This is a genomic window from Sedimentibacter sp., from assembly GCF_032080165.1.
Lineage (GTDB): Bacteria > Bacillota > Clostridia > Tissierellales > Sedimentibacteraceae > Sedimentibacter.
On record NZ_DAMASY010000003.1, the window covers coordinates 57,672 to 173,014 of the forward strand.

The following is a 115,343-nucleotide window of genomic DNA, read 5'->3' on the forward strand; positions in this document are numbered from 1 at the left end:
ATTTTAGAAAGTGGATGCGGTCCTTGTATAGGTATGGGTCAAGCTCCCAATACAAATGGTGTTTCTTTAAGAACATTTAATAGAAATTTCAAAGGAAGATGTGGTACAGATACTGCCGATGTTTATCTTGTAAGCCCCGAGGTTGCTGCATACTCTGCCATAAAAGGATATATTGCAGGAAACGATGAATTTGATTATGACGTTGATCTTGATATTGTAATGCCTGAACAGTTTCCTCTACAGGATAATATGATAATCAGTCCTGCAGACAATGGCTCAAAGGTAGAAATAATAAGAGGACCAAACATAAAGCCATTCCCTAAAAATAAGGAATTAGGCAATCGAATTAGTGAAAAGGTATTAGTAAAGGTTGGAGATAATGTTACAACTGATGACATAATGCCGTCAAATGCCAACCTTTTGCCTTACAGATCAAATATTCCTTATTTATCAGAATTTTGCCTGACACCAATAGATAAGGATTTTCCAAAAAAAGCGAAAAATAATTGCGGAGGAATAATCGTTGCAGGTAAAAATTACGGTCAGGGTTCGAGCAGGGAGCATGCTGCATTGGCACCTCTTTATTTAGGTATTAAAGCAGTTATTGCAAAATCCTTTGCGCGTATTCATAAAAGCAATTTAATAAATAACGGGATTATTCCTATGATATTTAAAAACGAGGCAGATTATGATGATATAGATGAAATGGATGAATTAGTTATTAACGATCTGTTAATACAATTAAAAAATGAAATTGTAATTGTTGACAATATTAAGAAAAATAAAAAATATGAAATGGAGCTTACATTATCTCAAACACAAACCGACATAATAAAATCAGGCGGATTATTAAATCATATGATTTTAAAGAATAATGTATAGAGGTTAAGATGAAAAGAAAAATTACTTTGATTACGGGAGACGGAATAGGTTTAGAAATAATGCATGCAGCTGCAAATATAATTGATAAAGCAACAAATAATATTCAGTGGGAAGAAGTAAGCGCGGGATATACTGCTTATGAAAAGTTTGGTGAATTGTTGCCTGAAGAAACTATTAAAAGCATAGAAAGAAATAAAATTGCTTTTAAGGGGCCAATTACGACACCTGTGGGCAAGGGTTTCAGAAGCATAAATGTGTTATTAAGACAAAGGTTCAATTTATACTGCAATTTAAGACCTGTAAAATCCTTTGAAGGAGTTAACTGTTTATATAAAAACTTAGATTTAGTTATCATCAGAGAAAACAGTGAGGATTTATATAAAGGAATTGAGCACATGATAACAGATGCTGCTGCTGAAAGTATAAAGATTATAACAAGGGGTGCCAGTGAAAGGATTGCTGATTTTGCTTTTAAAACAGCTGAAAAAGAAAAAAGAGGCAAAGTAACATTGACACATAAAGCAAACATAATGAAATTAACAGATGGATTGTTTTTAGAATCCGGGCAAAAAATTTCGCAGAACTATCCCCATATTAATTTTGAAGATGTTATAGTTGATGCAATGTCCATGAAGTTAGTTATGAATCCATATGATTATGAAGTGATTGTAGCACCTAATTTATATGGTGATATACTTTCTGACATGGCTGCAGGATTGGTAGGAGGTCTGGGAATGGCTCCAAGTGCCAATATAGGTGAAGATATAGCAATTTTCGAACCTGTTCATGGCTCTGCCCCTGATATTGCAGGTAAAAATATTGCAAATCCTACAGCTGCGATATTATCAGGCATTATGATGCTTAAATATATCGGTGAAGAGACAGCAGCTATTAAAATAGAAGATGCGCTTAAGATAGTTTTGAAAAATAATAATCTTCATACCAAAGATATAGGAGGAAGATTAAGTACAACAGAATTTAAGGAAGAAATAATTAAGCTATTGTAACCCTTGATTTTTCAAGGGTTTTTATATAATTATCAACAGCCTGACAACATTTGTTAAGATTTGTTAAGAAATTATACAACCGTTGAAATACCACATTAATACATTTAAGAAATATTCGACAAAATTTGATAAGTTTCTATAAATGTGTAGATTCTAATATAAATTAACGGTGCACATATAAAAATAACTATATATAGTATGTATTGACATAAATTAAGCTCGATGCTACAATATGTAGTATCACGTGATTTAATACATTTATAGGGAGATAAGGGATTATGAGAATACTTAAAAGAACCGGAACCTTTGTTGACTTTAATGCAGAAAAAATAACCAATGCTATCATTAAAGCCATGAAGGAAACCAAGGAAGGTGTAGACGAGGTCCTGGCAAGGGAGATAAGTCATAAAATACAAACAGAATTAGAGAGTAAAAACTTTCCTATACCCGTAGAAGTTGTCCAAGATATGGTTGAAAATGAGTTGATGGACAGCAGAAGAAAAGATGTTGCGAAAAAATACATACTATACAGATATGAAAGAGATAAATCCAGAGATTCACGTAAAAGAAAAGATTATAAGCTTTTAAGCGAAGAATTTATCAGCAAGTACAAACACATTGGCTCTCCGATGAATCAGCTTGGAAATTTCGTATATTACAGAACTTATTCAAGATGGCTCCCTGAAGAAAGAAGAAGAGAGTATTGGTGGGAAACAGTCAGAAGAGCAGTTGAATATAACTGCAGCTTAGTTCCTACAAAAAAAGAGGAAGCAGAGCAATTATATGATAATATTTTTAATTTAAGACAATTTTTATCAGGAAGAACATTCTGGGTAGGAGGAACTCCGGTATCATACAACTATCCGATGGCTAACTTTAATTGTGCATTTGAAATTATAGATGATTTCCATGCCTTCAGAGATTTATTTTATCTGTTGATGATTGGCTCGGGAGTTGGCGTAAGGATACTGAAAGATGATATTTCGAAGCTTCCTAAGGTCAGAGGAAACTTCAGAATAATTCATGAGGATTATACACCTGTTGCAAAGCAAAAAAGAGAAGATAACACCGGAGTAGAATTTAACCATAACAATACTGTAAAGATCATTGTAGGTGACAGCAAGGAAGGCTGGGTGCAGGCACTTGACTATTTCTTAGGATTTATAAACTCAAGTGAATACAGAAATATTAATACCATAATTATTAATTATAACAATGTAAGACCAAAGGGAGAAACATTAAAAACGTTTGGTGGAACTGCAAGCGGTCATTCCAGCATGAAAAACATGTTTACAAAAATTGACTCGGTAATAAAAAAACGCAGTGCAATTGAAGGTAAGGAACGTTTCAAGCTTAAACCTATCGATTGCTTGGATATAGCAAATATCATAGGAGAAAATGTTGTTGTAGGCGGAGTTAGAAGAACTGCTGAAATAATGCTTATTGACTATGATGATACTGATTGTATAGAAGCAAAAAGCAAGTTATATAAAAATATTGACGGACAATGGATTGTTGATAAGGACATTATCCACCGTTCCATGAGTAACAATTCGATTTATTACAGGAAAAAACCGACAAGAGATCAGTTGAGATGGCAGCTTGAACAAATGCGCTACTCAGGAGAACCGGGATGGGTTAATGAGGTGGCAGGAGCAAAGAGAAGGCCGAATATGAACGGTGTAAATCCTTGCGGAGAAATATTGCTTGATAACAAAGGCTTATGTAATTTAACTACTATGAATGTTTTTGCCTTTGTTGATGAAGACGGAAACTTAGATGAAAAAGCATTGATGAGGGCGCAAAGATTATCTGCAAGAGCAGCATACAGGATGACTTGCGTAGAGCTTGAATTATCACAGTGGGACAGAGTTCAGCAAAGAGATAAAATAACAGGATGCTCATTGACAGGATGGCAGGATATGGTTAATGCTGTGGGTTTTGACAGAGAGCAGCAGGCAGAACTGTTAAGAAAATTAAGAGATGCTGCAAAGGATGAATCCGAGCGATATGCAAACGAAATAGGTGAAAGTGCGCCGATTCTTGTAACGACAGTTAAACCGGAGGGTACATTGTCACAGCTTCCGGGAGTATCAAGCGGAGTTCATTATTCGCATTCACCGTATTTCTTGAGAAGAGTAAGAATTAACAGCCACGATCCGTTGGTTAAGGTGTGTGAAGAGCTTGGATATTCAATTTATCCTGAAATTGGTCAAGATATCAAGACATGTACCACAAAGGTTATTGAATTCCCTGAAAAAGCACCTAAGGGCAAGACAAAATATGATGTTACGGCAATCGACCAATTGGAAAACTACAAATTGTTCATGGAAAACTACGTCGACCACAACTGTTCAATTACAGTACACGTAAGAGACAATGAGTGGGAGCAGGTAGAACAATGGGTATGGGACAACTGGGATGATGTTGTTGCACTATCATTCTTATCATTAGACGACAGCTTCTATCAGTTAATGCCATATGAGTCAATAACAGAAGAAGAATACATCAAGATTAAAAAAGAAATGAAACCATTTATACCATCCTTATTAAGCAAATATGAAGTACAGGAAGAAGCATTGGATGTAGGTAATGAAGGCTGCGAAACAGGTCTATGCCCAATAAGGTAAGGAAGATGTCCTAACCCCATTTCTCAGAGATTTCTTTTGAGAAATGGTTGGTAGGTCATTCGCAACGAATTCCCAATGTTTGCGACCGTAGGGAGCTTAAACATTGGTGAATGAGACTGGGACGACCCAAAAATCTCTGATTTGGTGTCGGCCGCTTATGCTGGAAGTGAAAGCGACAGGGATAGTGAAGGATCTCATGTAAGTGAGATCCTTTAAAAATAAAAATTATAATCCTTTATTAAAAATGATTTTACAATAACCCTTATATAATCCATCGATTGGGTTTTTGCATTTTCATAACTAACAGTACCTCTTAGAACTCTTACTAACATTCCTTCAAACACTAAAAGCGTCATATCATTTAATTTATCAGCATTATGTGATTCTATGAATCCTTCATTAACACAGTCCATAACTGTTGTCATACCCCTGTCATGAATATTTCCTTTTAAAAGCATTGTTGATATTGTATCATGATGAATACCTAAATCTTCAGGAAACAGAGAATAAAATTCTGTAACATATTCTTCAATGTGCTTTGACAGCTTAGGGAAAAAGATAGCATTATATATATCAGGTTTTAAATATGCATAGTTAAAGAAACATTCCCACACCATTAAAAATCTATCCATTGCATTTTCTGCATTTGTTAAATAGGAATTAAGTGCAAGTGCGTAATCTTTTATATTTTTCATTGCTCCAAAGAAAATCAGATGATCTAAATTTTCAAAGTAGTTATAGATTGTTGCACTGTTATATCCGGCTTTTTGAGCTAAATTTCTAATAGTTACCTTCTCTATACCTATTTCATTGATCAGTTCATCTGCAGCGCTGATAAAATGATTAATTGCCAATTTTTTATGTTTTTCACCCATTATTAAATTTCCACCAATTATGTATTTATTTTTATATTGATATTATCACATTTTTAAAATAATAGCAAAAAAGTTATAACATTTTTTGCTATTATTTTAAATTTTATAAAAAATTACAAATCAAATCATAAAAAATCGTTTGCATATTAACTGCAAATATGATAGTATAAAAGTTAACGAAATTAATCATGATTATAATTGTTAATAAATAAACATTTATAATCATGATTACAAAAAGGAGGAAAGGATATGAAATTAGAAATTGGTAATTTCCTGATTAAGGATGTTATCTTTGGAGAGAAGACCATGTTTAATAATGGAATTCTAACCATCAATAAGGAAGAAGCAATTGCATTCATCAAGGAAGATGAACACATCACCGACGTAGACATTATAATTGCTAAACCGGGTGAAAATACGCGTATAGTTCCGGTTAAAGAGGCTGTAGAACCGAGAATCAGACCCGACGGAAGAGCTGTATTTCCTGGAGTAACAGGAGATATCGAAATGGCCGGAAGCGGAAGAGTACATGCTCTGAAAGGATGCAGCGTATTAGGTGTGGGAATGCATTACGGAAGCTTTGGAGACGGTTTAATTGACATGGGTGGAGATGGTGCAAAATATACTTTGTTTTCGCAACTAATAAATATATGTATAGTTGCTGATACCGACGAAGAGTTTGAAAGATTTGAACAGCAAAAGAAAAATACGGCTATAAGAATGGCATCTCATAGATTTGCTGAATATTTGGGTTCTACTGTTAAAGAAATGGAACCTGAAGAAGTTGAAAGCTATGAGCTTAATCCGGTAACAAAGAGAGACAGCAATCTAAATAAACTTCCGTCAGTTGTATTGGTTATGCAGCCACAGTCACAAATGGAAGAATTAGGTTACAATGATTTAGTATATGGATGGGATATGAATAAGTATGTTCCTACATTTATGAATCCAAATGAAGTGTTAGACGGAGCGTTAATATCCGGCAGCTTCATGCCTTCTTCATCAAAATGGGCTACGTATGATTTCCAAAACTTTCCTACTATAAAGGAATTGTATAAGGAGCATGGAAAGACAATTAATTTCTTAGGTGTTATTATGTCAAATCTGAACGTTTCCTTAGAACAAAAGAAAAGATCTGCTATATTTGTTGCACAGATGGCTAAATCATTAGGTGCAGATGGAGCCATAGTAACTGAAGAAGGATATGGTAATCCGGATGCGGACTATATTCTTTGTTTAGCCGCATTAGAAGATGTGGGAGTAAAAACAGTAGGAATAAGCAATGAATGTACAGGGAGAGATGGTGCTTCACAGCCATTGGTAACTCTTGATGAAAAAGCAAACGCATTAGTTTCAACAGGAAATGTTTCTCAGTTGATTGAACTTCCGCCGGCAGATAAAGTTATAGGTGAATTACAAGCATTGGCAAGAGACGGTCTTTCCGGAGGATGGTCTTATGATGAAATATTAGGACCTTCCGTAAGAGAAGATGGTTCTATAATAATGGAGAATAACGGAATGTTCTGCGGTGATATGATTGCAGGATGGTCAACAAAGACAATGAAGGAATTTTAGGAGGTGAGGAAATGAAGAAAGCAATACATTATATAAATCAATTCTTTGCAGGAATTGGCGGAGAAGATACTGCTGACTATAAGCCGGAAATCAGAGAAGGGGTTGTAGGACCTGCACTTGCATTAAATTCAATGCTTAATGCAGAGGTTACACACACTGTTATATGTGGTGATAACTATATGGGAAGCAATACAGATGAAGCGATAAAGGAAATTTTGAGTATTTTGGAAGATAAGGAATTTGATATTTTCATTGCAGGACCTGCTTTCCAGGCAGGAAGATATGGTGTTGCATGTGGTAATATATGTAAAGCAGTCAAAGAAAGATTTAATGTTCCGGTACTTACTTCCATGAATGAAGAAAATCCCGGAGTTGAGATGTTTAAAAAGGATATGTATGTGTTTAAGGGTGGAAAATCGGCTGCTAAATTAAAGGATGATGTAAAGGTATTAGCATCTTTTGCAAATAAAATATTAAATGGTGAAAAAACAGGTTCGGCTGATGAGGAAGGATTTTTCTCAAGAGGTATAAGAGCTCAGATTTGGTTGGAATCCGGAAAAACCGGCGCAGAACGCGGTGTGGAAATGCTTATAAAGAAATTAAACGGACTTCCTTTTGAAACAGAACTTCCTATACCAAAGCAGGACAGAGTACCTGTTGCTATTCCTATAGCGAATTTATCAAAAGCTAAAATAGCTATCATGACTACAGGAGGAATTGTACCTGTTAATAATCCTGATAGAATTCAATCAGCATCTGCAACAAGATGGGGCAGATATGATATATCAAATATTGACAAGCTTGAATCCGGAGAATATAAAACTATACATGCAGGTTTTGACCCTGCGGCAGCAGATGCAGATCCTAATGTAATCATGCCTATCGATGCAATGAAGGCATATTTAAAGGAAGGTAAGTTTGGAGCGCTTCATGATTATTTCTACAGTACGGTAGGAACAGGAACCACTCAGGCAGAAGCTATAAGAATGGCAAAAGAAATAATCGTAAAATTAGAAGAGGACAAAGTAGACGGAGTTATAATGACATCAACCTGAGGCACCTGTACACGTTGCGGTGCAACAATGGTAAAAGAAATAGAAAGGGCAGGTATACCTGTAGTATTATTGTGTAATTTAATACCTGTTGCAACAACTGTGGGAGCTAACAAAATTGTTCCTACAATTTCAATTCCTTACCCATTGGGAGATCCCGGTACATCATGGGAAACTCAATGGAAGCTTAGATATCATCGTGTAGGAGTGGCTTTAGATGCGTTAACTGATGATATTGAAGAACAAAAAGTATACAAGGTAAAAATATAATGGGGTGTTTCAACAATCTGCCATATGGAGGGTATATATGGAAAAATCAAAATCAAAAAATAATACAGTGTTTTACGTATCTTTTGTTATATCTCTGTCTATAGTATTCTGGGGTATAATGGCACAAAACAGTTTTGCATCCTTTGCTGATTTACTAATGTCTTTTTTAACTGATAACTTTGGATGGGCATATCTTATATCAATGTTTGTGTTTGTATTGTTTGCATTAGTGTTAGCTTTCAGCAAGTACGGAAATATAAAATTGGGAGCAGACGATTCAGAACCTGAATATAGTACTAAATCCTGGTTTGCAATGTTATTTGGAGCCGGCATGGGAATAGGATTAGTATTTTGGGGAGTTGCAGAGCCCATATCTCACTATGTCAGTCCTCCGTCAGGAATAGTGTCTGGAACTACTGAAGCAATGAATTTTGCCATGAAAGCATCATTTATGCATTGGGGATTCCACCCTTGGGCAAATTATGCTATTATAGGTCTTGCATTAGCATACTTCCAATATAGAAAAAATAAACCGGGTTTGATCAGCAGCATTTTCATTCCATTATTTGGAGAAGAAAGGGTAAATGGTCCCATAGGCAAGACGATCGATATCCTTGCTGTGTTTGCAACTGTTGCAGGAGTAGCTACTTCCTTGGGGTTAGGTACATTACAGATTAACAGCGGGCTTAATTACCTTTTCAATCTTCCGGAAAATACAAAAGTTCAATTAGGCATAATTACATTTATCACAATTTTATATATCTGGACTGCAGTCAGTGGAATAGACAAAGGTATAAAACTTTTAGGAGATATAAATTTATATCTTGCATTTGGATTATTAGTTCTGTCATTTATATTTGGACCTACATTAAAGATAATTAATTCATTTACAAATGGATTAGGACAATATATAAATGGATTTATTGCTGACAGTCTTCATATTGATCCGTTTGGTGATAAGGGCTGGACTAATGGATGGACGATTTTTTACTGGGCATGGTGGATTGCTTGGGCACCATTCGTTGGAACGTTTATTGCGCGTATATCCAAGGGAAGGACAATAAAAGAATTTATCGGTGGAGTAATATTTGCTCCCGCAATAGTGTCACTTGTTTGGTTCGCTGTATTTGGTGCAATGGGGCTGAATTTAAGTGAGACTCTTGGTGTAGAAGGGTTAGCTGCAGCTGCTACAAATCCGTCAACTGCATTATTCCAAGTGTTCAATCATTATCCGTTAGGGAAAATATTGTCATTTATAGCGGTCGTGTTATTAACTACATTCTTTATTACATCTGCAAATTCGGCAACCTTTGTTTTGGGAATGCTTAGCTCAGAAGGCAATCTGAATCCTTCAAGACAAAGGCAGTTTCTTTGGGGAATAGTTCAGGCATTATTTGCGACAGCGCTTCTAATTTCAGGTGGATTATCAGCATTGCAGACAGCTTCTATAGCAGCGGCATTTCCTTTTATTGTCGTAATGCTGTTAGCCATAGTTTCCTTAATGAAAGCACTAAGGGAAGAGAAGTAATAAAAATTAAGTTTAGCTATGGGGGGAGATTATGAATACCAATGCCGATTCATCAAAAAATACTATCTGGACCAGACAAAATATTAAAAGCTTGGATGATTTAAAAAACAATGGTGTATACAGAGTTAAAAGACAATATATTGAAGAACAATTCAGGGATATTGCTCCGTTTTATATAAATCTCTATAAATGGTTTGTACATGCAGCCAGGAGCAGAGTTAATATACCTGAAGGCATTGAATTTCCAATATGGTGCTCAGTGAGTCGTGAAGGAATGTTAAGTCCTATTGAAAACACTATTGCTTATGAGATTGAAGTAGATAAGTCGGATATTATTTATTTTGACGGCAATAAGTGGGATCATGTGTTGAATCACTGGTATATACCAAAGGATAAAAATGATGCCGAAGCATATGCCGAAAGAATGAGGAGGCTGGGATTAGAAGAAACAACTTCATTCATTGAAGGAAAGTATGCAAATTTTTATCTCATGGAAAAAAAGATTGTCTTGGATAGCTGGTATAGGATTTTTGATATTGATAATTGGAATATGTATACGACCCAAGCAAATATCTGGGAGATACGTCCCGATATGGTAAAAAACATCTATTATTCTAAATTGTAAAAACTCTAATATTGTGTTTGGCTATAAATATGAAAGTAAATCTTTCTGCTTATAGCCATTATTTATGTAAAATATTTTTATTATTATGTTAAATTTAAGATTTAGGTGGTATAATAGTTTTATATCAATTTTAGGGAGTCAACATGTTTGATATACAGGAAGAATTAAAAAAAGTACCGGACAACCCCGGTATCTATCAAATGAAAAATGAGTTTGGCGAGATAATTTATGTCGGTAAAGCCAAAAATCTAAAGAAAAGAGTAAGACAGTATTTTCAGTCGAAAAATCATATACCTAAAATTCAGGCAATGATAAAAAACATTGCTGAATTTGAATATGTAATAACAGACAATGAGGTTGAGGCACTTATACTTGAAGCCAATTTCATTAAGAAATACAAACCTAAATATAATACATTGCTTAGAGATGATAAGCAATATCCCTATATAAAAATATCAGTTCAGGAAAAATATCCGAGAATTTATAAGGTAAGAGAAGTAAAAAAGGATGGTGCAAAATATTTTGGACCATATCCAAGTGCTTATGCGGTTAATGAAATTATTGATATTATCGGAAACCTATACAAGCTTAGGAAGTGCTCTTTAAAGCTTGACGGTACAAAGAAAAACCAACGCCCCTGCTTAAATTATCACATTAACAGATGCACAGCACCATGTATGGGCAATGTTGATTATAAGGAATATCGTGAGGAAGTTAATAAAGCTATAAGTTTTCTATCCGGCGGCGAAGATACGCTGATGAAGTCACTGACTGAAAAGATGAAGTCGGCTTCAGAAAAATTAGATTTTGAAGAAGCAGCTAAATACAGAGATCAAATAAGCTCCTTAAAAATAATATCCGAAAAACAGAAAATCGTTTCCGCAAATACGGCTATTGATCAGGACGTCATAGGAAGTGCAATAGGAATAGAAGAAGCGTGCATTCAGATTTTCTTTATACGTAACGGGAAAATAATGGGAAATGAGCATTATTTGTTGACAAATATAGAGAATGAAACGAGGGAAGAAATTATAAGCTCGTTTTTATCTCAATTCTATACCGGTACAGTATATGTACCTAAAGAAATTTATTTAGAAACCGACATTGAAGACAGAGAGCTTTTTGAAAAGCTGTTGTCCGAAAAAAGAGGCAACAAGGTTTCTGTTAAAGTGCCTGCAAAGGGCGATAAGAGTATGCTTATAAAAATGATTAAGAAAAATGCACTTGAAATATTAGAAAAAGGAAGTCAAAGAATCAAGAAAAATTTAAATGAAAGCTTTGAAACTCTTAACGAGCTTAAGGATTTGTTAAATTTAGATGAAGCGCCCATGAGAATTGAAGCTTATGATATATCTAATATACAAGGCGTAGAATCAGTCGGGTCGATGGTTGTTTTTGAAAGGGGAGTTCCAAGCAAAAGCAATTACAGACGCTTTAGAATTAAGACGGTAAATGGTCCCAATGATTACAAAAGTATGGAAGAAGTATTGGAAAGGCGAATTAACAGAGGGTTAGATCAAGGGGATTTAAAGGGCTTTAATAAAATGCCCGATTTGATATTGATTGATGGCGGTAAAGGACAAACAAATATTGCTGAAGAAGTAATTTATAATTTTGGATTAAATATTCCTGTTTGTGGAATGATAAAGGATGACAAGCATACCACCAGAGGTTTAATTTATAAAAATAAAGAAATTGAATTTAAAAAGACAGACAAGGTATATCGGTTAATTTACAGGATACAAGAGGAAGCGCACAGATTTGCTATAGAATATCACCGTAACTTAAGGGATAAAACTCTGTTTAAATCAGAGCTTGATGATATCGAAAATATTGGTGAAAAAAGAAAAATAAATTTATTAAAGGAATTTGGATCTGTTGAAAACATTAAAAACAAAAGTTTAGAAGAATTAACTGATGTTGATGGAATGAATATAAAAGCAGCAGAGTCAGTTTATAACTATTTTAGGAACAAAAAAAACAGTGAAATCAAACAATAAGAAAAATGAAATATTGAACAACATTTAGAGGATGGTAGTATCATGCAATATGTAAAACTTGAGGATTTAGTTAGTTATATAGATTTAGAGCCGATTTTTTATCCTGCGGATGTTCAGTCAAGAATTTATACTCCGGAAATTATAAGACCCGGTCTTCAGATGGCGGGATATTTTGATTGGTTTTCTTTTGAGAGAGTTCAAGTAATGGGTAGGGCGGAAACATTTTATTTAAGTACTTTAGATGAAAATATCAGGAAACAAAGATTAGATAAGTTTTTCAGCTATCCTATACCGGCTTTGATTGTTGCTAACGATATGGCAATTGATGAGTCGTTAATTTACTATGCGAAAAAATATAAAAGACCGGTTTTTAAATCTAATCAAAAGACTGATAAGTTAGTAAACATATTGATTAACTTTTTGGAAGAAGAATTAGCTGAAGAAACAACATTGCACGGAGTATGTCTGGAAGTATATGGCGTAGGTGTTTTTATAAAAGGTAAAAGCGGTATAGGAAAAAGCGAAACTTCACTTGAACTTATTAATAGGGGACATAGGTTAGTAGCGGATGATGCCGTTATAATTAAAAAACTTGATAATGATTTAAAGGCCACATGTCCTGAACTTACTCAGCATTTGATGGAAATCAGAGGTATAGGAATTTTGGATATTAAGCATTTGTTTGGAGTGGGATCCATAAGAATTGAACAATTTGTGGAATTGGTAATAGAATTAGAAGAATGGGATCAAAATAAGGAGTATGACCGTATCGGCACCGATGAAGATTACACTGATATATTGGGAATAAAAATTCCGACGGTTGTCATTCCTGTAAGACCCGGAAGAAACATTTCGGCAATAGTAGAAATAGCAGCTAAAAATTACAGACAGAAACTATTGGGGTATAATCCTCTTGAAACCTATAATAAGAAATTTAGAGGTTTATACAATTAATGATTTATAATAAATTTTGAATATTTACAATATTGTCAAAATTTATACTTTTATAATGGTATTTATAGCATCCTTATAATGCTTAACATAATGAGAAAAACGTTTTTTTAACAAAAGAATACGTTGAAAATTGCATTAATAGCTAATACATTTTTATTGTTGCAATTATGATTTCTTTACGATATAATCATTTTGTGTATTGATTTTTTTTATACAATACTTATTAATGGTTACATTATATATATTAATTATTATATAGGAGGATACAAATGTCAAAAGTTATGAAAACTATGGACGGAAATACCGCGGCAGCGTATGTCTCATATGCATTTACTGATGTTGCTGCAATATTTCCTATAACACCTTCTTCTAACATGGCTGAACTTGCAGACGAATGGGCAGCTAACGGACAAAAGAATATTTTTGGGCAAACAGTTAAAGTTGTAGAGATGCAATCAGAAGGTGGAGCTGCAGGAGCTGTTCACGGCTCATTGCAAGCAGGAGCATTAACGACTACTTATACTGCTTCACAGGGATTATTGTTAATGATTCCAAATATGTATAAAATAGCAGGGGAGTTGTTACCGGCAGTATTCCACGTTTCTGCAAGAGCAATTGCAGGACACGCGCTATCAATATTTGGTGATCATTCAGACGTAATGGCTGCAAGACAAACAGGATTTGCTTTACTTGCATCAAGCAGTGTTCAAGAAGTTATGGATATAGGTGGAGTTGCTCACTTAGCTACACTTAAAACAAGAGTTCCGTTTGTACATTTCTTTGATGGATTTAGAACATCACATGAGGTTCAAAAAATTGAAGTAATAGATTATGATGATTTTGCAAAATTAGTTGATATGGATGCAATAAATGAATTCAGAGCAAGAGCATTGAATCCTGAGCATCCTGTTACAAGAGGAACAGCACAAAATCCTGACATATTCTTCCAAGCAAGAGAAGCTTCTAACAAATACTATGAAGCAGTTCCTGATATAGTTGTTGACTATATGAAGGAAATGGAAAAAATAACAGGAAGAGAATACAAACCATTTAACTATTACGGAGCACCTGATGCTGAAAATATTATAGTTGCAATGGGATCAGTAACAGAAACTGCAAAAGAAGTTATAGACTTCTTAACTGCAAAAGGTGAAAAAGTTGGTATAGTAATCGTTCACTTATACAGACCTTTCTCTTCAAAATACTTCTTTGATGTATTACCAAAAACAGTAAAGAAAATAGCTGTACTTGACAGATGCAAAGAACCCGGTTCAATTGCTGAGCCACTATTCTTAGATGTTAAATCTTTATTCTATGATAAAGAAGAACAACCGGTTATAGTTGGCGGAAGATATGGCTTAGGTTCAAAAGACACTACACCTGCTCAAATATTTGCTGTCTATAATAACTTAAAGGAAGAAAATCCAAAGAACGGCTTTACTATAGGCATAGTTGATGATGTAACATTTGCATCACTAAAAACACCTGAAGTTGTAAATACATCAGCTCAAGGAACAGTTAGATGTAAATTCTGGGGACTTGGTTCAGACGGTACAGTTGGAGCTAACAAAGACGCCATAAAAATTATCGGAGACCATACTAACATGTATGCTCAAGGATATTTCTCATATGACTCTAAAAAATCCGGTGGAGTTACGGTATCTCACTTAAGATTCGGTAAATCACCTATCCGATCAACTTATTTAATTGATGAAGCTGACTTTGTATCATTGTCACAACAATCATATGTAGGTAAATATGATGTATTGACAGGACTTAAAAAAGGAGGAACATTCCTATTAAATACAATTTGGTCATTAGATGAATTAGATGCAAATTTACCTGCAAAGTATAAAAAATATTTAGCTGAAAAAGATATTAACTTCTATATAATAAATGCTACTAAGATAGCTCAAGAATTAGGACTTGGTAACAGAACAAACATGATAATTCAGTCAGCATTCTTTAAATTAGCTGATGTTATACCTGTAGAAGATGCAGTAGAATATTTAAATGCAGCTATTGTTAAATCTTATGGAAGAAAAGGTGAGGCAATAGTTCAAATGAACCAAGCTGCAGTACAAAAAGGTATATCCGAATTAGTAAAAGTACAGGTTCCTGAAAGCTGGAAAAATGCTAAAAACGAAATAAGTGCAAACAGCGGACTTGCGGTACCATTTACTGAAGAGGAAAAACCGGATTTCATTAAAAATGTTGTTGACGTTATGAACAGACAAGAAGGCGATCGTCTACCTGTAAGTACGTTTGAAGGTATTGAAGACGGAACATTCCCTCCGGGAACTTCTGCATATGAAAAGAGAGGAATAGCTGTTGAGGTTCCAAAATGGTTACCTGAAAACTGTATCCAATGTAATCAATGTGCGTTCGTATGTCCTCATGCAGTAATCAGACCTACATTATTAAATGAAGAAGAAAAGAATAACGCACCTGAATCCTTTGAAACTCTTAAAGCAATAGGCAAAGGATTAGAAGGATTGGAATACAGAATAGTTATAAGTCCGTTAGATTGTACAGGATGCGGAAACTGTGCTGACATCTGCCCAGGAAAGAAAAACAACAAGGCTTTAGTGATGAATCCAATTGCAGAAGAAGTTGGGGCAGGAGTTCCAAACTGGAAATATGCTACAGAAAAAGTTTCTATCAAAGACGGCTTAATGGATAAAGTATCTGTTAAAGGCAGCCAGTTCTGCAAACCATACTTTGAATTCTCAGGAGCTTGCGCAGGTTGCGGAGAAACAGCTTATGTTAAGACAATAACTCAATTATTCGGTGATAGAATGATGATTGCAAATGCTACAGGATGTTCATCAATTTGGGGAGCTTCAGCACCTGCAACACCGTATACAAAGGATGCTAACGGAAGAGGTCCGTCATGGGCTAACTCATTGTTTGAAGACAATGCTGAATATGGATTCGGTATGGCAACAGCAGTAAGACAGATGAGAGACAGCATTCAAATATCTATCAACAATTTAATGGAAAAAGATATATCACAAGAATTAAAAGATGCTTTTGCTGCTTGGGAAGCAACTAAGAACAACGGTGAAGAATCAAGAGCAGCTTCAGAAAAAGTTTTAGCAGCTTTAGAAGGATTTACTCCGTGTGAAGCATGTGCAAAAGATATTAAAAATATATTAGATAAGAAAGATTATCTTGTTAAGAAATCACAATGGATAATCGGTGGTGACGGCTGGGCATATGATATCGGATACGGCGGATTAGACCACGTATTGGCATCAGGCGAAGATGTAAATGTATTAGTACTTGATACAGAAGTTTACTCAAATACCGGCGGACAGAGCTCAAAAGCAACTCCGACTGCTTCTATAGCGAAATTTGCTGCATCAGGAAAGAAAATTAAGAAAAAAGATCTTGGCTTAATAGCTTCAACTTATGGTTACGTATACGTAGCACAGGTTTCCATCGGTGCTAACATGAATCAGTTCCTAAAAGCAGTAAAAGAAGCTGAAAGCTATGACGGACCATCATTAATTATAGCTTATGCACCATGTATCAACCATGGTATTAAAGCAGGTATGGGCAAGACTGTTGAAAGAGAAAAATTAGCGGTTGAAGCAGGATACTGGCATTTATACAGATTCAACCCTCTTCTTAAAGAAGAAGGAAAGAATCCGTTTGTACTAGATTCTAAAGCTCCAAGAGCATCATTCAAAGAATTCCTTGAAGGTGAAGTAAGATATGCTTCATTAAGCAGTTCGTTCCCTGAAGTAGCTGAAGAATTATATGCAAGAGCAGAAAAAGATGCAAAAGACAGATACGACAGCTATGTAAGAATGGCAGAAATGAAATACTAAAAATCAAAAAAGGCAGCTCCGAAAGGAGCTGTCAGATTGATGACAAAGTCATCAAGATGATAGGATGTTGAAAAAGTTCATCCTGCAAGGCGCCGGAAGACGGGCAACCGCAGCGTATTCAGACATACGTGAGGATTGACCGGGTGAACGGCAACGAAGCAGGGGGACTTTTTCAGTAGCCTTGGCAGCTCCGAAAGGAGCTGTTTTTGTATTATATCTGTAATATCCATACATTGTAGTCAATGGTAAAATAGTGTAAATAGCATATTGAATAAGGAGACTAATTATGGTTAAAAGAAAAATAAGTTTATTGATTGCAGTACTTATGCTGTTTTCAATGCTCACGGGATGTACTGTAAATGAGCTTGGTTATTTAAATATGTCAAGCGAAATAAATAAGCTTACGCAGTATGAATTTAAAAATTCAACACAAATTGAAATTTCCAAGATAATTACAGGAACAGAAAAGGATACAAAAATTGATTTGGAAATTAGCGGAGAGGCAAATATAGATGACATTAATGAAATGTATCTGAATATGGATATTAAGGTTAAGGTTGACGGAAAAGGAACAGCGGAGCCGGTTAAGCTGATAATGGCAAATAACAAATTCTATATTTCAAAAAATGCAATAGCAGAAGCCTTAAGGCTTCAGGAAGAACTTGGTTCAGACGACTACAATGCGCTAATTGTTGAAAAGCTGCTTGAAGAGTTGAAGGATACGGACTACATAGTTGTTGCCGAAATGGATGATGTTTACGGAAGTGTTTCCTACAAAGAAAACTACACAGTGCTGCTTGAAAGCGCAAAGGAATATTTAAGCAGTGCATTCAAGGGATTTGATTCCAAGCTTATAAAAAAGACAAGCAACGGATATTCTATGGAGCTTACTGCTGAAAATGCGGTTGAATTTGTTGAAAGACTTATTAAATACATAAGCGAAAACAAAGAATTGGTATTTGACGAAACAATCAAATATCTTGAAAATATATATGCTGCTATAGAAATTAATGGAATTGAAGGCACTGTGGAAACTGAAGAAATAATAGCAGAGCTTGAGGGAATGAGAGAAGGCTTCTATGAGACAATAGATGAAGTCGCTGCATATCTGGAAACGGGTGAGCACAGAGAATATATAGATATGCTTGACAGAAGCTATATTAAGAATGAAATATACAAAAAAGGCAGCGTATACGGACAGACCATTGATGGGGAATTAGTATTTGAAGGTATTATTGCCGGAAATATCAAGTCTGAGTCTGAAATAGCTGCAAAGACAGTTAAGAAGGTTTCTGTTGCAGACAAGGCAATATCTGTGGAGGAGCTTGAAAATCTCTACGATGCATTGGAAAACAAGTATAATCCTATTGAAACAATAGAAATAAGCTGGTATGAGCATGAAGCAGCAGCAGACGTAAGCATGTACAGAGCAGACGGCAAATATGACTGGGATTATCAGCCGTATGTTATAATAGAAGGCAGGGTGTATCTTCCTTTGAGATACATAGGCGAGACATTTGGCGAGGAAGTTCAGTGGGACGATGCAAATAAAAAAGCATACGTTATAAGAGGAAGCGAAAAAATAGATATGACCGGTGTGCTGGTTGATGGCAGAACCATGGTGAAGGTACGAGATTTCGAAAAGCTTGGCTATGTGATAGGGTATGAACAGTTTGATGATTATTCTACTGCTACAATTACAAAAAAATAATATATTACTATTCACAGTAGAAATTTTAAGACTACCAATTCGTGTCATTCTGAACGTAGTGAAGAATCTAAGGTTTTAAATTATTGATAAATAATAACATTACTAAATCCCGAATATTTTCGGGATTTTTTTGATTACTTATAGATGTTATGATATAATCGAATAATCATAAATTAACGAGGTCAAAATGAAATATTTAAAGCAAGCAGCAATTATATTAGTAATAACCTTCATAGGTGAAATTGTATACAGATTTATTCCGCTTCCTATACCGGCAAGTATATATGGACTTTTATTAATGCTTATTTGTCTGCAGACGAAAATTTTAAAATTAGAACAGGTTAAAGAAACAGGAAATTTTTTATTGGACATAATGCCTATTATGTTCATACCCCCGGCTGTCGGATTAATCGAAGTATGGGGTAATATTGCAAATATTATAATACCTATAGTATTTGTGGCTTTGTTCACGACGGTATTGGTTATGGTTACAACAGGGAAAACGGCTGATTTTATAATCAACAGAAACAGGAGCGAAGACAAATGAGAGAGGTAATAAATAATTCGGTTTATTTTGGGGTAGTTATAAGTTTAATATCATATATTATAGGTTTAATGGTAAAGAAAAAGTTTAAATATAGCATATTGAATCCTTTATTGGTGGCTATAATAATTGTTATCTTAATATTAACTATTTTTAAAATAGATTATGAAACATATAACCAGGGAGGCAGATATTTAAGCTTTCTATTGACACCTGCAACGGTATGCTTGGCAATTCCTTTATACCAGCAGCTTGATTTGCTGAAGAAAAATTTTAAGGCAATCATGGCAGGAATTTTGACAGGTTCGTTATCAAACCTTATCGTTATTTTTGCTTTATCTTTAATGTTCAAATTCACTCATGAAGTTTATGCTTCACTGTTGCCTAAATCTATCACTACAGCAATTGGACTTGCCGTATCAGGAGAAATAGGCGGCATACCTACTATAACAGTTGCGGCTATATCAGTTACAGGAATATCCGGTAACGTAATAGGCGAAGCTGTATGTAAGCTGTTTAGAATTAAAAATCCTATATCTGTCGGAATAGCCCTTGGAACTGCATCACATGCCATAGGGACAGCAAGAGCTCTCGAATTAGGAGAGGTACAAGGGGCGATGAGCAGCTTGTCAATTGCTGTAGCCGGGCTTATAACAGTTGTATTGGCACCTGTATTTGCTAATTTTTCATTGTGAAAAAACAAGGAATAGATTACTCTATCCTTGTTTTTCTTTTTTACCTTTCTTCTATTTCCATGAAATATTTTTAAAGTGAAGAACTGGTAATTCTTCCGTTATAATGAATTGTATAAAGAAAACCCCCGGCATATGCTCCATTAAAATAAAGCTTTATGGTTCCGGTTTCTCCACTTCTACTAGTAGTATAAGAAAATCTACTAGCATACTCGCCTTCAAAATCAGCTGTTATGCTTTCAACTTCGCTCCATTGATCAACTTCGGAATACCAACCTTTAACGGTTACATATGCTGTCGCCATAAGAATACCATTACGATCATATATCTTATGGCTGAAGGTTGCGGAAGTCGGTTTTTCTGGATATCCATAGGGTCCTATATTATCTTGAAAATCTACATTTACAAGGTCTATTTCTTCATGGTAAGGAGCATTGCTATTATCGCATACTCTTGTTGAAATAATTACTAACCCAAGTTCTTGATTAATGGTTACCAAAGCATCAGAATCTTCTAATATTTTTTCTGGAGCATTTAAATCCTTCTCCATATCATTTGCATAAGCACTTATTGGTAATGCTCCGATTACTAACAATAAACTAAGCAATAACAAACATATTCTTTTTTTCATCATAATATTTTCTCCCTTTCAATTTCATTTTTTTAGTTTCTTTTTCTCAGTGTTCTTTTAATTCCGGTACTAACAAATGGTACAATGGAATCACCTCCATAAATTAGTTTTATAAATCCTTGATAATTAATATTCAACTTTTCTATATTTAAATTAAATCAATTTTCTACAACATCCGAATACAAAACAGGTGCTTCAACAACATTATTATTTTTGTCATACACGGTGGCAATGCTTTTTACCTATACTTGTACCCGGAACTGACTGTAGATGTTTCATTTACATAAGAATATATATCCTTATCCCCACTCCAATTATTTATAGATGTCCAATTATTGTTGACATACCTTTGTAAATACAATGTAATTTTAACAGTATAGCCATCAGAGCACATTGCACTGCCATTAGCCTTTGCAATACCATTATTAATGCTTAAATCACATTTGTGCCTCTCAAACGCTATAAATGCAGGTGAAATTTCATATCCCTCAACTGAATTTAAAGTTACGGTAAACAACATTAAAATTATAAAAAATATGGACAGTATTGATAGTTTTTTCATAGAATCCTCCTTTTATAAAGTTCTCTACTATATAAACCATCCAACTGTCCAAATCGTTACATGTTTTTCGAAAATAATTTGTTAAGCTTTTTAACATATTTACTTTTTTATGCTTTCAGCAATCTTTTTTAATGTTTCTACACTGATATTGCCTGAAACTACAAATTTATATTCTTCGTTCTGAAAAATAATCAGATTATGGCTATTATCTTTCTTTGTATATAATAAACCAAGCTGATTGTTTATAAGGATTTCCTCCTTAATGCAATTCTCAGTATCTAACTGTTCCGGACTGTTTAAAGTGCTGAAAGAGTATGTTATTTTTAAATTGTCATTTTTATTTAAATAGATAATATCTCCCATGCTCTCCATATTGTTTTTTACTATTATTTCGTAGTTGTCAGGAATATATCTCGGATAGTAATACCCTTCAAATTCATCAACATACTGATTATCTGTGGGCTTCATCCTGAACTCCGTATATTCACCCTTATCTATTGATGTCAGGCTCATCATTTTTAAAAAGAAAGCATTCACTTTTCCGAACAGTGGAGGATAAAATATGAATGACAATAATATAATTGCGGCAGATGCGGTGATAGTTTTAAAAATCAGCTTATTCCTTCGTTGTATTTGCCCTTCCTTGTACATTTCGTTGATTTTATCATTCATACGTTTATCAAAATCAGAAAGTCCGGGAATATCTTTTTCGTCGTTCATAAAAGTATCGAACAATTCCATATCTCTATTAAACTGGATTTCTGAAGCTATATGAAGATAGTGTTCGTCTTCTATACTTAAAGCTTTGTCAATATTAGTTGTGTCCTTCTTCATTAAGATTTCCCTCCTTTGATTTTTTTAGAGTTGCCTTGATTCTAAAAAGCATAACACGTACAGTGTCGGCATTTACATCAAGCTCTTCTGCTATTTCCTTGTTATTGTAGCCGGCATACTTCATGTTTAATATAAGCCTGAATCTTGGACTTAATCTGTCAACCGAGCACTTGAGCTCGTCATATGAAATTTCGGATACAGCCACCTCTTCTGCACTGTCAATTAATGGTGAATGTTCTTCAATTGTATCAATATCACTGCAAATATTCCGATTCTTCTTATCAAGTATTTTATATGATGTATTTATAACCGTATTAACTATATATTTTTTTATTTCATAATCCTTAGAATCAATTATCTTTTCATAATTTCTTGAAATATTAATAAATGACTCTTCCACCGCATCCTCTGCGTCGTGCCAATCGTTTAATTTTGAAAATGCAAGCTTAAGCATTCCTTCCCTGTATTTATCATATAACCCCAATATAAAATCCTTTGTGTGATTATCATATATAAATGCTTTCTTGTCTCTTCCCATGTCATTGCCCCCACAATTTTGTTAATTAATTTTACAATAAGGGGCAACATTTTTCAACTTTTTAATAACCACTTATATATAAACCTTTTATATGTCAAAACCGTTTTTTAAAAAAGTATTATTAAAATTTCTTAACAATGTTCTCGCCATCCGGGATGACAAATTGGTAGTTGAGAATGAACGTGAATTGCAATATAATGAGATAATAACTTTATTATAAAAGAAGGTGAATAAGCATTTTGGGCACGGACCTTTTTGAGACTAAAATCAGTTCTAAAAGATCCGTTCTTAAAATACGTCTTCAAAATAATATATAATTTTTGATCTTCAATTTATGCAGATTTTTATTGTCCTCTTTTTTCTAATAAAGAGTTTTTAATCTCAGTTATATCAGACTTTATGTCTTCTACAATATTTAATTTATCATTTAAATTAGAAATTATTATCTGATAATCATTTTCTCAAAAGCACAAAGAAGTTATATCTAATACCTTTAAATTGATAAAGCTTTTTAAATTCGTATCCTCTTGCTCTATATTTTTGTTAAGATTTTCAATAATGACAAAGAATTCTTCATTAGGACTTGCACTGATTGTAGCATTATCATCTTTTAAATTTTCTAAATCATCATTCAACTTTTCTTTTTCATTTCCACTGCTGCATCCAACGATAAAAAATACTATAAAAATTAGAATTGATAATTTTTTTATATAAGAGTTTTGTATATCTTGTTTAATCATTATTCAACCCCCCATTTTTTATATTTCAAATAGATATAGTTGGCGACTCAAAATGTTAATTTCTATTGAACCGCCATATACCGAACGCGGTATGTACGGTGGTGTGAGAGGAAGGTAATTAAAATAATTAATACCTCCTACTCGATTATAGATTTATTAATTGACCTTTTTCGTTATAGACTTTATGGTAGGCAAGTTTATCTCCAACATATATCCTGCAATTTACTACGTTCCATGTTACATCTTTATTTTGTATAATATAAACATAGGGACCGGGACCCAAGAGCGCTCCTCGCCGCTTCTCAGCACAAATTTGATAATGACAAAACTATGTGCATTGTCAATCTGATTTTGAGCCGTATTCTTCTTAAACCAGAAATCAACATTCAATTCTTGGTCAATCAGATAGACCTCCTGAAGAATCAAATCTGTCATTGCATATTGTTTCTCATCCTTAAGCATGACAACAGACTCCTCGTCCGCATAAATGACGGCATTTTTAGGAATAACACTTGTTACATATCATTATTTTTGCCAAATTCAAAATTAAATAGCATAAATAAAATAAATAAAGCAAAAATTATAAACAATAATAGAATTATCTAATTTTTTTCATATTTTTTTTCATAGAATCTTCCTTATATAAAGTTCACTACTATATAAACCATTTTACTGCTCAAATCGTTACACTATTTTCTAAAAAATATTATTAAATTTTTTTAATAATATTGGCAGCAAATCCTATAATTAATCATTAAAACTTTATAAAACATTTTCCTTATTTATTATTGATAATGTGCGTGAATTGAAATATAATGAGTTAATAACTTTTTTACAAAAGTAGGTGAAAAATATGAAAATAAGAATAAAAGAAGCAGCGGATATTTTAAATGCGGGATATATGGATTTTGTCGATGTGGATAAATACATAAAGGGTGTTAGCATAGATTCAAGAAAGGTTTCTGAAAACCATTTGTTTGTTCCCATAAAGGGAGCTACAACAAATGGTCACAGTTATATAAATGATGCAATTAATGCAGGAGCGGTAGCAACACTTTGGAACAAAGATGAGCCCTACCCTCCAACCGACATTGCTGTTATTTTAGTTGATGATACGGTAAAGGCTTTGCAAGAATTATCTCTGTTTTATAGAAATACCTTAAAGGCTAAAATAGTTGGTGTAACTGGCAGCAACGGCAAAACATCAACCAAGGATATAACGGCAAGCATACTGTCTCAAAAGTTTAAAACTCAAAAAACTATGGGAAATTATAATACCGAAATAGGTGTGCCATATACTCTACTCAGCTTAGATGAAGATTGCGAAGTTGCGGTAATAGAAATGGGTATGGAAAAAAAGGGAGAAATCGACTTTTTAACAAAATTGGTCCAGCCCGATATCGGAATTATAACAAGCGTTGGACTTGTACATATAGACAATTTCCCTTCCATAGAGGAAATAGCAAAGGAGAAGCTTGATATTGTAAACGGCATTAAGGAAAATGGATTGTTTATATATTTCGGAGATGATCCTTTAATAGAAGATACTGTTAATAAAACAGATATAAAAGAAAGCATAAGAATAGAAACATTTGGATTGAAGGATATCAATACCTTATATTTGAAAGAGTTTCATGAAAATTTAGACGGTATAACATTAAGGGTAAGTGATGAAGAATTTAGCGAGCTTCACGTTGATATACTCGGGAAGCATCAGGCATTAAATACAATGGCAGGCATACTTGCAGCAAAAGAGCTTGGAATGAGCCCTGAAGAAATCAGTCTTGGATTATTAAAAATAGAAAAAACAGGTCTGAGAAATGAAATAATTAAAATAAAAAATTGCACAATTCTCAATGATTGCTATAAATCTAATCCTGTAAGCATAAATGCTGCTTTAAATATTTTTGAAATGTTCAAATCAGATAAAAAGATAGTTGTCTTGGGCGACATGTTAGGATACAGAGAAATGAGCTATGACATGCACTACAATGTCGGAAAAGATTTGAGCTCATTTAATATAGATGAGTTAGTAACGATAGGTCAAGAAGCAAAAAATATGGCAAAGGGTGCAAGAGAAAATACGGGTATAAAAAGCATCGTGGAATTTGATACTAAGGAAGAAGCCTTGGAGTACTTAAAGAAATATATTAATGAAAACTGTTCCATAATGATTAAGGGTTCCAGGTTTTTAAAGCTTGAATATATAGCAAATACACTAAAGGATTTGGAGGAAAAAAATGAAAACTAAATTAGCGATTTTATTTGGAGGCAAATCCGATGAGTATTCAGTTTCGCTGCATTCAGCCGCAGCGATAATTAAAAATGTGCCCGAGGAATTATTTGATGCAATACTTATTGGAATCACGCAAGAAGGAAAATGGTTATTGTATGAAGGAAGCGCCGATGAGATAAATGATGACACCTGGCATAAAGAAAATTTAAGTCCGGTGCTGTTGAATATGGGAGACGATTTCAAGGGACTCATAAGGTTAAATGAAAAAGACAACACATTTGAAAGAATAGAAATTGACTGTATATTCCCGGTACTTCACGGCAGGAACGGAGAGGACGGAACTATTCAGGGTCTTTGCCAGATGACAGGGATACCGTTTGTAGGATGCGACATGACTTCTTCGGCGGTTTGTATGGATAAGGAATTTACTCATGTTATTTGTGAAGCGGCAGGTATAAAGACAGCTCCGTTCGTATCGGCGGTAAGCAGCAATAAATTGAATATCAAAGGTTTATATGATGAAGTTGTTGAGAAATTTTCAACTCCCATATTCATTAAACCGGCAAACAACGGCTCTTCCATAGGAATAAGTAAAATAAGAAACTATGAAGAATTTGAAAGGGGCATAATGGAAGCGTTCCAATTTGATAACAAGGTTGTTATCGAAAAAGGAATAGACGGTTTTGAAATCGGCTGTGCAGTTATAGGAAACGAAAATTTAATAATCGGAGAAGTGGATGAAATAGACACTAAAAATGACTTTTTCGATTATGTTGAAAAATACAGTCAGCATAATTCTAAAATACACTGCCCCGCACGCATCAGTGATGAACTGAAAGCGGAAGCAAAAAGAATAGCCGAAAAAACTTACAGAGCACTTGGGTGCAAGGGATTGTCAAGGGTTGACATGTTTGTAACTACAGACAACACAATAATTTTGAATGAAATTAACACTATACCCGGTTTGACTGATTTAAGCAGATACCCATCCATGCTTAGAAAAATAGGTATAGAATATAAGGATTTAATAGTTAAATTAGTAGAATTGGCTATGGAACAATAATACGCAATAGATAAAAAGAGGAGATTCCGTGAAGGATCTCCTTTATTGTTTGTAGTTATACTATTCTTTATTTCAATCCTAAAATTACTCTTGCTTCGTCCGGAGTTGCTACCTCACGACCGAATTCTCTTGAAAGACGTGCTACTCTCTCAACTAACTGGGCATTTGATTTTGCTAAAACTCCTTTAGAATAATAAATATTATCTTCAAAACCTGTTCTTGCGTGACCGCCTAACATTATAGCCGCCATATTTAACGGAAGCTGATATCTTCCGACACCTGCTACAGTCCAGGTTGAGCCGGCAGGAATTGATTCAACCATGTAAAGTAAATCTCTTAATTCTCCGCCCATTGCACCGGGTACTCCAAGCACAAAATCAAAATGCATAGGTGTTTTTATTATTCCCTTTTTAGCAAATCTGAGAGCCGTATCGATCATACCCTTTTCAAAGCATTCTAACTCCGGCTTAACTCCAAGCTCATTCATTCTGTTTGCAAATATTTTGATGTTTTCTTCAGTATTCATAAACACATCATCTGCAAAGTTGCAAGTTCCCATGCTTAAGGTAGCCATTTCAGGTCTTAATTCAATTGGCTGCATTCTTTGCTGCGGAGTATGCCAGGTAGCTCCTCCTGTAGATGGCTGGAATATGATGTTGCACTTAGCCTCGGTTTTTTCTTTGATTTCCTTGTAAACCTCATAGTCCTGAGTAGGGTTTCCGTCTTTGTCCCTTGCATGTACATGCACCATTGAGCAGCCTGCTAAATAGCATTCATATGCCGCTTCTGCAATTTCATCCGGTGTAAGCGGAAGATTTGGCTGTTGTTCTCTTGTTACCTCTGCTCCCGTAAGGCAAGCAGTAATTATTAATTTTTCCATAGTGACCTCCTATTAATCATTTTTTGCCTACTATTATTTTACAGTATTTGGCGGATATAGTCAATTACAATCAGCTCAATATTCCCTTCATTACAATTGTTTTTACCTGTGTGAGCTCCTCCAATGTTGTGCTTACACCCTCTCTGCCGATTCCGCTCATCTTGTATCCTCCAAAGGCGATATCAGGATGTCTGTATCTGCCGTTGCCGTTCAGAACAACGGTGCCGCATTCAAGCTTGTATGCTGTCTTCATGGCCTTGCCGGTGTCTCTGGTAATTATGCCTCCGTTGAGACCGTAAACAGAAGCGTTATGTATTTCAACTGCTTCTTCGATAGTATCAAAGCCTATCACTGGGAAGACGGGACCGAAAACCTCCATATCCCGCGCAATATCCATATTTGCGTCTACATCAATAAGCACAGTAGGTTCAAAAAATGTTTTATTTATTATATTTCCGCCTGATACACATTTAGCTCCCTGCTTCAATGTGTGTTCAACCTGTTCTTTGACCTTGAGTGCAGCGGCTTCGTTAATGAGACAGCCCATGTCGTAGGACGGGTTCATAGGGTCACCTATTTTCAAACTGTTAAGCCTTTCAACAAGCTTCCTTGTGAATTCATCTTTAATTGAATTCTGAACGATAAATCTTTTTGTAGCGATGCATATTTGCCCGCAGTTCGTAGTTCTCGCCATTATTGCTTCCTGAACAGCAAGATTTATATCTCCGTCTTCGAAAACAATCATTGCATCATTGCCTCCAAGCTCAAGAAATACGCGGTGAAGATTTGAGGATGCCTGTTTCGCTGTTTCTATACCTACTGCCGTGCTGCCTGTGAGGCTTACGGCATCAATATGAGGGCTGCTTACAAGGTATTTCCCCACAACAGAGCCGCTTCCCGTTGCAATTTGCAGAGCATCTCCGGGTACACCGCATTCTGTCATAATCTCAGCCATTCTTATAAGTGTGAGAGGGTTGTCTGAAGGTGGCTTTACAATGACAGAGTTTCCGGTTGCAAGAGCGGGAGCAACCTTGTATGCATAGGTTGAAGCAGGAAAGTTAAACGGGATAATACATACAATTGTTCCTAAGGATTCCCTGCGTGTGAATATTAAGTCTTTTTCTCCTCCGGGCTGGCTGTCGGGGAGTGTTATACCGTACATATGGTTGACACCCTCAAGAAAACGTCTGAATATGACAGGAACGAGACCAACCTCAAGTTTTGCTTCCTTAATGTTTTTTCCGGTTTCTCTGCACAGAAGCTCTGCAAGTTCGTCAATATGTAAGCTTAATTTATCAATAAAATTTAACAAGATTTTTGTGCGTTCATGAAGAGGTGTACCTCCCCAGATTTTTTTTCCGTTTAAGGAGTGCTTCAGTACTAAGTCAAGATCTTTTGCTGATGAATCTGGAACTGTATCAATCAACTCTCCATTGGCAGGATTAAATATATTTATAACCTTTCCGTCAAGAGAATCTATTTTTTGTCCTCCTATAAGCATTTTCATAAATATCACCATTCCTTCCTTAAGTATATATTTTAATTATGTCATAGTTTTAATGCAATTGCAAACTCATTATTACAGAAGCTGATGCAGTTTTTAAAGCTGGGATTTCCAGTATTTACAATTTTAAAAATCATAAAAAAATTTGCAAATGGGGTGGAAAATATCCTGTATTTATAGTATAACTTTATAGTAGAAATATATAGCATAAGTTTAAATAGACAATTAAAATAAAACGGGAGATAAAAATGGATAGAGAATTAGCGCTTAATATAGTAAGAGTAACGGAAGCAGCAGCTTTAGGCAGCGGAAAATATATGGGAAGAGGAAATAAAGAAATTGCGGATCAAGCTGCTGTTGACGGCATGAGAAGTATGTTTCAGGTTCTTGATATAGCAGGAACCGTAGTTATAGGTGAAGGAGAATTGGACGAAGCTCCGATGCTTTATATCGGTGAAAAAATAGGTACATGGGAAGAGGGAGCACCTGAAATAGATATAGCGGTAGATCCTTTAGACGGTACAAAGTTAGTGGCGAAGGGCTTGCCGGGAGCATTATCTGTTGTCGCGGTTGCTCCTAAAGGATGTCTTTTGCATGCTCCTGATATGTACATGGATAAAATAGCAGTAGGTCCCAAAGCAGCAGGATGTATCGATATAACGGCTTCTATAGAAAAAAACCTTTATAATGTTGCTAAAGCACTATGTAAGGATATAACTGAAGTGACAGTTATAATTCAAGATAGAGAAAGACATAACGATATAATTAACAGAGCAAGAAGTGTAGGTGCAAGAATTAAGCTATTCGGTGATGGCGATGTTGCAGCTGCCATAGCTACATGCTTCGGTGCTTCGGGAGTGGATATGTTTATAGGAAAAGGCGGAGCTCCGGAAGGTGTTATTTCAGCAGCGGCACTTAAGTGTCTGGGAGGAGAGTTTCAGGGAATTTTAAGACCGGAAAATGATGAGGAAAAAAGAAGATGCAAGGAGATGGCGGGCGATGCTGATTGGAGCAGAGTTCTTACTATGGAGGATTTAGCAAGAGGTAATGACATCATCTTTGCAGCTACAGGAGTATCAGACGGCGAATTATTAAAGGGTGTAAGATACATGGCAAATAACAGAGCAAGAACTTCATCCATGGTTACACGTTCAAAGTCGGGAACTATTCGTTTTATTGATACAACACATGTATTAGACAAAAAACCAAAGTATGCATATGTAAAGTAAATATGCTCGACTGCGCGATGCCTTAACCCGCATCTTTACAAAAATACAATATTTACTTGTTTTCCTGCTTCTTTTAATTCATCTATTAAATTATCAACTATATTTTGCTTGATATTGTAACCCATAGGAAAGTTAGGATTTTGATGGGCAGGGTTAACGGCTCTGCCTATATAAAAATTAATATGGGTTCCTATATCTGTAAGCATGTATGTAAGCAGAGAGCATCCATCATAACTATTGTTTTTTATTACATTTTCATAGCTTGATTTATTAAGCTTTCTGATATTTTCTAAAGTTTTCCCCAGAGTTAATACTCCTTCCGTAATAAGATCGAATCCATCCATGTAGGCAATCGGAGGAACATCATCTTTCATGGAGTCCAAATCAACTTCTAATTTTTTGTTTAGTTCTCTTTCAGCAATTAAAGCAGTTGTCCCGCCGCAGATTATTTTCATATTATCACTGCTTTTCATTATATCGGCAAGCTGGTTGTCTAAAGACTTATCTGCGGGAGGCCCTATGAAAACATCTATAATTTCCGGCTTTCGGACCTTAATTGTTAAAATGGTTGTATCATCCCCGGGCTCGTTATTATACAAATTGTTACACACTCCTATAAAGTTGCCGTTAATAAGCTGTGATGATTTATTTACATTATTCAATTCCCTTAAATATTCATTAACTTCATCCCTTGACCAACCTAAATTAAGCAACTGACCGATACCGGCATGTATTGCTCCATCGCTAACAACGCAGATGGTATCTCCCACGTCTAATTTTATATTTGACTCATATATTTTTTTGTCACCTATTATCCTTTCGTTTTTTTCAACAGGGATAATCCTTTTATGAGAATAATAAAAAAAGGCGGGATTATCATATTCTGCAATATAGGCATTGTTTTCTTTGTCAATTTTAATTATAGTAAAGGTTGAATAAGCAAGTTTTCTAACCTTGCATTCAGGCAGTGTGTTAATAACTGTTTCAATTGTGTCATCAATTGAAGCATTGTTTTTCAGCATAGTCACGGCAATTTTTGTAGTCATCGTTGCAAGTATATTGGCTTTTACACCGCTTCCCAACCCATCTGAAATAACAATAATGCATCCGTCATCATCATAAATGTATTCAACCTTATCGCCGCACAATTCTTCCTTATATTTATTTATACTTTTATAATTGATATCAAAAAAATTATCCATTACTCTCCATTTTCCTCTAACACTACTTTTTTTAATTTCAATAAAGCTGCCTTTGTTTCAGCCGTGGTTTCTCCCAAAAGTCCGGCAATTTCCTGAGCTACTCTCATTTGCTTTTCAATAACTTTATCGGCCGTTTCCAAGGTATTGAGTTTGAAATTGATAATTTGCTCTTTCTTCATTTCCTCCATTGATATATCATTTAGTATACCGAATAAGATTTTATTTTTAGGCAGATAAATAATCCGTTGAAATACAGTTAATCCGTAGTTTTCAAGATTAAGCTTTCTTCCTACCATATTTGATTCAGTTTCAATCACAGATTTAAAATCATCAGCAGGCATAATAGAAGACAGAGGTTTTTTCCTGATATTATTAATGTCAATATTAAATGCTTTTTCTCCCGCCGGATTCAAGTCCAATATATTTAAGTCCAAATCGACAATTAAAATGATACTTGGTGAATATTCAAAGTAAATATTAGAAATTTTTTCTGCTTCACTTCTCATATAAGGCATGCACATCTGAGGATGTGAAAGTCCTTCAAGAACTGAAACTGCCTTTTCTCTGCACGTATCATATCCGCAGGCTCCACAGTTAAGTTCATCTTCTTTGCTATGCTTTCCTGTAATTTCTAATATGTTTTTTATATCATCCTCTGTATATGATAAAAAATTATAATGCTTATTTCTGAAATTTCTTATATAGCTTATTGTTTTATCTTGAGAATAATCAGTATATTCTTTGTTTTTAAAGGATTGAACTTTTGTTTTTGCTTTTGTTTTTCTGACATAAACATTTTTGCTCTTCTTGGGTATGGCAGGTCCTCCAAGGCAACCTTTTTCACAGCTGTTAGCTTCAATCATTACATTCGATAGATCACCGGATAATAATGCATCAAAGGCTCCCCTTAAATTATCAATACCTGATATGGAAAGAGGGGTAAAATTGTTTTCTTGTACAACATCAGCCATACCTGACAAAATACCATTATCCAAGGGATATTTTTTGCCCGTATAATTGCCCTCCATATCGGGGTACGATTCTTCAAAGGCCGATATATTTATATTTCTTAACTCCAATAGCTTGTCAAGCTCTTCAAAAGATATAACTCCGTCAAGTATACCCGACAGCTGATAGCCGTACGCCTCACATTTTTTGGATATACAAGGACCAAGAAATACGATGAAAGCTTCCTTTCCGTATCTTTTTCTAATTGTTTTACAGTGTGCTATCATTGGAGAATCTATCGGAATCAGATATCTTATTAAATCGGGATAATATGTCTGAACCATCATATTTACAGTAGGGCAGCATGTAGTGATTACATTTTTATTATCAGTTTCTTTTACAAATTCCTTATAAAGCTCGGTAACTTTAGCTGCACCTATTGAAGTCTCTTCAACTGCTGAAGCTCCTAAGTGTTTTAGGACGGTTATTAATTTATATGGTTCTTCATAAACACCAAGATAGGATGGAGCAATTGAAATAATTATTTTTTTGCCCTTTTTCAATGCCTGTGTCACATTGTCCAAATCGCTATGAATATTTCTGGCATTTTGTGGACAAACTAAGAAACAGTTACCGCATGCAATACATTTTTCTTCAACAATTTGTGCTTGGTCATCTATCATTTTTATAGCTTTAACAGAACAGTTTCTTACGCATTTATAGCAATTTTTGCAATTAGTTGGGTAAAAATCAAGAATTCTCATATTAGCTCCTTATAGTTTTCATAACTACATCATCAAAAAAGATTTCAGCATTTTCTATGTTGATTGAATAAATTTTGTCATTGTAGCTAACAGAAACAGCTTCTGTACAATGTCCGAGGCAAAAGGCCGCCTTAATTATAACCTTGTCCAAAACTCCCCTGCTTTGGACACAATATTTAAATATTTCAATAACGTCATTAGAACCCTTTAAATGACATGCACTGCCTACGCAAATTTTTAAATCAGTCATCTTTAACCTCTTTATAAATTTTCTACATGTGTTAATTATATAACAATATCTGCTTAAATACAACCATGTTAGTTAAATCATTAACAAAATAAATTTTAACTATTATACCTTGACTTATTAATAATTAAATGATATTATTGTACCACCTATCAGACACTTATCTTGTTTATTCCATAAATGATAAAATTTAAACAGAAACGGAGGTTTTTATGGATAAAAACCAATTAGCCGGCATGAAACTTAATGAGCTTAAGGAACTGGCTAAATCAAAAGGCATACGTGATGCTTATAAGTACAAAAAGGAAGAATTGCTTATTAAATTAAGTGATTTTAATGATATGACAAATGAAACAAAAGATATTCCAAGTGAAACTTCAAAGGAAAGAATTAAATTTTCTGAAAAAGCAAAAAATTTAGTGGAATTTGAAAACGAATCCGATGTGGATACAAATAAAGAAGTTAATACTGCAAATTTACCGGAAAAGATAGTTGAAGAAATTGAACTCAGCGGTGATGAAGCTTTAAAAGTAGAAGGAATTTTAGAAACTCATCCTGATGGTTATGGATTTTTAAGAACTAATAATTATCTTACAAGTGAAGATGATGTCTACATATCTCCATCTCAAATCAGAAGGTTTCATATGCAAACGGGAGACAAAATTACAGGTATTACAAGACCTCCCAAGCAAGGCGAAAAATTCAAGGCACTATTGTATGTTAAGCAAGTCAATGATGAAAACCCTGAATCTGCACGCAACAGGAAAGATTTTGACTCACTTACTCCAATATACCCTGACAAAAGATTAAGGTTAGAAAGCTCATTCAAAGACATAACAATGAGATTAATCGATTTAGTAGCACCTATCGGAAAAGGACAAAGAGGTATGATTGTTGCGCCTCCTAAGGCAGGCAAGACGACAATCCTTAAAAATATAGCTAACAGCATAGCAGATAATTATCCCGATGTACAGATTATCATGCTTTTAATAGATGAACGTCCCGAAGAAGTTACAGATATGAAAAGAAACGTAAAAGGAGACGTTGTTTATTCCACATTTGACGAGCTTCCTAAAAATCATATTAAGGTTGCTGAAATGGTTTTGGAAAGAGCAAAGCGTTTGGTTGAGCACGGTAAGGATGTAGTTATATTATTAGACAGCATTACTAGGCTTGCAAGAGCATATAACCTAACTATAACTCCTACCGGAAGAACATTATCGGGCGGATTAGATCCCGGAGCGTTATACGGACCAAAGAGATTTTTTGGTGCAGCGCGAAATATAGAACATGGCGGCAGCTTAACCATACTTGCAAGTGCTCTTATTGAGACGGGAAGCCGTATGGATGATATGATATTCGAAGAATTCAAGGGTACGGGAAACATGGAAATACATCTTGACAGGAAGCTTTCAGAAAAAAGAATATTCCCTGCCATCGATATAAATAAATCTGGAACAAGAAGAGAAGAATTGTTGTTAAACCCCGAAGAACTCCAAACTATATGGCAGCTTCGAAAGGCACTCAGCAATTACTCTGTTGCAGATGTTACAGAAAGATTAATTGACGGTTTATTAAAAAATAAAACAAATGAGGGCTTTATTAAAACAGCTGCAGCGCAATTAAGCAACATAGATAAAATAAAAGATGATTTAGCAGACAGGAATTATTAAAACACGCAAAAAAACATTGTAATATATTTTTGGCTGTGTTATAATACTCAAGGTAATTTGCTAATTATTATTTAATTAATATAGAGAACAGAAAGAGGTGAAAAGGATGAAAGAAGGTATACATCCAAATTATAAAACTGTTACGGTTAGATGTGCATGTGGAAATACTTTTGAAACAGGTTCAGTATTAGATGAAATCAAAGTTGAAATTTGTTCAGAATGCCATCCTTACTTTACAGGCAAACAGAAGTTTGTTGATAAAGGCGGTAGAGTTGACAGATTTAAAAAGAAATATGGTATGGATAAATAATGGAAACGGACTTTCGGGCAAATCTGGGGCAAATTTTATGCTTTTAGGTTTGCCTGTATTTCTTTTAAAAAGCCTAATATCTTTATTATCTCTGCCGGCTATAAATTCAGATGATTTACTCAGGTGGCGGTTTGATATTGAAATATCTATAGAAGATTAATTAAAATACAAAGAGACTGCGGAAACGCAAGCAACTACCGCAGTTTTAGGACAAACATAATTTAGATACATATAATATTATAGGGAGCTTATAAGCTCTCTTTTTTGAAGGAAGATGTAATCATTATGAAAAATGTAACAACAGTAAAAGTAAGTATATTAGGAGCTGTAGGGGTAATCGGCAGCATAAAAGTAACCGGGCTAAAATGCCCGGGAATTTTTTAAATTAAAAAAATCTGCGACGGCGACGAAAACGTCGACAAGGACAAAAACACGATCTGCGACGACGTCTACAAGTTGCTTCAACATTATTAAAGTCATACATTAATATCACCCCTTTTTAGACAGGTTAATTTACTATATTCTGTATAAAAAAAGATGTTACCGATTGTCATATATTGCGGGTATAAGAAAAGATAGGGATTATTAATTATAGCGTGCGGAGTTTGCCCTGTTTCCCCTACAATGTAACTAACAGAATGTACAAGCATAGGATAGTGTAGGCTACTGCCCATAACAATTGCATAAAATATCACCTTTTTCTGTATACCCGGGTATTATGATATGCCCGGGATTTTTAATTTTTTGACATTATTTAATATGGTTTATGGAGATATGTTAAAAATAACAGTTTTAGAGAAAGGCAAAAAAATATAAGATTGAAAAAATTAAAAACAAATAAAATAGTGTTTTTACAGCAAATTCAGAGCAGCCGGACTACCATAGAGGTACCGTTTACTGCCCTGTTATTGTGTTGCATATCCAACCAGAATGATTCAGTAATTACTGTTCATAAGTGGCTGCTCAAGAGTTATTAGCTCTGATTATATTATATGCTTGTACCGGATGGATGTGACAATGAAAATTTGCCCAGAAAATTCCGGGTAAATATGGGGCAAATTAGTTTTTATTTTTATTTAAATTTTCATTTAATTAATGAAATGTTCCGAGAATTTCAACCGGCTTGTTAGCTAAAGTTTTAATAATGTCAATATGTTTTTCTTCAATTGTAACCAAAGCGCTGCAGGAAGGACCACCTGATTTTTTTAAATCTATATTTATGTTCTCATTTAACTTAATGACTATCCCATTATAATTGCATAAATCATTTAACTCTGCCTCTATTCCCCGTGATCCTACAGGTAATATTTCCTTAATGAAATCACAAAGGTACAATTTTTCAAAATCATCAATATCCAGGACCTTATCCGGATTATTTAAAACTTCGTTTCCCACAAGAGGCATTCCGATTATTATGCATATATCATTTTTATTGGTTTTCTTATATTTTAATCTATCCTTGTCACATATACCGATGCATGTAACGCCCATAGAAGTTTGAACAGTTTTAATATTTTCTTCGGTGCTTCCGGTTAAATGTACCTTGGTAGTTTTGAGTTTTGACAATACTTCGTTAAAGCCGTCTATCAGCTGCTTACCCGTATCATTCATTTCTACCGCGAGACCGTCCGCCATAATCATAGGTTTAAAACCCAAGCTCATTAGTTCCGCAAGCACAACCTTACCTGTATGATAAGCAGTTATCTGAGGTGAAACCTTAACAACATCGTGCTCCTTAAGACCGATTCCGCCGCATGAGTCGCAAGCAATACCCAAATATCTGTTTTCATCAAAACTTATAACCGTTATATCTCTAATTTGTTTTATATCCATTTTTGCTCCTTAAGAAATAATATTGAACCATTGAAGGGTGCTAATAATCTTATTAAAATTTTATCATAATCAGAAATAAATTTCATTAAATATTAGAAAATATTACGTATATATTGGAATATATATGAATATATATATTATGTCATCATGGACAAACTGCGATTTCTACCATATTATTCATATAGAATACGGGAACAAAATTAAAAGATTTACGTCTAAAAATGTAACTAATCAAAAAATTGAGGTTTTTTATGAATAAAGTATTTTTATTAATGAGTTTAGTCGCAATTGTGGCATCAACAATATATATGTTATACAGCACAATAAGATACTATGTGGATAAATTAACCGATGAGCAACGATAAACCTGCTTTTAAAGAAATTTTTCAGAAGTTTTCAAAAATACAATGTGTGTTATACATTGTATTTTTTTTGTTATGAATATAAAAAGGTTCAATTTTGTGTTAGAATTAAGCTGTTTAGTGTTATATCATCAAAAATTCGTCAGAAACCTTTTAAAATATCATTGACAGTGTCTCCCGTGAGCTCTGCCACTGTTTTAAATCCATTAGGTTACTAAAAGTTTCGTTTGTAATTTCAAAGGACATTTTTACCTCCCAACTTAATATATTTACATGCTACTGTGTGCTATTTTTTATAATAATTTCATTACATATAAGTTAGGTTCAAAATATATTATATAATTATCTATTTTAACAGATATGCCGTATTTGCATCTGTAGCACTCTAAAGCTTCTGATAAAAAATCTTCTGTCACATTTAGATATTCAGCCATTTCATATAAATCTTTGCAACGGTTTTCATAGGCTTGTATTATTCCGAGGAGTTTTACTTGTTTGTTATATGCCCAGAGTCGTGCTTGGTATTCTTGCTTTGCATTTCTCACATCGGATAAATTAAGTATATTACCAACGGTTGTGTAGTAGTGTCCCAATTCTTCCGCAAGCACACAAGCTTTTTCATTTTCAGATATATCTTTTTTAATAGCTATTTTATTGCCTTTTATTCTGCCTCTGTATGCTTTTAGAGGTTTCTCCTTCACAATTAACCCTATATCTTCAGCTTCTTGTAATAATTCATCATATGTCATATAAATCCCCCGTACTATTTGTTAAAAATTAGGATCATCCATGATGCTTTCGTTATCGCGTTGCTTATCCTCATCAGAAGAACCCTCAATAGTATTAGCTGCATCTATTTTTAAGTGGTCAGGCACATTGTATTCTGTTGGGATTTCTGCAGCTTTTTCAGTATGTTCTCGACGATGCGCATATATATTAATTATCTTATCAGTCTTTTTATATTTATCTATATATGTTAATTCTTCTATTCTCTTATTGGCTTCTTGTTGACCAAGTTCATTTAATTTATTGAAGATGGATAACATGAAATTTTCTTGGTCAGTTATAATGTCCCTTGAAACAGGGGTTTTATCAAAAGTTTTAACATCTAAATTTAAAGCTTCACATATTCTTATAACTTTATCTACAGCCATTCCGCGGATACCGTTATCTATCGCACTTACTATAGTGCTATTTGGAATATCAACTACTTTTGAAAACTCCCTGATACTTTTATATTGTTCTAATATTGCATTTTTTAATTTCTCCGATTTATTCATAATAACACATCCTATTATTTTTATTGTTTACAATATATCATATAAAAAAAGAATAATCAATAATTATTTGCGATATTTCGAAAATTTCATAATAAAACTGTTGACAATAAACGAAATATAGATTATTATACGAATAATAAACGAAATATAGAACAACAAACTGATTGTAAGAAAAGATATTTCAAATGAAGATATAAAATATTATATATCAATAAGGGCTTAGATGGTGATTTATTCAGTAAGGATTAGGGGGATGAAAATGCTTGCAAATATAAAAGTTTATTTAAATGCAAGGATGAGACAGTTATTTTGAAAAACCAAATAAATAAACAGGAGGTATCATGGGACAGGAAACAGTACCTAAAATCGGGAGAAAGTACAAGCATCATTCTGGCAGCATTTATATTGTTGTAGACATATGTGGCAATTCGGTTAGGATTATAAGAAATTCAACGAACTATATTTTAACTATAGGACTTGATATGTGGAATTGTCCTGTTACAACAGATGACGATTCCACAATTCAAAGATTTACAATATATTCAAGAAAGGAAGTAACAAGCAAACATGATAAATGATAAAGATTATAGAAAATACATAGAAGACACAGCAATTGAGGCGGCTAAACAAGTTGTGTCACAATTTAAAACTAAAGGTATTCTAAAAGATACTAAGCAGACAGCATATCAAAAAACAGAAACACTGCTATACAACTATAATAGTTTCAAATTAGCAATTAAAGAAAAAAATGAATATATAAAATATCTTCAAAAGTACGGTATAGAAAGTAAAAGCAAAAGTATCACGTCAATCTCTACATCAAATAGTTATACGAACAGCAAAGATTTGGACGAAATTACAGAGGAAAAAATTATTAATATCAAAAAATCAATAGCTATAACTCAAAACTTGATAAATTTAATAGACAGCGCATTATCAAAACTTGAGAAAGATAAATATTACGAGGTTATACAATATAAATATTTTGAAAAAAAGACAAACGATGAGATTGCAGAAATATATGATGTAGATAGTACAACTATATCAAGGAACAAAAGCAGGATGATAAATATATTGAAAATCTACCTTTTCAGCGATGATGTAGTAGAAGAAATATTTGCATAGAATGCACAAACGGCGCACAAAGCGTGCTATGGACAAAGCAAAATATATGATTTATAATGTTAACATGAATTACTTTATAAAAATTTCAGAGATTCATATAAATCTATAATAAAAGGTACTGTTTAACAATGGTACCTTTTTTAAATCAAAGAACCTTATACGGTTCTTAGGCTGCTGAAAAAGCCCACCTGCTTCGTTGCCGTTCAACCGGTCAATCCTCACGTATGTTTAATACGCTGCGGTTGCCCGTCTTCCGGCGCCTTGCAGGATGAACTTTTTCAACAGCCTATCATCTTGATGACTTTGTCATCAATCTGAGGACCTTATACGGTTCTTTTTTTATTGTGACGATGCAGATATGAATTAGACTGCATAGGGTGAGGGGTGGGTAGATGGTCTTTTTAAAAATCAATGAAAAGGAGGTACGATTATGCGAAGTGTGGAAATCCGAGGAATTGATGAACTGGATAAACGGCTTGATGCATTAATTAAGGAATTACCTGAAGCTAAACGCAAGCTGCATGAAGAGCTTGCAGCAAGCGGTCATAGCATAAGGGCGCCAAGCAGGAGAAATGTAATTGCAAATGCTATTTATATAGCCGAAAAGTTTATGGATGATTTGTCTAAAAAGATAATGGGGTGATAGAAATATTAAATAGTATTAAAATCATGGATGCAATCAATACGCTATTGGTTAATAAATATCCGGAATATACAGTATATATTGACTTATGTCCTGACGATTTTGACAGACCTTCCTTTTTGATAGAGCAAATCAGAAAAAATGTTGATTCTGTTAATAAGGGTACAGTCAAGGTGACGGAATATTTTAGTGTAACTTGCTTTGAAGATACGGGTGATTACACCACGAATTTATTAATCAGGCAGCAAGAAGTGCTGGACATGTTCAGAAGTGGTTATCTGAATGTTGAGGACAGGTCAATAAAAGCCAAAGCAAATAACGGAGGGAAAGACTTTACCGAGGCATATATTGATCTGCAATTTGAATATTATGATGATCGCTCGGACGATGAGGATACAACACCAAAAATAAAAGAGGTCATTACGACCATTAAGGAGGAGTAAAAAATGGGACTTCCAAATATAAATATTGAGTTTAAAACTCAAGCAATATCAGCAATAAAGCGCTCTGCCAAAGGTATAGTAGCAATTATATTGAAAGATGCCGAAGAAGGAGTTCAGGGTGCACATACATTAATCAACAATACTAAAATTCCGGCTGGCTTGGATGCAACCAACAAAGATTATATAAATCAGGCATTTATGGGTTATATAAATGTACCAAGAAAAATACTGTTGTATGTATTGCCTAAAACAGAGGATAACCTGTCGGAGGCTTTGAACTATTTTGCTACGCAAGTATTTGACTACATAGTAGCACCGCCGGATTGCAGTCCGGCAGAAGCTGCGGAAATAGTCGCATGGGTAAAATCAATGAGAGAAGAAAATGACTTTACACCAAAAGCCGTGCTTCCAGATATGGTAGCTGATAGTGAAGCTATTATAAACTTTACCACGAATGATATAAAGGTGAAAGATAAAGAGTACGAAACATCCGGATACTGTGCAAGAATCGCAGGACTTATAGCCGGTACTCCAATGACTGTGAGCTGCACCTACGCACCGCTGACGGAAGTTACGGATGTTGAAAGATTATCTAAGGATCAAATGGATGAAGCCATTGACAATGGAGAATTTATAATATTTCATGACGGAGAAAAGGTTAAGGTAGGAAGAGGCATAAACAGCCTTAAAACTACAACTCAAGACAAAGGTGATATATTTAAAAAAATAAAGATTGTTGAAGCGGTTGACATGATAAAAAATGACATTAAAATAACTGCTCAAGACAGCTATATAGGCAAGTATGCCAACAGCTATGACAATAAGTGCTTATTGATGACTGCCATATCAGGCTATTTTACACAGTTGGAATTGGATGGAATATTACAAGCAGGCGTTAGCTCTGTGGGCATAGACATGGAGGCTCAGGAAGCATATTTACAGTCTGTGGGAAAAGATACATCAGAGATGACAGAACAGGAAATCAAAGAAGCCAACACTTCAGACAAGGTGTTTTTAAAGGCGAATATTAAGATTTTAGATGCAATTGAAGATATAGATCTTGGGATTGTTATATAGAGAGGGAGGTATATTATGGACAGTGCAAAGAGAGTAATGTCAGGTACATGGGGAGAAGTGTGGCTGGATAATGATTATGTTAGTGAGTGCTACGGTATGCAGGCAAAGGCAGCATTCAACAAACAAGACGTGCAAATATGCGGACGCATGGTTGTTGATAAAAAGGTTACGAATATAACGTGTACAGGTTCGTTAAGATTACATAAGGTGTCAAGCCGTATGGCTATTAAAATAGGCAAAGCAATAAAAGATGGCAGAGATTTACGTTTTACTGTTATTTCCAAGCTTGCTGATCCGGATGCATACGGAGCTGAAAGAGTTGTGCTAAGCAACGTTTCATTTGATGATTTAACGATAGCGGATTGGGAAGTCGCAACAAATGGAAAGGTTGAGGCTCCGTTCACTTTTACAGACTATAATTTCCTTGATACAGTGGAGGCGAGATAATGGATACTTTAGAATTGCTGCTTAGTGCTACACCTAAGCTGCCGGAAAAACAGATCAAGCTAAAAAGGCTAAGCAAAGAATGCAACGGTGAGGTGATATTTAATTTAAGAGCATTGACTTATAACAGAGTTGCTGAATTAAAAGAAGCCCATGCCGGAGCTGATTTAGAGGTACACATTATGCTTGCGGGAGTTATATCCCCGGACCTTAAATCAGAAGAATTAAAAAGGAAATACAATGCTGTGACTCCTGCCGAAATGATAAAAAACATGTTGCTGCCCGGGGAAATAGAGGACATATCAAGAGAAATAGAAAAGTTAAGTGGTTACAGGATTACAACTGTTGAAGAGATTAAAAAAAAATAGATACTGATTATGAAATGCAATTAATGTATTATTTATTTAAAGAAAAAAATATTATACCAAGCTCTTATTATAACTTGCTTCAAGGAGAAAAAGTTATAATAAGAGCTTTTTTTGAAAAGGATATGGATGAAAGACAAAAATAAAAAACAGACTCGGCTGACAGCTAACGCTTTAATTTTATTTTTGGATTTTGTCAATAGGTGGTGATATAAAATGAGTACTGATATAAGTATATCAATTTCTGTAAGAGACAACTTTTCTTCAGCTATTACAACCATGAAAAATGCAAGTAATTCTTTTAAGAAAGATGTAACAGACTTGCAGAACAAACTTGATATGCTCAATAATAGTAAGATTACTTTAAAGGTTGAAACCGATAAAGCTAAATCAGCTCTTAGAGAAGCTGAAAAAGCCTTTAGGGATTTAGGTGAAGCAGCAGGAGAAGAGCAAGTAAAATCCTTGAAAAAAGCTAATTATGAATATGAACAAGCAAGAAAAAATTTGAGCTTATTAAGCAAAGAAGCAAGGAATACGGAAAAAGATATACTGAATCTTACAGGAGCTGTAAACAAAACAGATAATAAAGTAGAAAACAGAAGTGACAAAGTTGCAGACTCGTTGGCATCAAGCTTTGCAAGTTCAGTAGCTAATAAGCTTATAGGCGATATGCTGGAAAATGTTGCAGGAGGTGCTATAAATAGCATATATGGAGATACAGGCAGTACTGTTTTTAGCAATGTTTTGTCAGGTGCGATGTCAGGTATGGTCGCTGGTTCTGTAATTCCGGGAATAGGAAATGTTGTGGGAACAGCAATCGGTGCAGGTGTCGGATTAGTGAATGCAGGAATAAGCATATTTGGCAAGAAGGATGAGGCTTTTAAAAGTGTAGTCCAATCATCGTTTGAAGATACAATGCAAGCACAAAATGAAACGTTGATAAGGGGTTCATCCGTTGCCGGCAACAGAGAAATGAAGCAAGTACAATTTGCAAATATTTTAGGCAGTGATGAAGCTGCTAAGGACTACTTAGCGGAAATGACAAAATTTGCAGCCAAAACTCCGTTCGAATATGACCAGTTGGCAGAAATAAGTAAGACACTGCTTTCATACGGTTATAAGCAGGATGAATTGATACCATTATTAACAAAAGTAGGAGACGCAGGTTCAGCATTAGGGTTAAATGCCGGAGATATTAATAGTGTTGCCGCTCATTTAGGCAGAATGAAAACCACAGATAAAGCCGATTTAACAGATTTAAATTCATTGAAGGATAAAGGAATACCGGTATGGGATTATCTTGCTGAAGCTTCAGGAAAAACAAAAGAAGACGTACAGGAAATGGTTTCAAAAGGACTTGTACCAGGAGCAGAAGTTGCAAAAGCGATATCCGATTATATGGGAACAAATTTTGCAGGCAGTATGGAGAAGCAGTCCGAAACATTTGAGGGCTTAATGAGTTCATTGGAAGAGACTCAAAGTGAAATAGATAATGCAATGGGTGAAGGGTACAATGAGGAACGCAAAAAGGGCATACAAGCACAAATTGATTATTTTGAAGGTGAAAGCGGTGAAAAGATAAAAGAAGCTAACCGAATGATCGGCGAATGGAAGGCATCACTTGAAAATGATCGTGAAGCTGCTATCCGAGATGCTATGGATGGAATGATGGAAAGTGATGAATATAAAGATGCTGCAGCTGAGGGAAACAGAGTTAAAATGGGTGCTCTTTTAGCAGAAGCACAAGTAAGAGGGGAAAATGAATATAAGGCAGGAGATAAAGCTCAACTACAGTTAGATACGGAAAAAGAGTTAGTGCAAAAAATTAGGGAGGATACAGCATTACAAGATGAATACTGGAATGCAGGTCTTGTAATGGGACAGGCATTTTCAAAAGGAAGAATTGATGCAATACAGTTTACAAATAGCGATTTTGAACCATCTTATAGACGTGGAAAAAGAGGTGTTAATACAAGGAAAAGCAGACAAAACGCAAAAAAGCATGCTTATGGATTAAATTATGTTCCCTATGATGATTTTCCGGCACTTCTGCATCAAGGAGAAAGAGTACTAACTGCGAGTGAAAACAGAAGCTCTAAAACCATACCACAAGTAAATATTACCGGTAATGAGTTTAATGTACGAAGTGACGATGATATCGAAAGAATAGGAGATGTTATTGTTAAAAAGCTTGTAACTGCGTATGAAGTTATGTAATTTAAAAATCAAAATAATAACTAAAAGGTACCTTGCCTTAACAGGGTACTTTTTTATTTGAGGTGAAATAATGCAACGAAAAATTATATTTAAGGATTTAAACACAGAAGTCTTATTGCCGGTTACTCCTCCGTCATTTTCAATAGAGCATGGTATCAATATTGAGACAATTAACATTGATAGCTTAGGAGAGATAAATATAGCAGGTAATGGGAAGCTTGCAACTATAAATATAAGCTGCGAATTTCCTGCACAACCATATCCATATTCATTTTCTTATCAGAATCCATACGAGTTAGTAAAGACCTTCGAAAAATGGGCTGATGATAAAAAACTGCTAAGATTTGTAGTGTCGGATACACCTGTTAATATTGCAGTAAAAGTGCAATCTATAAGCTATGCTGAGCAGGACGGTACAAACGACATATATGCAACTATAATTCTCAGAGAGCATCGTGAAATTTTTATGGATAATCAGGAAATTCAGAACAAAGACAGACCACTGTCATTACCGCCTGTCAAAGCTTCAACGTATACAATAAAAAAAGGAGATACATTAAGTGCTATTTGCTATCAAGTCTATGGTGATGCTTCTCTGTATCCCAAGCTGGCAGCAGCAAACAATATTAAAAATCCTCATTTAATCTACCCGGGAAATGTATTGACTATACCGGATAAAAGTCAGCTTTAGGAGGCGGTTATTATGGTGAAAATGTTAATCAAAAACAATAATGAAACAATTGACATAAGCAATATGGTACAACAAAAAACATGGTCCGGTGATTACCAGCAATGTGCAAGAACTTTAAGCTTCAGCCTTTTATCGTCTCCGACAGATACTGATATACCTTTCGTAAAGGGCGAGTTAGGCAGTATAGTCACTATGATACAGGAAGACAGGGTACTGTTTGAAGGTTATGTATTTGAACGAAGCAAAAGCACTGCAAACAATACTATTGATGTAGTTTGTTATGACAGAGGGATTTTCATGAAACGGAACAAAGCATCATACAAGTTTACTAACCAGACTCCGGAAGCAATAACGAAAAGAGTATGCGCAGATTTTGGAATCAATACCGGTGAAATAGTATCCACCGGCATTAAAATAAGCAGAAACTTTCTTGGTTCAACCTTATATGATATCATCCAGACAGCATACACTTTAGCATCCTTTGAAACAAAGAAGAAATATCATACAGCGTTTAAAGGTTCTTTATTAAATGTATCAGAAAAGAATGTTACAGATGATACATTAGTAATAAAAGGCGGCACAAATCTCATAGATGCAACAATGACAGACAGTATCTCAGGTATGATTAATCAGGTTGCCATATATGATAAAAATGACAAATTTATAAGGAATGTCAAGAATGATGGGTTAATAAAGCTTTACGGGTTGATGCAGGACTATATAAGGCAGCCGGATGGTGAGAATTATGGAGATAGAGCTCAAGAATTATTGGATAATAACGGAGTGCAGCAGAGAATCACAATAAATAATTTAGGTAACATAGCAAATGTTTCCGGTGGAACAGTAATAGTTCAAGAGCCGCATACCGGACTTTATGGATTGTTCTATATTGATTCGGACACCCACACATGGAGAAACGGTGTATATTTAAACAAGCTCGTGCTCAACTTCAAAAATATAATGGATGAAAAAGAGGTAGGGTCTATGCCAACATAACCGGTAACAATACTGAATCTAAATAAGATACATTGAAATATATATAAACCCGGAGGTGAGTAGGATGGAAGTTAATCCCTATACGGAATTTGTAAAGAAATTAAGAGAAGATGCGGCAAACAGAACCCCTGTTTTTTTAAGATTTGGAAAAATAACAAGCGCTGATCCTTTAAAGGTTGAAGTCAGCGGAACGGTTCAGGAAAAAACAAACTTATTAAAGGACCAGAGAATTACAAACTTTGAAATAGGCGACAATCTTTTATTGTTACCTATTGAAGAAGAGCAGCGCTTTATAATTATATGTAAGGTGGTGGGAGTTTGAATATATTTCCAATGATACAACCCGAAACGATTGAAGTTAAAACAAGACTTCCTTTATGTAAAGAAACAGACTGGGATTTTGAACTAAATATACCGATTTATAAAAACGGTTCTCCATCCATAGTAACAGGAAAGAGAGCTGTTTTAATTTGGGCATGGAAGGCATTGCACACAAAGAGATATAAATATGACATATATACGTGGAATTATGGTAACGAGGTGGAATCATTAATAGGACAATCATTTACAAACGAACTTAAGCAGTCGGAGGCAATCAGATATGTTAAAGAGTGCCTGTTAATCAATCCGTATATTACGGATGTCACAAATGTGATGGTCACTTTTAATGAATCACTAATCACTATAAGCTGTAAAATCAACACTATATACGGGGAGGTTGATATAAATGTTTGATGATAAAACCCCAGAAAGCATAAAAGAAGAAATATTAAGGGATTTAACATTAGCTGATACAAGGGAAGGAAGTTACACAAATGAAATGGTAAGTCCGGTAGCGATTGAACTATGGAAGATGTACGATAGTTTAAATGCTTTGATACCAATTGTTTATATTGATGAAACATCAGGAGAATATATAGATAAAAAATCAGCTAATTACGGGATAAAGCGTAAAGCCGGCACAAAATCACAAGCAACAATGCATTTTGCTGGTAATGAAGGAACACTAATTCCAAAAGGTACTGTATTTTTAACTGCTGACGGCTTGGAATTTGAAACATCTGAGCCGGTTATCATTATGGGTGGAGTGGCGAATGTATTAATACATGCAATAGAAGTGGGTGAGATTTATAACGTTGCGGCAGGTGCTATAACACAACAAATAGTAAGCATATCAGGATTAACAAGCTTTCATAATGAAGCAGCCGTAGGAGGTACAAATCTTGAAAGTGACAAAAGCTTGGTGGAAAGGTTATATAACTACCTGCGAAAGCCGGCTACAAGTGCAAATGTATATCATTACGAACAATGGGCCTTAGAGGTTAATGGTGTCGGAGGAGTGAAGATTATCCCACTATGGAATGGACCCGGAACGGTTAAGGTATTAATAGTCGGACCCGACAAAAAGCCTGTGGATACAGAAATAGTCAGCAATTGTTCTGCACACATTGAATCAAACAGACCTATAGGAGCTGATGTAACAGTTATCAGTGCTGAAGAACTTGAAATAAGCATTGAAGCAACTGTAACAATTGACAGCCGGACCACAAAAAAAACAGTACAAGAAGCATTGAAAGACAGGTTAGCTTCATATCTGCAAAGCATTGCATTTAGCAGATATCAAATTGTGTATAACCGAATTGCCTATATGCTTTTAGATATAGACGGGGTAATTGATTATAGCACTTTAACTTTAAATGGCGGTACGGAAAATATAATAATTGGTGCTGAACAAATCCCGGTACTTGGAACGGTGGTGATTAATTAATGGCTCTTATAGATTTATTGCCGGATAATTTTAAAGGCAGTGCAGAAGTAGTGGAGCTGCAAGATGCATTTAATACACAGGCTGAAGCAATAGCAGCCGCTAAAGAAGATTTTTTTAAGCAATTAGATGTCAATACTGCTACTTGGGGATTAAATTTCTGGGAAAAGGGCTATGGTCTTAAGACAGATATTACAAAGTCATATAGTTACAGAAGGTCAAGAATATTAAGCAAGATGAGAGGTCAGGGAACGACTACAAAGGCTATGATAAAAAACACAGCAGAAAGCTTTTCAAATGGAGAGGTAGATATAATTGAGGATAATTCAATATATACCTTTGCAGTGAAATTCGTTGGGACAAGAGGTATACCCCCAAGCTTAGATGATTTAAAAAATGCTATAGAAGAAATTAAGCCGGCTCATCTGGCTGTGGTGTATTTATTTACTTACCTGACCTGGGATGAGTTTGATTCCTACAACAATACGTGGAATGAGTGGGATGCCTTAAATCTTACTTGGGATGAATTAGAAGTATATAGAGAGGTGATATAAATGCCAAGTGAAAATAAAACCCCCAATATAGGGTTAAATCAGTGGGAAGGTAATGAATATGTAAAAAGGCAAGATTTTGTTGATGACAATGCATTAATCGACGCGGCTATTCAAGCTACAAGGGAAGAAATACATTCCGTAGCATCTTATGCAGTAGCAAGCGGAACAAACGCTTATACAGCTACAGTTGAGGGAATTTCAGCTTTAGCAGAAGGCATGAGTATAAAGATTAAATTCACTAATGCAAACACCGGGGCAAGTACACTGAACATTAATGCTCTTGGTGCTAAATCCATTTTAAAAGGCAATGGAAATGCATTATCAAGCGGAAACATCAAAGCAGGGCAAATATGTAACCTTGTATATAATGGCTTAAATTTTCAATTATTGGGTGAAGGGGGTGAGTATGGAACAGCATCACCATCAGATGTATTAGAAGGAAAAACTATAGGTACGGAAGAGGGAATCACGGAAGGCACAATGCCGGATAAAGGTCCGGTTGTAAGCGAAACTATAAACCTAACAGAACAAAATGCAGAATATACAATAGCTTGCGGTTTTCATTCAGGACTGAGAAAAATAAAGGCAGTTATAGCAGGATTGGCAGCCAACGTAATAAAAGCAGGAGTAACGGTTGGGGGCATAGCAGGAAATTTCACAGCCGATGCAACAGCAACGGCAGCACAAATGTTAGCAAGTGTAACCGCATATGTAAATGGAGTTAAGATAACGGGTACAATACCAAGCAAAGCAGATCAGACTTATACACCATCTACAATTAATCAGACAATAGCTGCTAATCAATATTTAAGTGGCATTCAGATAATTCAAGGTAGTCCGAATTTTCTTGAAGAAAACATAAAAGATGGAGTTAATATGTGGGGGAAGATAGGAAAACTTGTTGAAAATTTTACCGCAAGTGATTTTGTTGGCAGAGGACAAAGTTTTAATGATACTCAATTAAATCAGCCTATTATGTTAGGAGCATATTTTAATTCCGCTACAATTCAAAATATATCAAGTATGCTATTTTGTTTTAGAACTATTCAGACAGATAGTGCCCGTCAAATTACAGTAACAATTCCTACTGGGGCAGATGTTTGGTTACATAATCCAGTTACGGACGTTTACAGTAAAGTATCGGGTACATTCATATTACCAAGTGTTAGATTTGCTATTTATATATTTTTTAATCCCAATAGAGTTACAATAAATGCAACAAGTGGTTATGCGTTTACTGGAGGTAATTTTATTATCTAATTAACATATGGTATCAGGCATTTAAAAGGAAGAGAAAAGAGAAGGGAAAATAATTATGAAAAGAGCTATTAATTTAGAAAGTTCATCAAAACAAGTAGTAAGGGTGCTATCTATAGCTGAACAGAGCGTAATAGAAAATAACCCTACAAACAGTAACTATATTCTCATAGATAATTACACAGAACCGCCCGAATTAGACAATCACATGTCGGTTAATTACCCGATGTGGGACAAGGTTAATCAAATCTTTAAATGGGTGCAAATTCAATATCAAAACACGGCAACAGAAGAGTTGCTTGAGATTGAAAATCTCAAAGTAGAAAACAATACACTTAGAAATGAACTACAAACGGCTAATGAAAATATAGACATACTTACTGAAGCCATGGCAGATTTGATTGGAGATGCTCTATAATATGACCGCAATACAAAAGAAAATCTTAATAGCAGGAATTAAAATTAAGCTTGATAGGGATGAAGATTTAGAGACAATATTGTCAACATATGTAAATCTGACTAATGAAAGTAAAGATGAGATAAGAAATCACTTTAGTGAGGATGAGCATGAATAAAAAGAGACTGCTTGACATGACAACAAGTACCGCAGTTTTGAGACAAGCAAAACAAACAGCATATAATATTATAGGGAGTTTATAAGCTCTCTTTTTTGAAGGGAGATGTAATCATTATGGAAAATGTAACAACAGTAAAAGTAAGTATATTAGGAGCTGTAGGAGTAATCGGCAGTATAATAGCAAATGCACTCGGAGGATGGGACATGGCATTAAGGGTATTGGTATTATTTATGGCTGTCGATTATATAACAGGATTGATTGTTGCAGGAGTATTTAAGAAGTCCGGAAAATCCGAAATGGGAGCCCTTGAGAGTAAAGCCGGATTCAAAGGGTTATGTAGAAAAGGAATGATACTTGGCATAGTATTTATTGCAACACAACTTGATTTGTTGTCCGGTACAGAATTGATAAGGGACACTGTCATCATAGGCTATGTTGTAAATGAGGCGGTCAGTATAATAGAAAATGCTGGACTGATGGGGGTGCCAATTCCGGATATAATCAAAAGGGCTTTAGAAATACTTAAGAGTAAAAAAGGTGATAAGAATGATTAAGTTTAAATACAATCCTACAAAAAATCAAAGAACAACAAGCGAGTTCGGCAAGAGAGATTTTGCCGGACTTCAATTTCATTCGGGTATAGATTTTGGGGCAATAACTCCCGGAGTTGAGGGGGACGAGCTATATGCTGTTGCCGATGGTATTGTTAAGGTGTCAAAGGCGGATAGCGGGAACAAAAACATAGGTTATGGTTATTACATAGTTATAGAGCACGAAGGTTATTGTACCTTATATGCACATCTGCAGAAGCTGGAATTGAAAGTAGGAGATAAGGTAAAAGCTGGGCAAATTATAGGGCATATGGGTAACACCGGAGAAAGCACAGCAGCTCATCTGCATTTTGAAGTTAGAAACTGTACGTATAATAATCCGTATTTCTGGTCTAAAGGTACTTATACAGGTCAGTTTATTATGTGTATCAATCCTGTAAGCTATTTCGTAAGGGATATGACCGTACAAGAAGCGGAAAAGATTGTTCAAGAGAGAGTAGGGCTTGATGACAATACGATGCAATATCTTAAATTTTACAGGTATGGGGATACTTTATTGTTAAAGTTGGCAGGGGCTTTAGATAAATAGCGTACAGGGTTTACCCTAATTCCTCTACAGTGTAACTAATAGAATGTATAAACATAGGATAGAGATGTAGGCATAAACAGCTTGTCTACAAATATTATATGAGGTGTAGAAATGAAAAAAATAATTAAATTGATAAATGATGAAGAAATAGAAGAAGAAGTTCAGGAAGAAAATTTTAACTCTGTTAGAAAAGATGAATTAGGTATAACGTCAATTGAAGCGGGTATGTGGCAGTACTATGTTCTTAACACAAGAATGTATAAAGGAATTTTTTTGTTTAAAAAAACCACTAATCCGAATTTGGTTGAAATATATTTTAATGCACGACATTTATTAAATGAGCAGGGGTCTCATTTTTTCAATATATTGCCAGAAGAATGTATACCAAACGAACACAGAACAGCGTTGGGATTTGTAACTTATAAAACTGGAGATGTATCTGAAACAGTTCTTCAATATTTAAATGTTAGTGTTGATGGTGAAGTTGGCATACCGGGAAAACCAGGCGCAGTTATTACAAATTTCGTATTTTATGCTATCTACAATATAGCTTAATAAGATATTTGTATTAAAGTAAAAATATAAAATTCAGGGCAGCCGGACTACCTATAAAAGGTACCGTTTACTGCCTTGTTATTGTGTTACATATCCAGTCAGCTCATGTAACGATTCAAGTATGTTCGTAGGAGGTGGCTGCTCACGAACTGTTGTCAGTTCTGTCTGTATTATATGCTTGTACCGAAAGAGTGTGACTTTATACCCGTCAAAAAAACGTCAAAAATTTATTTCGTTTTATTTGCATTTTGATGTATTTCTATTCTATAGACAAAATCTTAAAAACTTGATAATTGCTCATTTTTCATATTGTACACATATTTTAGTATAATAATTGCAACCATCGTTCATTTGTGCTATAATTAAAAAAAAATACCATGAGGGCAGGTGGTTAAGAATGTCTCATCAAGCCATATACAGAAAATTTCGTCCCCAAATATTTGATGATGTGTTAGGTCAGGAGCACGTTACTAAGACGTTGAAAAATCAGATATTAACGGACAATATTGCCCATGCCTATCTTTTCAGCGGCATCAGAGGAACAGGAAAAACATCGACTGCAAAGATATTCTCAAGAGCAGTAAATTGTACTAACAATCATGACGGTAATCCGTGCAACGAATGTGAAATATGCAAAAGCATATTGGATGAAACAAACATGGATGTTATTGAAATGGATGCTGCTTCGAACAATGGCGTTGATGACATACGTGAGCTGAGAGACAAGGTTAAATTCATGCCTGTTAAGAGCAAGTACAAGGTATACATAATAGACGAGGTTCACATGCTTTCAAAAGGTGCTTTTAATGCACTTCTTAAAACCTTGGAGGAGCCGCCTGAGCATTTATTATTTATACTTGCTACTACAGAGCCCCAAAAAATACCGGCTACAATTTTGTCAAGATGCCAAAGATTTGACTTAAAAAGAATTAAATCCTCGGTAATTGTAGACAATATGATTAAAATATGCAATGAATTAGGCATTAAATATGAAGAAAAAGCATTAAAGCTGATAGCTGCAAATTCAGAAGGTGCAATGAGAGATGCTCAAAGTATACTCGATAGATGTATGTCCTTTAATGAAGAAATAATAGATTATGAAACAGTAATCAATTTGTTGGGTACAGTGAATTATCAGGTAGTGCTTGAGGCAGCTGAATTAATTATAAACAGAGATATAAAAAGTACCATGATATTGGTTGATGACATATTAAATTCCGGCAAGGAAATTTCATTTTTTCTTGATGAATTAATAGTTGCATTTAGAAATTTACTGATAATTAAAACAACTAATTCATCAGATAATTTAATACGTATATCTGAAGATGAAGCTGATGAACTAAAAGGTTTAAGTGATAAAGTATCTGTTGATGCAATAGTTAAATTTATAGAAGAGCTGTCTATTACTCAATTAGAATGCAAAAGGTCATTAAATCCAAGAGTACTTTTAGAAACAAAGCTCATAAAGCTTTTACATTCTATAAACGACACAAGTATTGAAGCGCTTATAGATAGAATTCAGGAGCTTGAAAATAATATAAAAAGCGGTAGCTTTAATACAAGTACTGCAGCGATAAAGGCACCCATAAAAAAACAAGCATATACAGAGCCAAAGCCGTCTTTTGCGGAACCGAGAAAACAAGAGGAATCGTTCAAAAGTGTTAAGCAGGATGAAAATCAACAGGATGCTGAAGATCAAGTACCGATAAAATCATATGAAAATAAAAGCGATGAAGCAATTTATAATGCAATAATAAATGGATGGCAGAATATACTTAAGCAAATAAGAAGTGAAAATGCGGGACTTCAGGCAATTATCAGAGAATCAAAATTAACTGAGGTTATAAACAAGAAAGCAATATTTGAATTTGATCCGAAATTCACTTTTCACATTAATGCGGCAAATCAACCTAAAAACAAGCAGAAATTTAAAGAAGTTTTACAAGGCTTTTTAAATGATGAATGTGAAATTGAATTTATAATAAAAAAAGAAAAAGAAGAAAAACCTATGAAACCAAAGAAAAACATCGAAGATATATATGAAGATTTGAAAAATGAATTTGGTGATATAGTTGAATTTAAGCAGGAGGATTGAAATGAGTAAAGGTAGACGTATGCCGATGGGAATGTCCGGAGGCGGAAATATGAACAATATGATGAAACAGGTTCAGAAAATGCAGAAACAAATGGAAGATATGCAAAAGGAACTTGAACAAAAAGAGGTTGAAGCTACTTCAGGCGGCGGGGCTGTTATGGTTAAGGTAACAGGTAAAAAAGATTTGTTACAAGTTAAAATAGATCCGGAAGTTGTAGATAAGGATGATGTTGAAATGCTTGAAGATATGATAGTTGCTGCTGTCAACGAAGCATTCAGAAAAGCGGATGAAATGATGGAAAATGAAATGAAAAAAGTAACTGGCGGAGTAAATATACCGGGGTTATTCTAATGGAGCAATATACACCGCCAATAACTAAATTGATAGAAGAGCTTGCCAAGCTCCCGGGAATAGGAAGGAAGTCAGCTCAACGTCTTGCTTTTCATATTTTGGACATGAAGGGTAATGATGTGGTTGAGCTTGCAAAAGCAATTGTAAATGCTAAAAAATATACGAAGCATTGCACAACCTGCGGTAATTTAACAGAAGGGGATATTTGCAGCATCTGCGGCAGCTTTAAACGCGACCATTCTACTATCTGTGTAGTGGAGGATGTACGAGATATATCTGCAATGGAACGAACTAAAGAATATAAAGGTGTATACCATGTTCTCCACGGTACGATATCACCCCTTGACGGTATAGGACCTGATGAAATTAATATAAAAAGCTTAATCAGCAGGTTAAATGCAGATGTAGCAGAAGTAATACTTGCAACCAATCCGACCATTGAAGGTGAAGCAACAGCCGTATACATATCACGGCTCATAAAGCCAATGGATATCAAGACAACGCGTATAGCCCACGGTATACCTGTAGGCGGCGACATAGAATACGCAGACGAGGTAACCCTGATGCGTGCAATGGAAGGCAGAAGAGAGATGTAAAGCATACTAAAAGGTTCATATAAACCAGGAGGGTAACATTCTACGGAATATTCTTCTGGTTTTGGTTTTATGTTACTAAATAAATTCTCTTGATAATAAGGGGGAAAAATGAAAAAGTATTCAAATTATATAATAATAGCATTAATAATAATAAATATATTTAACATATTTAAAATAAATAATCTTGAAAGGTCAATGGATAATTATTATCTGCAAATTGTGTCAGGCATAAATAGGAATAATAGTGAAATATCGAATATTTATTCTAATATTGATTCTATTCTTGAAAAACAGAGCAGTTTGCTGGATAGTTATAAAATAGAATTTGGCGAAAGCTTAAATAAGGATAATTTAACAGTACCGGTTAAGTTTACCATTGTTCCTAAAGAATACTCAGAAGGAATTACGGTAAACATTCAGTTAAATGATGAAAGCTTTATATTGAATAAAAAGGTGACATCTTTTGAAACAACTATTGATGTAGATATTTTTGAAGCATTTCAACCAAAAGTAGTTATCAGTCAGAATGAAATTCAAAAAACAGAAAGTTTAGATGAATATTATGATTTATATAATAAATTTCTATTACAATTAGAAGGATCTTATAATGGAAGTACACGGTATAGTAATGGTAAACATATATACAAGGGTGGTAAGATCGAACTTAGAATTACTAATACAAATGATACTATGCCTGAGAAGGTGAGTATTGTATATGATATAAATGGAAGCACATTAAGAGAAGATGAAATTGACATATCAGAATTTAGTAATGAACGTAATGTAACTAATTTTATAAACGCAGATATCATTGATGAAGTTGAGCTAAGTACTAATGAAGTATTAACAGTTTATGCAAATATACAAGATAAATATAGTATTAATTATAAGTACGTAGTTTTACGCAATGAAGTGGATAATAACGGAGAACCTGTTTTCCGCAGACCGGAATGGTCAAACGGCAGTATCACAGAGATAACAAAAAATGGGAAGGTTTTAAATGTACCGAATTATAGATAATATCTTCCTTGGGAACCGTGTACATCATTGAAATAACCCTTTGGTTCGTTGAATTAGAGACAAACTGCATGCAGACTTAAAATATAGGTCTGTCTTTTTATTCTTGACAGTATCGATAATCGATGTTACCCTATAGATATGTAATATCGATTATCGATGTTTGTGAGGTGATTGGATGGCACGGGAAAAATATCAAACCTTAACAGAGCAAATGTTTTATATACTCATTTGTTTAAACCATGAGAGTTGTGGCGTTGATATTATGAAAAAGGTAGAAGAGCTGACAAACGGTAGAGTTATTATCGGACCCGGAACCTTGTACAGCTTATTAGATAACTTTGTAAAAGAAAAAATTATTATTGAGACCAAGATAGAAAACCGAAAGAAAAGCTATGTTATAACAAAGTTTGGTACGGAAATGCTTGAAAAGGAATATGAGCGATTGAATACATTAAAGAAAGATTATGAATCGTTGGTAAAAGGTGGTGGCAGCAATGAAGGGTGCAACTAAAAGAATAATAAATTTTAGATTTGACCGTTATGAAGATACGGAAAATAAATTGGAGAAGTTAGCAGCTAAGGGTCTTTTTCTTGAAGAATGCGGGTCCCTTTTATGGACATTCAGAAGAGGAGAGCCGAAGAAATTAAAATATACAGTGACATATTTTTCCGAGGGGTCTGTTTTTAATCCGGGCATAACCGATAATCAGCAAACATATTTTGATTATGCAAAGGCTGCCGGTTGGAATTTTGTGACTCAATTAAATCAAATGCAAATATTTTGCAGCGAAGCTGACAACCCCATACCATTCGAGACAGATGAGAAAGAGAAATTTAATAATATAAAAAGATGTATGAAAAAGAGTTTTATTCCGTCTATGTTCATGACCATATTAATCCTTGCGTTAAATATGGTTTTGCAATTTAACTCCTTTCAACGGGATCCCATAGATTTTTTGTCAGATACAAGGCGTCTATTTCCTATTTCTATGTTCTTAATGGCGACAATCTATGCGATGTATTCCCTGCTTGATTACTTTGCATGGTGTAAACGTTCGGAGAGGTCAATTGCAAATGGTGGGGGATGCGCTGAGAGCAGCAATATGGTTCATAAAATTGTCGATATAATTTTTACAACTTTTATTTTCGCATTTGCAGGGTACGTTTTGTTTTATATGGCTTTTGAAATGGGCTGGGTTGTCTTGCTTTTCATTGTACAGATGCCAATTCTGACATTTGTATTTTGGGCATCAATTAGATATCTGAAAAGGAAAAAGGTATCGGCTGCAAAAAATAAGATAATATCTGTCACAATGCTTACAATTGTCAGCTTTGCTTATATTGCATTCATCATGATGCTCATTTTGAAATTTGGATTTAATACGGATAATGGCTCGGAATATCGGACTGTTTTATGGCCTGTTAACGCAGCACATAACCGCGAGTATAAATTATACAGTGACAACATTCCACTTAGGTGTGAGGATTTGTACGGCGAAATTGACTATGACTATTATTCTTATGAAGAAAAGAAAGACAGTACATTATTCCTCTCGAAAAAAGTTTACAGTCAGGATTCTCTCCCGGCGAAAAATTCTCCGCCGGAGATAGAATATGAGATTTTAGAGACTCAATTTGATTTCGTTTATAAGTTTTCAAAGGAGCATTTGCTTGAAATACCGGAGTGGAGAGACAACACCAGCTTTGAACCTGTTGATAACAAAGTCTTCGAAACTGTAGAAGCGTATCAGCGGTATTATGATAATAACCCTACAGGTGAGTATATCTTACTTTTTGATAATAAGATTATTGTACTGGACATGGAAAAACCTGCAACAGCAAAACAAGTAGAAGTTATTAAAGAAAAGCTGCAGATTTAATGATAATTAAAAAAAGCTTGCAATATATTTAAAATATTGTATAATAAACAAAAATGAGTATTTCAGCTATGATTAAAGTTACGATTGCTGTATTTCAGAAGAGAGCCGGTGTCTGGTGCAAATCGGTGAAAGACGCAGTCCTTCCACTTTAGGAGCTGCCGGCGATGAGTCGGAGGATGGTAATCTTTAATTTACTTTCGAGTGGTCGGGAAACCGGCAATTTGGGTGGCAACGCGGAATCTTTCGTCCCATTATAATTATTTATTATATGGATGAAGGATTTTTTATTTTATTTATAATTGGAGGGCATATGTTAGATTTAAAATTTGTAAGGGAAAACCCTGAAATAGTGAAGCAAAATATCAAAAATAAATTTCAGGACAGTAAGATTCCATTAGTCGATGAAGTGATTGCCTTGGACATTGAAAACAGAGAAATAAAGCAGCAGGCAGATTCATTGAGAGCGGACAGAAACAAAATATCAAAAGAAATCGGCGGCTTGATGGCAAAGGGCAAAAAAGAAGAGGCCGAGGAATTAAAGAAAAAGGTTACAGAGGAATCAGAGAGACTTGCAGCTCTTGAAGCAAGAGAAGGTGAGCTCGAGGAAAAAATCAAGAAAGTAATGATGACAATTCCGAACATAATTGATCCAAGTGTTCCTTTAGGCAAGGATGACAGTGAAAATGTTGAGGTTCAGCGCTATGGAGAGCCTGTAGTTCCGGATTTTGAAATTCCGTACCACATTGACCTGATGGAAAGGTTCAGCGGAATTGATTTGGAAAGTGCCAGAAAGGTAGCAGGCAACGGCTTCTACTACCTTATGGGAGATATTGCGAGGCTGCACTCGGCAGTTATATCATATGCGAGAGATTTCATGATAGACAGAGGCTTTACATACTGTGTTCCTCCTTTCATGATTCGAAGCGAGGTTGTAACCGGAGTGATGAGCTTTGCGGAAATGGATGCTATGATGTACAAAATTGAGGGAGAGGATTTGTACCTAATCGGAACCAGCGAGCATTCAATGATCGGTAAGTTTATAGATACAATACTAACAGAAGAATCGCTGCCGCATACACTTACAAGCTACTCTCCGTGCTTCAGAAAGGAAAAGGGAGCTCACGGACTTGAGGAAAGAGGAGTTTACAGGATACACCAGTTTGAAAAGCAGGAAATGATTGTTGTATGTAAGCCCGAGGACAGTATGATGTGGTATGAGAAGCTGTGGCAGAATACGGTTGATTTGTTCCGCTCACTGGACATACCTGTGAGAACTCTTGAATGCTGTTCGGGAGACTTAGCAGATTTGAAGGTAAAATCAGTGGACGTTGAAGCATGGTCTCCGAGACAGAAAAAATATTTCGAGGTTGGAAGCTGCTCCAATCTGGGAGATGCTCAGGCAAGGCGTTTAAAAATCCGCGTTGCCGGAGAAGATGGCAAGTACTTTGCTCATACATTGAACAACACTGTCGTGGCTCCTCCGAGAATGCTTATAGCATTTTTAGAAAACAATCTTAATGAAGACGGCACTGTAAATATACCTGCAGCACTTCAGCCATACATGGGTGGAATGAAGATTATGAAATAAAAGTATCTCCCGCCGATATGAAGGCGGGGGATTTTTAAATAAATTAATAAAAACCAATCATGAAAAATGAAGAATTTCAATTACAAACATATTGGAATTTTATGTAATATTGTGGTATGATATATAAACCACTATAAAAACATTATTTATATAAATAAAATAATTTTCAATGAATTTCGCATAAGGAAAATATTTTGTGATGAAAGGTATTTAATAATGATGAAAGTATTGTGCACTTTGACATGTTTATTAATGCTGAGTATTCCCGGATACGGCTATATCGGTCAGGAGGGCTTTTATGGCGAGGTGAAAGAGATTAATGAACAGCATGCACTTGAAACCATGCGTGTGCCGGATGCGGACATTAAGGTCTATACACCTGAGATGAATGCGTTTGAAGTGGGATTAAAGCCTAATGGGATAGTAGTAATTGATTACGTTTCAATAGATGATGAACATTATGGCAGGGGTCTAGAAATAGAAAAAGATACTTTTATTATTAATGTTGAAGGTGAAGAAAATATACCTCATCATTATTCTACAATTGGCGAACTGGAAGATTTATATTCAAATTTCAGACAGGTTGAAATAAAGCCAATAGACTATTATTTCTTCGATAACTATAATAATAAACACACTATAAAAGCATTTGTAGTTATATCAATAAAGTAGAATAGGAGAACTCCATCAATGGTAAATATCATACATATATTTGGTGCATCAGGCAGCGGAACCACTACCCTCGGAAAGGCAATATATGAAAACTATGGACATATACATCTTGATACTGATAATTATTTCTGGGTTCCTACGGATCCACCATATACGACAAAGAGAAATCGTAATGAACGTCAAAGATTGCTGAATAATGATATTAATAAAAACGAAAAGTGTGTGATAAGCGGTTCTTTGTGCGGAAGAGGAGACGGATGGGGTGATATTTTTATTCCATTGTTTGACCTTGTTATATTTATAGATACACCTATGGATGTACGTATAAAACGCTTGGAAGAGCGTGAATTAAATAAATTTGGAAATCGCATACTGCCGGGTGGTGACATGTATGATAATCATACTGCGTTTATCGAATGGGCAAAAACATATGATACCGGAGGACTTGAACAAAGAAGCAGGGTATTACATATGCAGTGGATGGAAAAACTGACGTGTAAAACAGTAACTGTTGACGGAACTCTGTCACCATATCAGATTCTTTTACAAATTGATAAGTTAATCTCAGGATAGTATGGTTCATATATGTATAACTGCAGAAATTACCGGAAATTTTTCAATGATAATATATTTATAAAAATATGGAGGGCAAGATGAAAGTGTTGGGAATTATTTTCAGTTCGAGAAAACATGGTAACTGTGCAAGGTGCACAGAATATTGTTTAAGTGAAATATGTAAAAGCGGATATGAAGTTAAAGCAATAAATACATTTGATTATGAAATTAATGGATGCGGAAATTGTGATTATCAATGCTTTGCAGACGGAGCTTGTTGCATAGAAGATGATATTCCTAAAATATATGATAAATGTTTAAAAGCAGAAAAGATAATATTTGCAATTCCAACCTTCAGCGGACATTTGGCATCTTCATATTTTGAATTTTGGGAAAGAGCACAATCAATATTTAAAAATAATGAAGTTTATGAAAATTCATTTCTGAGAAAAATAAATTTGATAATAATTGGGAACCTTTCATTTGGCGGAGATATGGCACTTCATGAAGCTCTCCACTGTTTTACTAACAGAGAATTTCATCCTGAAGTAGCTTTGCTTTCCTCAAGAGAATATAATAAAAGCTCTATAAAAGGAGATTTAATCGAATCACAAGAAGTTAAGAATAAGCTTAGTATTTTCGCTGAAAAAATAATAAGAATAAGTTGAGGATAATCTTCAAAACCAAATTATGTGAATTATAAAATAAATATGTCAGATTATTTGCAACTTTATTAGTTAATTAATTTTTAAAGACAGAAGAAATTATGATACAACATTATAATTCTTCTGTTTTTTTATGTTTTTATATAATTTTCTGACATAAGTTCATTTGGATAGAATGTTAGTTAAAGGAAATAATAATTACATTCTACAAAAATTTATGTAAAATATTGAGGTAAGGATTATGGATTTAAAAAATATACAACCAGAAAAAGTTTTTCATTGGTTTTATGAATTGAATCAGATTCCAAGATGTTCAGGTGAAGAAAAAGGAGTTAGTGATTTCCTTGTAAGCTTTGCAAGAGAAAGAAACTTAGAAGTATATCAGGATGAAGTTTTTAATGTTATCATAAAAAAACCGGCAACGAAGGGATATGAAAAAAGCGACACTGTAATTATCCAAGGACATATGGATATGGTTTGTATAAAAGGAAAAGGCAGCAATCATGATTTTAAAAAGGATCCAATCGAAATGATTGTAGAGGGAGACATAATGAGAGCTGACAACACTACCTTAGGTGGAGATAATGGTATTGCTGTTGCATATGGTCTCGCAGTATTGGATTCCAAAGACATAAAACATCCTCCTATAGAGGTGTTGGTAACCACCAGCGAGGAAACAGGTATGGATGGAGTGCATGCATTATCAAACGAGCATATATCCGGTAAGATTCTTTTAAATATAGATTCTGAAGAAGAAGGGGTGTTTTTGGTCAGTTGTGCAGGCGGAGCGAATATGTTGACTACATTTAAGCTTGAAAAACAAAAGAAAAGCGGAAATGGACTAAAAATAAAGATTTCCGGATTAAGAGGCGGACACTCGGGCATGGAAATCATTAAGCAGAGAGCAAATGCAATCAAGCTTATGGGAAGAATATTATCAGAGTGTAATAACAATGCTGATATAAGGCTATCTGAAATCCAAGGCGGCACAAAGCATAATGCCATACCAAGTGAGGCAAAGGCAACTATTTTGGCCGATGACTTAAATATGGCAAAGGAATGCATTGATAAGCAGGTTATTAATTTTAAAGAAGAGTATCGTGTGGAAGATAACGGCTTGACAATAGAAGTTGAGGAAATAAAGATAAAAGATGTTTACACGAAAAAATTAAACGATGAATTGATAGATTACATGATGATGGTTCCGGATGGTGTTTATTATATGTCTAAAGACATTGACGGCTTAGTTCAGGCAAGCTTAAATAATGCTGTCATTGAAGAAAAAGATAATAATATTGTGATAACAACATCTGTGCGCTCGGCTTCTGACAGTTCCTTAAGAGAAATTATAAGTGTTCTTTCAATAATTGCAAGAAGAACTAATGCAAAGACAGAAGAAAAAGGTTCATATCCCGCATGGCAGTTTGACCAGAATTCAAAAATTCGTGAGAAAGCTGTTAAAGTATATGGGGAACTATTTGGTAAAGAGGCAGTAGTAAGTGCTATACATGCAGGACTTGAATGTGGTCTGTTAAAAGAAATTTTACCGAATACAGATATGATAAGTTTTGGTCCGAATTTATATGATGTACATACAGAGAAAGAACATTTAAGTATTTCATCTGTAGAGAGGGTTTGGAAATTTCTTATTAAATTGCTTGAAGATTTAAAATAGCTGCTATAGGAGGGTTTTGACATGACAAACGATTCAAAAAGATTATCTAAGCAGGCATATGGCGGAATAAGGGGAGAAGATTATATTCCATTTATACCAACAACTGAAGTAATGCCTGAAGCAACGGGTTATTCAATAATTATGGGTATTTTATTTGCTGTTGTATTTGCTGCGGCTAATACGTATCTTGGGCTTAAGGTAGGACTTACCATATCTGCCGGCATACCCGGTGCGATTCTTGCAACAGGGCTGTTAAAATCAATATTTAGGAGAAACAGCATATTAGAAGCTAACTATGTGGCTTCACTTGCAGCCGTTGGAGAATCCATTGCCGGCGGCATCATATTTGTTTTGCCTGCCATTATTCTGATTGGCTTCAATCTTTCGCTTATTACAGTTGCTTTGGTAACTGTTATTGGCGGAATTATGGGTGTATATTTTATAACTCCCGTAAGAAAATATCTCATTGTGCAGGAACATGGCAATTTGATATATCCTGAATCAATGGCTCAAGCTGAGGTCTTAGTAAATTCAAATCAAGGTGGGCAGGGGTTTAAATCTGTCTTAAAAGGTCTTGGTGCCGGACTCGGATACAAGGTATTATCCGGCGGATTAGGTTTATGGAATGAAACAGCTACATATACCATCGTAGCTTATCAAGGAACTATGATAGGTATTGATACATTAGCGTCACTTTTAGGAGTTGGGTTTATAGTTGGAACAGGCACTTCGATACTAATGTTTGCAGGTTCTGTGGTGGCGTGGCTTGGATTTATTCCACTAATAAAATTTTTTGGCACATATGCTCAGACACCTATATTTCCATCTTCTATGCTGATTTCTGAAATGTCAGCCACTGAGATCTGGTCTAACTATATTAAATACATAGGAGCAGGTGCTGTAGCTATGGGAGGTTTCATATCTTTAGCTAAATCTCTTCCTACTATTATATCATCTTTTAAAGAGGCAATGGGCGGATTTGGCAAGGGTGGTAAAGCTAAAGACAGGATAAATGAAGAAGCACCTATTGTATGGGTTTTGGCCGCAGCTATTTTTGGTTTTTTTCTTACATGGTTTGTACCTTCCATAAAAGTAGGTCCGGTAGGGGCAATCCTTGTGGTATTTTTCTCGTTTTTCTTTGCCGTAGTATCTGCCAGAATGGTTGGAGTAATCGGGGCAAGCAATAATCCTGTTTCAGGTATGACCATTGCAACACTTCTTATTATAGCTTCTGTATATAAAGCTATGGGGGCAGCCGGAACTGAAGGAATGAGAGTTGTTCTTTTAGCTGCAGGCATAGTATGTGTTGCCATAGCAGTGGGCGGCGGAGTAGCTCAATCATTAAAGGCAACGTATATCATAGGCGGCAGTCCGAAGAAAATACAACATGGTATGTTCATTTCTTTAGCTGTTGCATCATTTATGGCAGGTGCTACGGTTCTTCTGTTACATAGTGCTTATGGCATAGGATCAGAACAGGTTACTGCTCCCCAAGCAACACTTATGAGGTTAATCGTAGAAGGTATAATGACTGGCAAACTTCCCTGGACGCTTGTAATTATAGGAGCCGTAATAGCATTGTTTTGCGCACTTGCAGGACTTCCCATATTGGCAGTTGCCTTAGGAATTTACCTTCCTATTACATTAAACAGCGCTATATTTTTTGGGGGTCTTATTCGAAAATTCGTTGAATTAAGATTTAATGCAAATGAAATAGACAAAGACAATGCAGTAGAAAGAGGTACATTAATTGCTTCGGGTCTTGTGGCAGGAGATGCTATTACCGGTATAATAATCGGAGTTTTTGCTGCACTTAATGTTAGTATTGACATACTTTCGGGTGTCATAACAAACGAGCCATTAAGAAATTTAATAAGTATGGGAATATTTGCAGTTCTTGCCGCTTGGCTATACAATTATTCATGCAGAGTTAGAAGGAATGGCTAATGGGTAAAAAAAATAGGTTTAATGATATTGAATACAAACAGGGTAAGGATGAATACAATTTTGTTCTATATGTGCCGGAGATAACACATAATGACTGGCATATTGTTGATGGAAAGGTGTTATTAAATTTTAAGATTAATAATCCAATTACAAAATTTGTGGGTTATATATTAAAAAAAGAACCAAAAAAAGATATGTTGTTTGATAATATGTGTACTTCGGTATGGCTTTTGATAGATGGAGAGAGATCCATATATGAAATAGCAAAAATTCAAAATCATAATAAAGAAGAGTTTAAAGAAGATCTTAGACGGCTCATAGAATTCATTAAATATATATCAAAACAGGGCTGGATTAAATATAAAAGTGTAAAAAAACGTGAAGAAATAAATTCTTTGGACGGACTTAATTATGTCCGTTCGGGAAAGTTAAAAAACATTGACATATGATATATCCTATACTATAATCTATTAGTAAAATTAAATAAAGGGTGATGGAGTTCACCATAATCGCAGTTGCTAATGACTCCTACAGGAACAATAATAGTATTCCTGTAGGGGTTTTTTTATGACTAATAAAGGAGTGATTTTATGGCTGCAAGTTTAGCAGTAATTTTATTATTAGGATTACCGGCAAGAAAAGTATTTGAGAAATTAAAATTACCGGGGTTAATAGGAATGTTAATATTGGGTGTTCTTGTAGGACCGTATGGTTTTAATTTACTCCAAGAGGATATGCTTAAAATATCAGCAGACTTGAGAAGCATTGCCTTGATTATTATTTTGTTAAGAGCAGGATTCGGAATTAACAAGGAGGATCTGAAAAAGATTGGTATTACCGCGCTAAAGATGAGCTGTATACCCGGGTTAACAGAGGGTTTATTTATTGCTTTTGCCTCAGTACATTTTTTAGGATTTACATTTAGTCAAGGGGGAATGTTAGGTTTTATTATTGCTGCCGTTTCGCCTGCTGTTGTAGTACCGTCTATGCTCGAATTAATAGAAAATAACATTGGTACAAAAAAAGGAATACCTGCTTTGATATTGGCAGGTGCATCCATTGATGATGTTTTTGCCATTACAATATTCAGCGTCTTTTTAGGATTATATAGTGGTTCCAATGTTAACATAGGTATACAATTATTAAACATTCCGGTATCAATTTTATTAGGTATTATCGCCGGAGTAATTATCGGACTTGTTCTGATAAAAATTTTTAAAAGATACAGCATCCGTGATACAAAAAAGGTGTTATTAATACTTGGATTTTCCATATTACTTAATCAATTAGAAAGTGCATTAAAGACAAAGCTACAAATTGCCTCGCTGTTGGGAGTAATGACGATTGGATTTATTATTATTGAAAAATTACCGGATGTAGGAAAAAGGTTATCCAATAAGTTCAATAAAATATGGATATTAGCAGAAGTTTTACTGTTTGTATTAGTAGGAGCACTGGTAGATGTAAATATAGCATTAAAAGCGGGTGGAATGGGTATTATCATAATATTAATAGGTTTAGCAGGACGAAGTATAGGGGTAATAATTTCTTTATTAGGCACAAAATACAATTGGAAAGAAAGATTATTTTGTATTATTGCATATTTGCCTAAGGCTACTGTTCAAGCAGCAATGGGAGCAGTTCCATTATCACTGGGAGTAGAGTCGGGAGATATAATTCTGGCTATTGCAGTGCTGTCTATACTAATCACTGCACCGTTAGGTGCAATCGGAATTCATTATTCGGCAGAAAAATTATTAGTGGAAAAAAATTAGTATATGTATTAAAATTAATGAAATTAACTTGTACATTTTGAGAATGGTCTATGATAAGATATAAATGAGAGGTATTGCTATGATTTCTGAGGATAAACTAGTAAAAGCATTAATAAAAGGCAGATATGAATGTTATGTAAAAAAGAGTCCTTCATATAATTCATATGTTAAATCTGAACTGTATGATTGGGATTTCAAAATAGAAATAGATGATTTGATATTTACGGACTCTTACAGGGGTGTTAATCCTTATAGCGGTGTAGAGTATGTATATGAAAAAGGCGGTAATACTCCTGTTTGGTCATGTGATTATGTAGGATACGTAAATCAGGATGCAAAGGTATCATCCGGGGAAATCTATAAATTTCTAAAAGAAGCAAGAGGGAATCATTTATTGAATTGTCAGGATAATTTATTTTCAGATTATACTTATGAAAATGAGATATTTAAATATGAAACCTTTTTTCAAGGTGACGTAAGCTCATTATTACAAATAGAGAATTTTTATTGTATGAGCTTGTTGGTGGCACAACAAATGACTGCAGGCAGATTAAAGAAAAAATAGCAGGAAAATTAACATGACTGTTGAAAGTATTTAATGAGGGAGAGTGAAGCTGTGGATTCCATTAAAATAAAACTTTTAACGCGAATGGATACAGATGAATTATTTGTGTTTGAAAAGGAAAACAAAGAGTATTTTAAAAGCATTGGGTTAGCAAGAGCTGATTCATATTATCAGTATGATTCTTTTGCACAGATTATAAAGGAATTGGTTTGTGAGCAAGACAAAGGACTTATCTATATGTATTTAGTGATTAATAAAGATAATAATATTGTTGGAAGGGTAAATCTTACGGATATTATTCAAGAACCACTTAGAAAGTCTGAGTTGGGATACAGGATTGGAGAAATATATCAAGGAAAGGGTTATGCCACCGCTTCTGTAAAGCTTGTATTAAGAGAGGCAGAGCAGAACCATAAGCTTCATAGAATTGAAGCAGGAACATCACCGTATAATATCGGGTCACAGATTGTACTAATAAAAAATGGGTTTCAATTTGTTGGAAGATATAATCAATATATTTTTCAAGGTGACAAGTGGATAGACAGTTTACTTTTTGAGAAAGTTATAGACTAACTAAATGAGTATAGTTAAATCAGGGATGAACAATATATATTTAACTTACTGAAAGAAGAATTTTAAATAGAAAAAAAGGGAGTAAATTATGGAGATAGATGTTATAAATATAAATAATGTAGAAATTGCTAATGTTAAAAGCGATGAAATTTTGATAAAGGATGTTGATTCAGCTTTAGATTTAATGGCTACCGTACGATATGAAACTGATTGTGACCGTATGATGCTAAACAAATCCGTAATATCTGAAGAGTTTTTTAACTTAAGCACAAAATTGGCCGGTGATATATTACAGAAATATATCAATTATCAAATGAAAATAGCTATTGTAGGAGATTTTTCTGTTTATGAAAGCAAGAGCTTGAGAGATTTTATATATGAATGTAACAGCAGAAAAGATATATTCTTTTTTCCTAATGAAAATCAAGCGATCGAAAAACTGAGCACGGTGTAAAATCAGAGAATTATTATGGAGGTAATATTGAATACGGAAAATAAGCACAAGAAAATTTTAGAAATTGTTCAGGAGAAATTAACATGCTCTGTACATAATTTAGATCATGTAATTAGAGTGTATAAGTTATGTTTAAGAATAGCCGAATTTGAAAAAGATGTTGATATGGAAGTACTTATACCGGCTGCTCTTTTGCATGATATAGCAAGGGTTGAAGAAAATAAAGATAATTCTGGAACTGTTGACCATGCTGTCTTGGGCAGTCATATGGCAAAAGAAATATTGAAGAATATTGACTATGACGATAAGAAAATAGAAAAAATTGCTCATTGTATATCATCACACAGATTTAGAACCGGGAATGAACCGAAGACAATAGAAGCAAAAATACTTTTTGATGCGGACAAGCTTGATGCAATTGGGACTGTAGGTGTTGCCAGAACATTTATGTTATCAGGTCAATGTGGACAAAGCTTAGCATTAAACAATTCTATAGATGACTATCTTAGCTCTAACACTTCAGAAAACGGAAGGATTAAAAACTGGTCCAAGCATTCGGCATTAATTGAATATGAAGTAAAGCTGAAGAAGATACCCGACAAATTATATACTGATAAAGCAAAAGAAATCGGTAAAGAAAGAATTAAATTCATGGATGATTTTTTCAAACAATTGAAGACAGAGCTTTAAAAATATATTATATTAAATGAAATTCTATGATGGAGGTAGCTATATGGAGCAGAACATTATATTAATAAAACCTTGTATTAGTTATAAGGATGAATATTTAGATATGCTTTCTGAATGGAAAAGGTCAGGGGAAGAACTGATTCCGTGGACATTAAATCTTGATAGTACCGATTTTAACCTAATGGTGGAGAAATTGAACGGTTGGAGTAATGGGGTTGGATTGCCTGATGGGTTTGTTGAAAGTTCAACTTTTTGGTTAGTGAATGATAATAAATTAATTGGAGCCATAGATATAAGACATAGACTAAATGAAGCATTAGCATATCGAGGCGGACATATTGGTTATGGAGTAAGACCAAGCGAAAGAAAAAGAGGTTATGCTACAATGATGCTGTCACTCGGCTTAAAAGAATGTGAAAAAATAGGATTGTCAAAGGTATTGATAACCTGTTCTAAAAGTAATATCGGCTCATCTAAAACAATAACTAATAACGGTGGTATTCTTGATTCTGAAGATATAAATGATGGCGAAATTTTTCAAAGATATTGGATTACACTTTAAGTTAATAAATCATGTAACATTAATTAGCATTAGGGAGGAATAGTATGTTTTTTGATGCTTTACAACTTATCGGGGGAGCAATTATGTCCTTTGGACAAATACCTCAGATTATTCAAATAATAAGGACAAAATCTGCTAAAGATTTAAATTTAAAAACATTCAGTATGATGCTTACCGGAATTCTGTTAATGGAGATATATGCTATAAATCTTGTATTAAACGGTAGCGGAGGAGCTTTTCTTATAACAAATACTGTCTCCCTTATTGCTTCAGCGATTATGGTGTTTTTAATTCTGAAATACGGGAACAAACAGAATAGAATTGATGCAGAAAATTAGAGGATAATTATGAAATTTGAAATTAAAGAAATGAAATCATCTGATTGGGAGCAAGTAAAAAATATTTATTTAGAGGGAATAAAAACAGGAATAGCAACTTTTCAAAGTGAATTTGATTTACCATCTTGGGAGAAGTGGAATCAAGATCATATCAACTCATGTAGATTAGTTGCAATTTTAAATAATGAGATATTAGGATGGGCAGCTCTTAGCCCTACTTCAAAACGACTTGTTTATTCTGGTGTAGCTGAAGTAAGTATTTATATAAAGAAACAATATAGTGGACACGGCGTAGGAACAGGATTATTAAATAAACTTATAGTAGTTGCAGAGAAAAATGGTTTTTGGACATTACAATCCGGAATTATTAGAGAAAATACTGCAAGTATAGAATTACATAAAAAATGTGGTTTTAGAGTGGTTGGAATAAGAGAAAAGCTTGGAAAGATGGAAAATGGCATATGGCATGATGTTGTCCTTATGGAAAGAAGAAGTAAAGTAATTGGGATAAGAGATTGAGGTATTAGTGGTAATGATTTAAATGTGAGATAAAATATTTATATAATTTGAGGTAATGTTTATGAACATTTTGGTAATAGGTGGCACAAGATACTTCGGAATTTATCTCGTCAAAGAGCTGTTGGCGCAGGGACATAATGTAACAATTGCAACGAGAGGTATTACAAAAGACAGCTATGGCGACAAGGTTTCACGAATTGTTTTTGACAGGACAGATTTTGATAGTGTGAAAAAATTATTATCAGGTAAATTTTTTGATATAGTATATGATAAACTTGCCTATTGTTCAAATGATGTGAAATACATATTAGATGTTATAAATTGCAATAAATATATTATAATGTCCAGCACTTCAGTTTATGAAAAACGTTGGGATACAATAGAAGAAGCGTTTCAACCAATAGATAAGAAACTTAACTGGTGTTCAAGAACGGATTTTCCGTATGATGAAGCTAAAAGACAGGCAGAGTGTGCATTATGGCAGAATTACAATTATATAAATGCAATTGCTGTCAGATATCCCTTTGTTATTGGAAAAGACGATTATACGAAAAGGTTATTTTTTTATGTAGAGCATGTTATAAAAGAAATACCAATGTATATAGATAATATTGATTGCCAGATGGGATTTATCCGATCAGATGAAGCCGGTACATTTATGGCTTTTCTTGCTGATAAAGATTATTCAGGTCCTATTAACGGAAGCTCCTATGGATCTATATCAATAAGAGAAATATTAGAGTACGTTACTGAAAAAACCGGTAAAGAACCTGTTTTATCGGAAAGTGGTGAAAAGTCACCTTATAATTGTGAGCCGGAATATAGTATAAATATAAATAAAGCGGAAAAATTAGGATTCAAGTTCAGTAATCTAAAAGATTGGATATATGAGTTAATAAATTATTATATTGAAACAGTATTAACGAATAATTTTAATTGCTAAAGGAAAGTTGAACACGAAGAGAAATAAGATCTGTTTAAAGTAAATCACATGCAATATTGCATGTGATTTACTTTGTGCGTTAGTATAAATGTTTTATTTTATTTTGTTTTTAAATTCTTTGATGTCTTTGTTTGTAGGGTTGGTATATTTGAAATTTCCTGCTTTACTTTCAAGTGCGCTTGGCTTTCTTGGGTACGTATTAGGATATAATTGATTAGAGTCATTGGTTATACCATTGCAGGCACCATCGAACTTATCCATATCATTTCCTTTGCCTGTATTACTTTTTCTTCCATTACCTTTGCTCATAATATTGCCTCCTTTGTGCAAATATTTTTTCCATATGTGTGATGATTTATTCTTTAAGTTGAAAGCTGTAAAAATTCTATGTATAATGAAATTATCAAATTGAATGGGGGAAAATATGATAGAAACTACTAATTTAAACTTAATTGAGGCTAAAGAAGAAGATATAAATGACATAATGGAAATAGAAAATCATGAGGAAAATCGTAATTTTATATGGCAAGGTACATATGAACAGCATTTAAGAGAAATTTTGGACAAGGATTATTTGCTGCTGATATTTAAAAGGAAAGAAGATAATTTAACGGTTGGGTTTGCCCTAAATCATCTGGATTATAAATCGGAAAGATTTGAGTTGAGAAGGATTGCAGTTACTGTTAAAGGCAAAGGATATGGGAAGGAAGTATTAACGGCATTGATAAAATGTACTTTTGAAGATTTAAATTTTAATAAGTTTTGGCTTGATGTGTATCCGGACAATGTTGTTGGAATTAAACTTTATGAAAATGTAGGACTTCATTGTGATGGAGTGTTAAGACAAAATTACAAATCTGAAAGAGGATTTTTAGATCAAAAAGTTTATTCCATACTGAGAAGTGAATATAAAGGTTTAAATTAAAATCTATATGAGAGGTAAAATATGAACATTTATGCAATGTATTTCAGTCCAACAGGAACAACCAAAAAAATTGTAAAAAACATTGCAGATACTATAAAAAATGAATTTAAGAAACAGGACATTACGAATATTGATTTTACCAATATTAAAAACAGGCAGATTGGTCAGTCATTCAACAGTGATAATCTTGTTGTTTTTGGTGTACCTGTTATAGCAGGAAGAGTCCCCAATGTTTTAGTGAGGTATTTAAAAACTGTTAAAGGTAATGGGGCTTTGGCTGTTGCTGTAGTAGTTTACGGCAATAGAAATTATGATGATGCATTAATAGAATTAAGCGATATACTTACCGATAATGGATTTAAAGTTATAGCAGGTGGAGCATTTATAGGAGAGCATTCATTTTCAAAGATTCTTGCAAATGAAAGACCGGATAACTTAGATATTGCATTTGCGAGAGATTTTGCCGTCCAAGTATATAATAAATTAATTGAAAGAAATTTCAGCACAATAAAGGTTTCAGGGATTAAGCCTTATAGAGATTATTACAGACCAAAAGACAAGTATGGTAATCCTGTTGATATAAGAAAAGTAATTCCTAAAACAAACCAAGACTGTATTGATTGCAAGCTATGTGCAGAGATTTGTCCTATGGGAAGTATTGATTATGATGATGTGGCAAAAATGATAGGGATATGTATCAAATGTTGTGCATGTATTAAAAAGTGTCCTATTGGGGCAAAGTATTTTGATGATGAAAATTATCTAAACCATAAGCATGAATTAGAAATAGAATTTTATACAAGGAAAGAGCCGGAAATATTTATATAACCATGAATAAAAAGGAAGCTCAATGTCTATAATAGTATAGATAGGAGGTTTTTCCATGAGCGGCGTATCGAGTAAAGAAGTAAAAGGTATATTGGATTTATTTAAAGTACAAAAGGATGTTGATGATAAAAAAGACTTATATGTTAGTTTAGAAAATGCAAAAAAAGAATGGGAAGAAGCCAAAAACATATTTGAAAATGTTAGTGAGCCGGATTTAGTGGATTATGCCATATATAATATAGAAGCCGCAGAAAAGAAATATGTTTATTTGCTTCGGAAAATAAAAAGTGAAGGTACAAGTGAAAGTACTAATTAAATGTTAAGGGTGTAAATTTATTGTTTACACCCTTTTTTCAACAATCTATCAGAATATTGATAAGCATTATTTATCCTATCACATTCGCTCAGGATAAGCGACCGACACCAAATGTAAAATTTGGGTCGTCTGCTTATATCAGCTCTTGTTCTAAGCTATCAAAAATTTCTGAAGTAAAAAAATCCTGTAATGTTATTTCAAGTCCATCACAAATTTTTTTAATTAGAACAATTCCAATATCTTTTCTCTCTATGTCAAAAACACTATATACTGTTGACGGTGTTATGCCTGATAAATTTGCAAGCTTGTTGACAGCTATTCCTCTTTCGTTACAAATTTCATTAATTCTTTTTAAAACTGCTTCCTTAACACTCATTTTTGGCACCTACTTTGAAAATTAAAAATATAAATTTATTTTATCATGTAGTCGTCAATGCGTATACGTTATGACGTATATTTTAATAAATTATCCAAAAAAATTAATAAAACAATACAAAATTTGCACATATTTATAATAAAATGAATAAATATAAGTTATTGTAAGATTTGATATATAAATTTTATATCGGATAAAATGACAGTTTATATATAAAATTAAAATAACTATACTTGACAAAGTAATATATTTATGATATTCTGCATACAGTTAGTTAAAGCTAACTGTATGCAGAAACGGGCAATTTAATTATTCTGCTTATTAAAAATAAGCCTTGGTTAGTTGAAACTAACCATAACCAAACAAACAAAGCGAGGTGATATCTTGAGCATTGTGATTATTGGCGGTAATGAAAGAATGGTATGTCAGTATGAAGGTATTTGTAAAAATTACGGATGTAAAGTTAAGGTATTTACTAAAGAGAATGGGGCGCTCAAGAAAAAAATCGGATTTCCGGATCTTATGGTTCTTTTTACAAATACAGTATCTCATAAAATGATAATAAGTGCGGTTGGAGAAGCAAAACGTAACAACATACCTATTGCACGAATTCATTCAAGCAGTGCAACTGCTTTATGCAACATATTAGAAGAACATATTTTAAAACCTGTGGAGGCGTAGTTGTAATGGAACATTTTTTGATTGAACATTGCTCTCCAACCCTGGCGGGATTAAAAACTGCAAATCTGTTCAGCTGTACTGTTGATTCTGTATCTGAATTAAATTCATATTTATGTAAAGCTAATCATGAGATGAATAATAAGGATGTTTTCTTGGATGTATTGCAAAACAACAATAAACGTGCCGTTATACTTGTTTATCGTAAAAACAGGCTTCAAAAGGAATTGCAAGGTAAAGGTGTTTCAGATTTCCTTGCATCATATGGATATAACTGCAATTCTGTTACATATTGTATAGAGCGTTTAAAGCAACGCTTTGTATACAGCGATAGTTTTCCTCATGAAATCGGAGTATTTCTGGGATATCCTTTGGAGGATGTTGTCGGTTTTATTGAGAATGGCGGAAAGAACAGTAAATGTTCAGGTTTTTGGAAAGTTTACAGCGATGAATGCAGTGCGGTAAAATTGTTTGAACGATATAATAAGTGCAGAAAAGTATACATGAAATTATTTGCCGGAGGCAGGTCTATTATGCAGCTTACAGTTGCTGTTTAAAATAATATATTAATAGTATAGAAAAAAAGGAGTATAAGTTTATGAGTAAAATAGCAGTCGTTTTTTGGAGCGGCACAGGCAATACTGAATCGATGTCAGAATTTGTTGCTAAGGGTATAAGAGGAGCAGGAGCTGAAGTAACGGTATATTCTGCTGCTGAATTTGATCCTGATACTTTGAATCAGTATGATGCAGTTGCTTTCGGTTGTCCGTCAATGGGTGATGAAGTGCTGGAGGAAAGCGAATTTGAACCTATGTTTTCTGCATGCAGGCCGGGACTAAAAGGTAAGAAAATTGCACTTTTTGGTTCTTATGGCTGGGGAGACGGCGAATGGATGAAGAACTGGGAGGAAAGCTGCCGGTCATTGGGAGCGGTACTTGTAAGTGACAGTGTGATATGCAATGAAGCGCCTGATCAGGATGCACAAAATGCTTGTATTGTTTTAGGGAAAGCACTGGTTTCATAGATAAGAGACAAAATAACAGAACCAGCCATACGGATGGTTCTGTTATTTTGTCTATCATTTAAATTTAATTTGAGCTATGACCATGAACATGTTTTTTAATAGCTTCAAAGCTTTCTGAACTGAGTACATGTTCGATTCTGCATGCATCTTGCGTGGCAATCTTCTCATCAACACCTAAAAATATCAGCCATTCGGAAAGCAAAGTATGTCTTTCATACATTGCCTCCGCAATTGCCCTCCCTTTTTCAGTCAATGTAATATACAAATCGCTGTCCATTTCTATATAGCCGTTTTCACGGAGGTTCTTCATGGCAACACTGACACTGGGCTTTGCATAGTCAAGTTCATTTGCAATATCAATGGAACGCACCTGATGATTTTTCTTGGATAAAACCAAGATGGTTTCAAGGTACATTTCAGCCGATTCCTGAATTTTCAAATCATCATCTCCTCATATGAGTTAAGTATAACTAACTATATTTTATCATATATACGTTAAAAAAGCAAACTAACCAAGTATTTAAGAAATATTTACATTTGCAAAAAACGTCCCCTCGTGATACACTATTCAAAGTAAAATTTAATATGGGAGCAAATTATGAATACAAGGGAAAAACTTTATGAATTAGATTATATGAGATTCATAGCATGTTTTGCTGTAATGATAGTTCATATAACCGCTACGGGTGTTGAGGGTTATATACATGGAAGTTTCCCGCACATAGTAACGTTAATCGTAAATAGAAGTTTTAAATTTACAACTCCTATTTTTATTTTTCTCAGCGGTGTGACAAGCTTCTATAGCTATAGAAACAGGGAATTTAAATATTTTGAGTTTATTAAGAAACGTCTTTCCAATGTATTGGTTGCATATATAGTATGGTGTATTATTTATTATGCTGCTTATATTAAGCTTGGGTATTATGCTTTTGATATCAATGTGTTTATAAAGAGTGTTTTACTTGGAAAAATGTCTTATCATTTATATTTTGTTATAATAATTACACAAATGTATATTTTCGGACCAATATTTTATAAGTTAATAAAAAACTCTGATAAAAAAATACCAATATTAATTGTTGCAGCAATATTTACTGCTCTATGTGCCGAATATATTAGATTTGAAAATTCAGACAGATTATTTTTGAAATATATATTCTTCTATATGCTTGGTATATATTTGACATTAGAATATAATAGATTTACTTCATTTTTAACTAAGAATAAATGGCTGTTTATCATTGGATATGTTGTGATTGGTTTAATCTATACGGCAGTTTCTTATTTGAATATGAATATATATATATACGTATGGTTTATATTCTCTTTAACATCAATATTTTTTGTTTATATATTAGGTCTTATAATGAAGGATGTTTTTAAAAAATATTATAGCTTTATTAAATTGTTTGGACAAAGCTCGTATTATATTTATCTCATGCACCCGTTGGTGTTAACATTGGCAATTCGATATACTGATATGAACGGAATTTTATCTATAACAAAAAGGTTAATTATTTATTCTATAACCGTAATACCTATAACTATTATATGCTGTTTAGCTTTTACGGCAGTTAAAAACTATTTAAAGAAAAAGAAAAAAGCAACAGTTTCAGTTGCTTCAGAGAATTAAGAATCATCCTGAATTATCAGGATGATTTTTTCATTTTTTATTTGTTGAATTCTCGTATTCTCTCATAGCAAGAATCGTTTTCTGGAATAAATCGTCTAATTCCCACCCAAGCATATCAGCACCCTGCTGAATTGCTTCTCTTGAACATCCGGCAGCAAAGCTTGGAGTTTTAAATTTTTTCTTAAGCGATTTAACTTCCAAGTCTGAAACACTTTTTGATGGTCTCATCAAAGCAACCGCGCCTATTAGTCCTGTTAATTCATCAACGGCAAATAAAACTTTTTCCATCTCGTGTTCCGGCTTTTGAGTTGCTTTTGTTAAACCATATCCATGGCTGGCAATGGCATTAATCATTTTTTCATCAATACCTTTTTCTTTAAGTATTTCCTGAACCTTTACACAGTGCTCTTCAGGATACATTTCAAAGTCTAAATCGTGTAATAGTCCTACTAATCCCCAAAATTCCGCTTCATCTTCATAACCTAACTGTTTAGCGAAATATTCCATTACAAAATTGACAGTGTCGGCATGTTTTAAATGGAATTCTTCTTTGTTATACTCCTTTAACAAAGTCAATGCTTCTTCTTTAGTAATATTCATTCAAATCCCTTCTTTCGTGTGTGCTATTATATATATTTTAACCCATTTGGTAAAGTATGTCTATATTTTTAACAACTATTAAATTGACAATTATTTATCAGAATGTTAAAATTATATCAGTTGATAAAAATATGCATATGCATTTTTATACATAATAAATCGGCGGATATTTTTACATTATGTTGATATTATAGCACAAATAGGAAAAATTGCTTATTGTAAAAATTTTCTTTATGAAATTTTACAATTGTGATTGATTTTTTACAAACAATATGTTAATATCTCATGGAAGGGTTAGCGATGAAAAATTTAGGCAGGGTTCAATCTATTGACAGATTAGTAGCTATAATCGAATGCTTTTCGAAAAATAAACGCGAATTAAAGCTTTCCGAAATAGCAAATATGGTTGATTTAAATAAAAGTACAGTACATGGAATACTCAATACCCTAAAATATCACGGCTTTATAGGTCAGGATGAATCAACTCAAAAATATAGATTAGGCACACGTTTTATAGAGTATGGGGATATGGTTGTAAATTCCATGGATGTCAGAAATGTTGCATATCCTTTAATAGATAGTATTTGTGATAAAATTGAAGAAACAGTTCATATAGCTATGCTTGATGAACGTGAAATAGTTTATATCGAAAAGAAAGAATGCAACAGATCAATCAAGACATCAACTAAAATAGGTGTCAGGTCTCCGGCTTATACCACTGCTGACGGGAAAGTAATATTAAGCTATTTGAGTGAGGATGTGGTTGGCAAGTATTTACCTTCAGATATAAATGAATCAGACAAGCATATAATAATTAAAAAATTAACAATAATTAAAGAACAAGGTTTTTACATAGATTATGAAGAAGCCATGAAAGGAATAATATGTGTAGCAGCACCAATCTTTGATTACAGAGGATTAGTAAGATATAGCTTAAGCGTCACAGCGCCCACAGTCAGGATGACAGACGAAAAAATCAAAGAAAGTATAATAATTGTAAAGGAAGCTGCTAATAATATATCATATAGCATAGGTTATAAAGGATAGCATAGTATATCCTTTAAAAAATGACTAATATTGGAACATCATTCAGCATTGCTGAACAGTTTAATTGTAAAAATATGTAAAATTATAAAATGTTATTGACAGATACATAACGTTTTGTTAATATCGTATCTTGTCACGCACGTTATAATCAGCTAAAAGCTGTTTATATATAACTATATTTTAAATCCCATGGAGGAAGACAAGAAAATGAAAAAATTATTAGCGTTAATATTGGTTCTATCAATTGCATTATTTGCTTTTGTTGGATGTACTCAAGAACAACCGGCACCAGCACCAGCAGAAGAACCGAATGAAGAACCAAACGAAGAACCAAATGAAGAACCAAATGAAGAACCAGCTGCAGAAGGTGCGGTTAAAACTGGTTTAGCAGTAATCACATCATTAGGAAAATCTAAAGATGCTACTGCAGATGCAGAAGGAACAGCTCAGTCTGATTCAGTTATAGTTGCAGTTACTGTTGATAATGACGGTAAAGTAGTTAAAGCAGCAATTGATACAGCTCAAACTGCTATTAAATTTAATGCAGAAGGTAAAGTTACTTCTGACTTAACTACTTCTTATAAGTCTAAACAAGAACTTAAAGAAGAGTACGGAATGGGCAAAGCTTCTACAATAGGCAAAGAATGGTACGAACAAGCAAACACACTTGCTGATTATGTAGTTGGAAAAACTATTGAAGATATCAAAGCTATTCCAACAGATGACACAGGCGTGCCAACAGATGCTGATTTAGTATCTTCAGTTACTATGAAAATTGACGGTTACAAAGATGCTCTTGAACAAGCTATAGCTAACGCTCAAGACTTAGGAGCTAATGCAGAGGATAAATTAGGCTTAGGCGTTGTTACTACAATAGCAAAATCTAAGGATGCAACTGCAGAGGCTGCTGGTTTAGCACAAGCTTATTCAACATACACAGTTACAACTTTTGATGCTGACGGAAAAATTACAAGCAGTATATTAAATGCTTCTCAAGCTAATGTAGACTTTGATGCTACAGGAAAAATCACTTCTGATTTAACAGCTCCTGTATTAACAAAGAATGAATTAGGTGATGAATACGGAATGAGAAAAGCATCTCAAATAGGTAAAGAGTGGTTTGAACAAGCAGCTGCTTTTGCTGAATATATAGTTGGAAAAACAGTAGAAGAAGTTAAAGCTTTTGAAACTGATGAAACAGGACATAATACAGAAGCTGATATAGTATCTTCAGTTACATTTGGAATAGATGATTTCAAATTAATATTAGAAGAAGCTTTAAATACAGCAAAATAAATCATTTTTTCAACAGCCTGAGCTCCGGTGAATATCGGAGCTTTTTTTGCGCTTACAGCATAAGTGACTGACACCAAATCATAGATTTAGGGCATCTTGCTTATTGACTCTCACATATTTCTATAATAAAATGGCATATGTAATCATATAAGTTATTATTAAGCAACAAGTTTTTAGAGTACCTGTTATCTTGATGGCGGTAACGGGGCAGATAGAGGAAGTAAATGAAAAAAGACATCTCTGACTTAAAAGCAGTTATGCCCTTATCAAAGGGGTATCAATATTTAATTGTAATTTCTGCTGCTGCAACTGTTATAAAGGTTGCAGCAAGCTTTGCTATGCCGCAAATTATAAGGTTTACTGTTGACTCTGTAATAGACGATGTTCCTTTCTCCTTTAATGAAACAATTATGTATTTTATTGAGATTCTTGGCGGCAGAGAAGGTATCAGGCAGAATTTATGGATAAGCGCCGTAATTATCTTACTGTTAGCAGTAATTACTTCATTAAGCGATTTTGTCGGAAGATATACAATCGCTAAAGGTACAGAGGGAATAATCAAAAACATTAGAAATAATTTGTATAATCATATTCAAAAATTGCCATACAGCTGGCACATTAAGAATCAAACAGGGGATATTATACAAAGATCAACTTCAGATGTTGACGTTGTGAGAAATTTTATAAGCACTCAGCTGTCAGAAATGTTCAGAACAATTATGCTTGTCATTATATCCTTGATTTTGATGTTTTCTATGAATGTTAAACTGACATTGATAGTTTTAATTTTTATACCGGTTGTAGTTTTATATTCGGCTATATTTTATGGCATATTGTCGAAGAAATTTTTAATTGCGGATGAAGCAGAGGGAGAGCTTTTTACTGTAACACAGGAAAATTTAACAGGTGTCAGAGTGGTAAGGGCTTTTGGCAGAGAGAAATATGAAATCGATAAATTTTCAGAAAAAAATAATAAATTTTCAGAGCTCTGGGTTAAGCTTGGTTATCAACTGGGATATTATTGGGGTATAGGAGATTTTGTAACAGGAAGTCTGATTATGACCATAGTTATTGCAGGTTCAATTTTTGCTGTTGACGGAGTTATAACATTAGGTGAATTTATGGTATTTACCTCTTACACTGCCATGATAGCATGGCCTCTAAGAAGCTTTGGAAGAATTCTCGGTGAATTAAGCAAGACAAAGGTTTCATTGGCAAGAATATGTGAAGTATTAAGAGAGCAGGAAGAAACAGATAGTCCTGATTCATTAACTCCTGATATGAACAAGGATATAGAATTTAAAAACGTAACCTTTAAGTATGAGGGTAATGCAGCAATACTTAATGATTTAAGCTTTAAAATTGAAGCAGGAAGTACCTTTGCCATATTAGGCGGTACCGGTTCAGGAAAATCTACTTTGATGCATTTATTAAATCGTCTTTATGATTTGCCTGACGGCTGCGGCGCCATAACTATTGGCGGTGTTGATATCAGAAAAATTAAAAGAGAATATCTAAGAAAAAATATAGGCATGGTATTGCAGGAGCCATTTTTATTTTCAAAAAGCATTAAGGAAAACATAGGTATCGTAAATTCTGAGGCAGATATAAATCAAATAAAAGAGGTATCGTCTATTGCACACGTTGATGATGCAATAGAAAATTTTTCAAACGGTTATGATACAATTGTGGGTGAAAGAGGAGTAACATTATCGGGAGGACAGAAGCAGCGTGTTGCAATTGCAAGGATGCTATTGCAAAACACGCCTATAATGGTTTTCGATGATTCTTTGTCGGCGGTTGATTCAGAAACTGATGCTAAAATCCGTACTGCATTAAAAAGCGGCAAGAAAAACTCATCTGTAATTCTAATTTCACACCGCATTACGACACTTATGCAGGCAGATATGATTTTAGTGTTGGATAAAGGTAAAGCAGCTGATATTGGAACTCACGAAGAATTAATAAGCAGAGCCGGCATTTATAAAAATATTTATGATGTTCAGATGAATATTGCCGATGTTGACGGGACGGTGATTTAATTGAATTACTATGAAGATGATACTGCCTATAAATCGCTTGATATTAAACCTTGGTTTAAGTTAGGCAGATTTTTCAAACCTTATAAAAATAAAATGATTGTTTTAGTTGTCTTTATGCTTATTACAGCAGCAATGGATTTATCATTGCCTCTGTTCCAGAAATATGCGGTTGATACATTTATTATACCTAAGACAACGGATGGATTAAGTAGGTTTATATTAATATATATTTTGGCATTACTGTTAATGACGATATCGGTTAATATTTTTGCTCGAGTTGCTATTGTAATAGAAATGTATATAGGAAAAGATTTGCGTGAGGAAATATTTGAACATCTGCAAAAATTATCTCTTTCTTATTACAATCAGACACCTGTCGGCTATATATTGGCAAGGACGATGAGCGATACAAATAAAATAGGAACAATGATTGCATGGGGATTAGTTGATGTGTTTTGGTCATTTGCTTATGTAATCGGCGCCTTTGCTGCAATGATGTCATTAAATTTCAAGCTTGCAATGGTGGTTATGTCGGTTATTCCGTTTATGGCAATAGTCACGGTTTATTTTCAGAAAAAGCTTCTTGTTGCCGGCAGAAGGTTAAGAAAGATTAATTCAAAGATGACAGGTAATTTCAATGAAGGAATAACCGGTGCAAGAACTTCAAAAACTTTGGTTATTGAACATAAAAATTTGGATGAATTTAAATCTGTGAGCTTTGAGATGGAATCGACAGCTGTCAGAATGGCTAAATTAAACGCCGTATACATTCCGATAATTGTTTTCTTCGGCTCGGTAACATCCTCCATTGTTTTAGCAAGAGGAGGGCAGCTTACAATGAACCAAATTATACAAATAGGTACTTTATCTGCTTTTTTATCATATGCAATAAATATTTTTGAACCAATACAAAATTTAGCAAGGATCTATTCCGAGATTGTTTCTCTTCAGGCAAACATAGAGAGGGTAACAGAGCTTCTCGATATGGAACCCTTAATAAAGGACAGTCCGGAGGTTATTGAAAAATATGGAGATAACATAAATCCTAAGAAGGAAAACTGGGAGCATATAAAGGGTGAAATAGAGTTTAAAAATGTTACTTTTAAATATCCTGATGGCGATGAAGAGGTTTTAAAAAATTTTAACCTGCATATCAAGCCGGGAACTAATGTGGCAATAGTAGGAGAAACAGGAGCGGGAAAAAGCACCTTGGTTAATCTTGCATGCAGGTTTTTTGAACCGACAGAGGGCGAAATATTAGTTGATGGAGTAAACTACAAGGAAAGGTCTCAGCTATGGCTGCATTCAAACATCGGTTATGTTTTACAGAATCCACACTTGTTTTCCGGAACGATTAAAGAAAACATACAGTATGGTAATCTCGATGCAACAGATGAGGAAGTAGTAAAAGCTGCAGAAATAGTTTCTGTTGATAAAATTGCAGAAAAGCTTGAAGAGGGATATGAAAGTCAGGTCGGAGAAGGCGGAGATAAGCTTTCGACAGGAGAAAAGCAGCTGATATCCATAGCAAGAGCCATTTTGGCCGACCCTAAAATATTTGTACTGGATGAAGCAACATCCTCAATTGATACAGAGCTTGAAAGTTTAATACAAAGAGGAATATCATATTTGCTAAAGGGAAGAACTTCCTTTATAATTGCTCATAGATTGTCAACAATTAAAAAAGCAGACATAATTTTGGTTGTTAAAGATGGGAAAATAGTTGAGCAGGGTACTCATGACAACTTAATTAAAGCAAAGGGATATTATTATACTCTTTATACTAAACAATTTGAAGAAGAACAAACTCTTGAGGTTTTAAAGTAATTGGCTTCAAATTTTTAACATTGACATAAAAATTTGTTTATGTTATGATTTTAAATAACTCGGTCTCGCGCAACGAAATCCTGCGAACGTGTCAGGTCCGGAAGGAAGCAGCAATAAGTGGATCATTTCGTGTGACGTGAGGGTGCCGAGTTATTTTTTTGTTTTTTATCTGTCATCTACATAAAATATCAAACTGTATCTTTTAAGGAGTACAGATTTGTATATAATATAATTAAAGTTATGTGTTACTAAATTATGTGAGGTGATAAATATGAATGATAAAGTAATTAAAGATATGGTCTATACATCCTTGTTTGCTGCTTTAATATGCGTGGCAACTTTTATAATCAAAGTTCCATCCGTTGTTACAAATGGATATACACACTTAGGTGACGGTTTTATATTTATTGCCGTAACACTTTTAGGTAAGAAAAATGGTGCATGGGCCGGTGCAATTGGCGCTTCCTTAGCTGACCTTATCGGCGGATATAGTTTTTATGCGCTGCCAACGTTTATAATAAAATTTGTCATGGGATATATAATGGGTACAATGATAGAGAAATTACCTAATATTAAGCATAAAAGGATTATTGGCTCTGCAATGGGAAGCTTGTGGCAGATTTTTGCTTATTACGTAGTGGGCTCGTTAATGGTTGGCAGCTTTATTTCAACATTAGCCGAAATACCGGGCAATACCATACAGTCAGCAGCAGGCATAATAGTAGCATTTGCGTTTACGGGAGTATTTAAGCATACTTCTATAGGAAAAAATATGTTGGAGTGTTAAACTTGATGTATTAAAAAAGGGACTGAATTAAGATTTTAATCTTAATTCAGTCCCAAGTTTTTTGCACTTACAGCATAAGCGACTGACACCAAATTAAAAATTTGGGTCATCTGCTTATATCAGTTTTCTACAATCTCAGGATTTATAAATTCCGGGGGATAAATAACCCCGGTTTTATCTTCACCGTTTACGGTTATTACTATGCCGTCTGTATGAGGCAATGTTGTAAAAGTATAAGCTAAAGATTCAATCATCATTTGTTTTAAATCCTCATTATCTTTGTATGCGCCCGAAAAGCTATCATTAAAATTCAGTGTAAGTATATTACCCTGCTTAGTTACACCGTTTAAAACAACACTTTTCGGTATCGGGCTGATTCCATAAGAAAGCTTAGTATCCTTGTACACATCAAACAATTTTTGTGCCTGAATTTCAATCGTATCATTTGAATATATACCCGCTGATTGTGTATCTATTTGATAATCAAACAAGTAATACCTGCCGTCTATTTTATACGCGATGTAAAGCAAATAATTTCTTTCGATATTTGGAAGTGAGTTTATTGCTTCACTTGGACGTTCATGAAAATACGTATCTACTTTTTTTCTGTCAACAGTGAAGGTAACACTGTGTATCGGCCAATATCTGTCTACATCAAAAATTGTTTTTACAAATGCATTATAAGCAAGTGATGAGCCGGCACTTCCTTCGTTATAAGCCGTATATGAGCTTGGTATGTCTATAACTACATTACCGTTGTTGTATGTTGTATTTGTTACATCTTTTATAACAGTACGCATCTTGCTGTTTATTGGACCGTTTTGAAGCTGTTCGATAGCCATTCTTGTAATGGACTTATCCTCTACCACAAAACGCGTTACGGGTATTAAAGCATCTGAATTTTCTGTTGCAAAATAAAGAGTCAAGCCCTTTGTACCCACCGGTGCTTGCGTTTTAGCCGGATAATATGTGCCTTCTGTATCATAAGTTACATTTATTGAAATTGAAGAGTTATCCGGATTACTAATAAGGTTGGAATTGAATACAAAGCTGTAAGTACCATCCTCTAAACCTAAATTTTTTTGACTTATATCCAGACCTGTAACTATTGGATTATCCTTATTTACGATAATAGACATGTTAACAGAAGGTGATACTAATTCAAGTTTTTCAACACCATTTTTAATTAAGCTGTTTTCTTTATATATATCGACAGTAAAAATACTGTTTGAAACACTTTTGGTAACCACTTCATTTTCTGATTGGTGTTTTATTATTATTGATTCCGGATTTAATAAATTATCTTCTTCGGTGCTTAAAGTTAAATCACTTATCTCTTCAGGAGTTTCTATTTCTATTGTTCCTCTGTAATCGATAGGGGCGAGATTGAATAGATATGTTGAAGAAAACAAACCTATTAAGCTAAGTATAATAATATTGTTGAATATTTTCATAACAAAATACCTCATTATTATTTTTAATACGTCTATTATATAACATAACAATAAAAAAACAAAGTTTTTTATAGACCGTTTTCCTAAATTTGTAAAACACAATTCCCGGGACATCAATATCAGTTTAACCATTTTATCATATAATATATAAAAGCGGTTTGTGGGGTGGATAATATGGGCATACGAGGTTGTGAACCTGAAATACCAAAAATAAATAAAAAATTTTATGATATTATTGAATTAGTATATATTTTAAATAAATTATCCGATAAAAAATATATGGATGAACGTACAAGGCAATATCTTATAAGTATTTTAAAAGATATTGATTTTATGAAGTACAAATTCGACAATTATAGATGTAAAGAACCATCAAAGAAAATTGATAAAATCGGCTGCAACAATTATGATTACTTTAATCCTGATAATAAGAACAGTTTCATGGATCAAATAATATTTTTTTTAAAATCATTAAATGATGAGGATTGAAGTAACACTTAAAAGGGGTAGTGAATAATATATAGAAAAATCAATTTTAGGAGGTTCTATATGTTTGGAAATATATTAGGAGACAGTGGGGATAACTTATTATTCTTCTTCTTGCTATTAGTAGTTCTATTCTGCTTCTGCGGAGATGATGGATTATTAGGAGGAATTGGCGGATTTGGTGATGACAGCAGCTTGTTATTCTTCTTCTTACTATTAGTAGTATTATTTTGCTGCTGTGACAGAGTAGGCGGAATAGGCGGACGTGACTGCTAATTAAATATAACTGAGTTATGATGCCCATAAGCAGACGACCCAGATCTACGGATTTGTGTCGGTCGCTTATACTGTAAGTATAAAAAGCTTCCTGATTAATCAGGAAGCTTTTTTATAGAGCATGCAGTTTATTACATACTTTCCAGCAATGTTTTTAATCCGATACCTTTTTCGTATTTGTATCCTGATTTTATTAATGTTCTTTCAATTGCCGCAATTGTTGAGTATACTGTGTGTTCATCGATATTTCCCATATGACCTAACCTGAACATTTTTCCTGCATAAGCTGATAAGCCGCCGGCAACCATAACTCCTTCTTCTGCTAATTTTGCTCTGAATTCCAAATCGTTGATTCCTTCGGGATACAATACGGTTGAAAGAGTTGAGCACCTGTTTTTTACATTAGCAAGCAGTTTAAATCCTAATGCTTCAAGAGCATTATTAATTGCTTCCGACACTTTTATATGTCTGCCATATCTTGTTTCTATGCCCTCTTCATTTATTAGACGAACCGATTCTTTTAAAGACCAAATCATATTAACGGCAGGTGTAGCAAAATATTTTGACGGATCGTTCATTATAGGTATCCATTTTTCAAAATCTATGTAGTATTCAGGAATTGTTCCCAATGAATTTCTTCTTTCCAAGGCCTTTTTACCTGCCCATAAAATCAAAAGTCCGGGTGCTACACCAAATGCTTTTTGTGAGCCGGTAAATAATATATCTATGCCATAATCATCCACATATTCTCTTTCGCCTGCCGTTGCTGCAACTCCATCCACTATATAAATTGTATCAGGATAATTTTTCATTATTTTTCCTATTTCTTGAATAGGTGCAACTGCGCCTGTTGATGTATCAACATGCGTTACGGTAATTGCAGCATAATGTTTTTCTTTTAATTTGTTTTCTATTTCTTGCGGTGATATAACTTCTCCCCAAGATGCCTGCAATAAATCAACATTTAATCCTTTTCTTTCGCAGATATCGATAAATCTGTCTCCGAAAAATCCGTTTGACACAATTAATATGTTGTCTTCTCGTTTTGTCACATTAGAAACAGCCATTTCCATTGCCAAGGTTCCTGAACCGGCAACAACGAAGCATTCACCGTCAACCTTTAGTAAAGTTTTCAAATCTACAATTAATTCTTTAAAATCCTTTACAAAAGCAGGGTCTCCGAAAGCTGCTGTTTCTCTTCCCATCTGATCTGTAATTGATCTCACTGTTGGAGTAGGACCGGGTATCATTACTAACTTATTATTTTTCATATATTACTCCTTATTATAGTATTATTTATATATTGAACTTTAATAATAGTATATTACTTGAATTTTACAGTGTCAATAAAGTGAATTTCATTTCAAATGCTTCTCGAACCAGTTTGTTATTTCTTCTAATCTTCTCACTCTGTGCTTTGGTTTTCCGCTTCTGCTGAGTTCATGATTTTCTCCTCTGAACATGCATAATCTTGCATCTACACCGTGATATTTCAGGGCTGTGAACATCTGAAGACCTTCGGCAAGCCAGCACCTGTAGTCTTCCTCTGAGTGTATGAATAATGTAGGTGTCACTGCTTTGTCGGCATATTTTAAAGGTGAATGGAACCACATTTTTTCCGGATTACCCCAGGGAGTTGACTTAATTTGGTCCAAATTGAAATAATACCCGATGTCAGTAGTTCCGAACTTAGATAACCAGTTAGAAATACTTCTTTGTGATACAGCACATTTAAATCTGTCAGTGTGACCTATTATCCAGTTTGTCATGAAGCCGCCATAGGAACCACCGGTTACACCTATTCTGCAGGGGTCAATCTGAGGATACTTTTTGAGCACTGTATCCGTGAACATCATTAAATCATCATAGTCGATAGTACCGTACTTGCCTCTTATATCAGCAAATTCATTGCCTCTTCCGTCACTTCCTCGCGGATTGCAGAAAAATACGAAGTATCCCTCATTAGCCCAAAGCTGCATTTCATGATAATATATTTCTCCATAAACTGTCTTTGGACCGCCGTGTATGTCGAGTATTCCCGGATAGCATTTATTTTCATCAAAATCAGCCGGCTCCAAAACCCATCCTTCGATTGTTATACCATCATTTTCAAATGATAACGGTTCGGGTTTTATTACATTTTTAATTTCAGCAATATGCTCGTTAAATTTAGTTTTTTGCGTTTCTAAACCTTGGTTATATAAATAAATTTCTTGAAGCCTTGTTTCTCTTAATCCGATAAACAACATTCCCTCATTGAAAACATCAAAGAAGTCAACAGAGCCGTTGTCGGAGGTTATCTTCTCAATATTTCCGTTCAGTGACAGTTTTTTAATAAATGAACTTTTATTTTCTGTTGATATAAAGTATAGTTCATTATTTAAAACTCTATGGCTTGCACCTCCACCGTAACGGCAGTCAGATCCAACCGAATTGAACATACCGTAATCGTGTTCGGCAAGGAGGACTGATTCACCATTTTTCATTATATAAAAATTCAAATTTTGATTTATACCATACTTATCCATTGATGAAGCGGCAAAAACTATTTCGTCCCCTAAGAACTCAGCATATTCAATATACATTTCTCCTTCTTCAATGAGACATGCTGCATTTTCGGAATACAAATCATATAGATACAACTCATTAGTAAGCTCCATTTTATTTGTAAAACTAAGCGCTGTGTATAAAGCTTTTCCGTCTTTTACACTGCTTAAGGATACATTTCCGAATTTATCGGATATAGGAACTATATCCTTTGTTCCTTTATCATATAAATATAATCTGCTTCTTTTCTTGTTTGTAAAACCTTCACCGTTTGACCAGAACGGTATTTCATCTAAAACTTCATAATCCTTATTTTCTTTAATCATTGATATTGCTTCATCCTTATCTTCGCTTTTGATTGAATGAAGATTGATGCCATAATGGTTATACTCTGCGGTTATCAAGAATTTTTCGTCTGCAATAAGCTTGAATTCATTTACATTCATAGGTATTCTCATATATTCATAGGCTTCACCGCCATGAATATTAATGGCATAAAAAACAGTCCAGTTTTCACCATCGTCAATTTTTTTCTTAAGCTTTTCATCTCTTAATGAAGGGAATAATATTGTTTCGTTATTAAGCCATATAAATGATTTTTCTTTGCTCATATTCGTAAGTTTTCTGTATTTTTCAGATAAACAGTCGTAAAACCATATGTTCGATATATACTTATTTTCATCGTGCTCACATGCATGAACTGTAAAAGCTGCATACTTTTTATTAGGAGAAAGTTCAATTCCTGATAAAAACTTAAAATCTAAAAAATCCTTTAGTTTTATTTTTTCCATAAAAATTCCTCCGTTTGCTGTTTTTTCATATATAAATATTATATATCCCGATTTACATATATGCAATTAAGTATTGTGTAATTCATCAATAAAGTAGTATAATCATTAAAGAATATGTTGAGGAGAGACAAATTATGGAGACTAACAAAGAATTTACTCTTAAGCTGTTAAAAGAAATAATTAATATACCAAGCCCTACGGGTTACACGAAAGACGTAATGTTTCATATAGAAAAGGTTGTTAATGAATATGGATATAAAATAGCTTCAAATAAAAAGGGTAATAGAATAATTGAAATAGAAGGGGAAGATAACAGCTACTGCATCGGCATCCCTGTCCACGTAGATACTTTGGGTGCAATGGTCAGATCTGTAAATTCTGACGGAACTTTAAAAATTACATCTATAGGCGGTAATATGTATTCGACGCTTGATGGTGAGTACTGTAAAATACATACAAGAGCAGGACAAACATATACCGGAACAATGCTTTCAACCTCGCCTTCAATCCATGTATATCCTGATGCTAAATCAAAGGAAAGAACAGAAGACAATATGATGGTTAGAATAGATGAGGTAGTTAAAAATAAAGAAGATGTAATCAAATTGGAAATCGGAGTGGGTGATTTTATATCCTTCGAGCCGAAGTTTACAGTTACCTCTTCCGGTTATATAAAATCAAGATATTTAGATAATAAAGCAGGTACTGCATGTGCTTTATCACTTATGGAATTGTTTAACAGAATGAACAGTAAGCCAAAGCATAAGGTTAAGATAATCATTTCATCTTATGAAGAGGTTGGTCACGGCAGTTCTAATATACCTGCTGATATTGATGAACTTGTGGGAATTGATATGGGATGTATAGGTCTTGACTTATCATGTACGGAACAGGATGTTTCTATATGTGCAAAGGATAGCTCGGGACCATATGATTATGATATTACTAATAAGCTTATTGACCTTTCTAAGAAACATAATTTAAATTATGCTGTAGATATTTATCCGATGTATGGCTCGGATGTTTCGGCTTCTTTAGAGGGCGGAAACGATATAAAGGGAGCATTGATCGGACCGGGGGTCCATGCTTCTCATGGAATGGAACGAACTCATATTGATGGAATAATTAATACAATAAAATTGATATATGCTTATCTGACAGAGTAAATATCAGAAAGGAAACGCTGTGGAAAACTTAATATTCTCTTTTAACGTTGTTTTACCCATATTTTCTCTTATGCTTATGGGTACTTTTCTTAAAAAAGTAAAATTAATGGACAAGGAGTTTTTAAAAAAAGCAAATGATTTTGCTTTTAAGGTGCTTTTGCCAATACTCCTTTTTAATAATATATACAAAAGTCAAATATCGGAAGTAATAAACATAAAATTAATAGTCTTTGCTGTCTTAATAAATATTGTAATTGTAGGAATAATGTTCATAATAATACCTAAATTAGTTAAAGAAAACAGGGATAGAAGCATAATAATTCAGGGCTTGTACAGATCGAATTTTGTTTTATTCGGAGTACCCTTAAGTAACAATATTTTTGGTCCGTCAAGTTTAGGTACAGTTACTACTTTGACTGCAATAATAATTCCCTTATATAATTTTTTTGCGGTTTTTATATTGGATTGGTATTCCTGTGATAAAAGTGATTATAAAAAAACAGTTGTGTCCTTAATTAAAAACCCTTTAATAATCGGATCATGTATGGGAATAATTTTTTCTTTATTAAATATTAAACTTCCGCAGTTTGCCGAAAAAACAATTTCAGATGTTGCTGCAACTGCAACACCGATTGCGTTGATGATTTTAGGCGGAGATATAGAAATAAAAAATTTAGGTAAAAATATGAAATTGCTTTTCCAGGTCACCATAGGAAAACTATTGATTGTACCTGCAATAGTGATTATATCGGCAGTTATGTTCGGTTTCAGGGGTGTTGAATTAGGAGCATTGTTCAGCATGGTTGCACCATCCGTATCTGTTTCAAGCTATACGATGGCTCTCCAATACGAATGTAATTCTGAGCTTGCAGGACAATTAGTATTTATAACAACATTATTTAGTCCGATAACCATATTTATGTTTATATTTGTTTTAAAATCGGCAGGTCTATTTTAGGAGAAAAATATGGATATTAAATCATATAAAAAATCTTTTGAATATTCTTATACATTTGGGATATTTCCTACAATTGAATTAATTAAGTCAAAATCTGAGAAAATAGTAAAGGTTTTAATAAGTTCTAAATATAAAACAGATTCAGATACAGATATTTTTGAATTGTGTAAAAAATATAATATTAGGACAGAAGTAAATGATAAGATTATAAATCGAATAAGTGATAAAGAAAACAACTTTGTTGTTGGAGTTTTTTCAAAATATGAGTGCGAATTAAATGCCGATGAATCTCATGTTGTATTGGTTAACCCAAGCAACATGGGTAATATGGGAACAATTATCAGAACGCTCACCGGTTTTGGATTAAGTAATTTATCAATCATAAGCCCGGGTGTTGATATATTTGACCCTAAGGTTATCAGAGGGTCCATGGGTTCATTGTTCAGAATAAATTTCAAATATTATGACAATTTTAATATGTATGATTCTTCGTTTAAAAATCACAAAAAATATACATTTATGCTTGATGGAGCAATTTCTCTGAAAGAAGTTAAGCATGATAAAAACGAATTATTTTCTTTAATTTTTGGAAATGAAGCTAAGGGTCTGGACTCATCCTATTCATCTGTCGGCAAAAGTGTTTTAATAAGACACACTAATCGTATAGATTCATTGAATCTTCCCATTGCAGCCGGAATTGCCCTATATCATTTTTTTGACTAAATTGTAAATTAGTTTCATATTTAACTAAAAATTGGCTAAATAATAAGTTCTCTATTGTAAATAATATATTTGAGGAAACAGATTGCAATCACATCCTAAAATATTTAAATCAAATGAAGGTGATCGATCATTACAAGAAGCAAGGATGATATATTTTTAAATAATTGGGAAGACCAAGCCAAATTAGACAGTCAACTAAATTTAAAGGAGCAGATGAAACTAATGAATAACAATAATAACAGATTTGACAACAGATTCAATAACAATAACAGCAATAACAGGCTGGAAAACAGAAATAACAACAATAACAACAATAACAACAATAACAATAACAACAGATTTGAGAATTGTGACAATAACAACAAATTTGATAATCGCGACAATAACAACAAATTCGACAATCGAGACAATAACAACAGATTTGATAATCGTGATAACAAAAACAGATTCAATAATAACAACAATAATAACGATAATAACAACAACAGAAACAGATAATTTAATAATCAATAAAAACGAAGGTCTTTTGAAATATTTCAAAAGACCATTCTTTACCTATCACATTCGGTCGGTTAATTTAAATTTGAAACATCATTGACCATTTCTAAAATATTTTCTTCAATTATTTTTGTTGAGCTTTTTTCATTCGTTTTGAAGTTCTTTTGTACAATCTTCATAATCAATAAATCAAGAATTTTATATGGCTTAACTTTTAAATTCCCTCCGAAGCATTGGATTGAGAATGATTTGTTTAATAACTTTTTTGGGAAATTATGAAGTAAGTACTGATTTGTTTTTTCGGGAAAACCGCAGCACAGATATATTGCAGTATTTTTTTTCATAAGTAAATCTATATTATCTCTTATGAAATTTCTTGTTGAATTATGGATTTCGTTAAATCTTATACAACTTCCGATAATTATTGTATCATAATCAGAAATATCAGGTTGTTGTTTAGCTAAATTTATAACATGCGCATTGGGAAGGTTGCTTTTAAGAATATTGGCACAGTCTTGTGTAGTATTGTTATTTCCGGCATAAGCAATCAGTATTTTCATATTGGCTCCGTGATTTATTATAATTTTTATATTAAGAAATACATATATCATAATATTATATCGCAAGGTTGTCAAGTTGAAGTATTGTTAATATATTATCATTGTGATGCGAGATATATACATTTTGAAAGTAGATTTTTTGACGATCGAAAAACTATTGACAACCTGAGAATGTTAGTTTTATAATATTGTTATCAACTTTGTTCTATTTAAGTTGGCTTACATAAAATTAATAATTATAATATTGTATGAAAAGTTTGCGAGAGATCCTATATGGACGCCGAAGAAGCAAATTACACCGGTCAAGTGTAACGAAACTTTCAGGCAAAAGGACCAAGCTTGGACAATACTCTGAATAACAAATTGTGTGAAGACAGAGGTAATGACATGAGTTATTATCTCTGTTTTTTTACAAGTATCATAAAAAAATATATAGAGAGGTGATTATATGAAACAGACACCATTGTATGAGAATCATTTAGAATTGAAAGGAAAGATAATTGATTTTGGAGGCTGGGTTTTGCCTGTAGAGTATACGGGCATACTTGCAGAACATGAAGCTGTAAGAACCAAAGCCGGATTGTTTGATGTTTCCCACATGGGAGAAATAACCGTAAATGGACAAGATGCAGAAAAATATATTCAAACGATTGTGACAAACGATATCACGGTTTTGACAGACAGCCAAATTGCATATACAACAATGTGTTATCCTGACGGAGGAGTGGTTGACGATTTATTAGTCTACAAACATAACAATGAAGAGTATTTATTGGTTGTGAATGCTTCAAACACAGATAAGGACTATGAATGGTTCAAGAAAAATGAATTTGGTAATGTAACTATTGAAAACGTATCGGAAAAATATGCGCAGCTTGCTTTACAAGGACCCAATGCTCAAGATATATTGCAAAAATTAGTTACAGAAGATTTAAACAAAATAGAATTTTATCACTTCCTTGACAATGTTGATGTTGGAGGCATAAAAACTTTAGTTTCACGTACCGGTTATACAGGAGAAGATGGATTTGAATTATACTTTGCTTCAGAAGACGGACCTAAGATGTGGAATTTACTTCTTGAAACAGGTAAAGAGGAGGGATTGGTTCCGGTCGGATTAGGTGCAAGAGATACCCTTAGATTTGAAGCGTGTCTTCCTTTATACGGACATGAAATTGATAAAGATATTACGCCGTTAGAAGCTGGGTTGGGATTTTTTGTTAAGTTAGCAAAGGATGATTTTATCGGCAGGGAAAGCTTAGAAGAACAAAAAGCTGCCGGCTTAAAAAGAAAATTAATCGGTTTTGAAATGGTAGACAGAGGTATACCAAGAAGTCACTATGACGTATATGCTGACGGAAACAAAATCGGTCATGTAACTACAGGAAGCTTCTCACCGACATTGAAGAAAAATATTGGTCTTGCTTTAATAGAAACTGCTTATGCAAAAGAAGGAACAGAAATAGAAATTGCCGTAAGAAATAAAAATTTAAAAGCGGTCGTAATAAAAAAACCATTTTATGCAAAGAAGTATAAAAAATAACGGTTAATAAATATTGAACCATGATATTACGGAACAATCAGCAAAAAAAGTAGAATTAAAAAAATATAATTGGATATTTATATTAGTAAATAAAAATATAAAGCAATTGTTCATCAATGTTGTACAATTGTAAATAACAGGAGGATTGTAATGAAAGTATTAAATGAATTAAAGTATGCAGAATCACATGAATGGGTAAAAGTAGACGGTAATAAGGCTTATATCGGGATAACAGATTATGCACAGGATCATTTAGGAGAAGTAGTTTATGTTGAACTTCCTGAAACAGGAACTGTAGTGGAAGCAGGAGACCAATGTATAGTTTTAGAGTCAGTAAAGGCTGCATCAGATGTATATTCTCCTATAGGCGGAACTATTGTAGAAACTAATGAAGAACTTGCAGATAATCCGGGTCTCATAAATGAATCAGCATATGATGCATGGCTTATAGCTGTTGATATGTCAGATCCATCTGAAGTAAATAATTTGCTTTCTGCAGAAGAATATGAAAATATGTATCATTAAAGGAGGAGCCAATGGCAAGGTATATTGGAAATACTAACGAAGACAGAGATCAAATGCTTAAAGAAATAGGTCTTTCAAGCATAGATGCTTTATTTGATGCAGTTCCGGAATCAGTACTTTTAAAAAGCGATTTAAATATACCAAGGGCTCAATCCGAAATTGAGCTTATGAAAAATTTAAAAACATTGTCTAACAAGAATTTAAACGTTGATAATTATACTTGTTTTTTAGGAGCAGGTTCATATGAACACTATATTCCGGCAGTTATAGATCAACTTTTATTAAGACAAGAATTTTTCACCGCATACACACCGTATCAGCCGGAAATAAGTCAGGGTACGTTGCAGGTTATATTTGAATATCAGACAATGATAAGTGAACTTACAGGACTTCCTGTTGTTAATGCATCCATGTATGATGGTGCTACTTCTATGACAGAAGCAGCAATTATGGCATGTGAATCAACTAAAAGAACTGAAATTTTAGTTGCAAAAAGTGTACATCCTGAAAATAGACAAGTTTTAAACACGTATGCTAAATTCAGAAACATGACTGTAACTGAACTAAGCTATCAGAACGGACAAGTAGATATAGAAGATTTAAAAAATAAATTAAATAATAATATCGCAGCTGTTATAATTCAAAGCCCGAACTTTTTTGGAGTTATAGAGGATATAAAAGCAATAGCGGATATGACTCATGAAAATAAAAGCTTAATTATTTTAAATGCAGACCCTATCTCTCTTGCACTTCTGAAAAGCCCTGAAGAGTCAGGTGTTGACATAGCAGTTGGAGATGGTCAGCCATTAGGTAATCCAATGAGCTTTGGAGGTCCGTCCTTAGGGTATATGGCAGTTACCGAAAAATTAATGCGTAAAATACCCGGAAGAATCGTAGGAGAAACGATTGACAAGGAAGGAAACAGAGGATTTGTATTAACATTGCAAACCAGAGAACAGCATATTAGAAGGGAAAAAGCAACTTCTAATATATGCTCTAACCAAGCATTAAACGCATTGACAGCTACAATATATATGACTTTAATGGGAAAAGAAGGTCTTAAAAAGGTTGCTGAATTATGCTATAACAAATCTCATTACGCTTATGATGAATTAATTAAGACAGGAAAATTCACTCCTGTATTTACTGCTCCTTTCTTCAAAGAATTTGTGATAAAGAGCGGCGAACAAGTAAACGAGCTTAATAATAAGCTGCTGCAAAAGAATATTATAGGCGGTTATGAAGTAGAATTGCAGTATCCTGAATTAAAAGACGGCTGGATGGTTGCAGTTACAGAAAAACGTACTAAAACAGAAATAGATGATTTAGTAAGAAAGGCGGTAGAATAATATGCTTAAACATCAACCTTTAATATTTGAAATAAGTAAAGCAGGCCGTAATGCATATTCACTGCCTGAATGTGACGTACCTGTTTGCGAAGGAATAGACAGTAAATATTTAAGAACAAAAGCACCGGAGCTTCCGGAAGTCAGTGAATTAGATGCAGTTCGACATTTTACCCAGTTATCCCAAAGAAATCACGGAGTTGATTCAGGATTTTATCCTTTAGGAAGCTGTACCATGAAGTATAATCCAAAGATGAACGAGGCCGTTGCAAGATTTGACGGTTTTGCAAAGATTCACCCGTATCAATCTGAAGAAACAGTCCAAGGCGCATTGGAATTAATTTATGATTTAAATAAGATGCTTTCAGAAATCACAGGCATGGATGATATCTCCCTTCAACCTGCAGCCGGAGCTCACGGTGAATTGTCAGGGCTTATGATTATGAAGGAATATCATAGAAATAAAGGTGATTTTAAAAGAAATATAATTGTAGTACCTGATTCGGCTCACGGTACAAATCCTGCTTCAGCAGCAGTTGCAGGCTTTGATGTGGTAGAAATAAAATCCGATGACAGAGGTTTAGTGGATATTGAAAGCCTGAAAGCGGTAATGAGCGATGAAGTTGCAGGTTTTATGCTTACAAATCCTAATACTTTAGGTTTGTTTGATGAAAATATCTTAGAAATATCAAAAATAGTACATGAAGCAGGTGGTTTGATGTATTATGACGGTGCTAATGCCAACGCAATACTTGGTATTACAAGACCGGGTGACATGGGATTTGATGTAGTTCACTTAAATCTTCATAAAACATTCAGTACACCTCACGGTGGAGGCGGACCAGGTTCCGGACCTGTGGGAGTTAAAAAACATTTGGCAGATTTCCTGCCTGTTCCGGTAGTAGTTAAATCAGAAGACAAGTATTCATTTGATTATAACAGACCGCTTTCAATAGGAAAGGTAAAATCCTTCTATGGAAACTTTGGGGTATATGTAAGAGCATATGCATATATACTAAGTATGGGTCCTGACGGATTAAGAGAAGTTGCTCAAAATGCGGTTTTAAATGCAAATTACATTGCAAGCAGGTTAAAAGATAAATATTATCTTCCGGTAGACAGAATATGCATGCATGAATGTGTACTTTCAGGAATCTGGCAGAAGGAAAAAGGTGTATCCACATTAGATATAGCTAAGAGATTGTTAGACTTCGGATACCATCCTCCAACAATTTATTTTCCTCTGATTGTTTCTGAAGCATTGATGATCGAACCGACAGAATGCGAATCAAAAGAAACGTTGGATAAATTCATTGAAGCAATGAGACAAATTGCGGATGAAGCAGAAAACAACCCTGAATTAGTTTCTTCTGCACCGCATACAACTATAGTTTCAAGGCTGGATGAAGCAACAGCTGCAAGAAAACCAATAACACGTTATAAAAAATAGGTGAAAAATGAACAGAGATTTAGTAATTATCGGCGGAGGTCCCGGCGGCTATGAAGCAGCTATCAGAGGAGCCCAGTTAGGAAAGACAGTAACACTTATAGAACAGGACAGAGTGGGAGGCACATGCTTAAACAGAGGATGTATACCTACAAAAGCATTATATAAAAATGCAGAAACAGTCAACTCCTTAAAAAAAATGATTGAATTCGGCGTATCATTAGGTGAATTTACCTTTGATATGATAACTGCTCAAAAAAGAAAAAATGAAGTTGTTAACAAATTAGTTACAGGAGTTGACCAGCTGTTAAAAGGCAATAACATTGAGGTTATAAAGGGAAAAGCATCCTTTAAAAGCAACAGGGTCATTCAAATTGCAACCGAATCCGGCATAGAGGAAATAACTGCGGACAACATAATTATTGCAACCGGTTCGTCAACATCTTTAGTTCCTGTTCCGGGAATTCATTTAAACGGAGTTATATCAAGTGATGAAATATTAAACTTCGAAGAAGTCCCAAAGCGTCTTACGGTGCTTGGCGGAGGTGTTGTAGGTGTTGAGCTTGCCAGCATTTTCGCTTCATTTGGCTCAGAAGTAACCATTATTGAATTTATGCCTAAGATATTGTTCAGATTAGATGACGAGCTTTCGAAAAAACTGACAGTTTATTTGAAAAAGCAAGGCATAAAAATTATGACCGGTACCGGCTTAAAAGAGGTTCAGCAAAGTGAAGACGGCTTAATAGTCATAGCAGAAAACGAAAAAGAAAAGACAGAATTAAAATGTGACTATCTTCTATCTGCAGCAGGCAGAAAACCTAATACCGATGGTTTAAACTTAGAAGCAGCAGGTATCGAATATGATAAAAAAGGTATTAAAGTTGACGGAAATTATAAAACATCAGCAGAAGGAGTTTATGCTATAGGTGACGTAATAGGCGGAACCATGCTTGCTCATATATCATCTGAAGAAGGTAAGGTATGTGTTGAAAAACTATGCGGTTACAATGCAGATGTAAATTATAATGCAGTTCCGTCATGCATATTTACATTCCCTGAAGTTGCTACATCCGGCATGACGGAAGATGAAGCAAAAGCAAATAATATCGAGTATCTTGTAGGCAAGTCAATGTTTGGGGCAAATGGTAAAGCTCTTACAATGGGTGAAGGAGAAGGATTCGTAAAGGTACTGGCTGACAAGGAAAGCCATAAAATAATCGGCGTCCATATAATGGGACCCCATGCCAGCGATATTATTCACGATGGCTCTATGGCTATACGAAACCAGCTTACAATCGAAAATATAAAAGAATCTGTATTTGCACATCCTACACTATCAGAAGTGTTTTATGAGGCTGTATGTGCTTGCATTGGAGAGGCTATACATTCAATGCCCAAAAAGAAATAATATCAACATAAAGTTAATTTATGTTAATTAAAGCAGACAATCGTCTGCTTTGATTTTTTTATTTGACACAAATAAATTTTTTTGTTAATCTTATATAAAAAATTGCAACAGCCAAAGAGGAGTAAATAATGATATTAATAGTTGATTTTGGTGCACAATATAGTCAACTCATCGCAAGAAGAGTCAGGGAAGCAGGAGTATATTGTGAAATAGTTCCATATACATATACAATTGATAAAATTAAGGAAAAACAACCAAAGGGAATTATACTTTCCGGAGGACCTGCAAGTGTCTACGTAGAAAATGCTCCAAGAATTACAAATGAAGTATTTAATTTAAACGTTCCTGTTCTTGGAATTTGCTACGGAGGACAATTTATAGCACAGGAATTCGGAGGAAAGGTAAATAAAGCAGATTTCAGAGAATATGGCAGAGTAAAACTTCGTGTGCAGTCAGATGATGACTTGTTCAAAGGTATAGGGCAGGATTCATTATGCTGGATGAGTCATACAGATTATATAGAAGCAGCTCCAAAAGAATTCGAAATAACAGCATCATCAGAAACATGCCCTGTTTGTGCCATGAAAAACGAAGAAAAGAAAATTTATGCAGTACAATTTCATCCTGAAGTAGAGCATACCGAAAAAGGAAGAGAAATAATTCAAAATTTCCTATTCAATGTTTGTAAACTTTCTAAGGATTGGAATATGGGTAATTTTGCAGAAGATTCAATCCAAAAAATAAAAGAAATGGTCGGAGATAAAAAAGCATTATGCGCCATGTCGGGAGGAGTAGACTCATCCGTTGCGGCAGTAATGGTTCATAAGGCAATCCGCTCAAATTTAATCTGTGTATTTGTTGACCATGGTCTTTTAAGGAAGGATGAAGGAGATCAGGTTGAAAAGATATTCAAAGAAAAATTCAAAATGAATTTAATCAGAGTAAATGCCGGAGAAAGATTTTTAGGCAAGTTAAAAGGTGTTACAGACCCGGAAACTAAGAGAAAAATTATAGGCGAAGAATTCATAAGAGTTTTCGAAGAAGAAAAACAAAAATTAAAGGATGAATTCGGACACATAGACTATTTGGTTCAAGGTACAATCTATCCTGACGTTATAGAAAGCGGAACTTCTACTGCCTCAGTAATAAAGAGCCACCACAACGTGGGAGGACTTCCGGAAGATGTAGATTTTGAATTATTAGAACCGCTCAGACAATTATTTAAGGATGAAGTAAGAGAAGTTGGAAGAGAACTTGGCATCCCTGAAGAAATAGTTGAAAGACAGCCATTCCCCGGACCAGGCTTAGCAATCCGTTGTTTAGGAGAAGTAACAGAAGACAAATTAAAAATCATCAGAGAAGCAGACTTTATATTCAGAGACGAAATTAAAAAAGCAGGTTTAAACAACAAAATATGGCAATACTTCGCAGCACTTCCTAACATCAGAAGCGTTGGAGTAATGGGTGACGAAAGAACATACTCACACACAATTGCTCTTAGAGCAGTTACCTCCACAGACGGTATGACTTCCGACTGGGCACGCATCCCATACGAAGTACTGGAAAAAGTATCAAACAGAATAGTGAACGAAGTAGATAATGTAAACCGTATAGTTTACGACATTACCTCAAAACCCCCGGCTACTATAGAGTTTGAGTAGCCAGAGGATGTTCAGTTATTAGAAGATGACAGTTTTGAATCTATAGAAGCTTTCTTTGAAGATGCAATGACAAGTATACAGAAAAGGGTAAAGTAGGCTGCGACAACAGGCATGTTGATGATGAAGTGTTTTATAAGTCTTTTATTGAAGCTGTAATTGAATAAATTGAAGCCGACCTTTTAGTCTTATGGCTATAAAAGGTCGGTTTTTTTTATTTAAATAAATTCTTGTAGGAAAATGGAAAAAATATGTTATAATATTAATATTGGAAAACGCAACTCATTATAAAAGGAGGAATAAATTTATGTTTTGTAGTAAATGTGGAAAAGAAAATAGTGATGATGCTAAATTTTGTGTTTCATGCGGAAGTGAAATTAATAACTTTTCTGAATCATTTGAAGGTGATTCAGTAGTTGGAATTAAACAGGGGGCAAATATGCAAATTGAATCTAAAGGCTCTCCTTTGTTTGCTATCTTGGGTTGGATTTTTAATGCAATTTCGCTCTTATTTGTCCCTATACTTTTTGCTGCTGGTGGATTTATTTTTGGATATTTACATAGGAAAGTTAATCATACCCATGGCACAATCATCATGATTGCAGCAGTTGCATGTGGTTTATTTGGAGTGGTTTTAGGAATGGCTTTCTCAGGTCTCTAATATTAAAAACAAAAGTTCATAATGGAGTTTAATAATAATATTGGGACAGTGCTATACTATCCCAATATTTTATTATTTATAAATAAGAGTGTATGTGTAAAGTTGAACTTCCTCATTTTTAATAATTAATATCGAGATTGAATTTAACTGAGGTATTAAAATAATAAATACTGTAGTAATTGTGGATAGGAAATAGCAATTGATGCAATGTTTTGTAATCATTGTGGGCAGAGTAGTACTTGGGGGGCTTATTTTTTATCTTCATTTCTTATATTAAATTGGAAATATTTATGCTATAATGTTATAAAAGATAACGTTTTTAGGGGGAAAAATAAGATTATGACAGTAATAGACAAGAGTAAAAGAAACATTTAAAAATTGTATGGAAAATGGTATTAAGGTTTTAAGTTTAAACATTCCGTTGTGGGCAATAGAATCGTTAGAAAATGAAATTCGTTAAAAATAAGATGCATTAGATAAATATTGTGGTATTAGCACTGCGAATATAAATTTATTGTAATAAAGTACCTTAGTTGGAATAATCATTCCGCGTTTTTTTCAACTAATTCTCATAAAATGATATTTGCTATAAAAGATATTGCATTTTTAACATAATTATTGCAATAGTGACTATGGACAAAAGTATTTTATTTTTATATAATGTGTTATAAGATATCAAATATTTTACATAATAATACTATTATAATTCAAATTTTATAAAATTTTGGAGGTTTTTTTTATGAGTAAACCAATTATGTCAGCACATTTTGAGTCAAGAGTGCCATCAGATGTTAGATTGGCACAGATGAAATACGCAGAGCGTAAAGTTAAACCTGAAGCAGTTATCAATGTAGGTATAGGTAATGTTTCTCTTCCGACAAACCCTGCTATGATGAATAGAATGTTTAACTTAGATGCACCTGAAAGCCCATTCAATAAAGGCGTTATAAGATACACAGCTACAGGCGGCTTTGATGAAACTCAAGAAGCGTTCAAAAACATTCTTAAGTGTGAAGGTTTCGATACAAGCAATTTACATGTTACAGTAACAGATGGCGGATCAACAGGTATGGAATTGTTAATAATGGGAGTTTGCGGACCTGCGGGAACAGATGAAAAACCATTAATGATGATAGACCCGGCATATACAAACTATATTTCATTTGCTGAAAGAGTAGGACGTAAGACTGCTACAGTAAAACGTCACTTGGAGGAAGATGGCAAATTCAGTTTACCTGAACTTAATAAAATAGAAGAAACTATAAAAGCAAATAATCCCGGAGCATTACTTGTTATACCATATGACAACCCAACAGGACAATTATATGACAAAGAAACTCTGAAAGCACTTGCTGAATTATGCGTAAAATACAACTTATGGATGGTAAGTGACGAAGCTTATCGTGAATTGTATTATGTTGAAGGCAGCGAATTAGTAAGTATTTGGGGTATAACAGACAAAGATGTACCGGGTATCGAAGGAAGAAGAATAAGCATTGAAACAGCTTCAAAGGTATGGAATGCTTGCGGATTAAGAATCGGTGCTGTAATTACTGACAGCGCTGAATTCAGCAACCGTTGTGCAGCTGAATATACAGCAAATTTATGCGCAAATGCTATAGGACAATATATATTCGGAGCCTTAGCACATGAAAGCAAGGAGCAAATTGCAGGCTGGTGCAAAGGTCTCCGTGAATATTACGGAGATACAATTAAAAAAGTAAGCAAGGGATTAAAAGATTTAGAGCCCGGCTTAGTTATATCAAGTCCTGATGCATCAATATATTCAGTTATAGACGTAAGAAACGTTGTTAAACCCGGATTTGATGCTATTGACTTCGTGCTTTACTGTGCTGGCGAAGGTGCTGTTGAAATAGACGGAGTTCAAACAACATTATTGGTTGCTCCTATGAAAGGTTTCTATGATATTGCAAAGGGACAAGGAAATCCTGGAAGCACTCAATTCCGTATTTCATATGTTGAATCTCCGGAAACCATGATGAAAGTTCCTGAGTTATTTGTAAAACTTCTAAAACAATTTGAAGCAAGCAGATAATAAATAAAATTAAAAACAAACTTCAAAGCTTATGAATATAATTGTTCATGAGCTTTTTTGAAATGATATCATTATACTTACAATCAATTTGACATTAATAACAGTTATAGTTTATAATTACATGTTGAAATGAAGATAAGGAGGGATATTATGACAAATCATAAAATAGTTATTGGTGATAGCCGACAACTAAACAAAATAAAAGACAAATCAGTTCAGTTAATTATTACATCGCCTCCCTATTGGCAATTAAAAGATTATGGAACACCTGATCAAATCGGATTTAATGACAGTTATGAAGAGTACATAAATAATTTAAATTTAGTCTGGAAGGAATGCTACCGTGTTCTATCGGATGGTTGCCGTATGTGTATTAATATTGGTGACCAGTTTGCTCGTTCTGTTTATTATGGGAGATATAAAGTAATTCCAATAAGGACAGAAATAATTCGTTTCTGTGAGGAATTAGGTATGGATTACATGGGAGCCGTTATTTGGCAGAAATCAACCACAATGAATACCACAGGCGGCGGAGCTGTAATGGGTAGCTATCCGTATCCAAGGAATGGGATATTAAAGATAGATTATGAGTTCATTTTAATTTTTAAAAAGTTGGGAAAAGCTCCCAAACCTACATTAGAACAGAAAAACCAGTCAGAATTATCAAAAGAAGAGTGGGGAGAATATTTTTCTTCACATTGGAACTTTGGTGGTGTAAGACAACAGGATCACATTGCAATGTTTCCTGAAGAGCTGCCCAAGAGATTAATTAAGATGTTTTCATTTGTTGGAGAAACTGTGTTTGACCCGTTTTTAGGAAGCGGAACTACATCACTTGCAGCTAAAAATTTACAGCGTAATTCTATTGGATATGAAATAAATAAAGAATTTGTTCCCACTATCTATAATAAGCTTTGCGAAAAACAATTGAATATTTTAGAAAGTAAAATTGAATTTATTTATGATAATTTAAAAAAGAAATTTAATATTGATGATTTACCATATATGTTTTATGACCCACATAAGTTAGATAAAAAAGTTGATGTTAAAAAACTTTCTTACGGATCAAAGATTGATAGTAAAACTGAGCAGAGGGAGAATTATTATACTGTAAAAGAAATATTTTCACCAGAAATATTATTGTTAAGTAATGGTATTAAGATAAGGTTGATTGGTATAAAAACAAATCCTGATTATGAAAAAGAAGCAATAGATTTTTTAAAGAATAAATTAAACAAAAACAAGGTATTTATGAAATATGACCAGTTAAAATATGACTGTGATAATAATTTATTGTGTTACTTGTATTTGAGCAATAAAACATTTATTAATAATCATTTAATAAGGACTAAATTTGTAAATGTAGATAAGGAATTTGAATATTCATGTAAATCTAAATTCATTAAAACCTATAATGAAAACAATTAGCCGGAAAGTTTTCCGGCTATAATTATTTTTCTTCGACCTCTATATTCAATCCATTATTTGTTTTTGTATAGTAGATCATTTTTATTTCAATTATTTCGGGTAATCTATCCATAGTTTTATATGTTATAGGTTTGATAGAATAGGGGGTATGTCCTACAAAACCATCTATCCCTTTGGATTCTTCGTTAGGAGATGCAAGACGATAATCCGTATGAAGCTTTTCTGCTAATGAAGCAAGTATTGCTCGCTGCACATATAATCCATTGTATGTTTTAGTAATTACTAAATCTTGTACCCATTGTCTTACTAATTCATGATCGATAAGTTTTATTGCTTCCTTTAGATTTTCAACCTGTGCATATATTTTGTCAGTAGCAAGTTCTATTGAATCAGGATATCTGTTTGTATACCATGATTCCCAGTTATCTATTGAAATATCACATTCATTATTAAGAAATTCAGGAAACAATTCGGATAGTTGTCCAACTATACGGGGGCGAGTTCCCTGTGCATTTTGATTAGCCCAATTTATTAATTGTGATGTATATTTTGGAAAGTTTATAACTGTACCTTCATTATATTTTTGAATATCTTCTTTTTTTATATTATAGTTCATGCATTACCTCCTATAATTTTTTGTAATAATACTTTTACGTAATTTTATGCCTTCAATCCTACTGTCTAAGTTTTTCATATAATCCATATACTCAGAGTCGTCACATATTAAATAATAACCATTGTTATTCGCAGCTAAAGGCAATTTATATTTTTCAGCACTTTCTAATATTAGTTTTCTTGTTTTTGAATATGTATTGTCTTCAACAATTCCTAATTTATTTGCGATAGCTTTCGATGTTATTTTATTATTTTTACCTTTATGTTCTAATAATATTTTTGATATTTTCTCTAAATTATTCATTGCACAATTTCTCCTTTTCAATAAAAAGTAAATATGTGTCTACACCAAGTGCATCAGCTATGCGTTGTATATTTTCTAAAGATATGCTTCTGCGGTAACACTCTATTGCACTGATATAAGTTCTGTGCATACCACATCTTTCTGCGAATTCTTCTTGTGATAAACCTAAATTTGTACGATACTTACGCAAATTATTTCCAAAGACCTTTACAATATCCAAAAAATACACCTCCTACTATAGTTTAACAAACGAATACAATAAGTCTACATACAATAAGTATAGATCTCGTATAATAATTTAATATAAAAAGTGTTATTCTAATTTGTGAATAACACTTTTTGCTTTATTATTATATCTTTAATATTAAATTATTTTGTAATTTTAAATGGATTTTTTACTGCATTTATTGCTGCTTTTTTTGCTGAAGAAGCTAATTCTTCGGTACAGTCCTTAGTATCAGGGAAAAATGCAATATCCTTGGATAAATTTATATCTATCTTTTCATTATCAACAATTATTGTTTGAAAAAAGGTTAATCCGGTTATGTATCGTCCTAATCCATACCCTAAGTGATAACCGTCGCTTGTTAATTCATTGGCTGATGTTTTCAAATATTTATTATTTCTTGCATTTTGTATAGCGGTTCCGCATGGGATAATTATATCTATTCCTGTTTCATTCGATGCCTGTTCGTAGGCATCGATAATTGAGTTATACATTATCGTCTGATTCTTGTTATAATAACCAAAGTTATTGTTTGTGCTTTTACTTGCATAAGCCCATGTCATATTAAATGCAAGCTTTAAATCGGGATTAGTTGAAAATTCTTTTATGTATTCTATTAATTCATTCAGATATGGCTGAAATGTATCATATATGCCCGATTCTCCCGAAGCCTGTTGTAATGTAATATAGTCCCAATCCTCATCCAATATTACATCCTTCATTGTTTTGTTTTTGTATTCTTTCATTCCTTTTGATGTCCACTTGTAGTATGTATATCCTTTTTCATTGTTATTTGCATAATTAAGGTGTCTTTCTAAGGAGCACCCGCTGTTGTATAAATTTCCTACTATTATATTTACATCAGCTGATTTAGCAATTTCATACAGGTAATAAACTGAATCCTGTGAAAAGGAATTTCCAATGGATAATATTTTAATAGCTTCTCCCTTGGGCATATACCCTGTGTCCAACATGTTATTTATAGTATTGATGATTTTAACGGTTAGAAGCTTAAGTTGATTTATTTGTGCTTCTTCAATATTTTCTGCTTTTGCATTATTTACCGCTGCATATGAATAGCCTGGAACCGTATTTGTAAATAAAAGAGCGATTATTAATAAAATTAATGTAGTTTTCTTCATGTCGTACCCCCGCAAGATTATGTCTGATTATATCTTGATTATAACACCAAAATTATACTTATTTCAACAATAATCGCATAATTAATTAAAAAGAGACAAAGTGAGTAAATTCTTGAAAAGATGGCTGAATTAGTATATAATATAGTAATTTGTTTTTAATGCTTTATTTAAGGAGTGATCTATTGAATAAAAATTGTTTTGTTTCATGGAGCGGAGGGAAGGACTCTTGCTTAGCTTTATATAAGGCAATAGAGTCAGGATATGAACCTCAAAAGCTATTGACAATGTTCAGCTTAGAAAGCGGAATCAGTTCAGCACATAGGCTGGATGAAAATATATTTCGAGCGCAGGCAGAGGCAATAGGAGTAGAAAGTATAATAGGAAGAGCTGAATTTAATGACTATGAAAACGTATTTGTATCATATATTAAATCATTCAAAGAACAGGGTATCAATTACGGAGTATTTGGCGATATAGATTTGGAGGAACACAGGCAGTGGGAAGAAAAAGTTTGTGAAAAGGCTGCAATTACCGCAGTGCTTCCTCTTTGGAAAATTAGCAGAAAGGATATAGTTAAAGAATTTATAAACCTTGGTTTTAAAGCAAAAATTGCGGTGGTTGACACTACATCATTAGATACAAAATTTTTGGGGCAGGATTTAAGCTTATCATTAATTGGAGAAATAGAAGATTTCGGAGCGGATGCTTGCGGTGAAAATGGGGAATTTCATACAGTTGTTTATGATGGTCCGATTTTCAAAAAATCTATTAAATTAAATTTCGGCACTGAGGTTATACCCGTAGGCGAAAAGTGGGCACATATTAAAATACAGTTATAAAAAGAGAGGAGACAAAAAATGAAGTTTATTGAAAATAATTCTATTGATCCACATTATAATTTAGCGTTTGAAGAGTATATTTTTAAAAATTTAGATGAGAATTTCGTTTTATTATGGAGGAACGGACCTTCGATAATTGTAGGAAAAAATCAAAATACGGTTGAAGAAATTAATATGGATTATGTTAAGGAAAACAATATAAATGTTGTCAGAAGAGTAACCGGCGGAGGTGCCGTTTATCATGATTTGGGAAATCTAAATTTTTCCTTTATAACTAAAACAGAAACCAATCTAATTGATTTTAAAACATACAACGTTCCTATAATTAAAGCATTGGAAAAGCTGGGAGTTAACTGTGAATTGTCGGGAAGAAACGATATTGTAATTGAGGGCAAGAAATTTTCAGGTATAGCTCAAAGTGTAAATAAAGGCAGAGTTTTAAATCATGGAACCTTGCTCTTTGATTCAAAATTAGACACATTATCAAAGGCACTAAATGTAAAAAGAGACAAAATAGAATCAAAAGGTGTAAAGTCGGTTTCCAGCCGAGTTACTAATATTAAGCCTTATGTAAAGGATGATATTGATGTCTTACAATTTAAACAGGTTTTATTAAAAAATATATTTGAATACTTCAATCAACCTACAGAAGTCTACGAATTATCTGAAGAGGACAAAAAGAACATTCAAAAAATGGTCAATGAAAGATATGGTACGTGGGAGTGGAATTACGGTAAATCACCTAAATTTAATTATAGCGGATATAACAGATTTGCAGGCGGCTGTGTTGAAGCAAGATTACAGGTTGAAAACGGCATCATAGAAAACTGTAAAATATACGGAGATTTTTTTGGAAAAGGTGACATACAGGAATTAGAACAAAAAATAAAAGGACTCAAGTATAATGAAAATGAGGTTCTTGACGCTTTGTCAGATGTTACGGCTGAGGATTATTTGGGGAGAATTTCCAAAGAAGAATTCATGCAATGTCTGTTTGATTAATGTACGTACAAAAAATAAACAATGCTATCTATTTGAATATAATAAGTGTTGAAAATTTGACATTTGTTGATTATTATAATATAATTTAAAATCAAACGTTAACATATGGCTCCAAGGAGGTACGATTATGATATCATTTGTGATTCAAAAACATGATCATGTGTTAAATGGATGGGAAAGATGCCAATATCTAAAGACAAATAGACGAAGCGGTCTATGTGATAATGATATATCTGAATCTGACCTAAATAATTTATTAGCGAAACACAAAGATTTAATAAAAACTGCACATCCATTTATGGAACAGATGGAAAGACTGCTTAACAATTATTTACTAATAGCTTTAGTGAATAAGGATGGATATATTATCGATGAAATACAACCCCATTTAAAGAAAAGGTTGGATAATGCTTATTTTTGTTTGGGCGGAAGATTCAGTGAGGAGTATAATGGGAATACTTCAATAAGTACTTCGATTATTGAAAATAAACCTATATGCTTAATTGGAGATGATCATTATTGTGATTGTTATCATGATCTTGCATCAATGAGTGCACCTATTTATTATAACAATGAGATAATTGGAACCGTATCAGTAATAGCGTTTAAAGGTAGGGATAATAATGATTCGCTCAGTATAATTGAGTCAATTGCTAAAATAATAGGATTAGGATATGAATCTAATAATAACAACAAGGAATTAAATTTGAGGTATAAGCTACAGAGTGCTATTATCAATTCTTTTACAGATGGATTACTGATTATTGATAAAAATGGATATTTAGAATATATCAATCAAGTTGGTGCGGAAATTTTAAATATTGAAAGGGAAAAGTCAATTGGCAGACACGTAGCTGAATTAGTGGATTTTAAACCTGTGATTTTAGATGTTTTAAAAACGGGACAGGGCTACGTTGATGAAGAAATTATAGTTTCGGACAGAACAGGCGTAAAAACTCATTTTATCAAGACGGCAGTTCCAATAAAAGATGATGATGGAAACATAGTCAATGTGGTTGATACATTCAGAAAGATTAAGAGAGTACAAAAACTTATAAATGAGATGACGGGCGCATATTCTAACTTTAGATTCGATGATATAATAGGAAACAGTACTAATCTTAAGAAGTGTATAAAAATAGCAAAGATTGCTGCAAACAGTACATCCAATGTTTTAATAACAGGTGAAAGTGGTACAGGTAAGGAGTTAATTGCACATTCGATACATAGTTATAGCGACAGAAGAGATCAACCATTTGTAACGATTAACTGTGGTGCAATACCAAGAGAATTATTAGAATCAGAATTGTTTGGTTATGAGGCCGGCTCCTTTACAGGAGCATCCACTAAGGGAAGAACAGGTAAATTTGAGCTTGCCGAAGGTGGTACAATATTTTTAGATGAAATCGGAGAGATGCCGCTTGATATGCAGGTTAAGCTATTGAGAGTGCTTCAGGATAAAAAGGTTACACGTGTTGGTGGCTATAATGTTTTTAATGTAGATGTTAAAATTATTGCTGCTACGAATAAAGACCTGATTAAGTTATGTGACCAAGGACTTTTTAGAAGGGATTTATATTATAGGATTAACGTACTGAATGTTAAAATTCCATCCATGAGAGAACGAAAATCAGACATACCTATATTAGTTGAGTATTTTATAAATAAATATAGCTATCGATTAGATAAAACTATTTTAGGTATTTCTCCGGATGCATTAGATTTGTTAATTAACTATGATTGGCTCGGAAACGTAAGGGAGTTGGAAAATGTACTGGAAAGAGCTGTTAATATTTGCGAGGGTAATATGATTACTGAAAAAGAGATAAATAGTGATCTGTTTTATCAGGATAATGACATAAATCAACATAGTAATATGAATTCAGCAAATGAAAATGATATTGTTCCATTGGAGGTTTTAGAGGAAAGAGCAATTAAACAAGCTCTTACAGCATCTAACGGAAACATTACTACGGCAGCAAACATGCTGAAAGTAACAAGAAACACGATATATAACAAAGTAAAAAAATACAATTTGGGTAATTATCAAATATAACATTGGTGTGTAATTATTTAACAGTGCTAAAATTTTGAGCAATCGTTTGCTCAAAATTTTAGCACTGTTCATATTTTGTGTTTATATAAATTATAACTAAATTAAAATACCCCCCGCCTCTATAGGCGGCGGGGGGTATTTTAATTTTTTCAGTGGTATTAAATCTCCCGCTGAAATCGTTGAATGACGGGCAATGCCCTTATTGAAATAATTTTAATATTATATTACTATAACATGCACTTGCAAAATTTGTATTATGTTGGCATAAAGTTTGCATTATATATAGCAAATAATATAAGGAGGGTTAATAGTGTGGGTGGACAGTGACTATAGGCTCTTAAACCCATACCTACTCATCTAATAGAATATTTATTTTTATCAAGGAGGTGAATAATCAAAAACAATTAAATTGTGTAGGAAGGTTTATGGTTAAAAAAATCTTATAAAACAGGAGCAAAAAATGAGATTAAAAAATAAAATTGCTATTATTACGGGATCCGCTGGCGGAATAGGTGCTGCAGTAGCTGTAAAATTTGCAGAACATGGCGCCAATGTTGCACTGTGGGATATGAATGAAAAGGGTTTGATGGAAATGGAAGAAAAACTTGCTCAATTTGGAGTTAAGGCTAAAGGTTATAAGACAAATGTTACGGATTATAATGAAGTACAGGAAATAGGACAGCAGGTTATTAAAGACTTTGGAAGAATAGACATTTTAATTAATTGTGCAGGGGGTGGTAGAGATATCGCTCTTAATTTAAGGGAACTAGATGATGAAAAATGGGATAAACTAATAGATTTAAATATGACTAGTATATTTAACTGTACAAAAGCCGTTGTAGAAAATATGGTTGAAAACAAATATGGTAAAATAGTTAATTTTTCATCAGTAGCAGGATTAAGAGGAGGAGGATTACTTGGAAAGGCAGCTTATGCAACTGCTAAAGCAGGTGTAGTAGGTTTTACAAAAGCTGTTGCAAAGGAATGTGCACAATACGGAATATATTGTAACGCAATAGCTCCATCTCTTCACGTTACACCTCTTATTGAGGCTAACATGAAGCCTGAACAAATTGAAGAACTAAAAAATAGTTTTCTTTTGAAAACAGCAGGAGATCCAAGTAAGCTTGCAGAACTTGTAGTATTCTTAGCTTCTGATGATGCACAATTTATTACAGCAGCACTTTATACAGTAGACGGAGGATTTTCATATCATTAAATTTACTGTTTTCATTTTAAAAATAATATAAAATTCTATGGAGGAAAAGTATGAAAAAGTTATTGAGTCTAATTTTAGTAATAGTGATTATTACTGTATTTGCTGTTGGATGTTCATCTGATAACAACACAGCAGATAAAGATGACAAAAAGGAAACATCTGTTTTCAAATTAGCAAATGGAAGTGCATTAGGTGATGAGAGAGATCAATCACTACAGGAGTTTGCAAAATTAGTTGATCAGAAATCAAATGGAACTATGAAGGTTGAAGTTTATTCAGGTGGTACTTTAGGAACATGGAGAGACACTATTGAAGGACTTGAACCAAATATAGTACAGATTGTATGTGAAAGTATAGGAACTTTAGAAGCATATAGCCCTACTGCAAGTATAGATGCATATCCTTATTTATATAGTGATTATGATCATTATAAAAGAGTAATGCTTAACGGTGAAGTAGGTCAAAAGATACTTGATGCTGTTGCTGAAGAGGGTGGATTTGTATTGATGGGACCTTCAAACAGGGGTGCCAGAATTATGACATCAAATAAAAAGGTTGAAACTGTTGATGATCTTAGAGGTGTGAAAATTAGAGCACCCGGAATACAGATGTATATTAAAACTTGGGAATATTTAGGAGCATCACCGGTACCGATGGATGCATCAGAAATATATACCGGATTACAGCAAGGTACAGTTG

Annotated in this window: 120 protein-coding genes, 1 other RNA gene, 1 pseudogene and 2 riboswitches (2 of these 124 cut by a window edge); of the genes and pseudogenes, 94 read left to right on the forward strand and 28 right to left on the reverse strand. The window is 33.9% G+C overall.

Going from position 1 to position 115,343, the window contains the following annotated elements; all coding sequences use genetic code 11:
- From RT412_RS04940 to nrdJ, 3 genes are all read left to right on the forward strand, one after another.
- A protein-coding gene (locus RT412_RS04940; RefSeq protein WP_313345851.1) for an aconitate hydratase crosses the window boundary here: on the forward strand, positions 1-882 show its end. 1,053 nt of this gene lie to the left of the window's left edge; the window shows 882 of its 1,935 coding nt (coding positions 1,054-1,935); its start codon lies beyond the left edge, outside the window; its stop codon occupies positions 880-882.
- A gap of 8 nt (positions 883-890) precedes the next feature.
- Positions 891-1,889: an isocitrate/isopropylmalate dehydrogenase family protein gene (locus RT412_RS04945; RefSeq protein ID WP_313345853.1), complete on the forward strand. Its 999-nt coding sequence runs from the start codon at positions 891-893 to the stop codon at positions 1,887-1,889.
- A 278-nt stretch (positions 1,890-2,167) separates the two neighbouring features.
- Positions 2,168-4,519 carry a ribonucleoside-triphosphate reductase, adenosylcobalamin-dependent gene (gene nrdJ / locus RT412_RS04950; protein ID WP_313345856.1) on the forward strand — a complete coding sequence of 784 codons (2,352 nt, stop codon included), beginning with the start codon at positions 2,168-2,170 and terminating at the stop codon, positions 4,517-4,519.
- A gap of 212 nt (positions 4,520-4,731) precedes the next feature.
- Here nrdJ and RT412_RS04955 read toward each other — a convergent pair whose 3' ends face one another.
- Positions 4,732-5,394, reverse strand: a complete 663-nt coding sequence (locus RT412_RS04955; protein ID WP_313345859.1) for a TetR/AcrR family transcriptional regulator — start codon at positions 5,392-5,394, stop codon at positions 4,732-4,734.
- Positions 5,395-5,643: 249 nt separating this feature from the next.
- Between RT412_RS04955 and RT412_RS04960 the strand changes: the two genes are divergently transcribed.
- The 10 genes from RT412_RS04960 to RT412_RS05005 all read left to right on the forward strand — a co-directional run bounded on the left by RT412_RS04960 (position 5,644) and on the right by RT412_RS05005 (position 20,184).
- Positions 5,644-6,969, forward strand: a complete 1,326-nt coding sequence (locus tag RT412_RS04960; protein WP_313345862.1) for a glycine/sarcosine/betaine reductase component B subunit — start codon at positions 5,644-5,646, stop codon at positions 6,967-6,969.
- Positions 6,970-6,980: 11 nt separating this feature from the next.
- Positions 6,981-8,291: a betaine reductase selenoprotein B gene (gene grdH / locus RT412_RS04965; RefSeq protein WP_313345864.1), complete on the forward strand. Its 1,311-nt coding sequence runs from the start codon at positions 6,981-6,983 to the stop codon at positions 8,289-8,291.
- A 37-nt stretch (positions 8,292-8,328) separates the two neighbouring features.
- Positions 8,329-9,819: a BCCT family transporter gene (locus RT412_RS04970; RefSeq protein ID WP_313345867.1), complete on the forward strand. Its 1,491-nt coding sequence runs from the start codon at positions 8,329-8,331 to the stop codon at positions 9,817-9,819.
- Between the two features lie 31 nt (positions 9,820-9,850).
- The gene (locus RT412_RS04975) at positions 9,851-10,444 is read left to right on the forward strand and encodes a DUF3841 domain-containing protein (RefSeq protein ID WP_313345870.1); all 594 of its coding nucleotides are present in this window, start codon (positions 9,851-9,853) and stop codon (positions 10,442-10,444) included.
- 143 nt (positions 10,445-10,587) lie between these two features.
- Positions 10,588-12,444, forward strand: a complete 1,857-nt coding sequence (gene uvrC / locus RT412_RS04980) for an excinuclease ABC subunit UvrC (protein WP_313345873.1) — start codon at positions 10,588-10,590, stop codon at positions 12,442-12,444.
- Positions 12,445-12,486: 42 nt separating this feature from the next.
- Positions 12,487-13,398 carry an HPr(Ser) kinase/phosphatase gene (gene hprK, locus RT412_RS04985; protein WP_313345875.1) on the forward strand — a complete coding sequence of 304 codons (912 nt, stop codon included), beginning with the start codon at positions 12,487-12,489 and terminating at the stop codon, positions 13,396-13,398.
- Positions 13,399-13,667: 269 nt separating this feature from the next.
- Entirely contained in the window at positions 13,668-17,234 is a 3,567-nt protein-coding gene (nifJ, locus tag RT412_RS04990; protein WP_313345878.1) for a pyruvate:ferredoxin (flavodoxin) oxidoreductase, read from the forward strand.
- 286 nt (positions 17,235-17,520) lie between these two features.
- Positions 17,521-18,945, forward strand: coding sequence for a copper amine oxidase N-terminal domain-containing protein (locus RT412_RS04995; protein WP_313345881.1), 1,425 nt, complete (start codon positions 17,521-17,523; stop codon positions 18,943-18,945).
- Between the two features lie 187 nt (positions 18,946-19,132).
- The gene (locus RT412_RS05000; RefSeq protein ID WP_313345884.1) at positions 19,133-19,492 is read left to right on the forward strand and encodes a CidA/LrgA family protein; all 360 of its coding nucleotides are present in this window, start codon (positions 19,133-19,135) and stop codon (positions 19,490-19,492) included.
- Positions 19,489-20,184, forward strand: coding sequence for an LrgB family protein (locus RT412_RS05005; RefSeq protein ID WP_313345887.1), 696 nt, complete (start codon positions 19,489-19,491; stop codon positions 20,182-20,184). Before RT412_RS05000 ends, RT412_RS05005 begins: the two co-directional genes overlap by 4 nt.
- A 70-nt stretch (positions 20,185-20,254) precedes the next feature.
- Here RT412_RS05005 and RT412_RS05010 read toward each other — a convergent pair whose 3' ends face one another.
- From RT412_RS05010 to RT412_RS05035, 7 genes and pseudogenes are all read right to left on the reverse strand, one after another.
- Positions 20,255-20,815, reverse strand: a complete 561-nt coding sequence (locus tag RT412_RS05010) for a hypothetical protein (protein ID WP_313345890.1) — start codon at positions 20,813-20,815, stop codon at positions 20,255-20,257.
- A gap of 235 nt (positions 20,816-21,050) precedes the next feature.
- Complete coding sequence (locus RT412_RS05015; RefSeq protein WP_313345893.1) at positions 21,051-21,374, reverse strand: hypothetical protein; 324 nt, start codon at positions 21,372-21,374, stop codon at positions 21,051-21,053.
- Positions 21,375-21,473: 99 nt separating this feature from the next.
- Positions 21,474-22,208 (reverse strand): DUF4367 domain-containing protein, encoded by a 735-nt coding sequence (locus tag RT412_RS05020; RefSeq protein WP_313345896.1) that lies wholly within the window; start codon positions 22,206-22,208, stop codon positions 21,474-21,476.
- Entirely contained in the window at positions 22,189-22,746 is a 558-nt protein-coding gene (locus RT412_RS05025) for a sigma-70 family RNA polymerase sigma factor (RefSeq protein ID WP_313345899.1), read from the reverse strand. Before RT412_RS05025 ends, RT412_RS05020 begins: the two co-directional genes overlap by 20 nt.
- Before the next feature lie 344 nt (positions 22,747-23,090).
- Positions 23,091-23,195: pseudogene (locus RT412_RS17155) on the reverse strand (BhlA/UviB family holin-like peptide); the annotation flags it as partial.
- Between the two features lie 12 nt (positions 23,196-23,207).
- A complete protein-coding gene (locus RT412_RS05030) occupies positions 23,208-23,486 on the reverse strand; it encodes a hypothetical protein (protein WP_313345902.1) in 279 nt (92 codons plus the stop codon).
- Positions 23,487-23,723: 237 nt separating this feature from the next.
- Entirely contained in the window at positions 23,724-23,948 is a 225-nt protein-coding gene (locus tag RT412_RS05035; protein ID WP_313345905.1) for a hypothetical protein, read from the reverse strand.
- Positions 23,949-24,339: 391 nt separating this feature from the next.
- On the opposite strand from RT412_RS05035, the gene murF reads away from it, so the two are divergent.
- Both murF and RT412_RS05045 read left to right on the forward strand, forming a co-directional pair.
- Positions 24,340-25,737, forward strand: a complete 1,398-nt coding sequence (gene murF / locus RT412_RS05040) for a UDP-N-acetylmuramoyl-tripeptide--D-alanyl-D-alanine ligase (RefSeq protein WP_313345907.1) — start codon at positions 24,340-24,342, stop codon at positions 25,735-25,737.
- Entirely contained in the window at positions 25,727-26,785 is a 1,059-nt protein-coding gene (locus RT412_RS05045) for a D-alanine--D-alanine ligase family protein (RefSeq protein ID WP_313345909.1), read from the forward strand. Before murF ends, RT412_RS05045 begins: the two co-directional genes overlap by 11 nt.
- A gap of 67 nt (positions 26,786-26,852) precedes the next feature.
- Here the strand turns inward: RT412_RS05045 and RT412_RS05050 are convergent, their stop codons facing one another.
- Together RT412_RS05050 and RT412_RS05055 are read right to left on the reverse strand one after the other, a co-directional pair.
- Positions 26,853-27,665: a 3-keto-5-aminohexanoate cleavage protein gene (locus RT412_RS05050; protein ID WP_313345912.1), complete on the reverse strand. Its 813-nt coding sequence runs from the start codon at positions 27,663-27,665 to the stop codon at positions 26,853-26,855.
- Between the two features lie 70 nt (positions 27,666-27,735).
- Positions 27,736-29,172, reverse strand: coding sequence for an aldehyde dehydrogenase family protein (locus tag RT412_RS05055; protein ID WP_313345914.1), 1,437 nt, complete (start codon positions 29,170-29,172; stop codon positions 27,736-27,738).
- A gap of 245 nt (positions 29,173-29,417) precedes the next feature.
- Here RT412_RS05055 and glpX point away from each other — a divergent pair, with 245 nt between their 5' ends.
- Complete coding sequence (gene glpX, locus RT412_RS05060) at positions 29,418-30,398, forward strand: class II fructose-bisphosphatase (RefSeq protein ID WP_313345916.1); 981 nt, start codon at positions 29,418-29,420, stop codon at positions 30,396-30,398.
- A 35-nt stretch (positions 30,399-30,433) separates the two neighbouring features.
- Here the strand turns inward: glpX and RT412_RS05065 are convergent, their stop codons facing one another.
- The 3 genes from RT412_RS05065 to RT412_RS05075 are packed head-to-tail and all read right to left on the reverse strand — an operon-like array spanning position 30,434 to position 33,562.
- Positions 30,434-31,600: a SpoIIE family protein phosphatase gene (locus RT412_RS05065; RefSeq protein WP_313345918.1), complete on the reverse strand. Its 1,167-nt coding sequence runs from the start codon at positions 31,598-31,600 to the stop codon at positions 30,434-30,436.
- Positions 31,600-33,312, reverse strand: coding sequence for a [Fe-Fe] hydrogenase large subunit C-terminal domain-containing protein (locus RT412_RS05070; RefSeq protein ID WP_313345921.1), 1,713 nt, complete (start codon positions 33,310-33,312; stop codon positions 31,600-31,602). Before RT412_RS05070 ends, RT412_RS05065 begins: the two co-directional genes overlap by 1 nt.
- Before the next feature lies 1 nt (position 33,313).
- Positions 33,314-33,562 carry a (2Fe-2S) ferredoxin domain-containing protein gene (locus RT412_RS05075; RefSeq protein ID WP_313345924.1) on the reverse strand — a complete coding sequence of 83 codons (249 nt, stop codon included), beginning with the start codon at positions 33,560-33,562 and terminating at the stop codon, positions 33,314-33,316.
- A gap of 209 nt (positions 33,563-33,771) precedes the next feature.
- Between RT412_RS05075 and rho the strand changes: the two genes are divergently transcribed.
- The 3 genes from rho to RT412_RS05090 all read left to right on the forward strand — a co-directional run bounded on the left by rho (position 33,772) and on the right by RT412_RS05090 (position 35,702).
- Entirely contained in the window at positions 33,772-35,232 is a 1,461-nt protein-coding gene (rho, locus tag RT412_RS05080; RefSeq protein ID WP_313345927.1) for a transcription termination factor Rho, read from the forward strand.
- A gap of 106 nt (positions 35,233-35,338) precedes the next feature.
- Entirely contained in the window at positions 35,339-35,542 is a 204-nt protein-coding gene (gene rpmE, locus RT412_RS05085; RefSeq protein WP_313345930.1) for a 50S ribosomal protein L31, read from the forward strand.
- 37 nt (positions 35,543-35,579) lie between these two features.
- Positions 35,580-35,702 (forward strand): hypothetical protein, encoded by a 123-nt coding sequence (locus RT412_RS05090; protein WP_313413111.1) that lies wholly within the window; start codon positions 35,580-35,582, stop codon positions 35,700-35,702.
- Positions 35,703-36,634: 932 nt separating this feature from the next.
- Here the strand turns inward: RT412_RS05090 and RT412_RS05095 are convergent.
- The 3 genes from RT412_RS05095 to RT412_RS05105 form a co-directional block, all read right to left on the reverse strand.
- Positions 36,635-37,375 (reverse strand): selenophosphate synthase, encoded by a 741-nt coding sequence (locus RT412_RS05095; RefSeq protein WP_313345935.1) that lies wholly within the window; start codon positions 37,373-37,375, stop codon positions 36,635-36,637.
- A gap of 655 nt (positions 37,376-38,030) precedes the next feature.
- Positions 38,031-38,486 carry an ImmA/IrrE family metallo-endopeptidase gene (locus tag RT412_RS05100; RefSeq protein WP_313345937.1) on the reverse strand — a complete coding sequence of 152 codons (456 nt, stop codon included), beginning with the start codon at positions 38,484-38,486 and terminating at the stop codon, positions 38,031-38,033.
- A 21-nt stretch (positions 38,487-38,507) separates the two neighbouring features.
- Positions 38,508-39,017, reverse strand: coding sequence for a helix-turn-helix transcriptional regulator (locus tag RT412_RS05105; protein ID WP_313345939.1), 510 nt, complete (start codon positions 39,015-39,017; stop codon positions 38,508-38,510).
- Between the two features lie 341 nt (positions 39,018-39,358).
- On the opposite strand from RT412_RS05105, the gene RT412_RS05110 reads away from it, so the two are divergent.
- From RT412_RS05110 to RT412_RS05315, 42 genes are all read left to right on the forward strand, one after another.
- Positions 39,359-39,595: a hypothetical protein gene (locus tag RT412_RS05110; protein WP_313345941.1), complete on the forward strand. Its 237-nt coding sequence runs from the start codon at positions 39,359-39,361 to the stop codon at positions 39,593-39,595.
- Entirely contained in the window at positions 39,585-40,142 is a 558-nt protein-coding gene (locus tag RT412_RS05115; RefSeq protein WP_313345944.1) for a hypothetical protein, read from the forward strand. The genes RT412_RS05110 and RT412_RS05115 overlap by 11 nt, the downstream gene beginning before the upstream one ends.
- Positions 40,143-40,572: 430 nt before the next feature.
- A complete protein-coding gene (locus RT412_RS05120) occupies positions 40,573-40,785 on the forward strand; it encodes a hypothetical protein (RefSeq protein WP_313342521.1) in 213 nt (70 codons plus the stop codon).
- Complete coding sequence (locus RT412_RS05125) at positions 40,782-41,228, forward strand: DUF6838 family protein (RefSeq protein WP_313342518.1); 447 nt, start codon at positions 40,782-40,784, stop codon at positions 41,226-41,228. Before RT412_RS05120 ends, RT412_RS05125 begins: the two co-directional genes overlap by 4 nt.
- A 3-nt stretch (positions 41,229-41,231) precedes the next feature.
- The gene (locus tag RT412_RS05130; RefSeq protein ID WP_313342515.1) at positions 41,232-42,305 is read left to right on the forward strand and encodes a phage tail sheath subtilisin-like domain-containing protein; all 1,074 of its coding nucleotides are present in this window, start codon (positions 41,232-41,234) and stop codon (positions 42,303-42,305) included.
- Between the two features lie 15 nt (positions 42,306-42,320).
- A complete protein-coding gene (locus RT412_RS05135) occupies positions 42,321-42,752 on the forward strand; it encodes a phage tail tube protein (protein WP_313342512.1) in 432 nt (143 codons plus the stop codon).
- Positions 42,752-43,117 (forward strand): phage tail assembly chaperone, encoded by a 366-nt coding sequence (locus tag RT412_RS05140; protein ID WP_313342509.1) that lies wholly within the window; start codon positions 42,752-42,754, stop codon positions 43,115-43,117. Before RT412_RS05135 ends, RT412_RS05140 begins: the two co-directional genes overlap by 1 nt.
- Positions 43,118-43,330: 213 nt before the next feature.
- A complete protein-coding gene (locus tag RT412_RS05145) occupies positions 43,331-45,331 on the forward strand; it encodes a tape measure protein (protein WP_313342506.1) in 2,001 nt (666 codons plus the stop codon).
- A gap of 70 nt (positions 45,332-45,401) precedes the next feature.
- Entirely contained in the window at positions 45,402-46,022 is a 621-nt protein-coding gene (locus RT412_RS05150; protein ID WP_313342503.1) for a LysM peptidoglycan-binding domain-containing protein, read from the forward strand.
- A gap of 12 nt (positions 46,023-46,034) precedes the next feature.
- Complete coding sequence (locus RT412_RS05155; protein WP_313342501.1) at positions 46,035-47,018, forward strand: hypothetical protein; 984 nt, start codon at positions 46,035-46,037, stop codon at positions 47,016-47,018.
- A 64-nt stretch (positions 47,019-47,082) separates the two neighbouring features.
- The gene (locus tag RT412_RS05160; protein ID WP_313342499.1) at positions 47,083-47,340 is read left to right on the forward strand and encodes a DUF2577 family protein; all 258 of its coding nucleotides are present in this window, start codon (positions 47,083-47,085) and stop codon (positions 47,338-47,340) included.
- On the forward strand, positions 47,337-47,753 hold the full coding sequence (locus RT412_RS05165) for a DUF2634 domain-containing protein (RefSeq protein WP_313342496.1): 417 nt from the start codon (positions 47,337-47,339) through the stop codon (positions 47,751-47,753). The genes RT412_RS05160 and RT412_RS05165 overlap by 4 nt, the downstream gene beginning before the upstream one ends.
- Positions 47,746-48,786: a baseplate J/gp47 family protein gene (locus RT412_RS05170; RefSeq protein WP_313342493.1), complete on the forward strand. Its 1,041-nt coding sequence runs from the start codon at positions 47,746-47,748 to the stop codon at positions 48,784-48,786. The genes RT412_RS05165 and RT412_RS05170 overlap by 8 nt, the downstream gene beginning before the upstream one ends.
- Entirely contained in the window at positions 48,786-49,337 is a 552-nt protein-coding gene (locus RT412_RS05175; protein ID WP_313342491.1) for a putative phage tail protein, read from the forward strand. Before RT412_RS05170 ends, RT412_RS05175 begins: the two co-directional genes overlap by 1 nt.
- On the forward strand, positions 49,338-50,597 hold the full coding sequence (locus RT412_RS05180; protein ID WP_313342488.1) for a hypothetical protein: 1,260 nt from the start codon (positions 49,338-49,340) through the stop codon (positions 50,595-50,597).
- Positions 50,598-50,652: 55 nt separating this feature from the next.
- On the forward strand, positions 50,653-51,012 hold the full coding sequence (locus tag RT412_RS05185; protein ID WP_313342486.1) for a hypothetical protein: 360 nt from the start codon (positions 50,653-50,655) through the stop codon (positions 51,010-51,012).
- Position 51,013: 1 nt separating this feature from the next.
- A complete protein-coding gene (locus RT412_RS05190; RefSeq protein ID WP_313342483.1) occupies positions 51,014-51,169 on the forward strand; it encodes a hypothetical protein in 156 nt (51 codons plus the stop codon).
- Between the two features lie 116 nt (positions 51,170-51,285).
- A complete protein-coding gene (locus RT412_RS05195; protein WP_313342480.1) occupies positions 51,286-51,726 on the forward strand; it encodes a phage holin family protein in 441 nt (146 codons plus the stop codon).
- Complete coding sequence (locus RT412_RS05200; protein WP_313342477.1) at positions 51,719-52,312, forward strand: M23 family metallopeptidase; 594 nt, start codon at positions 51,719-51,721, stop codon at positions 52,310-52,312. Before RT412_RS05195 ends, RT412_RS05200 begins: the two co-directional genes overlap by 8 nt.
- 111 nt (positions 52,313-52,423) lie before the next feature.
- Positions 52,424-52,867, forward strand: a complete 444-nt coding sequence (locus RT412_RS05205) for a hypothetical protein (RefSeq protein WP_313342474.1) — start codon at positions 52,424-52,426, stop codon at positions 52,865-52,867.
- A 397-nt stretch (positions 52,868-53,264) separates the two neighbouring features.
- On the forward strand, positions 53,265-54,962 hold the full coding sequence (dnaX, locus tag RT412_RS05210) for a DNA polymerase III subunit gamma/tau (RefSeq protein WP_313342473.1): 1,698 nt from the start codon (positions 53,265-53,267) through the stop codon (positions 54,960-54,962).
- A 1-nt stretch (position 54,963) separates the two neighbouring features.
- Positions 54,964-55,314 (forward strand): YbaB/EbfC family nucleoid-associated protein, encoded by a 351-nt coding sequence (locus RT412_RS05215; protein ID WP_313342472.1) that lies wholly within the window; start codon positions 54,964-54,966, stop codon positions 55,312-55,314.
- On the forward strand, positions 55,314-55,910 hold the full coding sequence (gene recR / locus RT412_RS05220) for a recombination mediator RecR (protein ID WP_313342469.1): 597 nt from the start codon (positions 55,314-55,316) through the stop codon (positions 55,908-55,910). The genes RT412_RS05215 and recR overlap by 1 nt, the downstream gene beginning before the upstream one ends.
- Positions 55,911-56,018: 108 nt before the next feature.
- Complete coding sequence (locus RT412_RS05225) at positions 56,019-56,930, forward strand: hypothetical protein (protein ID WP_313342467.1); 912 nt, start codon at positions 56,019-56,021, stop codon at positions 56,928-56,930.
- 175 nt (positions 56,931-57,105) lie between these two features.
- Positions 57,106-57,441, forward strand: a complete 336-nt coding sequence (locus RT412_RS05230; RefSeq protein WP_313342465.1) for a PadR family transcriptional regulator — start codon at positions 57,106-57,108, stop codon at positions 57,439-57,441.
- Positions 57,425-58,810 (forward strand): DUF2812 domain-containing protein, encoded by a 1,386-nt coding sequence (locus RT412_RS05235; RefSeq protein WP_313342463.1) that lies wholly within the window; start codon positions 57,425-57,427, stop codon positions 58,808-58,810. Before RT412_RS05230 ends, RT412_RS05235 begins: the two co-directional genes overlap by 17 nt.
- A 310-nt stretch (positions 58,811-59,120) precedes the next feature.
- The gene (gene serS, locus RT412_RS05240; protein WP_313342460.1) at positions 59,121-60,398 is read left to right on the forward strand and encodes a serine--tRNA ligase; all 1,278 of its coding nucleotides are present in this window, start codon (positions 59,121-59,123) and stop codon (positions 60,396-60,398) included.
- 216 nt (positions 60,399-60,614) lie between these two features.
- Positions 60,615-61,070, forward strand: coding sequence for a hypothetical protein (locus tag RT412_RS05245; protein ID WP_313371062.1), 456 nt, complete (start codon positions 60,615-60,617; stop codon positions 61,068-61,070).
- An 18-nt stretch (positions 61,071-61,088) separates the two neighbouring features.
- Positions 61,089-61,643 (forward strand): AAA family ATPase, encoded by a 555-nt coding sequence (locus RT412_RS05250; protein ID WP_313342455.1) that lies wholly within the window; start codon positions 61,089-61,091, stop codon positions 61,641-61,643.
- Positions 61,644-61,723: 80 nt separating this feature from the next.
- Entirely contained in the window at positions 61,724-62,293 is a 570-nt protein-coding gene (locus tag RT412_RS05255) for a flavodoxin family protein (RefSeq protein ID WP_313342452.1), read from the forward strand.
- Positions 62,294-62,528: 235 nt separating this feature from the next.
- Positions 62,529-63,965 (forward strand): aminoacyl-histidine dipeptidase, encoded by a 1,437-nt coding sequence (locus RT412_RS05260; protein WP_398439023.1) that lies wholly within the window; start codon positions 62,529-62,531, stop codon positions 63,963-63,965.
- Positions 63,966-63,986: 21 nt separating this feature from the next.
- Positions 63,987-65,912 carry an OPT family oligopeptide transporter gene (locus RT412_RS05265; protein ID WP_313342448.1) on the forward strand — a complete coding sequence of 642 codons (1,926 nt, stop codon included), beginning with the start codon at positions 63,987-63,989 and terminating at the stop codon, positions 65,910-65,912.
- Positions 65,912-66,361: a PqqD family peptide modification chaperone gene (locus RT412_RS05270; protein WP_313342446.1), complete on the forward strand. Its 450-nt coding sequence runs from the start codon at positions 65,912-65,914 to the stop codon at positions 66,359-66,361. The genes RT412_RS05265 and RT412_RS05270 overlap by 1 nt, the downstream gene beginning before the upstream one ends.
- A 31-nt stretch (positions 66,362-66,392) precedes the next feature.
- Positions 66,393-66,450, forward strand: a riboswitch (Fluoride riboswitch).
- A gap of 52 nt (positions 66,451-66,502) precedes the next feature.
- Positions 66,503-67,687 (forward strand): cation:proton antiporter, encoded by a 1,185-nt coding sequence (locus RT412_RS05275; RefSeq protein ID WP_313342443.1) that lies wholly within the window; start codon positions 66,503-66,505, stop codon positions 67,685-67,687.
- A gap of 79 nt (positions 67,688-67,766) precedes the next feature.
- Complete coding sequence (locus RT412_RS05280; RefSeq protein WP_313342440.1) at positions 67,767-68,252, forward strand: DUF5680 domain-containing protein; 486 nt, start codon at positions 67,767-67,769, stop codon at positions 68,250-68,252.
- A gap of 51 nt (positions 68,253-68,303) precedes the next feature.
- Positions 68,304-68,825 (forward strand): GNAT family protein, encoded by a 522-nt coding sequence (locus RT412_RS05285; RefSeq protein WP_313413112.1) that lies wholly within the window; start codon positions 68,304-68,306, stop codon positions 68,823-68,825.
- An 88-nt stretch (positions 68,826-68,913) separates the two neighbouring features.
- Positions 68,914-69,279, forward strand: coding sequence for a DUF4180 domain-containing protein (locus tag RT412_RS05290; protein ID WP_313342435.1), 366 nt, complete (start codon positions 68,914-68,916; stop codon positions 69,277-69,279).
- Between the two features lie 27 nt (positions 69,280-69,306).
- Entirely contained in the window at positions 69,307-69,969 is a 663-nt protein-coding gene (locus tag RT412_RS05295; protein ID WP_313342432.1) for an HD domain-containing protein, read from the forward strand.
- Between the two features lie 43 nt (positions 69,970-70,012).
- A complete protein-coding gene (locus RT412_RS05300) occupies positions 70,013-70,531 on the forward strand; it encodes a GNAT family N-acetyltransferase (RefSeq protein WP_313342429.1) in 519 nt (172 codons plus the stop codon).
- A 44-nt stretch (positions 70,532-70,575) separates the two neighbouring features.
- The gene (locus RT412_RS05305) at positions 70,576-70,869 is read left to right on the forward strand and encodes a PQ-loop domain-containing transporter (protein ID WP_313342426.1); all 294 of its coding nucleotides are present in this window, start codon (positions 70,576-70,578) and stop codon (positions 70,867-70,869) included.
- A gap of 9 nt (positions 70,870-70,878) precedes the next feature.
- On the forward strand, positions 70,879-71,388 hold the full coding sequence (locus tag RT412_RS05310; RefSeq protein ID WP_313342423.1) for an N-acetyltransferase family protein: 510 nt from the start codon (positions 70,879-70,881) through the stop codon (positions 71,386-71,388).
- Between the two features lie 61 nt (positions 71,389-71,449).
- Positions 71,450-72,331, forward strand: a complete 882-nt coding sequence (locus tag RT412_RS05315; protein WP_313342420.1) for an NAD-dependent epimerase/dehydratase family protein — start codon at positions 71,450-71,452, stop codon at positions 72,329-72,331.
- A 93-nt stretch (positions 72,332-72,424) separates the two neighbouring features.
- Here the strand turns inward: RT412_RS05315 and RT412_RS05320 are convergent, their stop codons facing one another.
- Positions 72,425-72,640: a hypothetical protein gene (locus RT412_RS05320; RefSeq protein WP_313342418.1), complete on the reverse strand. Its 216-nt coding sequence runs from the start codon at positions 72,638-72,640 to the stop codon at positions 72,425-72,427.
- A gap of 115 nt (positions 72,641-72,755) precedes the next feature.
- On the opposite strand from RT412_RS05320, the gene RT412_RS05325 reads away from it, so the two are divergent.
- From RT412_RS05325 to RT412_RS05335, 3 genes are read left to right on the forward strand one after another with little or no spacing between them, the layout of a single operon-like run.
- Positions 72,756-73,256 (forward strand): GNAT family protein, encoded by a 501-nt coding sequence (locus tag RT412_RS05325; RefSeq protein ID WP_313342415.1) that lies wholly within the window; start codon positions 72,756-72,758, stop codon positions 73,254-73,256.
- A 21-nt stretch (positions 73,257-73,277) separates the two neighbouring features.
- A complete protein-coding gene (locus RT412_RS05330) occupies positions 73,278-74,084 on the forward strand; it encodes an EFR1 family ferrodoxin (RefSeq protein WP_313342413.1) in 807 nt (268 codons plus the stop codon).
- A gap of 55 nt (positions 74,085-74,139) precedes the next feature.
- Positions 74,140-74,400, forward strand: a complete 261-nt coding sequence (locus RT412_RS05335) for a YaaL family protein (protein ID WP_313370176.1) — start codon at positions 74,140-74,142, stop codon at positions 74,398-74,400.
- Between the two features lie 133 nt (positions 74,401-74,533).
- On the opposite strand, the gene RT412_RS05340 is transcribed toward RT412_RS05335, so the two are convergent.
- A complete protein-coding gene (locus RT412_RS05340) occupies positions 74,534-74,776 on the reverse strand; it encodes a helix-turn-helix transcriptional regulator (protein WP_313342408.1) in 243 nt (80 codons plus the stop codon).
- A gap of 384 nt (positions 74,777-75,160) precedes the next feature.
- On the opposite strand from RT412_RS05340, the gene RT412_RS05345 reads away from it, so the two are divergent.
- From RT412_RS05345 to RT412_RS05355, 3 genes are read left to right on the forward strand one after another with little or no spacing between them, the layout of a single operon-like run.
- The gene (locus RT412_RS05345) at positions 75,161-75,457 is read left to right on the forward strand and encodes a DUF2325 domain-containing protein (protein ID WP_313342405.1); all 297 of its coding nucleotides are present in this window, start codon (positions 75,161-75,163) and stop codon (positions 75,455-75,457) included.
- Between the two features lie 5 nt (positions 75,458-75,462).
- Complete coding sequence (locus tag RT412_RS05350) at positions 75,463-76,011, forward strand: DUF3793 family protein (protein WP_313342402.1); 549 nt, start codon at positions 75,463-75,465, stop codon at positions 76,009-76,011.
- 41 nt (positions 76,012-76,052) lie between these two features.
- Positions 76,053-76,478: a flavodoxin gene (locus tag RT412_RS05355; protein WP_313342399.1), complete on the forward strand. Its 426-nt coding sequence runs from the start codon at positions 76,053-76,055 to the stop codon at positions 76,476-76,478.
- Between the two features lie 64 nt (positions 76,479-76,542).
- Here RT412_RS05355 and RT412_RS05360 read toward each other — a convergent pair whose 3' ends face one another.
- Positions 76,543-76,917, reverse strand: coding sequence for a metal-dependent transcriptional regulator (locus RT412_RS05360; protein WP_313342397.1), 375 nt, complete (start codon positions 76,915-76,917; stop codon positions 76,543-76,545).
- A gap of 159 nt (positions 76,918-77,076) precedes the next feature.
- Here RT412_RS05360 and RT412_RS05365 point away from each other — a divergent pair, with 159 nt between their 5' ends.
- Positions 77,077-78,111 (forward strand): acyltransferase, encoded by a 1,035-nt coding sequence (locus RT412_RS05365; protein ID WP_313342394.1) that lies wholly within the window; start codon positions 77,077-77,079, stop codon positions 78,109-78,111.
- 30 nt (positions 78,112-78,141) lie between these two features.
- Here the strand turns inward: RT412_RS05365 and RT412_RS05370 are convergent, their stop codons facing one another.
- Positions 78,142-78,711, reverse strand: a complete 570-nt coding sequence (locus RT412_RS05370) for a hydrolase (protein WP_313342391.1) — start codon at positions 78,709-78,711, stop codon at positions 78,142-78,144.
- Positions 78,712-79,011: 300 nt separating this feature from the next.
- Here RT412_RS05370 and RT412_RS05375 point away from each other — a divergent pair, with 300 nt between their 5' ends.
- From RT412_RS05375 to RT412_RS05400, 6 genes are all read left to right on the forward strand, one after another.
- Positions 79,012-79,758, forward strand: a complete 747-nt coding sequence (locus tag RT412_RS05375) for an IclR family transcriptional regulator (protein ID WP_313342388.1) — start codon at positions 79,012-79,014, stop codon at positions 79,756-79,758.
- Between the two features lie 207 nt (positions 79,759-79,965).
- Positions 79,966-81,054, forward strand: a complete 1,089-nt coding sequence (locus RT412_RS05380; protein WP_313370174.1) for a hypothetical protein — start codon at positions 79,966-79,968, stop codon at positions 81,052-81,054.
- Positions 81,055-81,278: 224 nt separating this feature from the next.
- Entirely contained in the window at positions 81,279-83,096 is a 1,818-nt protein-coding gene (locus RT412_RS05385) for an ABC transporter ATP-binding protein (protein WP_313342383.1), read from the forward strand.
- A complete protein-coding gene (locus RT412_RS05390) occupies positions 83,097-84,923 on the forward strand; it encodes an ABC transporter ATP-binding protein (RefSeq protein WP_313342381.1) in 1,827 nt (608 codons plus the stop codon).
- A gap of 56 nt (positions 84,924-84,979) precedes the next feature.
- Positions 84,980-85,078: signal recognition particle sRNA small type (ffs, locus tag RT412_RS05395), an RNA gene on the forward strand.
- A 116-nt stretch (positions 85,079-85,194) separates the two neighbouring features.
- Complete coding sequence (locus RT412_RS05400) at positions 85,195-85,710, forward strand: ECF transporter S component (protein WP_313342379.1); 516 nt, start codon at positions 85,195-85,197, stop codon at positions 85,708-85,710.
- A gap of 119 nt (positions 85,711-85,829) precedes the next feature.
- On the opposite strand, the gene RT412_RS05405 is transcribed toward RT412_RS05400, so the two are convergent.
- On the reverse strand, positions 85,830-87,164 hold the full coding sequence (locus RT412_RS05405) for a GerMN domain-containing protein (protein WP_313342376.1): 1,335 nt from the start codon (positions 87,162-87,164) through the stop codon (positions 85,830-85,832).
- A 174-nt stretch (positions 87,165-87,338) separates the two neighbouring features.
- Between RT412_RS05405 and RT412_RS05410 the strand changes: the two genes are divergently transcribed.
- Entirely contained in the window at positions 87,339-87,653 is a 315-nt protein-coding gene (locus RT412_RS05410) for a hypothetical protein (protein WP_313342373.1), read from the forward strand.
- 60 nt (positions 87,654-87,713) lie between these two features.
- Positions 87,714-87,926, forward strand: coding sequence for a hypothetical protein (locus tag RT412_RS05415; protein WP_313342370.1), 213 nt, complete (start codon positions 87,714-87,716; stop codon positions 87,924-87,926).
- Between the two features lie 131 nt (positions 87,927-88,057).
- Here RT412_RS05415 and RT412_RS05420 read toward each other — a convergent pair whose 3' ends face one another.
- Positions 88,058-89,197 (reverse strand): alanine--glyoxylate aminotransferase family protein, encoded by a 1,140-nt coding sequence (locus RT412_RS05420; RefSeq protein WP_313342367.1) that lies wholly within the window; start codon positions 89,195-89,197, stop codon positions 88,058-88,060.
- Between the two features lie 87 nt (positions 89,198-89,284).
- Positions 89,285-91,264 carry a S9 family peptidase gene (locus tag RT412_RS05425; RefSeq protein WP_313342364.1) on the reverse strand — a complete coding sequence of 660 codons (1,980 nt, stop codon included), beginning with the start codon at positions 91,262-91,264 and terminating at the stop codon, positions 89,285-89,287.
- 134 nt (positions 91,265-91,398) lie between these two features.
- On the opposite strand from RT412_RS05425, the gene RT412_RS05430 reads away from it, so the two are divergent.
- From RT412_RS05430 to RT412_RS05445, 4 genes are all read left to right on the forward strand, one after another.
- Positions 91,399-92,430, forward strand: coding sequence for a M42 family metallopeptidase (locus tag RT412_RS05430; protein ID WP_313342362.1), 1,032 nt, complete (start codon positions 91,399-91,401; stop codon positions 92,428-92,430).
- A gap of 19 nt (positions 92,431-92,449) precedes the next feature.
- A complete protein-coding gene (locus RT412_RS05435) occupies positions 92,450-93,388 on the forward strand; it encodes an AEC family transporter (protein ID WP_313342359.1) in 939 nt (312 codons plus the stop codon).
- A 9-nt stretch (positions 93,389-93,397) separates the two neighbouring features.
- Entirely contained in the window at positions 93,398-94,111 is a 714-nt protein-coding gene (locus tag RT412_RS05440) for a TrmH family RNA methyltransferase (protein WP_313342354.1), read from the forward strand.
- Between the two features lie 222 nt (positions 94,112-94,333).
- Positions 94,334-94,609, forward strand: a complete 276-nt coding sequence (locus tag RT412_RS05445) for a hypothetical protein (protein WP_313342352.1) — start codon at positions 94,334-94,336, stop codon at positions 94,607-94,609.
- 74 nt (positions 94,610-94,683) lie between these two features.
- Here the strand turns inward: RT412_RS05445 and RT412_RS05450 are convergent, their stop codons facing one another.
- Positions 94,684-95,169 carry a flavodoxin domain-containing protein gene (locus RT412_RS05450; RefSeq protein ID WP_313342349.1) on the reverse strand — a complete coding sequence of 162 codons (486 nt, stop codon included), beginning with the start codon at positions 95,167-95,169 and terminating at the stop codon, positions 94,684-94,686.
- A gap of 248 nt (positions 95,170-95,417) precedes the next feature.
- Positions 95,418-95,515, forward strand: a riboswitch (glycine riboswitch).
- Between the two features lie 102 nt (positions 95,516-95,617).
- Here RT412_RS05450 and gcvT point away from each other — a divergent pair.
- The 9 genes from gcvT to RT412_RS05495 all read left to right on the forward strand — a co-directional run bounded on the left by gcvT (position 95,618) and on the right by RT412_RS05495 (position 107,241).
- A complete protein-coding gene (gene gcvT, locus RT412_RS05455) occupies positions 95,618-96,712 on the forward strand; it encodes a glycine cleavage system aminomethyltransferase GcvT (protein WP_313342346.1) in 1,095 nt (364 codons plus the stop codon).
- 150 nt (positions 96,713-96,862) lie between these two features.
- Positions 96,863-97,237: a glycine cleavage system protein GcvH gene (gcvH, locus tag RT412_RS05460; RefSeq protein ID WP_313342343.1), complete on the forward strand. Its 375-nt coding sequence runs from the start codon at positions 96,863-96,865 to the stop codon at positions 97,235-97,237.
- Between the two features lie 11 nt (positions 97,238-97,248).
- Positions 97,249-98,586, forward strand: a complete 1,338-nt coding sequence (gene gcvPA / locus RT412_RS05465; RefSeq protein ID WP_313342341.1) for an aminomethyl-transferring glycine dehydrogenase subunit GcvPA — start codon at positions 97,249-97,251, stop codon at positions 98,584-98,586.
- Between the two features lies 1 nt (position 98,587).
- A complete protein-coding gene (gcvPB, locus tag RT412_RS05470) occupies positions 98,588-100,033 on the forward strand; it encodes an aminomethyl-transferring glycine dehydrogenase subunit GcvPB (protein ID WP_313342339.1) in 1,446 nt (481 codons plus the stop codon).
- Positions 100,034-100,040: 7 nt separating this feature from the next.
- On the forward strand, positions 100,041-101,438 hold the full coding sequence (gene lpdA / locus RT412_RS05475; protein ID WP_313342336.1) for a dihydrolipoyl dehydrogenase: 1,398 nt from the start codon (positions 100,041-100,043) through the stop codon (positions 101,436-101,438).
- A 128-nt stretch (positions 101,439-101,566) separates the two neighbouring features.
- The gene (guaA, locus tag RT412_RS05480; protein WP_313342333.1) at positions 101,567-103,099 is read left to right on the forward strand and encodes a glutamine-hydrolyzing GMP synthase; all 1,533 of its coding nucleotides are present in this window, start codon (positions 101,567-101,569) and stop codon (positions 103,097-103,099) included.
- A 304-nt stretch (positions 103,100-103,403) separates the two neighbouring features.
- Positions 103,404-103,757, forward strand: a complete 354-nt coding sequence (locus RT412_RS05485) for a zinc-ribbon domain-containing protein (protein WP_313342330.1) — start codon at positions 103,404-103,406, stop codon at positions 103,755-103,757.
- Between the two features lie 739 nt (positions 103,758-104,496).
- Complete coding sequence (locus RT412_RS05490; protein WP_313342327.1) at positions 104,497-105,813, forward strand: aminotransferase class I/II-fold pyridoxal phosphate-dependent enzyme; 1,317 nt, start codon at positions 104,497-104,499, stop codon at positions 105,811-105,813.
- A 150-nt stretch (positions 105,814-105,963) separates the two neighbouring features.
- Positions 105,964-107,241 carry a DNA methyltransferase gene (locus RT412_RS05495; RefSeq protein ID WP_313342325.1) on the forward strand — a complete coding sequence of 426 codons (1,278 nt, stop codon included), beginning with the start codon at positions 105,964-105,966 and terminating at the stop codon, positions 107,239-107,241.
- Between the two features lie 22 nt (positions 107,242-107,263).
- Here RT412_RS05495 and RT412_RS05500 read toward each other — a convergent pair whose 3' ends face one another.
- The 4 genes from RT412_RS05500 to RT412_RS05515 form a co-directional block, all read right to left on the reverse strand.
- Positions 107,264-107,857, reverse strand: a complete 594-nt coding sequence (locus RT412_RS05500; protein WP_313342322.1) for an MjaI family restriction endonuclease — start codon at positions 107,855-107,857, stop codon at positions 107,264-107,266.
- Positions 107,858-107,860: 3 nt separating this feature from the next.
- On the reverse strand, positions 107,861-108,160 hold the full coding sequence (locus RT412_RS05505; protein WP_313342319.1) for a hypothetical protein: 300 nt from the start codon (positions 108,158-108,160) through the stop codon (positions 107,861-107,863).
- Entirely contained in the window at positions 108,153-108,380 is a 228-nt protein-coding gene (locus RT412_RS05510; RefSeq protein ID WP_313342316.1) for a helix-turn-helix transcriptional regulator, read from the reverse strand. The genes RT412_RS05505 and RT412_RS05510 overlap by 8 nt, the downstream gene beginning before the upstream one ends.
- A 149-nt stretch (positions 108,381-108,529) precedes the next feature.
- Complete coding sequence (locus tag RT412_RS05515) at positions 108,530-109,528, reverse strand: DUF4886 domain-containing protein (RefSeq protein ID WP_313342313.1); 999 nt, start codon at positions 109,526-109,528, stop codon at positions 108,530-108,532.
- A 182-nt stretch (positions 109,529-109,710) separates the two neighbouring features.
- On the opposite strand from RT412_RS05515, the gene RT412_RS05520 reads away from it, so the two are divergent.
- The 5 genes from RT412_RS05520 to RT412_RS05540 all read left to right on the forward strand — a co-directional run.
- Entirely contained in the window at positions 109,711-110,367 is a 657-nt protein-coding gene (locus RT412_RS05520) for a diphthine--ammonia ligase (protein WP_313342310.1), read from the forward strand.
- 18 nt (positions 110,368-110,385) lie between these two features.
- Positions 110,386-111,369, forward strand: coding sequence for a lipoate--protein ligase (locus RT412_RS05525; RefSeq protein WP_313342307.1), 984 nt, complete (start codon positions 110,386-110,388; stop codon positions 111,367-111,369).
- A 127-nt stretch (positions 111,370-111,496) separates the two neighbouring features.
- Complete coding sequence (locus RT412_RS05530) at positions 111,497-113,425, forward strand: sigma 54-interacting transcriptional regulator (protein WP_313342304.1); 1,929 nt, start codon at positions 111,497-111,499, stop codon at positions 113,423-113,425.
- 460 nt (positions 113,426-113,885) lie between these two features.
- Entirely contained in the window at positions 113,886-114,644 is a 759-nt protein-coding gene (locus RT412_RS05535) for an SDR family oxidoreductase (RefSeq protein ID WP_313342301.1), read from the forward strand.
- Positions 114,645-114,694: 50 nt separating this feature from the next.
- Positions 114,695-115,343 carry the 5' portion of a TRAP transporter substrate-binding protein gene (locus tag RT412_RS05540; RefSeq protein ID WP_313342298.1) on the forward strand. The gene runs 356 nt beyond the window's last position, so 649 of the gene's 1,005 nt are visible here — the first part of the coding sequence; its start codon is at positions 114,695-114,697; its stop codon lies off the right edge, out of view.

What these genes read in the sequence shown, in the direction of transcription:
- RT412_RS04945 (WP_313345853.1), top strand. Translation starts at nt 891, where the DNA reads ATGAAAAGAAAAATTACTTTGATTACGGGAGACGGAATAGGTTTAGAA.
- nrdJ (WP_313345856.1), top strand. Translation starts at nt 2,168, where the DNA reads ATGAGAATACTTAAAAGAACCGGAACCTTTGTTGACTTTAATGCAGAA.
- RT412_RS04955 (WP_313345859.1), bottom strand. Translation starts at nt 5,394, where the DNA reads ATGGGTGAAAAACATAAAAAATTGGCAATTAATCATTTTATCAGCGCT.
- RT412_RS04960 (WP_313345862.1), top strand. Translation starts at nt 5,644, where the DNA reads ATGAAATTAGAAATTGGTAATTTCCTGATTAAGGATGTTATCTTTGGA.
- RT412_RS04970 (WP_313345867.1), top strand. Translation starts at nt 8,329, where the DNA reads ATGGAAAAATCAAAATCAAAAAATAATACAGTGTTTTACGTATCTTTT.
- RT412_RS04975 (WP_313345870.1), top strand. Translation starts at nt 9,851, where the DNA reads ATGAATACCAATGCCGATTCATCAAAAAATACTATCTGGACCAGACAA.
- uvrC (WP_313345873.1), top strand. Translation starts at nt 10,588, where the DNA reads ATGTTTGATATACAGGAAGAATTAAAAAAAGTACCGGACAACCCCGGT.
- hprK (WP_313345875.1), top strand. Translation starts at nt 12,487, where the DNA reads ATGCAATATGTAAAACTTGAGGATTTAGTTAGTTATATAGATTTAGAG.
- nifJ (WP_313345878.1), top strand. Translation starts at nt 13,668, where the DNA reads ATGTCAAAAGTTATGAAAACTATGGACGGAAATACCGCGGCAGCGTAT.
- RT412_RS04995 (WP_313345881.1), top strand. Translation starts at nt 17,521, where the DNA reads ATGGTTAAAAGAAAAATAAGTTTATTGATTGCAGTACTTATGCTGTTT.
- RT412_RS05000 (WP_313345884.1), top strand. Translation starts at nt 19,133, where the DNA reads ATGAAATATTTAAAGCAAGCAGCAATTATATTAGTAATAACCTTCATA.
- RT412_RS05005 (WP_313345887.1), top strand. Translation starts at nt 19,489, where the DNA reads ATGAGAGAGGTAATAAATAATTCGGTTTATTTTGGGGTAGTTATAAGT.
- RT412_RS05010 (WP_313345890.1), bottom strand. Translation starts at nt 20,815, where the DNA reads ATGATGAAAAAAAGAATATGTTTGTTATTGCTTAGTTTATTGTTAGTA.
- RT412_RS05015 (WP_313345893.1), bottom strand. Translation starts at nt 21,374, where the DNA reads ATGAAAAAACTATCAATACTGTCCATATTTTTTATAATTTTAATGTTG.
- RT412_RS05020 (WP_313345896.1), bottom strand. Translation starts at nt 22,208, where the DNA reads ATGAAGAAGGACACAACTAATATTGACAAAGCTTTAAGTATAGAAGAC.
- RT412_RS05025 (WP_313345899.1), bottom strand. Translation starts at nt 22,746, where the DNA reads ATGGGAAGAGACAAGAAAGCATTTATATATGATAATCACACAAAGGAT.
- RT412_RS05030 (WP_313345902.1), bottom strand. Translation starts at nt 23,486, where the DNA reads ATGATTAAACAAGATATACAAAACTCTTATATAAAAAAATTATCAATT.
- RT412_RS05035 (WP_313345905.1), bottom strand. Translation starts at nt 23,948, where the DNA reads ATGCTTAAGGATGAGAAACAATATGCAATGACAGATTTGATTCTTCAG.
- murF (WP_313345907.1), top strand. Translation starts at nt 24,340, where the DNA reads ATGAAAATAAGAATAAAAGAAGCAGCGGATATTTTAAATGCGGGATAT.
- RT412_RS05045 (WP_313345909.1), top strand. Translation starts at nt 25,727, where the DNA reads ATGAAAACTAAATTAGCGATTTTATTTGGAGGCAAATCCGATGAGTAT.
- RT412_RS05050 (WP_313345912.1), bottom strand. Translation starts at nt 27,665, where the DNA reads ATGGAAAAATTAATAATTACTGCTTGCCTTACGGGAGCAGAGGTAACA.
- RT412_RS05055 (WP_313345914.1), bottom strand. Translation starts at nt 29,172, where the DNA reads ATGAAAATGCTTATAGGAGGACAAAAAATAGATTCTCTTGACGGAAAG.
- glpX (WP_313345916.1), top strand. Translation starts at nt 29,418, where the DNA reads ATGGATAGAGAATTAGCGCTTAATATAGTAAGAGTAACGGAAGCAGCA.
- RT412_RS05065 (WP_313345918.1), bottom strand. Translation starts at nt 31,600, where the DNA reads ATGGATAATTTTTTTGATATCAATTATAAAAGTATAAATAAATATAAG.
- RT412_RS05070 (WP_313345921.1), bottom strand. Translation starts at nt 33,312, where the DNA reads ATGAGAATTCTTGATTTTTACCCAACTAATTGCAAAAATTGCTATAAA.
- RT412_RS05075 (WP_313345924.1), bottom strand. Translation starts at nt 33,562, where the DNA reads ATGACTGATTTAAAAATTTGCGTAGGCAGTGCATGTCATTTAAAGGGT.
- rho (WP_313345927.1), top strand. Translation starts at nt 33,772, where the DNA reads ATGGATAAAAACCAATTAGCCGGCATGAAACTTAATGAGCTTAAGGAA.
- rpmE (WP_313345930.1), top strand. Translation starts at nt 35,339, where the DNA reads ATGAAAGAAGGTATACATCCAAATTATAAAACTGTTACGGTTAGATGT.
- RT412_RS05090 (WP_313413111.1), top strand. Translation starts at nt 35,580, where the DNA reads ATGCTTTTAGGTTTGCCTGTATTTCTTTTAAAAAGCCTAATATCTTTA.
- RT412_RS05095 (WP_313345935.1), bottom strand. Translation starts at nt 37,375, where the DNA reads ATGGATATAAAACAAATTAGAGATATAACGGTTATAAGTTTTGATGAA.
- RT412_RS05100 (WP_313345937.1), bottom strand. Translation starts at nt 38,486, where the DNA reads ATGACATATGATGAATTATTACAAGAAGCTGAAGATATAGGGTTAATT.
- RT412_RS05105 (WP_313345939.1), bottom strand. Translation starts at nt 39,017, where the DNA reads ATGAATAAATCGGAGAAATTAAAAAATGCAATATTAGAACAATATAAA.
- RT412_RS05110 (WP_313345941.1), top strand. Translation starts at nt 39,359, where the DNA reads ATGGGACAGGAAACAGTACCTAAAATCGGGAGAAAGTACAAGCATCAT.
- RT412_RS05115 (WP_313345944.1), top strand. Translation starts at nt 39,585, where the DNA reads ATGATAAATGATAAAGATTATAGAAAATACATAGAAGACACAGCAATT.
- RT412_RS05120 (WP_313342521.1), top strand. Translation starts at nt 40,573, where the DNA reads ATGCGAAGTGTGGAAATCCGAGGAATTGATGAACTGGATAAACGGCTT.
- RT412_RS05130 (WP_313342515.1), top strand. Translation starts at nt 41,232, where the DNA reads ATGGGACTTCCAAATATAAATATTGAGTTTAAAACTCAAGCAATATCA.
- RT412_RS05135 (WP_313342512.1), top strand. Translation starts at nt 42,321, where the DNA reads ATGGACAGTGCAAAGAGAGTAATGTCAGGTACATGGGGAGAAGTGTGG.
- RT412_RS05140 (WP_313342509.1), top strand. Translation starts at nt 42,752, where the DNA reads ATGGATACTTTAGAATTGCTGCTTAGTGCTACACCTAAGCTGCCGGAA.
- RT412_RS05145 (WP_313342506.1), top strand. Translation starts at nt 43,331, where the DNA reads ATGAGTACTGATATAAGTATATCAATTTCTGTAAGAGACAACTTTTCT.
- RT412_RS05150 (WP_313342503.1), top strand. Translation starts at nt 45,402, where the DNA reads ATGCAACGAAAAATTATATTTAAGGATTTAAACACAGAAGTCTTATTG.
- RT412_RS05155 (WP_313342501.1), top strand. Translation starts at nt 46,035, where the DNA reads ATGGTGAAAATGTTAATCAAAAACAATAATGAAACAATTGACATAAGC.
- RT412_RS05160 (WP_313342499.1), top strand. Translation starts at nt 47,083, where the DNA reads ATGGAAGTTAATCCCTATACGGAATTTGTAAAGAAATTAAGAGAAGAT.
- RT412_RS05170 (WP_313342493.1), top strand. Translation starts at nt 47,746, where the DNA reads ATGTTTGATGATAAAACCCCAGAAAGCATAAAAGAAGAAATATTAAGG.
- RT412_RS05175 (WP_313342491.1), top strand. Translation starts at nt 48,786, where the DNA reads ATGGCTCTTATAGATTTATTGCCGGATAATTTTAAAGGCAGTGCAGAA.
- RT412_RS05180 (WP_313342488.1), top strand. Translation starts at nt 49,338, where the DNA reads ATGCCAAGTGAAAATAAAACCCCCAATATAGGGTTAAATCAGTGGGAA.
- RT412_RS05185 (WP_313342486.1), top strand. Translation starts at nt 50,653, where the DNA reads ATGAAAAGAGCTATTAATTTAGAAAGTTCATCAAAACAAGTAGTAAGG.
- RT412_RS05190 (WP_313342483.1), top strand. Translation starts at nt 51,014, where the DNA reads ATGACCGCAATACAAAAGAAAATCTTAATAGCAGGAATTAAAATTAAG.
- RT412_RS05195 (WP_313342480.1), top strand. Translation starts at nt 51,286, where the DNA reads ATGGAAAATGTAACAACAGTAAAAGTAAGTATATTAGGAGCTGTAGGA.
- RT412_RS05200 (WP_313342477.1), top strand. Translation starts at nt 51,719, where the DNA reads ATGATTAAGTTTAAATACAATCCTACAAAAAATCAAAGAACAACAAGC.
- RT412_RS05205 (WP_313342474.1), top strand. Translation starts at nt 52,424, where the DNA reads ATGAAAAAAATAATTAAATTGATAAATGATGAAGAAATAGAAGAAGAA.
- dnaX (WP_313342473.1), top strand. Translation starts at nt 53,265, where the DNA reads ATGTCTCATCAAGCCATATACAGAAAATTTCGTCCCCAAATATTTGAT.
- RT412_RS05215 (WP_313342472.1), top strand. Translation starts at nt 54,964, where the DNA reads ATGAGTAAAGGTAGACGTATGCCGATGGGAATGTCCGGAGGCGGAAAT.
- recR (WP_313342469.1), top strand. Translation starts at nt 55,314, where the DNA reads ATGGAGCAATATACACCGCCAATAACTAAATTGATAGAAGAGCTTGCC.
- RT412_RS05225 (WP_313342467.1), top strand. Translation starts at nt 56,019, where the DNA reads ATGAAAAAGTATTCAAATTATATAATAATAGCATTAATAATAATAAAT.
- RT412_RS05230 (WP_313342465.1), top strand. Translation starts at nt 57,106, where the DNA reads ATGGCACGGGAAAAATATCAAACCTTAACAGAGCAAATGTTTTATATA.
- RT412_RS05235 (WP_313342463.1), top strand. Translation starts at nt 57,425, where the DNA reads ATGAAGGGTGCAACTAAAAGAATAATAAATTTTAGATTTGACCGTTAT.
- serS (WP_313342460.1), top strand. Translation starts at nt 59,121, where the DNA reads ATGTTAGATTTAAAATTTGTAAGGGAAAACCCTGAAATAGTGAAGCAA.
- RT412_RS05245 (WP_313371062.1), top strand. Translation starts at nt 60,615, where the DNA reads ATGATGAAAGTATTGTGCACTTTGACATGTTTATTAATGCTGAGTATT.
- RT412_RS05250 (WP_313342455.1), top strand. Translation starts at nt 61,089, where the DNA reads ATGGTAAATATCATACATATATTTGGTGCATCAGGCAGCGGAACCACT.
- RT412_RS05255 (WP_313342452.1), top strand. Translation starts at nt 61,724, where the DNA reads ATGAAAGTGTTGGGAATTATTTTCAGTTCGAGAAAACATGGTAACTGT.
- RT412_RS05265 (WP_313342448.1), top strand. Translation starts at nt 63,987, where the DNA reads ATGACAAACGATTCAAAAAGATTATCTAAGCAGGCATATGGCGGAATA.
- RT412_RS05270 (WP_313342446.1), top strand. Translation starts at nt 65,912, where the DNA reads ATGGGTAAAAAAAATAGGTTTAATGATATTGAATACAAACAGGGTAAG.
- RT412_RS05275 (WP_313342443.1), top strand. Translation starts at nt 66,503, where the DNA reads ATGGCTGCAAGTTTAGCAGTAATTTTATTATTAGGATTACCGGCAAGA.
- RT412_RS05280 (WP_313342440.1), top strand. Translation starts at nt 67,767, where the DNA reads ATGATTTCTGAGGATAAACTAGTAAAAGCATTAATAAAAGGCAGATAT.
- RT412_RS05290 (WP_313342435.1), top strand. Translation starts at nt 68,914, where the DNA reads ATGGAGATAGATGTTATAAATATAAATAATGTAGAAATTGCTAATGTT.
- RT412_RS05300 (WP_313342429.1), top strand. Translation starts at nt 70,013, where the DNA reads ATGGAGCAGAACATTATATTAATAAAACCTTGTATTAGTTATAAGGAT.
- RT412_RS05305 (WP_313342426.1), top strand. Translation starts at nt 70,576, where the DNA reads ATGTTTTTTGATGCTTTACAACTTATCGGGGGAGCAATTATGTCCTTT.
- RT412_RS05310 (WP_313342423.1), top strand. Translation starts at nt 70,879, where the DNA reads ATGAAATTTGAAATTAAAGAAATGAAATCATCTGATTGGGAGCAAGTA.
- RT412_RS05315 (WP_313342420.1), top strand. Translation starts at nt 71,450, where the DNA reads ATGAACATTTTGGTAATAGGTGGCACAAGATACTTCGGAATTTATCTC.
- RT412_RS05320 (WP_313342418.1), bottom strand. Translation starts at nt 72,640, where the DNA reads ATGAGCAAAGGTAATGGAAGAAAAAGTAATACAGGCAAAGGAAATGAT.
- RT412_RS05325 (WP_313342415.1), top strand. Translation starts at nt 72,756, where the DNA reads ATGATAGAAACTACTAATTTAAACTTAATTGAGGCTAAAGAAGAAGAT.
- RT412_RS05330 (WP_313342413.1), top strand. Translation starts at nt 73,278, where the DNA reads ATGAACATTTATGCAATGTATTTCAGTCCAACAGGAACAACCAAAAAA.
- RT412_RS05335 (WP_313370176.1), top strand. Translation starts at nt 74,140, where the DNA reads ATGAGCGGCGTATCGAGTAAAGAAGTAAAAGGTATATTGGATTTATTT.
- RT412_RS05340 (WP_313342408.1), bottom strand. Translation starts at nt 74,776, where the DNA reads ATGAGTGTTAAGGAAGCAGTTTTAAAAAGAATTAATGAAATTTGTAAC.
- RT412_RS05350 (WP_313342402.1), top strand. Translation starts at nt 75,463, where the DNA reads ATGGAACATTTTTTGATTGAACATTGCTCTCCAACCCTGGCGGGATTA.
- RT412_RS05355 (WP_313342399.1), top strand. Translation starts at nt 76,053, where the DNA reads ATGAGTAAAATAGCAGTCGTTTTTTGGAGCGGCACAGGCAATACTGAA.
- RT412_RS05365 (WP_313342394.1), top strand. Translation starts at nt 77,077, where the DNA reads ATGAATACAAGGGAAAAACTTTATGAATTAGATTATATGAGATTCATA.
- RT412_RS05370 (WP_313342391.1), bottom strand. Translation starts at nt 78,711, where the DNA reads ATGAATATTACTAAAGAAGAAGCATTGACTTTGTTAAAGGAGTATAAC.
- RT412_RS05375 (WP_313342388.1), top strand. Translation starts at nt 79,012, where the DNA reads ATGAAAAATTTAGGCAGGGTTCAATCTATTGACAGATTAGTAGCTATA.
- RT412_RS05380 (WP_313370174.1), top strand. Translation starts at nt 79,966, where the DNA reads ATGAAAAAATTATTAGCGTTAATATTGGTTCTATCAATTGCATTATTT.
- RT412_RS05385 (WP_313342383.1), top strand. Translation starts at nt 81,279, where the DNA reads ATGAAAAAAGACATCTCTGACTTAAAAGCAGTTATGCCCTTATCAAAG.
- RT412_RS05400 (WP_313342379.1), top strand. Translation starts at nt 85,195, where the DNA reads ATGAATGATAAAGTAATTAAAGATATGGTCTATACATCCTTGTTTGCT.
- RT412_RS05405 (WP_313342376.1), bottom strand. Translation starts at nt 87,164, where the DNA reads ATGAAAATATTCAACAATATTATTATACTTAGCTTAATAGGTTTGTTT.
- RT412_RS05410 (WP_313342373.1), top strand. Translation starts at nt 87,339, where the DNA reads ATGGGCATACGAGGTTGTGAACCTGAAATACCAAAAATAAATAAAAAA.
- RT412_RS05415 (WP_313342370.1), top strand. Translation starts at nt 87,714, where the DNA reads ATGTTTGGAAATATATTAGGAGACAGTGGGGATAACTTATTATTCTTC.
- RT412_RS05420 (WP_313342367.1), bottom strand. Translation starts at nt 89,197, where the DNA reads ATGAAAAATAATAAGTTAGTAATGATACCCGGTCCTACTCCAACAGTG.
- RT412_RS05425 (WP_313342364.1), bottom strand. Translation starts at nt 91,264, where the DNA reads ATGGAAAAAATAAAACTAAAGGATTTTTTAGATTTTAAGTTTTTATCA.
- RT412_RS05430 (WP_313342362.1), top strand. Translation starts at nt 91,399, where the DNA reads ATGGAGACTAACAAAGAATTTACTCTTAAGCTGTTAAAAGAAATAATT.
- RT412_RS05440 (WP_313342354.1), top strand. Translation starts at nt 93,398, where the DNA reads ATGGATATTAAATCATATAAAAAATCTTTTGAATATTCTTATACATTT.
- RT412_RS05445 (WP_313342352.1), top strand. Translation starts at nt 94,334, where the DNA reads ATGAATAACAATAATAACAGATTTGACAACAGATTCAATAACAATAAC.
- RT412_RS05450 (WP_313342349.1), bottom strand. Translation starts at nt 95,169, where the DNA reads ATGAAAATACTGATTGCTTATGCCGGAAATAACAATACTACACAAGAC.
- gcvT (WP_313342346.1), top strand. Translation starts at nt 95,618, where the DNA reads ATGAAACAGACACCATTGTATGAGAATCATTTAGAATTGAAAGGAAAG.
- gcvH (WP_313342343.1), top strand. Translation starts at nt 96,863, where the DNA reads ATGAAAGTATTAAATGAATTAAAGTATGCAGAATCACATGAATGGGTA.
- gcvPA (WP_313342341.1), top strand. Translation starts at nt 97,249, where the DNA reads ATGGCAAGGTATATTGGAAATACTAACGAAGACAGAGATCAAATGCTT.
- gcvPB (WP_313342339.1), top strand. Translation starts at nt 98,588, where the DNA reads ATGCTTAAACATCAACCTTTAATATTTGAAATAAGTAAAGCAGGCCGT.
- lpdA (WP_313342336.1), top strand. Translation starts at nt 100,041, where the DNA reads ATGAACAGAGATTTAGTAATTATCGGCGGAGGTCCCGGCGGCTATGAA.
- guaA (WP_313342333.1), top strand. Translation starts at nt 101,567, where the DNA reads ATGATATTAATAGTTGATTTTGGTGCACAATATAGTCAACTCATCGCA.
- RT412_RS05485 (WP_313342330.1), top strand. Translation starts at nt 103,404, where the DNA reads ATGTTTTGTAGTAAATGTGGAAAAGAAAATAGTGATGATGCTAAATTT.
- RT412_RS05490 (WP_313342327.1), top strand. Translation starts at nt 104,497, where the DNA reads ATGAGTAAACCAATTATGTCAGCACATTTTGAGTCAAGAGTGCCATCA.
- RT412_RS05495 (WP_313342325.1), top strand. Translation starts at nt 105,964, where the DNA reads ATGACAAATCATAAAATAGTTATTGGTGATAGCCGACAACTAAACAAA.
- RT412_RS05500 (WP_313342322.1), bottom strand. Translation starts at nt 107,857, where the DNA reads ATGAACTATAATATAAAAAAAGAAGATATTCAAAAATATAATGAAGGT.
- RT412_RS05505 (WP_313342319.1), bottom strand. Translation starts at nt 108,160, where the DNA reads ATGAATAATTTAGAGAAAATATCAAAAATATTATTAGAACATAAAGGT.
- RT412_RS05515 (WP_313342313.1), bottom strand. Translation starts at nt 109,528, where the DNA reads ATGAAGAAAACTACATTAATTTTATTAATAATCGCTCTTTTATTTACA.
- RT412_RS05525 (WP_313342307.1), top strand. Translation starts at nt 110,386, where the DNA reads ATGAAGTTTATTGAAAATAATTCTATTGATCCACATTATAATTTAGCG.
- RT412_RS05530 (WP_313342304.1), top strand. Translation starts at nt 111,497, where the DNA reads ATGATATCATTTGTGATTCAAAAACATGATCATGTGTTAAATGGATGG.
- RT412_RS05535 (WP_313342301.1), top strand. Translation starts at nt 113,886, where the DNA reads ATGAGATTAAAAAATAAAATTGCTATTATTACGGGATCCGCTGGCGGA.